112 protein-coding genes, 1 tRNA gene, 2 rRNA genes and 1 pseudogene (2 of these 116 cut by a window edge) are annotated in these 112,693 nt (G+C 63.3%); 67 read left to right on the plus strand and 49 right to left on the minus strand.

The genetic code is table 11. The features are described 5' to 3' along the window. The 3 genes from J2X44_RS03225 to J2X44_RS03235 all read left to right on the plus strand — a co-directional run. Window positions 1-878 (plus strand): 23S ribosomal RNA (locus J2X44_RS03225) (it extends 1,917 nt beyond the left edge of the window). 133 nt (window positions 879-1,011) lie between these two features. Next, window positions 1,012-1,126: ribosomal RNA gene (rrf, locus tag J2X44_RS03230) — 5S ribosomal RNA — on the plus strand. Between the two features lie 117 nt (window positions 1,127-1,243). Further along, window positions 1,244-1,320: transfer RNA gene (locus J2X44_RS03235), tRNA-Met, on the plus strand. A gap of 414 nt (window positions 1,321-1,734) precedes the next feature. Here the strand turns inward: J2X44_RS03235 and J2X44_RS03240 are convergent. The 3 genes from J2X44_RS03240 to J2X44_RS03250 form a co-directional block, all read right to left on the minus strand. Continuing rightward, window positions 1,735-4,209, minus strand: a complete 2,475-nt coding sequence (locus J2X44_RS03240; RefSeq protein WP_310087877.1) for an FtsX-like permease family protein — start codon at window positions 4,207-4,209, stop codon at window positions 1,735-1,737. Then, entirely contained in the window at window positions 4,206-4,865 is a 660-nt protein-coding gene (locus J2X44_RS03245; RefSeq protein ID WP_310087878.1) for an ATP-binding cassette domain-containing protein, read from the minus strand. Before J2X44_RS03245 ends, J2X44_RS03240 begins: the two co-directional genes overlap by 4 nt. A gap of 189 nt (window positions 4,866-5,054) precedes the next feature. Beyond that, a complete protein-coding gene (locus J2X44_RS03250) occupies window positions 5,055-5,477 on the minus strand; it encodes a VOC family protein (protein ID WP_310087879.1) in 423 nt (140 codons plus the stop codon). A gap of 80 nt (window positions 5,478-5,557) precedes the next feature. On the opposite strand from J2X44_RS03250, the gene J2X44_RS03255 reads away from it, so the two are divergent. The 3 genes from J2X44_RS03255 to J2X44_RS03265 all read left to right on the plus strand — a co-directional run bounded on the left by J2X44_RS03255 (window position 5,558) and on the right by J2X44_RS03265 (window position 9,233). Continuing rightward, window positions 5,558-7,429 (plus strand): ABC-F family ATP-binding cassette domain-containing protein, encoded by a 1,872-nt coding sequence (locus J2X44_RS03255; RefSeq protein ID WP_310087881.1) that lies wholly within the window; start codon window positions 5,558-5,560, stop codon window positions 7,427-7,429. A 173-nt stretch (window positions 7,430-7,602) separates the two neighbouring features. Continuing rightward, on the plus strand, window positions 7,603-8,691 hold the full coding sequence (gene hppD, locus J2X44_RS03260) for a 4-hydroxyphenylpyruvate dioxygenase (protein ID WP_310088321.1): 1,089 nt from the start codon (window positions 7,603-7,605) through the stop codon (window positions 8,689-8,691). Further along, window positions 8,688-9,233: a VOC family protein gene (locus J2X44_RS03265; protein WP_310087882.1), complete on the plus strand. Its 546-nt coding sequence runs from the start codon at window positions 8,688-8,690 to the stop codon at window positions 9,231-9,233. The genes hppD and J2X44_RS03265 overlap by 4 nt, the downstream gene beginning before the upstream one ends. A 146-nt stretch (window positions 9,234-9,379) precedes the next feature. Here J2X44_RS03265 and J2X44_RS03270 read toward each other — a convergent pair whose 3' ends face one another. From J2X44_RS03270 to J2X44_RS03285, 4 genes are all read right to left on the minus strand, one after another. Continuing rightward, a complete protein-coding gene (locus J2X44_RS03270) occupies window positions 9,380-10,633 on the minus strand; it encodes an FAD-binding oxidoreductase (protein ID WP_310087884.1) in 1,254 nt (417 codons plus the stop codon). A 73-nt stretch (window positions 10,634-10,706) separates the two neighbouring features. Further along, window positions 10,707-11,360: a YqaA family protein gene (locus J2X44_RS03275; protein WP_310088323.1), complete on the minus strand. Its 654-nt coding sequence runs from the start codon at window positions 11,358-11,360 to the stop codon at window positions 10,707-10,709. 164 nt (window positions 11,361-11,524) lie between these two features. Continuing rightward, complete coding sequence (gene purH, locus J2X44_RS03280) at window positions 11,525-13,117, minus strand: bifunctional phosphoribosylaminoimidazolecarboxamide formyltransferase/IMP cyclohydrolase (protein ID WP_310087886.1); 1,593 nt, start codon at window positions 13,115-13,117, stop codon at window positions 11,525-11,527. An 82-nt stretch (window positions 13,118-13,199) separates the two neighbouring features. After that, window positions 13,200-14,240 (minus strand): phytase, encoded by a 1,041-nt coding sequence (locus tag J2X44_RS03285; RefSeq protein ID WP_310087888.1) that lies wholly within the window; start codon window positions 14,238-14,240, stop codon window positions 13,200-13,202. A 185-nt stretch (window positions 14,241-14,425) separates the two neighbouring features. On the opposite strand from J2X44_RS03285, the gene J2X44_RS03290 reads away from it, so the two are divergent. Next, entirely contained in the window at window positions 14,426-16,798 is a 2,373-nt protein-coding gene (locus J2X44_RS03290) for a TonB-dependent receptor domain-containing protein (RefSeq protein WP_310087889.1), read from the plus strand. Window positions 16,799-16,941: 143 nt separating this feature from the next. On the opposite strand, the gene J2X44_RS03295 is transcribed toward J2X44_RS03290, so the two are convergent. From J2X44_RS03295 to J2X44_RS03325, 7 genes are all read right to left on the minus strand, one after another. Continuing rightward, window positions 16,942-18,720, minus strand: coding sequence for a heparinase II/III family protein (locus tag J2X44_RS03295; RefSeq protein WP_310087890.1), 1,779 nt, complete (start codon window positions 18,718-18,720; stop codon window positions 16,942-16,944). Window positions 18,721-18,723: 3 nt separating this feature from the next. Beyond that, complete coding sequence (gene rpe / locus J2X44_RS03300; protein WP_310087892.1) at window positions 18,724-19,395, minus strand: ribulose-phosphate 3-epimerase; 672 nt, start codon at window positions 19,393-19,395, stop codon at window positions 18,724-18,726. Between the two features lie 217 nt (window positions 19,396-19,612). Then, window positions 19,613-19,855 (minus strand): hypothetical protein, encoded by a 243-nt coding sequence (locus J2X44_RS03305; RefSeq protein WP_310087894.1) that lies wholly within the window; start codon window positions 19,853-19,855, stop codon window positions 19,613-19,615. Next, window positions 19,852-20,061 carry a toxin-antitoxin system HicB family antitoxin gene (locus J2X44_RS03310; protein WP_310087896.1) on the minus strand — a complete coding sequence of 70 codons (210 nt, stop codon included), beginning with the start codon at window positions 20,059-20,061 and terminating at the stop codon, window positions 19,852-19,854. The genes J2X44_RS03305 and J2X44_RS03310 overlap by 4 nt, the downstream gene beginning before the upstream one ends. Before the next feature lie 12 nt (window positions 20,062-20,073). Continuing rightward, the gene (locus tag J2X44_RS03315; RefSeq protein ID WP_310087898.1) at window positions 20,074-20,979 is read right to left on the minus strand and encodes an SPFH domain-containing protein; all 906 of its coding nucleotides are present in this window, start codon (window positions 20,977-20,979) and stop codon (window positions 20,074-20,076) included. Between the two features lie 326 nt (window positions 20,980-21,305). Next, complete coding sequence (locus tag J2X44_RS03320; protein WP_310087900.1) at window positions 21,306-23,507, minus strand: M3 family metallopeptidase; 2,202 nt, start codon at window positions 23,505-23,507, stop codon at window positions 21,306-21,308. Window positions 23,508-23,753: 246 nt separating this feature from the next. Next, complete coding sequence (locus tag J2X44_RS03325) at window positions 23,754-24,623, minus strand: SMP-30/gluconolactonase/LRE family protein (protein ID WP_310087903.1); 870 nt, start codon at window positions 24,621-24,623, stop codon at window positions 23,754-23,756. Window positions 24,624-24,946: 323 nt separating this feature from the next. On the opposite strand from J2X44_RS03325, the gene J2X44_RS03330 reads away from it, so the two are divergent. From J2X44_RS03330 to J2X44_RS03345, 4 genes are all read left to right on the plus strand, one after another. After that, window positions 24,947-26,101 carry an acyl-CoA dehydrogenase family protein gene (locus J2X44_RS03330; protein WP_310087904.1) on the plus strand — a complete coding sequence of 385 codons (1,155 nt, stop codon included), beginning with the start codon at window positions 24,947-24,949 and terminating at the stop codon, window positions 26,099-26,101. 193 nt (window positions 26,102-26,294) lie between these two features. Next, window positions 26,295-27,464, plus strand: coding sequence for an acetyl-CoA C-acetyltransferase (locus tag J2X44_RS03335; RefSeq protein ID WP_310087906.1), 1,170 nt, complete (start codon window positions 26,295-26,297; stop codon window positions 27,462-27,464). 145 nt (window positions 27,465-27,609) lie between these two features. Then, window positions 27,610-28,392, plus strand: coding sequence for an SDR family NAD(P)-dependent oxidoreductase (locus J2X44_RS03340; RefSeq protein WP_310087908.1), 783 nt, complete (start codon window positions 27,610-27,612; stop codon window positions 28,390-28,392). A 1-nt stretch (window position 28,393) separates the two neighbouring features. Continuing rightward, window positions 28,394-28,831, plus strand: a complete 438-nt coding sequence (locus tag J2X44_RS03345; protein ID WP_310087910.1) for an acyl-CoA thioesterase — start codon at window positions 28,394-28,396, stop codon at window positions 28,829-28,831. Between the two features lie 187 nt (window positions 28,832-29,018). On the opposite strand, the gene gmk is transcribed toward J2X44_RS03345, so the two are convergent. After that, window positions 29,019-29,681: a guanylate kinase gene (gmk, locus tag J2X44_RS03350; protein WP_310087912.1), complete on the minus strand. Its 663-nt coding sequence runs from the start codon at window positions 29,679-29,681 to the stop codon at window positions 29,019-29,021. 52 nt (window positions 29,682-29,733) lie between these two features. On the opposite strand from gmk, the gene J2X44_RS03355 reads away from it, so the two are divergent. Next, the gene (locus J2X44_RS03355; protein WP_310087913.1) at window positions 29,734-30,306 is read left to right on the plus strand and encodes a DUF2585 domain-containing protein; all 573 of its coding nucleotides are present in this window, start codon (window positions 29,734-29,736) and stop codon (window positions 30,304-30,306) included. Here J2X44_RS03355 and J2X44_RS03360 read toward each other — a convergent pair. Genes J2X44_RS03360 through J2X44_RS03375 form a run of 4 tightly spaced genes read right to left on the minus strand, consistent with a single transcriptional unit; the run spans window position 30,303 to window position 32,904 of the window. After that, window positions 30,303-30,671: a hypothetical protein gene (locus tag J2X44_RS03360; protein ID WP_310087915.1), complete on the minus strand. Its 369-nt coding sequence runs from the start codon at window positions 30,669-30,671 to the stop codon at window positions 30,303-30,305. The two genes, J2X44_RS03355 and J2X44_RS03360, sit on opposite strands and share 4 nt — an antisense overlap. 22 nt (window positions 30,672-30,693) lie before the next feature. Further along, entirely contained in the window at window positions 30,694-32,109 is a 1,416-nt protein-coding gene (fumC, locus tag J2X44_RS03365) for a class II fumarate hydratase (RefSeq protein WP_310087916.1), read from the minus strand. Continuing rightward, window positions 32,106-32,417 (minus strand): hypothetical protein, encoded by a 312-nt coding sequence (locus tag J2X44_RS03370; protein WP_310087918.1) that lies wholly within the window; start codon window positions 32,415-32,417, stop codon window positions 32,106-32,108. The genes fumC and J2X44_RS03370 overlap by 4 nt, the downstream gene beginning before the upstream one ends. A 4-nt stretch (window positions 32,418-32,421) precedes the next feature. After that, window positions 32,422-32,904, minus strand: a complete 483-nt coding sequence (locus J2X44_RS03375; RefSeq protein ID WP_310087920.1) for a ClpXP protease specificity-enhancing factor SspB — start codon at window positions 32,902-32,904, stop codon at window positions 32,422-32,424. 87 nt (window positions 32,905-32,991) lie between these two features. Here J2X44_RS03375 and hisB point away from each other — a divergent pair, with 87 nt between their 5' ends. The 5 genes from hisB (at window position 32,992) to J2X44_RS03400 (ending at window position 37,027) form a co-directional block, all read left to right on the plus strand. Further along, window positions 32,992-33,579: an imidazoleglycerol-phosphate dehydratase HisB gene (gene hisB, locus J2X44_RS03380; protein ID WP_310087922.1), complete on the plus strand. Its 588-nt coding sequence runs from the start codon at window positions 32,992-32,994 to the stop codon at window positions 33,577-33,579. A gap of 10 nt (window positions 33,580-33,589) precedes the next feature. Beyond that, window positions 33,590-34,198 carry an imidazole glycerol phosphate synthase subunit HisH gene (gene hisH / locus J2X44_RS03385; protein WP_310087924.1) on the plus strand — a complete coding sequence of 203 codons (609 nt, stop codon included), beginning with the start codon at window positions 33,590-33,592 and terminating at the stop codon, window positions 34,196-34,198. Beyond that, window positions 34,186-34,920: a 1-(5-phosphoribosyl)-5-[(5-phosphoribosylamino)methylideneamino]imidazole-4-carboxamide isomerase gene (gene hisA, locus J2X44_RS03390; protein ID WP_310087925.1), complete on the plus strand. Its 735-nt coding sequence runs from the start codon at window positions 34,186-34,188 to the stop codon at window positions 34,918-34,920. Before hisH ends, hisA begins: the two co-directional genes overlap by 13 nt. Window positions 34,921-35,035: 115 nt before the next feature. Continuing rightward, window positions 35,036-35,800, plus strand: coding sequence for an imidazole glycerol phosphate synthase subunit HisF (hisF, locus tag J2X44_RS03395; RefSeq protein ID WP_310087927.1), 765 nt, complete (start codon window positions 35,036-35,038; stop codon window positions 35,798-35,800). A 132-nt stretch (window positions 35,801-35,932) separates the two neighbouring features. Then, entirely contained in the window at window positions 35,933-37,027 is a 1,095-nt protein-coding gene (locus J2X44_RS03400) for an ionic transporter y4hA (RefSeq protein ID WP_310087930.1), read from the plus strand. A gap of 143 nt (window positions 37,028-37,170) precedes the next feature. Here the strand turns inward: J2X44_RS03400 and J2X44_RS03405 are convergent, their stop codons facing one another. Then, window positions 37,171-38,307, minus strand: a complete 1,137-nt coding sequence (locus tag J2X44_RS03405) for a beta-ketoacyl-ACP synthase III (protein WP_310087931.1) — start codon at window positions 38,305-38,307, stop codon at window positions 37,171-37,173. 194 nt (window positions 38,308-38,501) lie between these two features. Between J2X44_RS03405 and J2X44_RS03410 the strand changes: the two genes are divergently transcribed. Then, window positions 38,502-39,053, plus strand: a complete 552-nt coding sequence (locus J2X44_RS03410; protein ID WP_310087933.1) for a hypothetical protein — start codon at window positions 38,502-38,504, stop codon at window positions 39,051-39,053. Window positions 39,054-39,249: 196 nt separating this feature from the next. Here the strand turns inward: J2X44_RS03410 and J2X44_RS03415 are convergent, their stop codons facing one another. Both J2X44_RS03415 and J2X44_RS03420 read right to left on the minus strand, forming a co-directional pair. Next, window positions 39,250-40,017, minus strand: a complete 768-nt coding sequence (locus J2X44_RS03415; RefSeq protein ID WP_310087935.1) for a sulfite exporter TauE/SafE family protein — start codon at window positions 40,015-40,017, stop codon at window positions 39,250-39,252. 128 nt (window positions 40,018-40,145) lie between these two features. After that, on the minus strand, window positions 40,146-41,072 hold the full coding sequence (locus tag J2X44_RS03420) for a LysR family transcriptional regulator (protein WP_310087937.1): 927 nt from the start codon (window positions 41,070-41,072) through the stop codon (window positions 40,146-40,148). A gap of 83 nt (window positions 41,073-41,155) precedes the next feature. Between J2X44_RS03420 and J2X44_RS03425 the strand changes: the two genes are divergently transcribed. From J2X44_RS03425 to J2X44_RS03440, 4 genes are all read left to right on the plus strand, one after another. Further along, entirely contained in the window at window positions 41,156-41,491 is a 336-nt protein-coding gene (locus J2X44_RS03425) for a hypothetical protein (protein WP_137752014.1), read from the plus strand. A gap of 843 nt (window positions 41,492-42,334) precedes the next feature. Then, window positions 42,335-42,466: a hypothetical protein gene (locus J2X44_RS03430; protein WP_257545256.1), complete on the plus strand. Its 132-nt coding sequence runs from the start codon at window positions 42,335-42,337 to the stop codon at window positions 42,464-42,466. Between the two features lie 56 nt (window positions 42,467-42,522). Then, window positions 42,523-43,167, plus strand: coding sequence for a lasso peptide biosynthesis B2 protein (locus J2X44_RS03435; protein WP_082656048.1), 645 nt, complete (start codon window positions 42,523-42,525; stop codon window positions 43,165-43,167). Then, window positions 43,167-44,888, plus strand: a complete 1,722-nt coding sequence (locus J2X44_RS03440) for an asparagine synthetase B family protein (RefSeq protein WP_081933130.1) — start codon at window positions 43,167-43,169, stop codon at window positions 44,886-44,888. The genes J2X44_RS03435 and J2X44_RS03440 overlap by 1 nt, the downstream gene beginning before the upstream one ends. A 2-nt stretch (window positions 44,889-44,890) precedes the next feature. Here J2X44_RS03440 and J2X44_RS03445 read toward each other — a convergent pair whose 3' ends face one another. From J2X44_RS03445 to J2X44_RS03490, 10 genes are all read right to left on the minus strand, one after another. Beyond that, entirely contained in the window at window positions 44,891-47,074 is a 2,184-nt protein-coding gene (locus tag J2X44_RS03445) for a prolyl oligopeptidase family serine peptidase (protein ID WP_052182327.1), read from the minus strand. Further along, window positions 47,064-49,601: a TonB-dependent receptor gene (locus J2X44_RS03450; RefSeq protein WP_052182326.1), complete on the minus strand. Its 2,538-nt coding sequence runs from the start codon at window positions 49,599-49,601 to the stop codon at window positions 47,064-47,066. The genes J2X44_RS03445 and J2X44_RS03450 overlap by 11 nt, the downstream gene beginning before the upstream one ends. A 97-nt stretch (window positions 49,602-49,698) precedes the next feature. Beyond that, on the minus strand, window positions 49,699-50,688 hold the full coding sequence (locus tag J2X44_RS03455) for a FecR domain-containing protein (RefSeq protein ID WP_037556225.1): 990 nt from the start codon (window positions 50,686-50,688) through the stop codon (window positions 49,699-49,701). Next, window positions 50,685-51,242 (minus strand): RNA polymerase sigma factor, encoded by a 558-nt coding sequence (locus tag J2X44_RS03460; protein WP_197411487.1) that lies wholly within the window; start codon window positions 51,240-51,242, stop codon window positions 50,685-50,687. Before J2X44_RS03460 ends, J2X44_RS03455 begins: the two co-directional genes overlap by 4 nt. 305 nt (window positions 51,243-51,547) lie before the next feature. Further along, window positions 51,548-52,159, minus strand: a complete 612-nt coding sequence (locus tag J2X44_RS03465) for a GntR family transcriptional regulator (protein WP_037556223.1) — start codon at window positions 52,157-52,159, stop codon at window positions 51,548-51,550. Next, window positions 52,156-53,034, minus strand: coding sequence for a phytanoyl-CoA dioxygenase family protein (locus tag J2X44_RS03470; protein ID WP_037556221.1), 879 nt, complete (start codon window positions 53,032-53,034; stop codon window positions 52,156-52,158). Before J2X44_RS03470 ends, J2X44_RS03465 begins: the two co-directional genes overlap by 4 nt. Next, window positions 53,031-53,657, minus strand: coding sequence for an acyl-homoserine-lactone synthase (locus J2X44_RS03475; RefSeq protein WP_037556220.1), 627 nt, complete (start codon window positions 53,655-53,657; stop codon window positions 53,031-53,033). The genes J2X44_RS03470 and J2X44_RS03475 overlap by 4 nt, the downstream gene beginning before the upstream one ends. 99 nt (window positions 53,658-53,756) lie before the next feature. Next, window positions 53,757-54,512 (minus strand): LuxR family transcriptional regulator, encoded by a 756-nt coding sequence (locus tag J2X44_RS03480; protein ID WP_231729159.1) that lies wholly within the window; start codon window positions 54,510-54,512, stop codon window positions 53,757-53,759. Window positions 54,513-54,790: 278 nt separating this feature from the next. Beyond that, on the minus strand, window positions 54,791-55,642 hold the full coding sequence (locus J2X44_RS03485; RefSeq protein ID WP_212742318.1) for a nucleotidyl transferase AbiEii/AbiGii toxin family protein: 852 nt from the start codon (window positions 55,640-55,642) through the stop codon (window positions 54,791-54,793). Window positions 55,643-55,688: 46 nt separating this feature from the next. Continuing rightward, complete coding sequence (locus J2X44_RS03490; protein ID WP_037556215.1) at window positions 55,689-56,306, minus strand: AbiEi antitoxin N-terminal domain-containing protein; 618 nt, start codon at window positions 56,304-56,306, stop codon at window positions 55,689-55,691. A gap of 129 nt (window positions 56,307-56,435) precedes the next feature. Between J2X44_RS03490 and J2X44_RS03495 the strand changes: the two genes are divergently transcribed. Next, window positions 56,436-56,561, plus strand: a complete 126-nt coding sequence (locus J2X44_RS03495; RefSeq protein ID WP_257545241.1) for a hypothetical protein — start codon at window positions 56,436-56,438, stop codon at window positions 56,559-56,561. Between the two features lie 22 nt (window positions 56,562-56,583). On the opposite strand, the gene J2X44_RS03500 is transcribed toward J2X44_RS03495, so the two are convergent. The 4 genes from J2X44_RS03500 to J2X44_RS03515 are packed head-to-tail and all read right to left on the minus strand — an operon-like array spanning window position 56,584 to window position 58,306. Beyond that, window positions 56,584-57,231, minus strand: coding sequence for an SOS response-associated peptidase (locus tag J2X44_RS03500; protein WP_037556213.1), 648 nt, complete (start codon window positions 57,229-57,231; stop codon window positions 56,584-56,586). 28 nt (window positions 57,232-57,259) lie between these two features. Beyond that, window positions 57,260-57,772 carry a hypothetical protein gene (locus J2X44_RS03505; protein WP_037556211.1) on the minus strand — a complete coding sequence of 171 codons (513 nt, stop codon included), beginning with the start codon at window positions 57,770-57,772 and terminating at the stop codon, window positions 57,260-57,262. Between the two features lie 11 nt (window positions 57,773-57,783). Beyond that, the gene (locus J2X44_RS03510; protein WP_037556209.1) at window positions 57,784-58,113 is read right to left on the minus strand and encodes a hypothetical protein; all 330 of its coding nucleotides are present in this window, start codon (window positions 58,111-58,113) and stop codon (window positions 57,784-57,786) included. A 1-nt stretch (window position 58,114) separates the two neighbouring features. Continuing rightward, the gene (locus J2X44_RS03515) at window positions 58,115-58,306 is read right to left on the minus strand and encodes a DUF6771 family protein (RefSeq protein ID WP_037556207.1); all 192 of its coding nucleotides are present in this window, start codon (window positions 58,304-58,306) and stop codon (window positions 58,115-58,117) included. A gap of 234 nt (window positions 58,307-58,540) precedes the next feature. Between J2X44_RS03515 and J2X44_RS03520 the strand changes: the two are divergent. The 10 genes and pseudogenes from J2X44_RS03520 to J2X44_RS03565 all read left to right on the plus strand — a co-directional run. Beyond that, window positions 58,541-58,822, plus strand: a pseudogene (locus tag J2X44_RS03520) (DUF2958 domain-containing protein); the annotation flags it as partial. 117 nt (window positions 58,823-58,939) lie between these two features. Beyond that, window positions 58,940-59,584, plus strand: coding sequence for a hypothetical protein (locus tag J2X44_RS03525; RefSeq protein WP_037556198.1), 645 nt, complete (start codon window positions 58,940-58,942; stop codon window positions 59,582-59,584). 93 nt (window positions 59,585-59,677) lie between these two features. Beyond that, on the plus strand, window positions 59,678-64,030 hold the full coding sequence (locus tag J2X44_RS03530; RefSeq protein WP_058538907.1) for a strawberry notch-like NTP hydrolase domain-containing protein: 4,353 nt from the start codon (window positions 59,678-59,680) through the stop codon (window positions 64,028-64,030). 12 nt (window positions 64,031-64,042) lie between these two features. Beyond that, the gene (locus J2X44_RS03535; RefSeq protein ID WP_037557224.1) at window positions 64,043-65,089 is read left to right on the plus strand and encodes a toprim domain-containing protein; all 1,047 of its coding nucleotides are present in this window, start codon (window positions 64,043-64,045) and stop codon (window positions 65,087-65,089) included. A gap of 438 nt (window positions 65,090-65,527) precedes the next feature. Next, window positions 65,528-66,466: a DUF2493 domain-containing protein gene (locus tag J2X44_RS03540; protein WP_037557223.1), complete on the plus strand. Its 939-nt coding sequence runs from the start codon at window positions 65,528-65,530 to the stop codon at window positions 66,464-66,466. A 62-nt stretch (window positions 66,467-66,528) separates the two neighbouring features. Continuing rightward, window positions 66,529-67,458 carry a HEPN domain-containing protein gene (locus tag J2X44_RS03545; protein WP_037557222.1) on the plus strand — a complete coding sequence of 310 codons (930 nt, stop codon included), beginning with the start codon at window positions 66,529-66,531 and terminating at the stop codon, window positions 67,456-67,458. 9 nt (window positions 67,459-67,467) lie between these two features. Next, window positions 67,468-67,812: a DMT family transporter gene (locus J2X44_RS03550; protein WP_197411479.1), complete on the plus strand. Its 345-nt coding sequence runs from the start codon at window positions 67,468-67,470 to the stop codon at window positions 67,810-67,812. A 36-nt stretch (window positions 67,813-67,848) separates the two neighbouring features. Then, entirely contained in the window at window positions 67,849-68,355 is a 507-nt protein-coding gene (locus tag J2X44_RS03555; RefSeq protein WP_197411480.1) for a DMT family transporter, read from the plus strand. A gap of 395 nt (window positions 68,356-68,750) precedes the next feature. Continuing rightward, entirely contained in the window at window positions 68,751-69,407 is a 657-nt protein-coding gene (locus tag J2X44_RS03560; protein ID WP_037557221.1) for a DUF2971 domain-containing protein, read from the plus strand. Further along, window positions 69,407-71,056: a hypothetical protein gene (locus J2X44_RS03565; protein WP_310087959.1), complete on the plus strand. Its 1,650-nt coding sequence runs from the start codon at window positions 69,407-69,409 to the stop codon at window positions 71,054-71,056. The genes J2X44_RS03560 and J2X44_RS03565 overlap by 1 nt, the downstream gene beginning before the upstream one ends. A gap of 72 nt (window positions 71,057-71,128) precedes the next feature. On the opposite strand, the gene J2X44_RS03570 is transcribed toward J2X44_RS03565, so the two are convergent. After that, window positions 71,129-71,479 carry a helix-turn-helix domain-containing protein gene (locus J2X44_RS03570; protein WP_037557219.1) on the minus strand — a complete coding sequence of 117 codons (351 nt, stop codon included), beginning with the start codon at window positions 71,477-71,479 and terminating at the stop codon, window positions 71,129-71,131. A gap of 137 nt (window positions 71,480-71,616) precedes the next feature. On the opposite strand from J2X44_RS03570, the gene J2X44_RS03575 reads away from it, so the two are divergent. Genes J2X44_RS03575 through J2X44_RS03590 form a run of 4 tightly spaced genes read left to right on the plus strand, consistent with a single transcriptional unit; the run spans window position 71,617 to window position 74,013 of the window. Beyond that, window positions 71,617-72,276, plus strand: coding sequence for a multiubiquitin domain-containing protein (locus J2X44_RS03575; protein ID WP_052182452.1), 660 nt, complete (start codon window positions 71,617-71,619; stop codon window positions 72,274-72,276). Beyond that, the gene (locus J2X44_RS03580; protein WP_037557218.1) at window positions 72,273-72,602 is read left to right on the plus strand and encodes a hypothetical protein; all 330 of its coding nucleotides are present in this window, start codon (window positions 72,273-72,275) and stop codon (window positions 72,600-72,602) included. Before J2X44_RS03575 ends, J2X44_RS03580 begins: the two co-directional genes overlap by 4 nt. Continuing rightward, window positions 72,599-73,108 carry a hypothetical protein gene (locus J2X44_RS03585; RefSeq protein ID WP_037557217.1) on the plus strand — a complete coding sequence of 170 codons (510 nt, stop codon included), beginning with the start codon at window positions 72,599-72,601 and terminating at the stop codon, window positions 73,106-73,108. Before J2X44_RS03580 ends, J2X44_RS03585 begins: the two co-directional genes overlap by 4 nt. After that, a complete protein-coding gene (locus J2X44_RS03590) occupies window positions 73,105-74,013 on the plus strand; it encodes a ThiF family adenylyltransferase (protein ID WP_081933209.1) in 909 nt (302 codons plus the stop codon). Before J2X44_RS03585 ends, J2X44_RS03590 begins: the two co-directional genes overlap by 4 nt. Here the strand turns inward: J2X44_RS03590 and J2X44_RS03595 are convergent. From J2X44_RS03595 to J2X44_RS03610, 4 genes are read right to left on the minus strand one after another with little or no spacing between them, the layout of a single operon-like run. Then, a complete protein-coding gene (locus J2X44_RS03595) occupies window positions 73,987-75,666 on the minus strand; it encodes a hypothetical protein (protein WP_310087962.1) in 1,680 nt (559 codons plus the stop codon). The two genes, J2X44_RS03590 and J2X44_RS03595, sit on opposite strands and share 27 nt — an antisense overlap. Before the next feature lie 18 nt (window positions 75,667-75,684). After that, entirely contained in the window at window positions 75,685-76,077 is a 393-nt protein-coding gene (locus J2X44_RS03600; RefSeq protein ID WP_310087963.1) for a hypothetical protein, read from the minus strand. Further along, window positions 76,074-77,114 carry a nucleotidyl transferase AbiEii/AbiGii toxin family protein gene (locus tag J2X44_RS03605; protein ID WP_310087965.1) on the minus strand — a complete coding sequence of 347 codons (1,041 nt, stop codon included), beginning with the start codon at window positions 77,112-77,114 and terminating at the stop codon, window positions 76,074-76,076. Before J2X44_RS03605 ends, J2X44_RS03600 begins: the two co-directional genes overlap by 4 nt. Then, window positions 77,111-77,782: a DUF6088 family protein gene (locus J2X44_RS03610; RefSeq protein ID WP_310087966.1), complete on the minus strand. Its 672-nt coding sequence runs from the start codon at window positions 77,780-77,782 to the stop codon at window positions 77,111-77,113. The genes J2X44_RS03605 and J2X44_RS03610 overlap by 4 nt, the downstream gene beginning before the upstream one ends. Before the next feature lie 295 nt (window positions 77,783-78,077). Here J2X44_RS03610 and J2X44_RS03615 point away from each other — a divergent pair, with 295 nt between their 5' ends. From J2X44_RS03615 to J2X44_RS03690, 17 genes are all read left to right on the plus strand, one after another. Then, window positions 78,078-78,815: a phage Gp37/Gp68 family protein gene (locus tag J2X44_RS03615; protein WP_310087967.1), complete on the plus strand. Its 738-nt coding sequence runs from the start codon at window positions 78,078-78,080 to the stop codon at window positions 78,813-78,815. Further along, window positions 78,816-79,973: a three-Cys-motif partner protein TcmP gene (gene tcmP, locus J2X44_RS03620; RefSeq protein WP_310087968.1), complete on the plus strand. Its 1,158-nt coding sequence runs from the start codon at window positions 78,816-78,818 to the stop codon at window positions 79,971-79,973. Window positions 79,974-80,593: 620 nt separating this feature from the next. Further along, on the plus strand, window positions 80,594-81,025 hold the full coding sequence (locus J2X44_RS03625; protein WP_310087969.1) for a hypothetical protein: 432 nt from the start codon (window positions 80,594-80,596) through the stop codon (window positions 81,023-81,025). 256 nt (window positions 81,026-81,281) lie between these two features. Continuing rightward, a complete protein-coding gene (locus J2X44_RS03630; RefSeq protein WP_310087971.1) occupies window positions 81,282-81,602 on the plus strand; it encodes a DUF736 family protein in 321 nt (106 codons plus the stop codon). 471 nt (window positions 81,603-82,073) lie between these two features. Then, a complete protein-coding gene (locus tag J2X44_RS03635; protein WP_167919412.1) occupies window positions 82,074-82,238 on the plus strand; it encodes a hypothetical protein in 165 nt (54 codons plus the stop codon). 123 nt (window positions 82,239-82,361) lie between these two features. Continuing rightward, complete coding sequence (locus J2X44_RS03640) at window positions 82,362-82,793, plus strand: hypothetical protein (RefSeq protein ID WP_310087973.1); 432 nt, start codon at window positions 82,362-82,364, stop codon at window positions 82,791-82,793. Window positions 82,794-83,103: 310 nt separating this feature from the next. After that, window positions 83,104-83,418 (plus strand): DUF736 domain-containing protein, encoded by a 315-nt coding sequence (locus tag J2X44_RS03645; protein ID WP_310088324.1) that lies wholly within the window; start codon window positions 83,104-83,106, stop codon window positions 83,416-83,418. Between the two features lie 124 nt (window positions 83,419-83,542). Then, window positions 83,543-83,830, plus strand: coding sequence for a transcriptional regulator domain-containing protein (locus J2X44_RS17595; RefSeq protein WP_405053339.1), 288 nt, complete (start codon window positions 83,543-83,545; stop codon window positions 83,828-83,830). Continuing rightward, window positions 83,793-84,320: a DNA -binding domain-containing protein gene (locus J2X44_RS03650; protein WP_310087975.1), complete on the plus strand. Its 528-nt coding sequence runs from the start codon at window positions 83,793-83,795 to the stop codon at window positions 84,318-84,320. Before J2X44_RS17595 ends, J2X44_RS03650 begins: the two co-directional genes overlap by 38 nt. A gap of 102 nt (window positions 84,321-84,422) precedes the next feature. Next, a complete protein-coding gene (locus J2X44_RS03655) occupies window positions 84,423-84,665 on the plus strand; it encodes an AlpA family transcriptional regulator (RefSeq protein WP_037557574.1) in 243 nt (80 codons plus the stop codon). Window positions 84,666-84,769: 104 nt separating this feature from the next. Continuing rightward, window positions 84,770-85,210, plus strand: coding sequence for a DUF2840 domain-containing protein (locus J2X44_RS03660; RefSeq protein ID WP_231732774.1), 441 nt, complete (start codon window positions 84,770-84,772; stop codon window positions 85,208-85,210). Beyond that, a complete protein-coding gene (locus tag J2X44_RS03665) occupies window positions 85,207-85,794 on the plus strand; it encodes a S26 family signal peptidase (RefSeq protein WP_310087980.1) in 588 nt (195 codons plus the stop codon). The genes J2X44_RS03660 and J2X44_RS03665 overlap by 4 nt, the downstream gene beginning before the upstream one ends. Beyond that, entirely contained in the window at window positions 85,791-86,123 is a 333-nt protein-coding gene (locus J2X44_RS03670; RefSeq protein WP_037557576.1) for a DUF736 domain-containing protein, read from the plus strand. Before J2X44_RS03665 ends, J2X44_RS03670 begins: the two co-directional genes overlap by 4 nt. An 84-nt stretch (window positions 86,124-86,207) precedes the next feature. Then, on the plus strand, window positions 86,208-86,834 hold the full coding sequence (locus tag J2X44_RS03675; protein ID WP_081933254.1) for a lytic transglycosylase domain-containing protein: 627 nt from the start codon (window positions 86,208-86,210) through the stop codon (window positions 86,832-86,834). A 219-nt stretch (window positions 86,835-87,053) separates the two neighbouring features. Then, on the plus strand, window positions 87,054-88,799 hold the full coding sequence (locus tag J2X44_RS03680; protein ID WP_310088326.1) for a DUF3363 domain-containing protein: 1,746 nt from the start codon (window positions 87,054-87,056) through the stop codon (window positions 88,797-88,799). Window positions 88,800-88,813: 14 nt separating this feature from the next. Continuing rightward, window positions 88,814-90,826 (plus strand): conjugal transfer protein TraG, encoded by a 2,013-nt coding sequence (locus J2X44_RS03685; RefSeq protein ID WP_310087983.1) that lies wholly within the window; start codon window positions 88,814-88,816, stop codon window positions 90,824-90,826. Further along, on the plus strand, window positions 90,823-91,260 hold the full coding sequence (locus J2X44_RS03690; RefSeq protein WP_310087985.1) for a CopG family transcriptional regulator: 438 nt from the start codon (window positions 90,823-90,825) through the stop codon (window positions 91,258-91,260). The genes J2X44_RS03685 and J2X44_RS03690 overlap by 4 nt, the downstream gene beginning before the upstream one ends. Here the strand turns inward: J2X44_RS03690 and J2X44_RS03695 are convergent. The 4 genes from J2X44_RS03695 to J2X44_RS03710 form a co-directional block, all read right to left on the minus strand. After that, entirely contained in the window at window positions 91,236-92,225 is a 990-nt protein-coding gene (locus J2X44_RS03695) for a JAB domain-containing protein (RefSeq protein WP_310087987.1), read from the minus strand. The two genes, J2X44_RS03690 and J2X44_RS03695, sit on opposite strands and share 25 nt — an antisense overlap. Further along, the gene (locus J2X44_RS03700) at window positions 92,174-92,566 is read right to left on the minus strand and encodes a hypothetical protein (protein ID WP_310249193.1); all 393 of its coding nucleotides are present in this window, start codon (window positions 92,564-92,566) and stop codon (window positions 92,174-92,176) included. The genes J2X44_RS03695 and J2X44_RS03700 overlap by 52 nt, the downstream gene beginning before the upstream one ends. A gap of 122 nt (window positions 92,567-92,688) precedes the next feature. Beyond that, window positions 92,689-93,021: a hypothetical protein gene (locus J2X44_RS03705; protein WP_310087991.1), complete on the minus strand. Its 333-nt coding sequence runs from the start codon at window positions 93,019-93,021 to the stop codon at window positions 92,689-92,691. A 59-nt stretch (window positions 93,022-93,080) separates the two neighbouring features. Further along, window positions 93,081-93,596 (minus strand): helix-turn-helix transcriptional regulator, encoded by a 516-nt coding sequence (locus J2X44_RS03710; protein WP_310087993.1) that lies wholly within the window; start codon window positions 93,594-93,596, stop codon window positions 93,081-93,083. Between the two features lie 218 nt (window positions 93,597-93,814). On the opposite strand from J2X44_RS03710, the gene trbB reads away from it, so the two are divergent. The 11 genes from trbB to J2X44_RS03765 are packed head-to-tail and all read left to right on the plus strand — an operon-like array spanning window position 93,815 to window position 103,062. After that, the gene (gene trbB, locus J2X44_RS03715) at window positions 93,815-94,795 is read left to right on the plus strand and encodes a P-type conjugative transfer ATPase TrbB (RefSeq protein ID WP_310087995.1); all 981 of its coding nucleotides are present in this window, start codon (window positions 93,815-93,817) and stop codon (window positions 94,793-94,795) included. Then, complete coding sequence (locus J2X44_RS03720; RefSeq protein WP_310087997.1) at window positions 94,792-95,115, plus strand: TrbC/VirB2 family protein; 324 nt, start codon at window positions 94,792-94,794, stop codon at window positions 95,113-95,115. Before trbB ends, J2X44_RS03720 begins: the two co-directional genes overlap by 4 nt. After that, a complete protein-coding gene (locus tag J2X44_RS03725) occupies window positions 95,115-95,384 on the plus strand; it encodes a VirB3 family type IV secretion system protein (RefSeq protein ID WP_294029135.1) in 270 nt (89 codons plus the stop codon). The genes J2X44_RS03720 and J2X44_RS03725 overlap by 1 nt, the downstream gene beginning before the upstream one ends. Continuing rightward, entirely contained in the window at window positions 95,381-97,825 is a 2,445-nt protein-coding gene (gene trbE, locus J2X44_RS03730; protein WP_310087999.1) for a conjugal transfer protein TrbE, read from the plus strand. The genes J2X44_RS03725 and trbE overlap by 4 nt, the downstream gene beginning before the upstream one ends. Window positions 97,826-97,830: 5 nt before the next feature. Next, the gene (trbJ, locus tag J2X44_RS03735) at window positions 97,831-98,547 is read left to right on the plus strand and encodes a P-type conjugative transfer protein TrbJ (RefSeq protein ID WP_310088001.1); all 717 of its coding nucleotides are present in this window, start codon (window positions 97,831-97,833) and stop codon (window positions 98,545-98,547) included. Window position 98,548: 1 nt separating this feature from the next. After that, on the plus strand, window positions 98,549-98,791 hold the full coding sequence (trbK-alt, locus tag J2X44_RS03740; protein WP_310088003.1) for a putative entry exclusion protein TrbK-alt: 243 nt from the start codon (window positions 98,549-98,551) through the stop codon (window positions 98,789-98,791). A gap of 4 nt (window positions 98,792-98,795) precedes the next feature. Next, window positions 98,796-100,076, plus strand: coding sequence for a P-type conjugative transfer protein TrbL (gene trbL / locus J2X44_RS03745; RefSeq protein ID WP_310088005.1), 1,281 nt, complete (start codon window positions 98,796-98,798; stop codon window positions 100,074-100,076). Between the two features lie 4 nt (window positions 100,077-100,080). After that, the gene (trbF, locus tag J2X44_RS03750) at window positions 100,081-100,764 is read left to right on the plus strand and encodes a conjugal transfer protein TrbF (RefSeq protein ID WP_310088008.1); all 684 of its coding nucleotides are present in this window, start codon (window positions 100,081-100,083) and stop codon (window positions 100,762-100,764) included. Continuing rightward, window positions 100,761-101,615, plus strand: a complete 855-nt coding sequence (trbG, locus tag J2X44_RS03755) for a P-type conjugative transfer protein TrbG (RefSeq protein WP_310088010.1) — start codon at window positions 100,761-100,763, stop codon at window positions 101,613-101,615. Before trbF ends, trbG begins: the two co-directional genes overlap by 4 nt. Continuing rightward, window positions 101,612-102,844, plus strand: a complete 1,233-nt coding sequence (locus tag J2X44_RS03760; RefSeq protein ID WP_374046498.1) for a TrbI/VirB10 family protein — start codon at window positions 101,612-101,614, stop codon at window positions 102,842-102,844. The genes trbG and J2X44_RS03760 overlap by 4 nt, the downstream gene beginning before the upstream one ends. Further along, on the plus strand, window positions 102,841-103,062 hold the full coding sequence (locus tag J2X44_RS03765) for a DUF2274 domain-containing protein (protein ID WP_037557589.1): 222 nt from the start codon (window positions 102,841-102,843) through the stop codon (window positions 103,060-103,062). Before J2X44_RS03760 ends, J2X44_RS03765 begins: the two co-directional genes overlap by 4 nt. 356 nt (window positions 103,063-103,418) lie before the next feature. Here the strand turns inward: J2X44_RS03765 and J2X44_RS03770 are convergent, their stop codons facing one another. Beyond that, complete coding sequence (locus J2X44_RS03770; RefSeq protein ID WP_037557590.1) at window positions 103,419-104,231, minus strand: alpha/beta hydrolase; 813 nt, start codon at window positions 104,229-104,231, stop codon at window positions 103,419-103,421. A 930-nt stretch (window positions 104,232-105,161) separates the two neighbouring features. Here J2X44_RS03770 and J2X44_RS03775 point away from each other — a divergent pair. Then, window positions 105,162-106,196, plus strand: a complete 1,035-nt coding sequence (locus tag J2X44_RS03775) for a VacJ family lipoprotein (protein ID WP_161786577.1) — start codon at window positions 105,162-105,164, stop codon at window positions 106,194-106,196. 191 nt (window positions 106,197-106,387) lie between these two features. Then, entirely contained in the window at window positions 106,388-106,621 is a 234-nt protein-coding gene (locus J2X44_RS03780; protein ID WP_152567707.1) for a hypothetical protein, read from the plus strand. A 399-nt stretch (window positions 106,622-107,020) separates the two neighbouring features. Here the strand turns inward: J2X44_RS03780 and J2X44_RS03785 are convergent, their stop codons facing one another. The 3 genes from J2X44_RS03785 to J2X44_RS03795 all read right to left on the minus strand — a co-directional run. Then, a complete protein-coding gene (locus J2X44_RS03785) occupies window positions 107,021-109,957 on the minus strand; it encodes a TonB-dependent receptor (RefSeq protein ID WP_137752008.1) in 2,937 nt (978 codons plus the stop codon). Window positions 109,958-110,627: 670 nt separating this feature from the next. After that, window positions 110,628-111,605: an alpha/beta fold hydrolase gene (locus tag J2X44_RS03790; protein ID WP_037557592.1), complete on the minus strand. Its 978-nt coding sequence runs from the start codon at window positions 111,603-111,605 to the stop codon at window positions 110,628-110,630. Next, on the minus strand, window positions 111,602-112,693 hold the 3' portion of the coding sequence (locus J2X44_RS03795) for an NAD(P)/FAD-dependent oxidoreductase (protein ID WP_052182483.1). The gene runs 546 nt beyond the window's last position; 1,092 of the gene's 1,638 nt are visible here — the last part of the coding sequence; the start codon falls outside the window, past its right edge — the gene reads right to left on this strand; it ends in the stop codon at window positions 111,602-111,604. Before J2X44_RS03795 ends, J2X44_RS03790 begins: the two co-directional genes overlap by 4 nt.

A 112,693-nucleotide genomic window follows, 5' to 3' on the forward strand; every position in this document is an offset into this window, starting at 1 on the left:
CTCAGCGAAATTGAATTCTCCGTGAAGATGCGGAGTACCCGCGGTTAGACGGAAAGACCCCGTGCACCTTTACTGCAGCTTCAGAGTGGCATTAGGAAAGAACTGTGTAGCATAGGTGGGAGGCTTTGAAGCACTGGCGCCAGCCGGTGTGGAGCCATAGGTGAAATACCACCCTGTTGTTTTCTGATGTCTAACCTCGATCCATGAAACTGGATCAGGGACCCTCTGTGGCGGGTAGTTTGACTGGGGCGGTCGCCTCCTAAAGAGTAACGGAGGCGCGCGATGGTAGGCTCAGGACGGTTGGAAACCGTCTGCAAGAGTGCAATGGCATAAGCCTGCCTGACTGCGAGACTGACGAGTCGAGCAGAGACGAAAGTCGGTCATAGTGATCCGGTGGTCCCGAGTGGAAGGGCCATCGCTCAACGGATAAAAGGTACGCCGGGGATAACAGGCTGATGATTCCCAAGAGCTCATATCGACGGAATCGTTTGGCACCTCGATGTCGGCTCATCACATCCTGGGGCTGGAGCAGGTCCCAAGGGTTTGGCTGTTCGCCAATTAAAGTGGTACGTGAGCTGGGTTCAGAACGTCGTGAGACAGTTTGGTCCCTATCTGCCGTGGGCGTCGAAATTTGAGAGGAGTTGACCCTAGTACGAGAGGACCGGGTTGAACATACCTCTGGTGTACCTGTCGTCACGCCAGTGGCGCAGCAGGGTAGCTATGTATGGACGGGATAACCGCTGAAAGCATCTAAGCGGGAAGCCTCCCTCAAGATAAGATTTCATAGAGCCGTGGAAGACCACCACGTTGATAGATCGGATGTAGAAGCGCGGTAACGTGTGGAGCTAACCGATACTAATTGCTCTATTCGCACTTAAGAGTCCCACCATCAACGACAGTCCTGAATGGCCAACGGCCTGAAGGTTGTCCGCGAAGTGGATGATTGTAACATAGTCCAAATTGCACGGGCATTCGATTGAAACCCAAATTCGACCCACGCCGGCTTCATTGCTTGGTGACCATGGCGTCAGTGACCCACCCGATCCCATCTCGAACTCGGCCGTGAAACCTGACAGCGCCGATGGTACTATGGCTCAAGCCCTGGAAGAGTAGGACGTCGCCAGGCATTGTAGCCGACGTGTGGACGAATTTTGGAAAAACCCATTCACAAAGTTAGAGGCCGGCAGAAATGCCGGCCTTTTGCTGTTTTCGCGGATCGCTTTTGGCGCCGCGACATTGGTGGCGCGGGATGGAGCAGCCCGGTAGCTCGTCAGGCTCATAACCTGAAGGTCGTAGGTTCAAATCCTACTCCCGCAACCAAATAGGAAGCCCGCAGGTCTAACGACTTGACGGGCTTTTTTATTTGCCGTGGACGTTGCTCTTGAGCCATCTGACAGACCGCGGCTTTGGGGTGGGGGGCTGCCCTCATGGACTCGTCACCCCGGACTTGATCCGGGGTCCATGAGGCCATGCGCCGCCCGCTGCCAAGAGGGCGCATGGATCCCGGATCAAGTCCGGGATGACGAAAGTTTATGTCCGCTACCGGTCTAAACCAGCCATTCGCGCCGCAGAAGTTTGCATGGCAATTCGCTACTGAGCACAGCCGTCACCTTGCCGAAGGCGGGGACCGCGATCATTTATCCTGCCAGTCGGGGTGTCTCGCTAGCCTGCGCGCCACCCTGTTCCCGACACTCCCAAAGTCCGACCTCAACGTGGCCATTCGGGGAGGGCGGTCTATGTCGTGATCAGATAACGCACCGAAACCTTGAGATTCTGACGGCAGGCCAGATAGCCCACTAGGCATACCGCCGCCGCCATCGCAAACACCATTGCCGTGACCCACCGAATATCCGGGTTGTAGGTCAGGTTGAACTGGGCCTGATAGATCAGCAATCCCCCGCTCCAGGTGCCCGCGATCGCGCCGCTGGCGGCGATCAGGGCGGTGACACCCCAATCGTAGAAATTCAGTTTCAGGCAATCGCGATCGCGTAGCCCCATGCTCATCAGCAACCCGTTTTTCTGACGGTCATCGGCGCTGAAACCGCTTACCGACGCCGCGAGCACGAAGAGCGCGAGCAAGAGCACCATGGCTGCATAGCCGCTTGTCACCTTCTTGACGATCGCGAGCGTCCGGTCGAACCGTTCGGTCAGTTCCTGAAGCGGGACAAGCGACAGCGTCGGATATTGTTGCCACAGGCCAGCCAGCGCATCCCATGCCGGTTCCGACAATTCCATGCTGCCCATATAGCGGGTTGGGGCATCGATTTGCGCCCTCGCCGACAATGGAACCTGAAACCAGAAGGTGATCGACCCGGCGCCCGGCTGGTAGGCGTGGCTTGCCACCAGCGTGAAGTCATAGGATCTGCCGCCGATCTGATAGGTAAGCCTGTCGCCATAGTTGAACCCCATGTCTGTCATCACTTCGGGTTCGGCGGAAATCTGTTGCCAGTTTGCGGTCCCTTGCCGCCACCATTTGCCGCCAACAAGGCGGTTGTTTTGCGGCATGGCATCCGTCCAGCTCAGCCGGATCGGATCTTTGAGGGTGGCCAGCGTGTCGCTGGGTTTCTGGATATCCGACAGGGCTAGGCCGTTCACCGACACAAGCTGCGCGGACACAAAAGGGCGCAGCGCGCGAATGCTGCTGCCCGTTTTCTCCGCCCAGCGATGGATCTGGTCGATCTGGTCGGCCTGGGCTTCGGCGATCATCAGATTGCCGTCATGACTGCGGCCATAGCCTTCCATTGTGGTGCCCAAATCGCGCATCAGCATCAGCGAGAACAGCAGCAGCAGCCCGCACAACCCCAGCCCCATAACCTGCGCCGATTTGGCGAACAGGCGCTGCCGCATCATGAAAAAGGCAAAGGGCAGCAGGCCAGCGCGGCGGCGGCCCCACCGATCACCCAGCCGGACGACCGTCCAGGTCAGCGCCGCCATCAGGGCGAGCGCGGTGGCGATTGCGGCCAATGTCAGGCCGGTCAGCAGCATATTGTCGGAATAGGCGGCGGCCAGCAAAGTGACCGATGTGATGCTCCAGAACAGGCGATGCCACACATAGCTGCCTTCGGCCGGATTGCGGATAAGCGAAAGCAGCGACGCGCGGGACAGCTGGATAAAGCTGGGAACCTGAAGCGCGAGCAGCAGCAGGAAGAACAGGCCGATGGTCTTGAAAGCAGCTGCCGCATCCCATGTGGCGCGAAGCCCCGGGAAATATCCCTGCAGTTCGGCGACGATCAGTCCGTACGCGATCATCGCCAGTGTGCTGGCGAGGGCGATGGACAGGATAAAGCCGGCCAGCCATTCGCCCAGCGCCATCAGCATCGCGGTGCGGGTGCCGGTGCCAAAGCTGGCGTAGATCGCCAGCCGATAGCGCATTTTGGCGAGCCAGCGGCGGTTGGTCATATCGAGCGCCACGGCGCCCATGAACAACAGGATCACCGATGCCAGACCGAGGAAATTTTCGGTCCGTTGCCAGAAGCTGGCGAGCGGGTGCTGGCCACCGAATTTCTTGATGACGCGGGCGCCGGGCAGGGTCTTGCGCGACCAGCTTTCGATCGCCTGCTGCCGGCTTTCATCCGCCGTGACCAGATAGCGCGTGCGACCTTTGCTGCTGTTGATCGACGTGTCTTTAAGGCTGTCGGTGTGGACCATCGCGCGCATGGCCACGCTATGGCCTTCCATGATGCGGTCGGGTTCATGAAACAGAATAGCGCTTAGCCGCAAATCGGTGCCGCCGATGGTGAGAATGTCCCCGACGCGCATCTCCAGTTTAATGGCGAGCCGCGAATCTATCCAGATTTCGCCGACCGCGGGGCCGCGGCTGGCGGCGCGCTGTGTAGCTACCGGCGTGTCGCCGATCTGCAGATCGCCTTGCAGCGGATACGCGTCATCGACCAGCTTCAACTGCACGCGGGCCCATTCTTGCCGGTGCGTGAGGGTGATGTCGGCCAGCTGGGTTACCGAGAGATCCGCCGCCAGGGATCTGAATGTCGCTTCGTCCGCCTTGGTCAGCGGGGTATGGCTTTCAATCACCAGGTCCGACCCGAGCATCTGGTCGAGATTGTCGGCCAGATAGTTTTGAATCGACGCGCTGGTGAGCGTCAGCGTCATGAGGAAAAACAGCAGCGCCGTTTGCGTCGCCATGCTGATCCGCCCGTCGCCGCCGACGAGATCGCGCCAGCTGTTCTCGAGCATCAGTTTGACCCGGTTCATGCCGCGGCCTTCAGCTGTCCGGCCGCTAACAGCAGGCTTGTGTCGGCGCGCCTTGCCAACTGCTTGCTGTGGGTCACGATCACCAGGCCGCACCCCGTCTCGCGGGCGCAGTCGAACATCAGGCCGGCCACGCTGTCGGATGTGTGCATATCCAGATTGCCGGTGGGCTCATCGGCGAAGATGAAGCGCGGGGCACTGACAAACGCCCGCGCCACCGCAATGCGCTGTTGCTCGCCACCGCTCAACTGGTGGGGGCGATGCCGGGCGCGATCTTTGAGCCCCACCCTTTCAAGCCAGAGCGCCGCGATGTCGAATGCGCCCCGGTTGCCCTTCAGACGGAGCGGCAACGCCAGGTTGCCGATCGCATCAAGCTCGGGCAACAGGTGGAATTGCTGGAAAATGAAGCCCGAATTGGCGCGCATCGTCAGCGCGTCCACCGAGACATCATCGATGGTGAAGCAGACACGACCGCCCGCCGGGATCTCCAGCCCCGCCGCGATCGCCAGCAAGCTCGACTTTCCGGCGCCCGACGGGCCGATGATCGCCAGTGTTTCGTGCGCGCGGATCGTGTGAGAAAGGTCGCGGAAAAGCTCGATCCGTTCTCGGTCGGTATCGAAATGATGGCTGATCGCGTCGAGTTCGATGGTATCCGGCATAATCTGCTCCTGTCGCTTCGCAGACCTGCGCCCAAGGCACGTCATACGACGCTGAAAGGGCGCTCGTAGGGCGGCGAACGTCAAACGGACGTCAAACAGAAAGCAGACGAGCTTTCGCCCATGGGGCAGCGCCTGCGGCGCTTCCGATTTTCCGGGAGGCGAGCCTGCGAACGGCCCGATCGCTCGCGCTCAGGTGGCGAAGAGCTGGCGCATATCGGCAAACGCCTTGAACTCGAGCGCATTGCCTGCGGGATCGAGAAAGAACATCGTCGATTGCTCTCCGACCTGCCCGGCAAAGCGGGTCTGCGGTTCGATGACGAACGCGACGTCTTGCGCGATCAGCCGGTCGGCGAGCGCCTGCCAGTCGGCGGGGGACAGGACCACGCCGAAGTGGGGCACCGGCACTGAATGGCCATCGACGGGATTGTGCGCGGGGGTGCTGCGCGGACGATCGATGCGGTGCGCGACGATCTGATGGCCATAGAGGTCGAAATCGATCCAGTCGGCGTCGCTGCGCCCCTCGGGACAGCCGAGCACGCGGCCATAGAAATGGCGCGCGGCGTCAAGATCGTCGACGGGAAAGGCGATGTGAAAGGGGGCAAGATCGCTCATGGCGCCTGTCTGCCGCAGCCGCGTGCAGAAAGCCAGTGCGGGACTTGGGTTGTGCGCCGCAACATGCTAGGCGCGCGGCCATGCTGACGATCAACGGAATCACTGTACGCCTTGGCGGGCGCGCCATCCTCGAACGCGCCACCGCGAGCCTACCGGCGAAAAGCCGCGTCGGGCTGATCGGACGCAATGGCGCGGGCAAATCGACGCTGATGAAGGTTATGATCGGTCAGCTCGAAGCCGACGAGGGCAGCATCGATATGCCCCGCAAGACGCGCGTCGGCTATATCGCGCAGGAAGCGCCGCACGGGACCGCAACGCCGTTCGACACCGTGCTGGCCGCCGACACCGAACGCGCCGAATTGCTGACCGCGTCGGAGGTTGAGCAGGATCCCGACAAGCTCGGCGACATCCACGAACGGCTGATTGCGATCGATGCCTATACCGCGCCGGCGCGCGCCGCGCGCATCCTGATCGGGCTGGGGTTCGACGAGGATATGCAGGCGCAGCCGCTCGACAGCTTCTCGGGCGGGTGGAAGATGCGCGTCGCGCTCGCGGCGCTCTTGTTCTCCGAACCCGATCTGCTGCTGCTCGACGAACCGTCGAACCACCTCGACCTGGAAGCAACGCTGTGGCTGGAAAATTTCCTGCGCGCCTATCCGGGGCAGCTGGTGGTGATCAGTCACGAGCGCGACCTGCTCAACAATGTCGTCGACAATATCCTGCATCTCGAAGGCGGCAAGGTGACGCTCTACGCCGGCGGCTATGACGCGTTCGAACGCCAGCGTGCCGAGCGCGCGGCGCAGCTCGCCGCGGCGAAAGCGTCGCAGGATGCCCAGCGCGCCAAGCTGCAGGATTATGTCGCGCGCAACAGCGCCCGCGCCTCGACCGCGAAGCAGGCGCAGTCGCGCGCGAAGCTGCTCGCCAAGATGCAGCCCATCGCGGCGCTGGCAGAGGACCAGACTTTGGCGTTCGATTTTCCCAGTCCCGACGAGTTGAAGCCGCCGCTGATCACGCTTGACCTGGCCAGCGTCGGTTATGCGGATCGCCCGGTGCTTCAGCGGCTCAACCTGCGGATCGATCCCGATGACCGCATCGCGCTGCTCGGGCGGAACGGCAACGGCAAGACAACGCTGGCACGCCTGCTCGCCGCGCAGCTCAGCCCGATGGCGGGCGCGATGGCGGCGTCGGGCAAGATGCGCGTCGGCTATTTCACCCAATATCAGGTCGAGGAACTCGACGGCAGCGACACCCCGCTCGCGCATATGACGCGCGTGATGGAGGGCAAGACACAGGCCGCGATCCGCGCTCAGCTCGGCCGTTTCGGTTTTTCGGGCAACAAGGCGGTGACCGAGGTCAAAAAGCTGTCGGGCGGCGAACGCGCGCGGCTGGCGCTGGCGCTGATCACCCGCGACGCGCCGCATTTGTTGATCCTCGACGAACCGACCAATCACCTTGACGTCGATGCCCGCGAGGCGCTGGTGCAGGCGCTCAACAGTTTCGACGGCGCGGTGGTGCTGGTCAGCCACGACCGCCACATGCTCGAACTCACCGCCGATCGGCTGGTGCTGGTCGATGACGGCACGGCGCGCGAATATTCGGGCAGCATGGACGATTATGTCGACATGATCCTGGGCAAGGGGCCGTCGAAGGACAAGGTTTCGAAAGCCGACAAAAAGGGAGACCGCAAAGCCGCTGCGGTCGCGCGCGAGGCCGGGGCGAAGATCCGCAAGGATGTCTCGGATGCCGAGGCCGATCTGGCCAAATATCAGGTCATCCTCTCGGCGATCGACCGCGCGATGTTCGACCCCGCGGGCGCCGCGAACGAATATAAGGGGCTGACGATGAGCGAGCTGTCGCAGCGCCGCGGCAAGATTGTTGCAGCGCAGGAAGCCGCCGAAATTCGCTGGATCGCTGCCGGTGAGGCGCTGGAGGCGTTTGAGGGCGCGGCTTAGAAAGCGGCCCCCTCTATCGCCACCCCGGACTTGATCCGGGGTCCCCAACCGGGCCGCCGAATGGATGCCGGATCAAGTCCGGCATGACGAAGCTGTCGTCGGTCGGCCTGCATTGACTCTCCCACCCCAATCCATCATAATAGTTTCAATTGAAACTAGATGGGATAATGACGATGACCGACCTGTTCGACAATCCGTTGGGCCTCGACGGATTTGAATTCGTCGAATTTTCGGCGCCCGACAAGGGCATTCTCGAACCGGTTTTCCAGGCGATGGGCTTTGCTCAGATCGCCCATCACCGCTCAAAGGACGTCCAGCTGTGGCGCCAGGGCGGCATCAACCTGATCGCTAACTATGAACCCAAATCGCCCGCCGCCTATTTCGCTGCCGAGCACGGACCGTCGGCGTGCGGCATGGGCTGGCGCGTCCGCGATGCCGCCAAGGCTTACAGCGAAGCGATCGAACGCGGGGCCGAGCCGGTCGAGGTCAACCCCGGCCCGATGGAACTGCGCCTGCCCGCAATCCGCGGCATCGGCGGGTCGATCATCTATCTGATCGACCGGTACGGCGACGACCTCAGCATCTACGATATCGACTTCGTTTATGAGGAAGGCGTCGATCGCCACCCGGTGGGTGCGGGGATGCAGCTGATCGATCATCTGACGCACAATGTCTATGGCGGCCGCATGGCGCATTGGGCGGCGTTTTACGAGCGCATCGCGGGCTTCCGCGAGATTCGCTATTTTGACATCAAGGGCGAATATACCGGGCTGACGTCAAAGGCGATGACCGCGCCCGACGGCAAGATCCGCATCCCGCTCAACGAAGAGGGCGCGGGCGGAAAGGGGCAGATCGAGGAGTATCTGCGCGCCTATAATGGCGAGGGTATCCAGCATATCGCGTTCAGCTGCGACGATCTCTACGCCGCGTGGGACAAGCTCAAGGCGCTCGGCAACCCGTTTGCCCCGGCACCCCCGGCGACCTATTACGAGATGCTCGAAGAGCGGCTGCCGGGCCATGGCGAGTCCGTCGAGGGACTCCAGTCGCGCGGCATCCTGCTCGACGGTTCGACGACCGAAGGCGACCCGCGCCTGCTCCTCCAGATTTTCGGCCAGACCGTCATCGGCCCGGTGTTTTTCGAATTCATCCAGCGCAAGAAGGATGAAGGCTTCGGCGAGGGCAATTTCACCGCGCTGTTCAAATCGATGGAGATGGACCAGATTCGCCGCGGCGCGCTCAACGTGACGGAGCCTGCCGAATGACCAGCCCGATCAAACTCGGCGGCGTGCATCACGCCGCCTATCGCTGCAAGGACGCCAAGCAGACGGTCGACTGGTACGAGCGCATGCTCGGTATGACCTACACCACCGCCTTTGCCGAGGACCATGTGCCGTCGACCGGTGAATATGATCCGTACATGCATGTCTTTCTCGACGCGGGGAACGGCAATATCCTGGCGTTTTTTGAGCTGCCGAACCAGCCGGTGATGGGCCGCGACGAGAATACTCCGGCGTGGGTTCAGCATTTGGCGTTCAAGGTCGGCGGCTACGACGAACTGGTGGCGGCGAAGGCGCATCTGGAAAGCGAAGGCGTCGACGTGCTCGGCCCGACGCATCATGGCATCTTCAAATCGATCTATTTCTTCGATCCCAACGGCCACCGCGTGGAACTGGCGTGCGACATCGGCACCGCCGAACAATATGCCGAACTGAAGCGCGTCGCGCCGCTGATGCTCGAGGAATGGAGCCAGACCAAGAAGGCCCCGCGTCACGCCGACTGGCTGCACACCGCGGCGAACGAGTAGGCCGCCCTCCCAATCCCGTTTGTATCGAGCGAAGTCGAGATACGCGAAGGCGCGCACGAACTCAGCGTGTCTCGACTTCGCTCGACACGAACGGAATATTTGATCGGCGGGTTAGCAGTGCTAGCCGTGGCTCGTTCGCCCCGCGCTCAAAACTTCCGCGAAAAGCTGACCAGGTCGGCGTCGGGATCGCCGTCGCCGCAGATCAGCCCGCGCAGCATCTGCGCCGCCATCATCGAAAAGGTGATGCCGTTGCCGCCATAGCCCATCGCGGCATAACAATTCGGCATCCGCGGGATCCGCCCGATCGTCGGGGTGCCGGTCTTGCTGTCGCCGAAGCTGCCCGCCCACGCATGCACCGGGGTCGGGTCGATCATCGGCAGCAGCGCGCCGAGCTTGCGCGACAGGGTGGCCGTCTTGGCGGCGATTTTCGCATCACGCTCGTCCGCATCGCTGATCTCTTCATCCTCGCCGCCGCAGATCACTTCGCCCGCCGGGGTGGTGCGGATGTAGAGATAGGGATCGGCCGCCTCCCAGATCATCGCTGCGGTCGGCCAAATCGCGCGCGGCTGCGGCTTGGTCGCGATCGACCAGCTGGAGATGATTGTGTTCCCCTTGCGCGGCACCCCCTTCATCATCTCATAGCCTGTCGCGACGACCAGCGTGCGCGCGCGGATTTCGCGGCCATCGGCGCTCTGAAGCGTCACACCGCTCTCGCTGGGCGCCACGTCGCAAATGTCGACCGGGCTATAGACCCGCGCCCCGCGCCCGATCGCGACATTCAGATACCCGGCCGCCAGCTGGCGCGGATCGGCCGAATAATTGCCGAAGCCGATGATCGCATGGCGTCCCTTGATCCCATAGCGGTCGAGCACCGCGGCGGGTTTCAGCAGCTCGATCTCGAACCCCGCGCGCCGCCGCGCTTCGGCCTCGCGCGCCAGACCCTCGGCATCGAGCACATTGCCGTGCAGATAGATCGAGCCGCGCGTCGCGGCGTCAACCTTCAGCCCCAGCCGCTCGGTCCGCTCGCGCAGCGCGTCGACCGACTGTCGCGAGCGGCGCCACAGCCGTTCGGCGCGGTCGCGCCCGATCTGCTCGGCCAATAGCGACAGCGGGGTGTCGATTTCATATTGCAGCATCGCGGTCGATGCGGCGGTCGATCCCTCCAGCGGGCCGCGGCGGTCGACGACGACGACCTTTAAGCCCGCCTCTGACAGCGTTTCGGCGATCAGTGCGCCCGAAATGCCAGCGCCGATGATCACGACATCGCAACTGACGTCGCGGTTGAGCGGCTGGGTCGGGACGGTCGGGCGCCGCCGCGCCGACCAGATCGACTGGCCGGTCCGCAGATCGCGGTGATGCGTCGCGGATTCGGCGCTCGCGCGCGAGGGGGTCTTCGTCATGGGATGCTCCGTGCCGCGGTATGGGCGACACGCACCTAATTCACCGGGGCGCTCCCGGTTGCACGGCGTGACGCTATTTCCGGTCGAGCCCGATGCTCTCCAGCGTCGCGCCGCTGCATTTGTCGGCTTCCTTCGCCTCGCCATCGCCCGACAGCGCACCGATGACCAGGAATCCCGCGACGACAGCAACGACGAAGGCGCCGGTGACCCACACCAGATATTTGTCGATGAACGCCTTGATCGGTGCCCCGAACAATTTGAACAGGATGCCGACCAGCATGAACGAAAAGGCGCGGCTTGCCATGCTGGCCCACAAAAAGGTCCAGAAATTCATGTGGATGAACCCGGCGGTGATCGTCAGCAGCTTGAACGGGATCGGCGTTGCGCCCTTGATCAGGATGATCTCGGCGCCGAACTCGCGCAGGTAGCAGGCGGCGGGCGGGAAGGCCTCGGTCAGCCCGAGCACCCCGAGCAGCCACAGCCCGACGCTTTCATAGAGGAAAAAGCCGATCCCATAGCCGAACACGCCCCCCGCGACCGACGCGAGGGTGCAGATCAGCGCGTAACGCACCGCCTTTTGCGGATTGGCGAGGCACATCAGCCCCAGCATCGGGTGCGGCGGAATCGGGAAAAAACTTGCCTCGACGAACGACACGAGCGCCAGCCAATATTCGGCATGCGGATGCGCCGATTTTTCCATCGTCCAGTTATACATATTCTGGATCAGCGACTTGTTGCGGGTCGTGGCGGTCATGCTGGTCCTTGTCAAATGCCGCGCTCGCGACCGTCGCTGCTTCTATGCCGTTCGGGTCGAGCGAAGTCGAGACGCGTGACACGAGAAGCGTGCGCTCCCCAAGCGTGTCTAGACTTCGCTCGACACGAGCGGGATTATCAGTGCCGGAAATGCCGCATCCCGGTGAACACCATCGCGAGGCCCGCTGCGTTCGCCGCCGCAATCACTTCGTCGTCGCGGATCGAGCCGCCTGGCTGGATGACGCAGGTCGCGCCCGCCTCGACCGCCGCCAGCAGGCCGTCGGCGAAGGGGAAGAAGGCGTCGCTCGCCACCGCGCTGCCGACGGTGCGTGGGCTGGCCCAGCCGTGGCTCTCAGCAGCTTCGCGCGCCTTGACCGCGGCGATGCGCGCGCTGTCGCGGCGGTTCATCTGTCCCGCGCCGATGCCCGCGGTCGATCCGCCCTTGGCATAGACGATGGCGTTCGATTTCACATGCTTGGCGATGGTCCAAGCGAACAGCGCATCGGCCAGTTCCTCGTCGGACGGGGCGCGATCGGTCACGACCTTCAGGTCGGCGCGGGCGATGCGGCCATTGTCGCGGCTTTGCGCCAGCCAGCCGCCCGCGATCGTCTTCATCATCAGTCCGCCGCGTGCCGGATCGGGCAATTCGCCGGTCAGCAGCAGGCGGAGGTTCTTCTTTTTCGCAAACACCGCGCGCGCATCGGCGTCGGCATCGGGGGCGCAGACGACCTCGGTAAAGATGCCGCTGATCAGTTCAGCCGTCGCGCCGTCGAGGGGCCGGTTGACCGCAATGATGCCGCCGAACGCCGACACATCATCGCACTTCAGCGCCGCGTCATAGGCCTCGGCGATCGTCGCGGCGGTGGCGACGCCGCACGGATTGGCGTGTTTGACGATGACGCAGGTCGGATCGGCCGCGCGGAATTCGGCGACCAGTTCGAGCGCCGCATCGGCGTCGTTGATATTGTTGTAGCTAAGTTCCTTGCCCTGCACTTGTTCGGCCTGCGCGATCCCGCGCGACGACGGCCCGGCGGGCAGATACAACGCGGCCTTTTGGTGCGGATTCTCGCCATAGCGCAGTTCGGTCGCCAGCTTGGCGGTCAGCGGCAGCGTGTCGGGAAACAGTTTGCCCTGATCGGCAAAGGCGAACCAGCTGGCGATCATCCCGTCATAGGTTGCAGTGTGGGCGAAGGCGGTTGCAGCCAAGCGTTTGCGTAGCGCGAGAGTGGTCGCGCCGCCGTTCGCGTCCAGCTCGGCGATCACCGCAGCATAATCCTCAGGCTCGGTGACGATGTTCACAAAGGCGTGGTTTTTCGCCGACGATCGCACCATCGCGGGTCCGCCGATGTCGATATTCTCGATGATCTCGTCGCGCGCCGCGCCTTTCGCGACGGTCGCGGCGAACGGGTAGAGATTGACCACCACCAGGTCGATCGCGCCAATCCGGTGCTCGTCCATCGCCGCGACATGCGCCGCATCGTCGCGCACCGCCAGGATGCCGCCATGGACCGTCGGGTGCAGCGTCTTGACGCGGCCGTCCATCATCTCGGGAAAGCCGGTCAGGTCGGCGACATCGAGGACCATGTGTCCCGCCTCGCGCAGCGCCTTGGCCGTGCCGCCCGTCGACACCAGTTCGACGCCATGTTTGACGAGCGCAGCGGCAAGCTCGGTCAGCCCCGCCTTGTCGCTGACGGACAAGAGCGCGCGGCGGACGGGAATCAGATCGGTCATGGGAAAGGGCGGCCTTTGCAGGATGGGAAAGACGCCGCCCCCCTAGGCGGGTGGGGCTACTATCGCAACCCTTGCGCCCATTTTACAGCCCCAGCGCCGCCGCGATCTGATTCCAGCGCACCAGCTTGAAATTCTGCGCCTTGGGGGCGTTGTCGCCGTCCTGCGCCAGAAAGATGCCGTCAGGGTATGCCGGGCCGAAATTGCCCGCGATCGCATCGATCCCGTCGGTTTCGCTCGTCGCGCCGAACGTTCCGGCGGTCACCGCAAACCGCCCGACATACTCGACCGACGGCAGGCGGAACACCGCATAGGCATTGTCGCCCTGGCTCGACGCGATGAGGTAGCGTTGGCCCTTGTGATCGATCGTTGCCAGCCCTTCGAGGTCGGCGACCAGCCGCTGGTTGTCGATCGGCGCGACCAGCCGTGCCGTGGCGCCGTTGCCGTTCTGCCTCAGTTCCCACAAGCCGCCGACTTCTTCGCCAACATAGAGGGTGTCGCCATCGAAGACGCAGCCTTCGGACTGGGTCGCGATCTTATGCTCCCATTGCACCGCAAAGCTGGGGGTGGCGCCGACCGTCAGCGTGCCGACGCGGACGGTGCCGTCCTTGACGATCAGCGCCGCGGTGATCGGCGCCCCCGTCATCGGCATACTGGGTGCGGTCTTTTTCAGGCACAAGCCATAGGCCTCACCGCTGCCCGCCGCGGCGCGGCCCAGCGCGGTGAGCGCGGGCTTGGTCCCGTCGAGGCGATAGACCGCCAGATGGGCATTGAGGCCGTCATTGCGGTCGCTGGCGACGATGATGTCGCCGACAATATCGACATTATTGACCAGGCCGCTCTTCAGAAACGCCAGATCCTTGCCGGTCAGATCATAGACGTGCAGCCCGGCCTTCTTGTCGGTCGCAATGATCAGCGCCCGGGCCGGGTTGGCGGGGTCGATCCAGATCGCCGGATCGTCGGCGGCATCAGCGCGGCCGGTACCGACCGGCGCGGTCTCGCCGCTCGCGGTCACGGCGACCGGCGGTAGGCCGGTGATAACGGGCGCGGCCTGACCCGCGCAGCCCGCCACCAGCGAGGCAAAAGCGAGCGAAGTCAGCAGCTTCGATATGCGGACGGCGGTCATGACGATTTCCCCTGTTTCCATTGGCGCCAACGGTGATTGGCGCGCCCCGTCCCAGCAAAGTGCGCGCGCGTCAATCCCACAATATTTCCGTCACTTAACTGTCATGCAACCGTCATGATGCTCGTCGCAAACTGTCACATCGCGACCCTAGAGGCCCGGCAACCACAAAGGGGGGTCTGACCAACATGATTCGTTTCTTCAGCCTGAATTCCGCCGCGGCGCTTGCGCTGGCAACGGCGATGACGTCCGCTCCCGCCACCGCGCAGGACGCGCCGGACATGGCGCCGATCCAGAATGCCGACGGCACGATCACCACGTCGCAGGACATCGTCGTGCTGGGCAGCATCGGGTACCGCAACCGCAGCGAGGATCAGGCTGAACCCGTGCTGTCCTACGACAGCGAATTTTTCCAGCGCTTCGAACCGCTGACCGCGGGCGACGCGCTGAAGCGCGTGCCGTCGGTGACCTTTCTGTCCGACGTCATCGAAAGCGACGGGGCGCGTCTGCGCGGCCTGCCGCCCGGCTACACACAGATCCTGATCAACGGCGAAAAGGTGCCGGGGTCGAATGCCGATCGCAGCTTCTTTCTCGACCGCATCCCCGCCGAACTGATCGACCGGGTCGAAATCGTTCGCTCGTCATCGGCGCGGCGCACCGGCGACGCGGTCGCCGGCACGCTCAACATCAAGCTGCGCGACGGCTATGAACTCGACGGCGGTTATCTGCGCGCCGGCGGGCTCTATTATGACGACAAGGAACTGGAACCCAGCGTCGGCGGCGTGTTCGGCGGCGCGCTCGGGCCTGGGCGCTTCCTGATCGGCGGCAATTTTCAGGGGCGGCATAACCCGAAGAAGAAATTCTCGCTGCGGTACAATGAGTCGCCGGAAAATGATCCGAACTACGCGACGGATCCGGATGTTTTCGAAAATCGCGAAGACCAGACCGACACGCGCGACGGCAAGGATTATTCGTTTAACGCGACCTATGACATCAAGGGTGACACCACCGATTTCTCGGTGAATGGCTTTTATGTCCACACCGACCGCACCGAAACCGAGCGCAGCCTGGAATATAACCACCCGACCAACATCAACGAGCCGATCCGCGCGACGCCGTCGGGCAATCTGACCGTCGATAACGCCAACGTCGCGACGATCAATCAGGACAATTATAGCGTCAATGGCAAGCTCGCGCACCGCTGGTCGGGCGGCGAGACGAGCCTGAAGGTCGGCTACGCCTATTTCGACGAAGACCGCTTCGAAACTGAATATGAGGTCGAATTCGACCGCGCGTTGCCGCGCTTTACCGGCGACCAGACGCTGACCGGGATCACCGACAAGGAATTTTCGGTGCGGCTCGAACATGAAATCGCGCTTGGCGAAGACACCAAGCTGCTGTTCGGTGGGCTGTGGCAGGACAAGGACCGCGACACGTCGATCACCGCCGCAACACGCGACCGCTATAATCTGACCGCCGCCAATCGGCAGGGCTACGACCAGTTCACCCGCAACCCGACCGAGTTCGTGCGGACTTTCGGCGCGTTCACGCCGGGCCCGGGCGGGCTCAACACGATCGAGGAAAAGCGGCTCGACGGCTTTGTGCTGGTCGAGGGCGACATGCCCGGCGTCAAATGGGAGGCCGGGGTGCGCTATGAAACCACCGATCTCACCATCGACGATTTCACCGTCCCCGCGGCGGTGCAGCGCACGACCAACGATTACGCCAAGCTGCTGCCATCGGCGTCGGTCAAGATCGATGTCGGCCCCCGCGGCCGCGTCATCGCCTCGGCCGCCCGCACCAGTCGCCGCCCCGAATTCAATTTCCTTTCGCCCGCCGAACTCGAGGCCGAACTGGGCGACAACGACCTGATCGGCAATCCGCTGCTCGACCCCGAAACCGCATGGGGTTTTGACCTTGGCTACGAACAGCGCCTTGGCCGCGCGGGCATCGCTGGGGTCAATATCTTCTATCGCAAGGTGAACGACCTGATCGAGCTGACCAACATCGGCGGTCCCGGCTCCGAGGGTGCGGGAACCTTCAACTACCAGCCGCAGAATGTCGGTGACGGTAAGGTGTGGGGTGTCGAATTCGATCTGTCGACCGACCTCGGCTTCGTCGGCCTGCCGGATACCGGAATATTCGGCAACATCTCGTGGCTCGACAGCAAGATCAACGACGAATTCGGCCAGCGCCGTTTCAACGGCCAGAGCAAATATGTCTATAACTTCGGGGTCATTCAGGACATTCCGTCGGTCGGTGCGGCATTCGGCGCCACCTATCGCAAACAGGGGCGGGCGTTTGACCGCACCGTCGGCGAGGAAGTGTTCACCACCTATGGTGCCGATCTCGAAATTTTCGTCGAAAAGCGCTTCGGCAAGAGCTTCACGATCCGTGCGGTCGGCGCGAACCTGCTCAACGGCGCGAAGCGTGAGGCGTTCAACAAGTTCACGACGATCGGCGATCAGAACGACCGCGGCCCTGGCACCTTCGACGAATATGAACTCGAAAGCGAAAAGGCCGGTCCGGTATTCCAGCTGATCGCGCGCTACGCTTTCTGACGGATCGGCGGCCAGCGCTCAGTCCCTGGGGCGCCGGTTGTCTCCTCTGCTCGTCATTGCGAGCGAAGCGAAGCAATCCAGGGTGGCCTAAAGCCGCTCTGGATTGCTTCGTCGCTTCGCTCCTTGCAATGACAACGCAAAAGCTACCCGATATGCTTGAAAATCCACCCGATGCTGGCGCCGCCTGCGGGCGTGGTGCCGGTGACGACCAGTTGTTCGGTCGGGTGCGGGCGGCCCTCGCCGTCGACCCACAGGCTTTGCTCGATGTCGAGCGCGCCTTCCGAGGTGCGGAATTGCCACAGTGTCCCGCCATTGATGCGCAGTAGCGCGCCCAGCTTATCGGCGGTCAGGCTGGCCGAGATATTGCGGCCGAGGTGAAAGCGCAGCGCGAACCCCTTGTCGCCCTTGCGCCGGGTGCGCGGGGCGGGGAGCAGCATGTCCTCGCCGCGCAGCTCGCGGCCGTTCGGGGACAGGATCAGCAGGCGGCGGTGGATCAGCCCGTGGCGCCGCGCATAGCCGTCGTGGCTCATCTCGACGCGGCTGCCCTGCGGCGTTTCGCGCCGGTCGAGCTCGACCTCGGTCACCCCTTTGCCGAGCGTTCCATTGGGCAGTATCGCGGTCGAATTGGTGTCGGCCAGGATCAATGTGGAATGGGCGGCGGTGGTGCGAAGGCCGCGCGCGAGGTCGGCGGGGATCGTCGCGCCGGTCAGCGCGGCGCCGCCGCAATTGACGACGATGCGTTCGTCCCCGTCGGACAGTTCGAACGCCAGCGTCGACGCGCAGCCAGCCTCGGTCACCCGCGCGATCGGCGGCGGCGCGGCGTCGGTCAGCAGGACGACCTTGTTGGCGACCAGCCGCTGATAGCCCCAGTCGCGTGCCTGTTTCAGCGGCCGGGTGCGCACGCCGCTCGCGGCGACGATCGCCTGAACAGTGGCCGCCGATGTCGCGCCGCTGCCCTGCCAGCTGCCCATACCGCCGTCGCTGTGCAGCAGCCCAAGCAGCGCCGGGACGGCACGCGCCAGCACCTCCTGGACGAACGGCGGCACCTCCATCCGGCGCATGTCATAAACTTTGGCGAGCATCGACAGCGCCATCACCGCGTCGAGTTGCGCCTGCGGTGAGCGCGAGATATTACCGCCATCAGCGTAGAAGCTGGTTTCGAGCACTTTGCGGAGGCCCGCCTCACCGAACACCTGCCGCGGCTCGCCGCCCGGCATCAGCAGCGACGCGGCGACGATGCCGACCCATGCCACCATCTGGCCGGTGCCGGGGCGCGTCTTGTCGGCGACGCGGTCAAGGTGGCGCGCGGCGCGGGCCAGATGATTGAGCACCGCCGAACGATAGACGAGGTCACTCGACGACAGGATCAGCGGCGCATGGCTCGCCCAGAACAGAATGCGCCACGCGGTGTTGTCGGCCTTCCACGCCGGTTCGCTCACCGTCTCGCCATGCGTGCCCAGCCAGTGGCGAACGACCGCCTCGGCGATCGGCACTCCGTCGGCGCGGGTGCCGGTGGCGGCGAGATCGCGCAGCCAGGCAAAGCTGTGGAGGTAGTCGGCAAAGGTCGGCGCAACGGTCAGCGCCGCAAAGTCGAGCTCGCCGAGCGGCAGCTTCAAACCGCGATGGAGGAAATGGCCGGCGCGAATGGCAGTCCCGGCCCGGTTGTCGCCGGGTACCGGATCGGCCGGAACGCCTAGCAATTTGAGCGGAAAGCGGCCCTTCAGGCGGAAGGCGTGGAGCGGGGTGCGCCAGGTCAGCCGGGTGATCGCATTGGCAACGCGGTCACCGAGCGACAGTCCCTTGTCGGCGGGCAGGCGGATCAGCCGCTTGCCGGGTTCGATCGAATCGTCGATCGGCGGCGCGTCGTCAGCCAAATCGGGCGGCGGGTCGGCAGGGGCAGAATTGAGCGGTCTCCCCTCCATCGGTCAGGCGCCGCGCAGTTGCCGGATATTGCCCGCATAGGCGTCAGGGCCGCCCTTGAAGGTCGCGGTCCCCGCCACCAGCACATCGGCGCCTGCCGCGATCGCCAGCGGCGCGGTGTTCACATCGATGCCGCCATCGACCTCCAGCCTTATATCGCGGCCGCTTTTGTCGATCATCTTGCGCACTGCCTCGATCTTGCGCAGCTGGCTGGTGATAAAGCTCTGGCCACCGAAACCGGGGTTGACGCTCATGATCAGCACCAGGTCGATGTCGTCGATCAGATAGTCGAGCATCTTCGCCGGGGTCGCCGGGTTCAGCGACACCCCCGCCTGCTTGCCCAGCGACTTGATGTGCTGAATGCTGCGGTGGATATGCGGCCCCGCTTCGGGATGGACGGTGATGATGTCGGCGCCCGCCGCGGCAAAAGCGTCGAGGAAATGATCGACCGGGCTGATCATCAAATGGACGTCAAAGGGCAGCGTCGAATGCGGGCGCAGCGCCTTCACCACCGCCGGACCGATCGTCAGATTGGGGACGAAATGGCCGTCCATCACGTCGATATGGACCCAGTCGGCGCCCGCCGCCTCGATCGCGCGCACTTCCTGGCCCAGAGCGGCGAAATCGGCGCTGAGGATCGATGGAGCGATACGAACGGCGGTGGGGGTACTAGTCATGATGATCGGCCTTAACCATCAACCCCTTGGGGGGCAAGCGGGGTCACGGCGCTAGCGGTGGAAAAGGTCAGCGATCCTCCCTATGGCGAAGCCATGGGGAAGGGGACCGTCCGCGAAGCGGATGGTCAAGGGGCCGCGACGGTCGTGTAAAAGCCCCTCCGTCAGCCCTGCGGGCTGCCACCGCCCCGTGGCTGCGCCACAGGGAGGATTGCTCCATTCACCGCCAGCGCCAGCCGCCCTCGGTCTTGGCGCGATAGATCGGCATCGGCGCCAGCCCCGCCAGGATCACCGCGATCGTCATTGCCACCGGTTGACCCCGCAACGCCGCCGCCAGCCCCGTGATCATCGCCACGTGCAGCGCCATAAAAAGCCCGCCCTCCCAAACGATCGGCAGCCCGGTACCAAACCCATGGCTCTTCGCGCGAAACCACGGTCCTTTGCGCATGAACATATGCATCATGATCCACTCTCCTCTTTCGGCGGCCGCCCGCGCCGTGTGGGCGCCGTCGCCTTGGGCTTCACCCCGCGCCGCGCCAGCGCCTCGCGCAGCAAGATTTCGATCTCGGCATTGGTGCTGCGCAACTCGTTCGCCGCCAGCCGCTCGACCGCCGCGTACAGCGCGGGGTCGAGGCGGAGGGCAAAGGCTTTTTTGGCGGACGCGGGCATTTATCGACTCGCTCAGTAAAGCGACCCGGCGTTCACCACCGGCTGCGTATCGCGTTCGCCGCACAGCACGACCATCAGGTTCGACACCATCACCGCCTTGCGTTCGTCGTCGAGATCGACGACGCCCTTTTCGGACAATTGGGTCAGTGCCATTTCGACCATCGTCACCGCGCCCTCGACCAGCTTCTTGCGCGCCGCGATCACCGCTTCGGCCTGCTGGCGGCGCAGCATCGCACCGGCGATTTCCTGGGCATAAGCGAGGTGGGTCAGGCCGCATTCGTCGACGGTAATTCCGGCCACTTCCAGCCGCTCGATCAGCGCCTTGCGAAGCTCGATGCCGACCTCGTCATGATTGCCGCGCAGCGTGACTTCCTGATGTTCGATGTCGTCATAGGGGTAGCGCGAGCCAATCGAGCGCACCGCGGCCTCGATCTGTGCCATCACGAATTCCTTGTAATCATCGACGTCGAACAGCGCCTGCGCGGTGTCGGTGACGCGCCACACGACCTGCGCCGCCATCTCGATCGGGTTGCCGCGCAGATCGTTGACCTTGATCTTGTCCGAAATCACGTTGTTAGCGCGCACCGCGATCTTTTTGCGCGTCAGCCAGGGCAGCACCCAGCGCAGCCCCTCCTCTCGGTCGGTGCCCTTGTAAGCGCCAAACAGCTGGATCGCCGCGGCTTCGTTCGGGTTGATCAGGTAAAAGCCGCACAGAATGATTGTGCCGACCACGGCGCTGGCGATCACGACGCCCCAGGACCAGTTCCAATCGACCCCATCGCCCCCCACATTGCTGGTCGCCGCCCATATCGCCACACCGAGCAACAACACCCAGATCAGCAGCATCAAATAACCGCTTTGCGTCCGCGCGCGCGTCTCACGACTGCGATTCAGCGCGGGTGTCCCTCCATCAACCATTTTTCCCTCCGACTCGATATAAAGATGATATCATATTTATATCGTTTTTGGTGATCGTCAATCGGAATCGAATGGGGAGGGCGCGCTGAGGCTGCTTTGGGGTGGGGAGCGGATATTCCTTTTCCTCGTCACCCCGGACTTGATCCGGGGTCCACGACGTCTCGCGCTGCCTTTCGCTTAAAGGTCGCATGGATCCCGGATCAAGTCCGGGATGACGAAGTTGTTGACGTCCGCTTCCGGTCGCTTCCCGACATTCGTTACCCCGGCCAGCCGGACAAACAAAGGGGGCCATAAAGACCCCCTTTGCCTCCCCGGTTTTGTTCAGGCTATTCGGTCGGAAACCCGCGCTTTTTCAGCAGCGCCGACACGTCGGGATCGCGGCCGCGGAAGGCGCGATAGGCCTCGGCGCGGTCGGTTTCGTTGCCGGTCATCAGCAAGATGGTGCGGAAGCGGTCGGCGACGGTGCGGTCCCAGGGGCCGCCCGCTTCGGTGAACGCCGCCCAAGTGTCGGCGTCCATCGTTTCGGACCACAAATAGCTGTAATAGCCCGCCGAATAGGCGTCGCTCGAAAACAGATGGCCGAATTGCGGCAGGCGGTGGCGCATGACGATTTCGCGCGGCATGCCGATTTCGGCCAGCGTCTCGCGCTCAAACTTATCGATGTCGGTCGGCGGCAGTTTGCGATCGTGCAGCTTCATGTCGACGATCGCGCTCGACAGATATTCGACGGTTTCAAAGCCCTGATTGAACTTGCCCGACGCCTCGATCTTGTCGAGCAAAGCCTGCGGCATCGGCGCGCCCGTTTTGTAGTGCGTTGCGAATTTCGACAGCACTTCGGGGGTCATCAACCAATTTTCGTTCACCTGGCTGGGATATTCGACGAAGTCGCGCGGCACGCCTGCCAAGGCCGGGTAGTAGATATGCTGGAGCAGATAGTGGATGCCGTGCCCGAATTCGTGGAACAAGGTCGTGGCATCGTCGAGGCTGATCAGCGTCGGTTCGCCCTTCGCCGCCTCGGTGAAATTATTGTTGTTCGACGCCAGCACATTGCGTTCGCCGCCCAGCGTCTGCTGGCTGCGATAGGTGGTCATCCAGGCGCCCGACCGCTTGCCGTCGCGGGCGAAATTGTCGAGGTAAAAGACGCCGACATTCTCGTTCGTCTTGAGGTTATACACCTCGAACGTCCGCACCTTGGGGTCGAACACCGGGATCGTCCCGGTGTTTTCGCGGAACCCCAGATCATAGAGCTGGCCCGCCGACCAGAACATGCCGTCGACCAGCTTGTCGAGCTGGAGATACGGCTTCACCTCGCTTTCATCGAGGTCGTATTTGGCTTTGCGGACCTTTTCCGAATAGAAGCGGTAATCCCACGGCTCGATGGTGATTTTCGGTCCCTTGCCGGCTTTCGCTTCTTGGTCGGCAATCGCCTGCATGTCGGCGACCTCTTCCTTCACCCGCGCCACCGCGGCAGGCCACACCTTCATCATCAGCCCCATCGCATTGGCGGGGGTCTTCGCCATTGTGTCGGCCATGCGGTACGTCGCATGGTTGGGAAAGCCGAGCAGTTCGGCGCGCTGCTGGCGCAGCGCCAGGATTTCGGCGATCGTCGCGTTGGTGTCGTTGGCGTCGCCATTGTCGCCGCGGCTGACAAACGCCTTATAGACCTTCTCGCGCAGCGCGCGGTTGGTGGCGTTTTGCAGCACCGGCTGCGCCGACGAGCGAGTGTTCTTGATCGCCCACTGACCGGGCTTGCCATTGGCTTCGGCGGCGGCGGCGAGCGAGGCGACGAAGCCCGCGTCGAGTCCCGCCAGTTCGGCCTTGTCGGTGACAAAGGTATAGAGCTTTTCGTCGCCGAGCAGCTTTGACGAGAAGGCCGAAAACAGCCCCTCCAGCTTAGAATTCATTGCCACCAGCTTGGTCTTGTCGGCCGCCGACAGGTTGGCGCCGTCGCGGACCATCTCGTCATAACTGCGCTCGACGATACGGATCTGCTGCGCGTTGAGGCCGCTCGAATTGCGCTTGTCGTAAACCGCCTTGTAGCGGGCGAACAATTTGGGATCGAGGAACAGTTCGGTGTAGAAAGTGGTGAGCTTGGGGCTCCATTCGGCGTCGATGTCCTCGACCCGATCGTTCGACTTGTTCGACGTCTGGACGCCCCACAGCGCGAACAGCCGCTCCATCGTGTCGCCCGCCAGCATCATCGGGACATGGGTGTTTTCGAACGTCGGCGCCGCGGGATTGTCGATCACCGCCTGCACCTCGGCGCGCGTTGCCGCCATGCCCTTGGTAAAGGCGTCGGGAAACAGTTCGGGATCCATCTTGTCCCACGGCGGCACCCCTTCATAGGGGCCGGTCCATTCCGCCAGCATCGGGTTTTGTGCGACAGGCGATGCGGCGGGCGCGGGCGTGGCGGCAGGGGCGGTGGCAGCGGTCATCGGTCGGTCCATATTGGTGCAACCCGCGAGCAACGCGGTGGATGCGAGCAATATGGGCAGGTGACGGCGAAAAGGAAGCGCGTGGCGCAGCATGAACAAATCTCCCCGGGGAAACGGTTTCGGTCGAAACCAGTTGGGGCTGTCTTAACCTTATGTGGCGGCGATGTGCAAGTTTTGGGGGATCGCCTTCACATTCCAACCTCCGTTCGTCCTGAGGGGCCATTGAGCCTGTCGAAATGGCATCTCGAAGGACCCAGCGCGGCCCGGCGTCCTTCGAGACGGGCCTTCGCCAAAGCTCAGTCCTTCCTCAGGACAATCGGTTTGATCGAGCGGGCGTTCTCATCCTCCAAACATCGGCTGGACCAACCCCGGCACCGCGACCCGGAACGCAAACACCCCGCCCGCGTGTGGCTGTGCTTTACGCTCGTCGTCGGACAAATTCTTGCCCGCGCTGGTGACGAACGCCGTTTGCATATCCGCGCCGCCGAACGCGATCATTGTCGGGCGCTGCACCGGCAACTCGACCGTTTGCAATAATTCGCCCGCGGGCGACAGGCGGACGACGCGCCACCCGTCCCACAGCGCCGACCAGTAGCAGCCCTCGGCATCGACCGCCGCGCCGTCGGGGCGACCATTCCCCAACGCAAACTGGTGGAACACCCGGCCTTCGCCCAAGGCGCCGGTCGCCGGATCGACATCATAGGCGCGGACCGCATGGGTCGGGGTATCGGCGTGATAGAATGTCTGCCCGTCGGGACTGAACGCCGCGCCGTTGCTGGTGGTGAGGCCACCGAAAACTTCCGCGAGCGAACCGTCAGGATCGAGGCGATAGAGCGTCGCGGCGGGATTCGCCTTGTCGCTCGTCAGGCTGCCGACCCACAGTCGGCCCAAAGCATCGATGCAGCCGTCGTTGAACCGCTGCTCGGGTTTGTCCGCCAGCACCGCCGGACCGAAGGCCCGCGGTGCAGCGCCCCATGCGTCGATCAGCGCGCAGCCATCCTCCAGCGCCGCGACCAGCCCGCCGCCCGCACGGGGCGCGACGCAGCCGACCTGCTGATCGAGCTGCATCACCTCATCCGTGCCGGTCGCGGGGTCGGTGCGGTGGATCGTCCGTCCCTCGATATCGACCCAGTACAGCCGTTGTTCGGCCACGCTCCAGCGCGGCGATTCGCCGAGCAGCGCGTCGGCGTCGAGAAGAAGTTGCACCATGGTGGATATGGTAGCGCGGGGAGGGGGCGCTGCCCAGCGCCTGCAAACCTATTCGGCACTGGAACATGAGAGGGAGGCAGCTGCAACATTCGTCACCCCGGACTTGATCCGGAGTCCATGAGGTCGCGCGCTGCCCGCTCGTCAGCGTCGCATGGATCCCGGATCAAGTCCGGGATGACGAGGGCAGAGGGGCGACGATGAAAGAGTTTCCTGCCGTAACGTCTTTCCACTTGACGTGCACGTAAACGTAAGGTCTTTTGACGGCCGAAAAGTTGCGGCCGACTCCCCGCCTGCGTTCGGCTGCCGCAAGGGAAAGGAAAGCCATGTCGCTCGATAACCTGTCGCGCTCTGCCTATACCGACGATCATGAGGCGTTTCGCGCCACCGTCCGCCAGTTCCTGGAAAAGGAGGTCGCGCCGAACGCGGCGCAATGGGCCGAGGACAAGATCGTCCCCAAGTCGATCTGGCCCAAGGCGGGCGAACTTGGCATGTTGTGCCCCACGGTGCCCGAGGAATATGGCGGGCTGGGCCTCGATTTCGGCTATAACGCGATCGTCGACGAAGAGAGCGCCTATTATGGCCGCGCCACCACCGGCTTCTCGCTCCAGTCGGACATCGTCACCAACTATATCGTCAAATATGGCAGCGAGGAGCAGAAGAAGCACTGGCTGCCCAAGATGGTGTCTGGCGAAGTGATCACCGCGATCGCGATGACGGAACCCGGCACCGGCAGCGACCTGCAAGGGATGCGGACGACCGCGAAAAAGGATGGCAATCATTATGTCATCAACGGCTCGAAAACCTATATTACCAACGGTCAGAACGCCGACCTGATCCTCGTCTGCGTCAAGACCGACACCGAGGTGCAGCCGGCGTGGAAGGGCGTGTCGATCGTCCTCGTCGAGGCCGACCGCGAAGGCTATCAGCGCGGCCGCAACCTCGACAAGATCGGGCAGGACGAGGCCGACACGTCGGAAATGTTCTTCAACGACGTTCGCGTCCCGATCACCAATTGCCTGGGAGAAGAAGGCAAGGGTTTCATCTATCTGATGAGCGAACTGCCGCAGGAACGGCTTTCAATCGCGGTGTCCGCACAGGCGTCGGCGCAGCGCGCCTTCGACGACACGGTCGAATTCACGCGCGACCGCAAGGCGTTCGGCAAACCGATCCTCGATTTCCAGAACACGCGCTTCGTCCTCGCCGATTTGAAGACCAAGCTGCAGGTCGGTTGGGCGCATCTCGACTGGGCGCTGGCGCGGCATCTGAAAAAGGAGCTGACCCCGGAGGAGGGCGCCGCGGCGAAGCTGTGGCACACCGACCTGCAATGGGAAGTCATGGACAAATGTCTCCAGCTGCACGGCGGCGCGGGTTATATGAACGAATATCCGATCGCCCGCGCCTGGCGCGCGGCGCGCGTGACGCGGATTTTCGGCGGCACGAACGAGATCATGAAGGAACTGATCGGGCGCAAGCTCTGATAACTAAACTCTCTCCCCTTGCGGGAGAGAAAGACTTGGCTTGGCGACTTGTCGCCTTGCAAGTCTTGTGAGGGGTTCTGACGTTGGCGCTGAAGCGCGACCCCTCTCCCAGCTTCGACTAGGCAGCAAGCTGCCAAGTCTCCACATCCCTCTCCCGCAAGGGGAGAGGGAAGAAGGTGAAAGGACTATCCCCATGGCCCACGCATATATCGTTGACGCCGTCCGCACCGCCGGCGGCAAGCGCGGCGGCAAACTCGCCGGCGTCCACCCCGTCGACCTTGGCGCGGCGGTGTTCGACGCGATTGCCGCCCGCAATGACTTCGACACCTCGAAGATCGACGACGTCATCACCGGCTGCGTGTCGCAGGGCGGGCAGCAGACGATGGACCTTGGCCGCAACGCCGTCCTCGCCTCGAACCTGCCCGATTCGATCCCCGCGGTGACGATCGACCGCCAGTGCGGATCGTCGCAGCAGGCGATGATGTTCGCCGCGCAGGCGGTGATGTCGGGAACGCAGGACATCGTCCTCGCCAGCGGCATCGAAAGCATGACGCGCGTGCCCATGGGCAGCGTCGCGACCTTGTTCATCAAGGAAGGCCTAGGCCACTACAAGTCGGAGCGGCTGGAAGAGAAATATCCCGGCATCATGTTCAGTCAGTTCATGGGCGCCGAAATGATCGTCAAGAAGCATGGCTTCACCAAGGACGACCTCGACGCCTATGCCTTCGAAAGCCACCGCCGCGCCAAGGCGGCGACCGAAGCCGGTCATTTCCAGCGCGAGATCGTTGGCCTCGACATCGACACCCCCGAGGGCCGCCAGACGCACCTCGTCGACGAAGGCATCCGCTTCGACGCGACCCTGGAGGGGATCGCAGGCGTGAAATTGCTACAGGAAGGCGGCACCATCACCGCCGCCTCTGCGAGCCAGATCTGCGACGGCGCCTCGGCGGCGCTGATCGTGTCGGAGCAGGCGCTGAAAGACCATGGCCTGACCCCGCGCGCGCGTATCCACCATGTCTCGGTGACCGCGGGCGACCCGGTGATCATGCTCGAAGAACCGCTGTTCGCGACCGAAAAGGCGCTGAAGCGCGCGGGCATGAAGATCGGTGACATCGACGCTTATGAGGTCAACGAAGCCTTCGCCCCGGTGCCGCTGGCGTGGCTCAAATATCTCGGCGCCGATCATGCGCGTTTGAACCAACATGGCGGCGCGATCGCGCTCGGCCACCCGCTCGGTGCCAGCGGCACCAAGCTGATGGCGACATTGCTTGGCGTGCTCGACGCGACCGGCGGCAAATATGGCCTGCAGACGATGTGCGAAGGCGGCGGTCAGGCCAACGTCACGATCATCGAACGGCTTTGAAATCGAACAACCGTTCGTCCTGAGGAGCCATTGAGCTTGTCGAAATGGTGTCTCGAAGGACTGCGACGTGGCGGCCCTTCGAGACGGGTCTTCGACAAGCTCAGCCCCTCCTCAGGGCGAACGGAACTAAGGAAGGAACATTAGAATGAAACTCGACTCAACCGTATCCGCCGTCGTCACCGGCGGCGCCTCGGGCCTCGGTGCCGCCACTGCGCGCGCGCTCGCGGCCAAGGGCGTCAAGGTCGCGATCTTCGACCTGCAGGAAGAAAAAGGCACCGCCCTCGCCGCTGAGCTTGGCGGGGTATTCTGCGAATGCAATGTCACCGACGATGCATCGGTCGACGCCGCTTTCGCCAAATCGCGCGAAGCGATCGGGCAGGAACGCATCCTCGTCAATTGCGCGGGCACCGGCAACGCGATCAAGACCGCCAGCCGCAGCAAGGAAGACGGCAGCATCAAGCATTTCCCGCTCGATGCGTTCAACTGGATCATCCAGATCAACCTCGTCGGCACCTTCCGCTGCATCGCCAAATCGGCGGCCGGCATGATGACGCTCGATCCGATGGAAGACGGCGAGCGCGGTGCGATCGTCAACACTGCATCGGTCGCCGCCGAAGACGGCCAGATCGGCCAGGCGGCTTACTCGGCATCGAAGGGCGGCGTTGTCGGCATGACCCTGCCGATCGCGCGCGACCTCGCTTCGGAAAACATCCGCGTCAACACGATCCTACCCGGCATCTTCGACACCCCGCTGCTCGCGGGTGCGCCGCAGAATGTCCGCGATGCGCTGGGCGCTTCGGTGCTCAACCCGAAACGCCTTGGCAATCCGGCCGAATATGCAGGGCTTGCGCTGACGATGATCGAGAATGGCTATTTCAACGGCGAGGACGTGCGCCTCGACGGCGGGATCCGCATGGGTCCGCGCTGATATGCCGAAACCGGAAAGCTGGCGGCTCGATGCCGCCAGCTACCCCGTCTGTACCGAGTTTCAGACGCGCTTTCAGGACATGGACATCAACGGCCACCTCAACAATGTGGCCTTTGCCGCGCTGTTCGAAAGTGGGCGCGTCCTGCTCAACCGCCAGGTCCGCCCGCTGGGCGAGCGTCCGGCGAACGAACGCACGATGGTCGCCGCGGTCGAGATCAACTATCTGGCCGAGGGCAATTTCCCCGACCCCGTCGAGATTGCGACCGGCATCGGGCGGCTCGGCACCTCCAGCTGGACGATCGTCCAGGCGATGTTCCAGAATGGCCGAGCCATCGCGACCTGCGACACGGTGGTCGTGTGCCGCACCGACAATCAGGCCAAGCCGCTGCGTGCCGAGATGGTTGCGGAGCTGACTGCGAGTTTGGTGACGCCAGTGTAAACTCCTTCTCCCTTGATGGGAGAAGGATACGCAGCCTTATCGCGAAGCGATTAGGCGGAGTTGGATGAGGGTGATGCAGCGTCATCGTGCCGTTGTTTCAGGCCGAGACCGCACCCCCACCGCTGCGACTAAGCCAGCAAGCTGGCAAGTCTCGCCGCCTCCCCCATGAAGGGGGAGGGTATCAAACCTAAATCGCCGTATCGCCCTCAGGCACCGACCGGATCAAATCGCGCGCAAAGCCGATCAGCCCGATCTGGCGGCGGCGCTTCAACCGCTCGGCGCGCAGGATCGCCATCACTTCGCCATAACATTCGTCGACTTGATCGTTGATCAGCACATAGTCATAGCCGTCCCAGTGGCTGATCTCGTTCGCGGCGCGCGCCATACGGGCGGCGATCACCTCGTCGCTGTCTGTCTTGCGCGCGCGCAGGCGGCGTTCGAGTTCGTCCATCGTCGGCGGCAGGACAAAGACGCGAACCACGTCCGGCCCCGCCTCTTGATACAGCTGCTGCGCGCCCTGCCAGTCGATGTCGAACAGCACGTCCTTGCCCGCGTCGAGCAGTTCGTCGACCCGCGCGCGCGGGGTGCCGTAACGATGCCCGAACACGTGCGCCCATTCGAGGAATTCGCCGTCGGCGGCCATTTGTTTGAAGGTTTCGACATCGACGAAATGATAATCGACGCCGTCCTGCTCGCCGGGCCGCATCGGCCGCGTCGTCGCCGAAATCGACAGCGCGATGTCGGGATCGCTCGCCAGCATCTTTTTCGAGATCGTGGTTTTGCCGGCGCCCGACGGCGAGGACAGGGCGAACAACACGCCGCGGCGGTTGAGGTGGACGCTTTCAGCCATGGCCGCTATTCGCGAAAGCAGCGCCACGGGTCAAGCGCGAAGGGGGCAAGGCATGGCAGGAATTTCGCGCAAGGGTTGGCTGGTCGCCGCGGCATTGTTGGCGGTGTTTACCGCGATATTGTTCGCGATGGGCCGCCCGCCGATCTGTCCGTGCGGCACGATCAGCTTGTGGCATGGCACCGTCCAGTCGGACCAGAACAGCCAGCAGATTTCGGACTGGTATAGCTTCAGCCACATCATCCACGGCTTCATCTTCTACGGTCTCGGTCGCTGGCTGCTGCCGCGCCAGCCGCTCTGGGTGCTGCTCGCGCTGGCGATCGGGATCGAGGCGGCGTGGGAAATCCTCGAAAATTCTCCGATCATTATCGACCGTTATCGCGAGGTGACGATGGCATTCGGCTACAGCGGCGATTCGATCCTGAATTCGGTCAGCGACGCGCTGTTCATGATCGCGGGTTTCCTCGCCGCCAGCCGGATGCGCTGGTGGGTCACGCTTATCATCGCGATCGTATTCGAACTTTTCACCCTGTGGACAATCCGCGACAATCTGACGCTTAACGTGCTGATGCTGGTCTCGCCCGTCGAGGCGATCAAGGCGTGGCAGGCGGGGGGTAGCCCGACCTAGTGGATCGCGCCCCGCGGCGCATTGTCATCCACCGGAATCGCTGGCGGTAGCGCGTCGCCCATCTTCTGCCCGTCCGGCTCGACATCGGCGGTCCCGGCGTAGGTGTCGACAACACCCGCCTGCGCCAGCTGCGGATCGAGCGCATGCGCCTCTTCGGCGGCCTTGCGGGCTTCGGCGCGCTCGGCCCATTTCTTGGTCAGATAGCCCGCGGCGGCCCAAGCGGCGATCGCCGCATAACGCTGCGGGAACAGGCGCCGCGCCGCGAATAGCGCGCCAGCGCCGATGACCGCACCGGCGACCGGGTGATTGCCTTTTTGTTTCCCGATGGCGCTGCCCAGAGCGCCGCCAACGATCCTGCCAATCATGCCCATCTCTCCTTCTCCCCTATCAATTCGCGGACGGGGCGTTCGGTTCCGGCCCGAGCATTGTCCGCGGATCGACCAGCCGGTCGAACGTCGCGGCGTCGACATAGCCGAGGTCCAACGCCGCTTCCTTCAACGTGCTGCCGCTGTCATGGGCGTGCTTGGCGATCTTCGCCGCCTTGTCATAACCGATTTCTGGCGCCAGTGCGGTGACGAGCATCAGCGAGCGGTTCATCAATTCGTCGATGCGGGCGCGGTTGGGGGCGAGGCCGACGACGCAATGTTCGGTGAAGCCTGCCATGCCGATGCTCAGCAGATCGATCGAGCGCAGCACATTGGCGCCGATCAGCGGCTTGAAGACGTTGAGTTCAAGATGTCCCTGCATCCCGCCGACGGTGACGGCCTGATGGTTGCCGATTACTTGGCCTGCGACCATCGACAGCATCTCGCACTGGGTCGGATTGACCTTGCCCGGCATGATCGAACTGCCCGGCTCGTTGGCCGGCAGGTCGAGCTCGCCGAGGCCCGCGCGCGGGCCGGAGCCGAGCAGGCGGATGTCGCCCGCGATCTTGGTCAGCGCCACGGCGAGCGTGTTCAGTGCGCCCGAGAAAAAGACGAGCCCATCGTTAGAGCCCAGCGCCTCGAACTTGTTGCGTGCGGGTTCGAACGCGATGCCCGTGCTGTGGCTGAGGTCGGCCGCCATCGCGGCGTCGAAGCCGACGGGCGCGTTGAGCCCGGTGCCGACCGCGGTGCCGCCCTGCGCCAGCTTGCAGATATTGTGCGCCATCGCGCCCTCGATGCGGGCGCGGCAGGCGATCAGCTGCGCGACATAGCCCGAAAATTCCTGCCCCAGCGTCAGCGGGGTGGCGTCCTGCAAATGGGTGCGGCCGATCTTGACAATGTCGCTCCATGCCGCGACTTTTGCCGCCAGCGCATCGGTCAGCGCGATCAGCGCGGGGAGCAGCCGCGCGGTCGTCTCGACCGCCACCGCGACATGGATCGCGGTCGGAAAGCTGTCGTTCGACGACTGCCCCATGTTGACATGATCATTGGGATGTACCGGCGCCTTGCCGCCGCGCGTTCCTGTCAGCGCTTCGTTGGCGATTCCGGCAATCACCTCGTTGGCGTTCATGTTCGACTGGGTGCCGCTGCCGGTCTGCCAGATCGCGAGCGGGAATTGATCGTCATATCGCCCGGCCGCGACGGCATCGGCGGCGGCGGCAATCGCGTCGGCCAATCCGGCGTCGAGCCCGTGCGCGCGGTTGACCCGCGCCGCCGCGGCCTTGATCCGCGCCAGGCCATGGACGATCGGCAATGGCATGCGTTCATGCGCGGGAAACGCGAAATTGTGACGGCTGCGTTCGGTCTGCGCGCCCCAATAAGCGTCGGCCGGAACCTCGATCGCGCCGATGCTGTCGCTTTCGGTCCGGGTGGCGTTCATCCCACCAGCGTCCGCGTCACCAGCACCGACCCTGTCCAGATCATCGCGACCAGCCCGAGCAATTGCCAATAGCCGGTTTCGCCGACGCGGCGGCGCAGCCAGGCGGCGATCAGCCAGACAAGGACCAGCGCGGGGGTGAGGATCATCAGGCTGAAGCGGAGCAGCCCGTCGGCGATCTGGCCGCGCGATGTCGCTTCCTCGAACAGGCTATAACCCGCGACGCTCCACCAGAAGGCGGCGGTCAGCACCAACATCCCGGCGAGCGCCCAATATTGCCAGAACCGGCTGGGGGGCCATGGCGGCGCCATGGCGCTATTTCCGCTTGCCGAAATCCACCGTCACGACGTTCGACCCATCGTCGCTGACGACGTCGGGGCGATCATTGTCGGCCTCGTCATGCGGTTCGGGCTGGACGGAATCGTCGTCGCTGACCTGAAACTGCAATCCGAAATCGACCGACGGATCGACGAAAGCGGTGATCGCGGCATAGGGAATAGTCAGGATCGACGGCGTCTGATTGAAGGACAGGCCGACGCTGAAATGGTCGGTCGCGACCTTCAGATCCCAGAAACGGTTCTGCAGCACGATCGTCATTTCGTCGGGGAATTTGGCGATCAGATGCGCCGGAATCGACACCCCGGTCGCCTGCGTCTTGAACGTGATATAGAAATGATGCTCGCCGGGCAGGCTGTCATAGCCTTCGACCTGGCGCAGCACGCGGCCGACCACGGCGCGCAGGGCGTCCTGCACGATTTCGTCATAGGGAATCAGGCTGTCGCGGACGTCTTCACTCATGGGGCAGGGGGATGAACGGACCAAGCGGGTGGGTCAAGGGGGGAGAGTCGCCTTGCATGGCGAAAAGTGGCTGCTATGGGGCAGGACATGCGAACCGCCACCGTCCAGCGCACGACCAAGGAAACCGACATCGCGATCGCCGTCAATCTCGACGGCACCGGCGATTACGCGGTTTCGACCGGCATCGGTTTCCTCGACCATATGGTCGAACAATTGTCGCGCCACTCGCTGATCGACATTTCGATGCAGGTGAAGGGCGATCTCCACATCGACCAGCACCACACGGTCGAAGATTCGGCGCTCGCGCTGGGTGAGGCGGTGTTGAAGGCGCTCGGCGACAAACGCGGTATCGCGCGATACGGCGAGGCGCATGCCCCGATGGACGAAACGCTGACCCGCTGCGTGCTCGACATTTCGGGGCGCCCGCACTGTGTTTACAAATCCACCTTCTCGCAGCCGCGCCTCGGCGAAATGGACACCGAGATGTTCCCGCACTGGTTCCACAGCTTTGCCCAGACCGCCGGAATCACGCTGCACATCGAGACGCTCTACGGCGAGAACAACCACCATATCGCCGAAAGCATGTACAAGGCGCTGGCGCGCGCGCTGCGCCAGGCGGTCGAAATCGACCCGCGCAAGGGCGATGCGATTCCCTCGACCAAGGGGGTCCTTTAAGGACCAGCCGATGACCGCGATTGCCCTGATCGACTATGGCGCGGGCAATCTTCGCTCGGTGCATAATGCGCTCATCGCGGCGGGCGCCGATGGCGTGGCGGTTACGGCCGATCCCGACGTTGTCGCCACAGCCGATCGCATCGTGCTGCCGGGCGTCGGGGCGTTTGCGGCCTGCATGAACGGGCTGTCGGCAATCTCTGGCCTCATCGACGCAATGGAGCGCCGCGTCCGTACCGAAGGCGCACCCTTTCTGGGCATCTGCGTCGGCATGCAATTGCTCGCCGACGCGGGCGAGGAGCATGGCAGGCACCAAGGGCTCGGCTGGATCGGCGGCACCGTGCGCGCATTTGACCCTCAACCCGGCCTGCGAATCCCGCACATGGGCTGGAACGATGTTGTGCCAACCGGCGTCCATCCGGTCATCGCGGCGGGCGAGGCTTATTATCTCCACGGCTATCATTTCGCCGACGCGGTCGATGTCGCCGCCACCAGCAGCCACGGCGCGACCTTCACCGCCGCGGTGGCGAAGGACAATATCGTCGGCGTCCAGTACCACCCCGAAAAAAGCCAGGCCTACGGCCTCGCAACGCTCGAAAGATTCCTCGCATGGCGGCCTTGACCATCTTCCCCGCGATCGACCTCAAGGGCGGACAGGTGGTGCGGCTGGCCGAGGGCGATATGGATCGCGCGACCATCTATGGCGATGATCCGGCGGCGCAGGCGCGGCTGTTCGCCGACGCTGGGGCGTCGCACCTGCATGTCGTCGATCTCGACGGTGCCTTTGCGGGCGCCAGCGTCAACGGCGCCGCGGTCGAGAGCATCATCGCGGCCTTTCCGGGCAAGGTCCAGGTCGGCGGCGGTATCCGCGACCGCGCCGGGGTGGATCGCTGGCTGGCGCTGGGCGTCGAGCGGGTAATCATCGGCACCGCGGCGCTGAAGGACCCCGAGTTCGTCAAATCGGCGGCGCGCGACTTGCCCGGGCGGATCATCGTCGGCGTCGATGCCCGCGACGGGATGGTCGCGACCGAGGGCTGGGCCGACGTGTCCGATGTGCGGGTCGAGGATCTGGCGCGGCGCTTTGAGGATGCCGGGGTCGCGGCGCTGCTGTTCACCGATGTCGGGCGCGACGGGTTGCTGAAGGGCTGCAATGTTGAAGCGACGGTGGCGCTGGCGCAGGCGGTTGCCATTCCGGTGATCGCGAGCGGCGGGGTTGCGGACATCGCCGACATCCACGCGCTCCGCCCGCATGTCGCCGACGGCATCGAAGGCGTGATCACGGGGCGGGCGCTGTATGACGGGCGGCTGGACCTGGCCGAAGCGATTGCGGTGGGCGCGGCGTGAGGACCATCCCCACCTCCATTCATGTCGAGCGAAGTCGAGACACGTCTTGGCTGGGCGCTACCGTTCGGCGTGTCTCGACTTCGCTCGACACAAACGGGGTGGAGAGGCCGCTCCGATGACCGTCCGCGTTCGCGTCATCCCCTGCCTGGACGTGGCCGACGGGCGCGTCGTCAAGGGCATCAATTTCATTGATCTGCGCGATGCGGGCGACCCGGTCGAGGCGGCGCGCGCCTATGACGCCGCGGGTGCCGACGAGCTGTGCTTCCTCGACATCAGCGCCACTCATCAGGGCCGCGGCACCTTGCTCGACATGGTCAGCCGCACCGCCGAAGTCTGTTTCATGCCGCTGACCGTCGGCGGCGGGGTGCGTAGCGCCGACGATGCGCGCGCGCTCCTGCTCGCGGGTGCCGACAAGGTCGCGGTGAACAGCGCCGCTGTGGCGCGGCCCGAACTCGTCGCCGACATCGCCGACCGCTTCGGCAGCCAGTGTGCGGTGGGCAGCATCGACGCGCGGCGCGTTGCCGATGGTCGCTGGGAGATTTTCACCCATGGCGGCCGCCAGCCGACGGGCATCGACGCGGTGGGTCATGCGGTACGGCTCGCCGCCCTCGGCGCGGGCGAATTGCTCGTCACCAGCATGGACCGCGACGGCACCAAGGATGGCTATGACCTGACGCTGACCCGCGCGATCGCCGATGCGGTGAGCGTGCCGGTGATCGCCAGCGGCGGGGTGGGGAACCTTGACCATCTGGTCGCGGGCGTCGTCGAGGGCGGCGCGAGCGCGGTGCTCGCCGCCAGCATCTTCCACTTCGGCGAAGCGACGATCGCCGAAGCCCATGCGCGGCTCGCCGCGGCGGGATTGCCCGTCCGCTCGCACTAATCACGCTACCGTCGTCCCGGCGGAGGCCGGGATCTCATCCTCTCGTCATGCTGCACCGGCGAGATCCCGGCCTCCGCCGGGATGACGAAGTTGGGGGTGGTCATGGGCAGGGGCGCCTGCGATAGCAGCCCCATGACCACAAAACTCCGCCTCGCCGACCGCACCAACGACCTGTTCCCGATCCTGGGCTTTGTCGCCGCGATGGCCAGCCTCGCGATGCCGCTCAATGCCTGGCTCGTTGCGATCATTTTGATGGGCGCCGTCGTCGCCGCGGTCCACCATGCCGAAGTCATCGCGCACCGCGTCGGCGAGCCGTTCGGTACCCTCATCCTCGCGCTCGCGGTGACGGTGATCGAGGTCGGACTGATCCTCACGCTGATGCAGGCCGAACCCGAAAAGGCGCAGACGCTGGCGCGCGACACCGTTTTTGCCGCGGTGATGGTGATCCTGAATCTGTTGATGGGGCTGTGCCTGCTCAGCGGGGCGATCCGCCACCATGAACAGCGTTTCCAGCGCACCGGCATCGGCGCCGCGCTGGCGACGCTGACGGTGCTTACCGTCGTGACACTGGTGCTGCCCAATTTCACGTCGAGTGTCCCCGGACCCTTTTATTCGGCGACCCAGCTCGGCTTTGTCGCGGCGGTGTCGTTGATTCTTTATGGCACCTTTGCGCTGGTCCAGACGGTGCGGCACCGCGACTATTTCCTGCCGGAACCCGACGCCGATGCCGATGGCGACGGTGTCCCCGACGCCCATGCCGAACCGCCAACCATCCAGCGCACCGCCATTTCCGGCGCCTTGTTGCTCGCCAGCCTGGTCGCGGTCGTGCTCCTCGCCAAAAATCTGTCGCCCGTGATGGGCGTGTTGCTCGCCGAATGGGGGGCGCCGCCCGCGGTGCTCGGGGTGCTGATCGCGGCGCTGATCCTGGCGCCGGAGGGGCTGGCGGCGGTGCGCGCGGCAAAGGCCGACCGGCTCCAGACCAGCCTCAACCTCGCGCTCGGCTCGGCGCTCGCGACCATCGGCCTGACCATTCCCGCAGTCGCGGTGCTGTCGATCGTCACCGACCTGCCGATCAGCCTGGGCCTTGACGCCAAATCGACGGTGCTGCTGTTCCTGTCGCTGATCGTTGCGTCGCAGACGCTGGCGAACGGGCGCACCACCGTGCTGCAGGGAGTGATCCACCTGATGCTGTTCGCGATTTATCTGTTCACGACCTTTGTGCCGTGACGTCGCCGCCAAAAAGACCGTTCGTCCTGAGGAGGGACTGAGCTTTGCGAAGGCCCGTCTTGAAGGATCGGCGCGGCGCCAGATCCTTCGAGACGCCATTTCGACAAGCTGAATGGCTCCTCAGGACGAACGATGGTTGGAATTCAGGTCTTTCGCACAAACACCGTCCCAGCCGAATAGCCCGCACCGAACGAACAGATCAGCCCGGTGTCGCCCGCGACCATATCTTCGTGATTCAGGTGAAAGGCGATGATCGACCCGGCGCTCGACGTATTGCCATAGGTGTTCAGCACCGTCGGGCTTTCGTCCTCGCTCGCTTCATGGCCCAGCACACGCTGCGCAATCAGCCGGTTCATGTTGGTGTTCGCCTGGTGCAGCCACAGCCGCCGCATGTCGGCGCCCTCGAGCCCCAGCACTTCCATCTGCTCGACGATCATGTTGGCAACCATCGGCACAACCTCCTTGAACACCTTGCGGCCTTCCTGGACGAACAATTTGTCGCTCTTCGGCCCATCCTGATCGATCCCGCCATGGGCGCGGTTGAGGAAGCCGAAATTGTTGCGGATATTGTTCGAAAAGACCGTCTTCAATTTGGTACCAAGAATGTCCCAATGCCCCGCGGGCGCAATATCCTTGTCCTCGACCAAGATCGCGGTCGCGACGTCGCCAAAGATGAAATGGCTGTCGCGGTCGCGCCAGTTGAGGTGGCCCGAACAGATTTCGGGGTTCACGACCAGCACGCTTTTGGCGTGTCCGGCGCGGATATAATCGGCGGCAGTCTGGATGCCGAAGGTCGCCGACGAGCAGGCGACATTCATGTCGAATCCAAAGCCGTCGATGCCGAGCGCGTCCTGGATTTCGACCGCCATCGCGGGATAGGCGCGCTGCATGTTTGACGCGGCGCATAGCACCGCATCGACGTCGTCCGCATCGCGGCCAGCGCGCGACAGGGCATCCTTCGCCGCCGCGACGCCGATTTCGGCGAGGATCGACAATTCTTCATTGCTGCGTTCGGGCAGGCGCGGCGCCATATGATCGGGGTCCAATATGCCCGCCTTGTCGACCACAAACCGCGACCCGATACCACTCGCCTTCTCGATGAATTCGACACTTGATTCAGTCAGTTCGGCCATCTCGCCCGCCGCGATCGCCGCCGCATTTTCCCTATTGTGCAGCGCAACATAGGCGTTAAAACTGGCGACAAGTTCTTCGTTGGCGATATGTTCGGCGGGGGTGAAAAGGCCGGTTGCGGAAATGACCGGCTGCGGTGTGTGCGACATGATGGACCTGCGTGTGTCTTATGGTTTCAAGGGCACGCTGATTAGGCCCGCTGGCGCCGCCGTGCAACGCCCCTCAATCGGCTGAATGATCGCCAACATCATGGTTAACCCGCCGCTAACCATTTTAGTGGCAGATTGCAGAGTTGCAGGCCTCCGGGGGGATGGCTCCCCGGGCGCCGTGCAGGAGCACGACCATGGCGACGCGTTCGGGACCGGCAGCCGGTGATCTGTCGATTGCGGAAATCAAGGAATTTGCGGCCTTTCCGGCGGCGACGCAGCGGTACATCCGCCGCTCGCTCGACATCGGGCTGGAACGCGACGATGCGATCGCCCGCTGGTCGCGCGACATGGTCGAGGAAACCGCGATCCGCGTTCAGGCCCGCGTCTATCAGCGGATCGGCGACATTCGGGCCCATATTCCCGACGATAGCGGCCTTGATGCGCTCGAACAGTTTATGGCGCCGCTAGTGGCGGTGTCGGCATTCGACCTAGGTCAGGACCGCCTGCCCAGCTTTGCATCCTACCGCTTCCTGTATGAACGTCTGCTCGGCGGGCACGCACGGCCGTGGTTGCCGGGTGCCTTTTGCGCCGCCGCGTCGCTGCCACATCTGCATCCCGACAAGCGGCGCTTGCTGCTTCAGTCGATCAGCGAAGCCGCCGCGACCGCGCCCGGCTGGTCGGCGCGCGAGCCGAGCTTTTATCCCGAATGGGTCGAAAAGATCGACGAAACCAAGCCGGCGAATTGAATGGAGTGGTGGTTTTGGGGTGGTGGCGGAGGTTTCCTCCTTTCGTCACCCCGGACCCTTCGACAGGCTCAGGACAGGCTTGATCCGGGGTCCATGACGCCTCGCGCCGCCGTATCCTGAGGGGACGGATGGATCCCGGATCAAGCCCGGGATGACGAGGCTTTTTTGGCCGCTTTCGGTCGCTAGCGGCAGGTCATCACATAACCGCCTTATACAACCCGAACGCGCTGGTCGCGGTCAGGACGACGCCGACCATCACCAGCATGACCTTTGGCGAGAAGCGTTTTGCCATATAGGCGCCGAGCGGCGCGGCGGCGACACCGCCGATGATCAGCCCCAACGTGGGTCCCAGAATCTCCTCGAACCCCAAGTGCCAGATAAAGGCTGCCGACACGGCAACCGCCAGGAAAAACTCGACGCTGTTGACCGTGCCGACGATCTTGCGCGGTTCGCCGCCCTGGACGAGCAGGTTCGAGGTTACAACCGGTCCCCAGCCGCCGCCGCCCGCGGCGTCGAGGAAACCGCCGACGACCGCCAGCGGCGCCACGACCTTGGGTTTCGAGATCTTCGGCGGATAAAGCAGCCCGCGCACGAGTAGCCAGATGCCGATCAGCACCAGATAACCGAGCACAAAGGGCTTCACCACGTCTGCATGGAGCGACGTCAGCACATAGGCGCCCAACACGCCGCCAATGACCCCTGGCACCAGGAGCCGAAAGAATAAGGGCCAGTCGATGTTGCGGTGAAACAAATGGCTGAGCCCGGACGCGCCGGTGGTGAAAATCTCGACGACATGGATACGCGCCGAGGCGGTGGCGGGCGGCACCCCGAGCACCGCGACGAGCAGGGTGTTGCAGATCACGCCGAACGCCATGCCCAGCGCGCCATCGACCAGCTGCGCGGCGAAACCGATCAGGATGAACGGCAGCAGCGCGGTAAAGTCGATAGCCGCAAAATCGATCATGGTAACATCCCAACCCTTTTAGTTGACAACCTGCTGCCGGTATTTGGCGCCCGATGCGAGTCCAATTTTTCTGCTGCCGGTGAAGGGATTTGTTTTTGCGCCCACCTGATCCCGTTCAGCGCGTCAGATCAGCGGGTCAGGTCTTCGGGCAGATAGTCGCGCGCATAATCGATAAAGGCGCGCAATTTGGGCATCACCTGTTTGCGGCTGGGATAATAGAGGAACAGCCCCGCGGTCGAGACGGCACGTTCGCCGAGCACGATCTCCAGCTCGCCGCGCTCGATATGCTCCTTCAACACCGGCTCGGCGGTCATGCCCAGCGCGACGCCGCTGCGGACCGCCATGATCATCGCCGACTGCTCGTTGACGATCACCGGGCCGCTGACTGCGACCTCCGCCTCGCGATTGCCTTCCATGAAAGACCAAGGCATCAGCCCGCCGCTCGCCAGCCGCAGCCGCACACAGCGATGTCGGCTGAGATCGGCCGGATCGCGGGGGCGGCCATGGCGTTCGAAATAAGCAGGGGCACCAAAGACGGTGAAGCGGAAGGGCGAGGTCAATCGCACCGCGATGACATCGGCGTCGAGCGATTCGCCCATTCGCACCCCGGCGTCGAAACCGCCCGCGCTCAGGTCGCTGAGGCTGTCATCGCCAAAGATTTCGAGTTCGATGTCGGGATAGGCGTCGCAGAATCCGGACAGGATCGGCTCGAACATCGGCTGGATCGCACCGCGCATCAGGTTGATCCGCAAGCGGCCTGCGGGCCTGTTACCCAGATTGCGCGCTGCCTCATACGCCTCGGCGAGGCCGGCATAGGCGGGGGCGGCGCGTTCGAGAAACTGTTCGCCCGCCTGCGTCAGTCCGACGCTGCGCGTCGTGCGCATGAACAGCGGCGCGCCGACGCGCGCCTCCAGCCCCCTGATCGTCTGACTGATCGCCGATGGCGACACGCCGAGATCGGCGGCGGCGGCCGAAAAGCTGCGCCTTTCCGCGACACGCAGGAAGGCTTCGATCCCGTCGAGCGCCCCGTGGGGGATTGTTAAATCCTGCTTCAAAGCACTTGCAGATTATAGAGGATTATCTATGTGCGCAACCGCGCCTAAAAGGGTTGCACAACGAAACGAAAGGAACCTCTCCCATGGCCTATCAGATCTCCTCATTCCGTCGCTTTCCTGCCGCTTTCGCTATCGTCGCCGCGTCGGCGCTGGCCTTCACCGGCCTGATGGCAACCGCTACCCCCGCTTACGCGCAGTCGGGCAGCGACTATCGCTGCGCTGGTCTGGCCGAACAGGCCCATGTCGCCGCTACCGGCGTTGACGGCGGCAAGCAGGCGAGCGCCAAGCGCTTTGTTTCGACCGGCAAGAAGCTGTGCGAAGCCGGCAATGAACGCGCCGCTGCCAAGCAGTTCCGCGCCGCACTGAAGATTGCCGGCGTCGCCGAAGTCGAAACCGACAGCCAGATGGCGTCGCGCTAAGCTAGACAAGACACCATCTCCGGACCGTCCTCTCCCTCTCCCCGACGGTTCCACTAAACTGGGGCGGCACTCATAACGAGGCCGCCCCATTTGTTTGCGCGCCGAAGACTTGCGGGTCAGTGGCGCCGATAGCGGAAATACCAGACTTCATGTGACAAGTCAATCATGCTATTGAAATAGAATGACTTTTAACAGAATTTTGACCTCCAAAAATTGGCCAGCAATCACCCAGCAATCACCGTTTTCAGGAGCGAAAAAACCTCGTGGCCACGCGCAAATCTGCTCTTCGATCGGACCTTTCCAAGACCAATCTTGACGACTCTCTGATGGCGAAGGTCACCGGTTCAAATCCTGTAGGTTGCCTCTCATATCCTCCCTCAGTTAACCTCTCCAAGGTCGCGACAAGTACCGTGCCGTGGGTAAGAATCTGGTGCCTCTCATCAGAAAATTGGATCAGTTCAGGCTAGCACCGCCGGACAGGATCAGACGATCTAGCGATCGCCGGTATCGCAGCGCGCAACCCCGCTGGCGCAGCTTTGGACGGCATACTCCAATTAGATCCATTTTCGGTCGCAGTTTTGGTTGCTGATTGCGGTCGATCTGTTGGAAATAGGCGCGCGCCCGTACAGTCAACTGGGCGAGTGACCGGGTTCCGCCACGTATGTCCAGGCAATTGCTAAAGGTGGTGGTACGTGCTCCAGACGCGCGTTTCCTTTGCTCGGTCACTTTTTCGCGATGCAACGCCTAGAATAATAATTGGATTATTAAATAGTAGCGCTCTGACGCGAGGCATACTTTTCAACTGCGACTCATCTTGGTCGCAACCTTGAAAAGGAACGTGACATGAAAACGCATGACGACATCATCGATCTCGGCGCCGCCCAGGACGAAACCCTCGGCGCGCTGCCGTCGGGCCAGCAGGACGTACAGCCCGGGGACAAGTTTATCCTCGGCGGCATCAGCGCCGACGATTGACTGACGCGTGGCGTGCAGTCCTCGCACTGCACGCCACCGCTCCGTCGCGCGCTTCCATGATGAATGTCATCACTTCAGCTGCCACGCATTGGTGCAGAGTCGGCGGCACCTTCGTCTTTCTGGACTTGTCCCGCGATCGCTATTTCATGCTTGAGCAAAGTGCGGCTGATCGCTTTTCCCGGATTGTCGCCGGAGCGCAAGAGGAGGGTGACAATGATTGGCTTGCCGCACGCGGCTTGCACCATCTGGCGCCGCCGGTCGATCAATCTAGTTCCGAAAGGATCGCTCCGACCAGCAGTGTTCTCGAGGAGCCAAATCTCGAAAGGGCTTCGGCGGTTGAGACAGCCCGTTCGGTATGGGTCCTGGCCCTAGCTCAGCGGCATGTTCGGAAACTCGCTCTAATGGAAATTCTGCCTAATCTTTTGCACGGCGTGCCAGTAGCTCCGCACGTTCAACGGTCGGATGCACGCCAGGTAGCCGCGGCGTTTAAGCGAGCGCGTCACTATTTTTCCGGCATGGATGAATGCCTCAGCCGCGGCGTTGCAATGCGCCGTGTGCTGGCCGGAAAGGGGTGCGAGGCCCGGCTGGTGATCGGCGTAACTTTGCCATTCGCCGCGCATTGCTGGGTGCAGCTGGGCTCGGCGGTATTGACCGATCCGCTCGATGTGGTGACCCCCTACACACCGATATTGGTCGCCTGATGCCGGGGTACTTTCGCATCGAGATTTCCGAGGCGTCGGGACAGGCTGATCGTGACAATGGCGAAGCGGACCCACCCGCCTTATCGCTTCCAGGCGCTCGGCTCTGGTGCGATCGACAGCCGCTTGCCCTGGGTGGGCATGGATATCTGATCGGCCACCTGTTCGAGCGAGGCGAAATGAGCCGCCGCGTGTTGGATCTGCATGAAACGGCGGTAACCAGAATGGCGGCGTCTAGCGGCCGGTCGCTCGTGTCCGACTATTGGGGCGGCTATGTGTCCATCTTGGCGCGGCCCGGTGGAGGTCTCGCGATATTTCGCGACCCGTCCGGGTTGTTGCCCGTCTATTACCGCGCCGATGGGGCGGGCGTCACAGCGTCGAGCGACGCTGCCGATCTCGGCAGACGTGGCGGCGTCGATTATCCGGCAGTTGCGCGGTTTCTGGCTAATGGAGGCGCGCCTAGCCGAGAAACCTGCCTCGAAGGTGTCCAGGTACTGCTTCCAGGGGAATGTCTGATCATTACTTCGGGATCGCGTCGTCTGGAAAGCTGGTGGTCACCGTGGGATTGGACGCAGGTCCCCCACAAGCGGTTCGAGGTGGCCGCCCGTAAGCTTCGCGCCGTGGCGCTCGACTGTATCGAAAGCTGGGCGTCCTGCTTTGATTCCATATTGACCGGCGTATCTGGCGGCCTCGATTCCTCGATTGTCGCCGGCGCCGCATCTCGCCGCGCCGCCGCGCTTCATTGCCTGACGATGATCGAAGACGATGCGATTGGCGATGAGCGCCGCTATGCTTCCATTCTCGCCAAGGCGATTGGCGTTCCCTTGCTTGAAGCCCACTATGACCTCGGCAAGGTTGAGATTGATCGCGCCGTGGCGCCGCACCACCCTTGGCCGCACGCGCCATTCTACATGCAGGCAATCGCGTCGGCTCATGAAGAGCTCCGCCGCGAGCATCAAATCGATGCCTTCTTCTCGGGCAATGGCGGGGACAATATCTTCTGTGCGATCCGCAGCGCCTCGCCGTTCGTCGATCGTTTCATGGCGCAGGGACCGCGTCACGGGCTTTTCGACACCCTGCGCGATTTGAGCGATCTGACGGGAGCCAGCGGTGCGACCATCTTGCGGCACGCCTGGGATCGCTATCGTGACTGCAGCCGGCCCGTAAAACTTCATCGCGACACTTCCGGGCTTTCTTCCGCCGCGATCGCCGAGCTGGATGTGCCGAGGCCGCCCCATCCATGGATGGAAGCGCCCGAAGGCACGCCGCCCGGCAAGGCGGCGCATGTCAGGCTGCTGGCGCGCGCGCATCGCAGCATCGAGCTGTATCCCCGCCGCTCCCATCCGCAGCATGTCGCGCCGCTCCTGTCGCAACCAATCGTCGAAACATGCCTGTCAATCCCGACATGGCAGTGGATCGAGGGCGGCAGGGATCGCGCCGTCGCTCGGGCGGCATTCAAATCCATCGTCCCTGTGCAATTATTGCGCCGCACGTCCAAGGGCGGGCCGGGCGGCTTCATGCAGCGCATATTCCAGGCGAACGCGGAACATGCCGGCGACCTGCTGCGCACTGGCCTGCTGGCGCGGGCCGGTCTGCTCGACCTCAGGACCTTGGAAGGAGCCTCGCAGCCGACGGTGGCGGGCTTCGAAAAGGCGCAGCGCATCCTCGCACTTTGCGCGGCGGAAAGCTGGGTTCGTTGGTGGACGGATGTTCGCGCGTCATAAGGCTATCGCCGCTCGGCGCCTCGCGTCTGCACACACCTTGTTTTCCATTGCGCCGCCATTTTCGCCCAGCGGTCGAATGCGCCTCTGTCATCCAGATCCCGGTCGCGCCGATCGCGAAGCCAGAAGTCGAACCACGCCAGATTCTCTTGCATCGCGCGCAGCCGATTGGAGGGGATGTGAAACAGATGGGTCTCATCGGTGGCGGTGGTCTCGCCAGGATAGAGACTGATCTGCGCAGGAACCTTTGCTTCGCGCAGCGCGGCGTAGAAATCGATCGCTCCCGCAAAGGGAGAAGCCATTTGCTGAAGGACCGGAGCACACGCCCTATCGGCACGGAGCGAGGGCGACAGCTGGCGATAGGCGTCGAGGTAACGACCTGAAGGTGGGCCGCCGAAGACGGCGTGATACCCGTCTTTCGGATCTGAATAGGATGCGGGTTCAAGATAATTCCCGTCCCCGCTGGAAGCAGCGCGAAACATCTCCGATTGGGTCATCGCGACATTCACCATCTGCGATCCCCGACTGTACCCGGCAATGCCAATGCGGTCGGGATCGACAATGCCTTCGCTTGCCAACTCGGCGATCGCGTCTTCAAAACTATAGACGCCGTTGATCCAGATCAGCTCGCGCAGCTTTTCGGGACCGAGTGTGCCTGGGCCGCCCGACCATATCATATAGGCGTGCCAAAGCTCAGCCTGCTGCCGAGCCGAGGGGTCGTTCATGAGAATGACGACATATCCGCGCTCGGCGAACAGCTGAGCGGGGTAGTTCCATTGCAGATCGACGTTCGCGAAGCGCTCGTCCGCATCGCTGCCATGAGTGATGATGATCGCCGGGTAGCGACTGCTTGTCTGGTAATTGCGAGGCCAGACGATGAATCCGGTCGATCGGTAGCCGAGCCGGTTTGTCCATTGATGCGGCGTGACGCGCAACGGTGCGATCGAATCATGAGCAGCGGAGAGCGGAGCGATGGCCTGCACGCGCCCGTCTTTCGGTTCGACACGGACGAACCGTGGCGCCTGGTTCAGCCCTTCCTCGACGCAAATGCCCCACGCGAGATCCTCGCGAAAGTCGCAGGCCGTCAAGCTGCCGGGGCGGATCAGCGACGTTGCGTGCCGACCGGTAAGCAAAACCAACCCGTACCGTGGATGCGAGGTCGTTCGCACCCCCAGCAGCGCGCTTAGCCCATCCCCCGAGAGCCAATTTCCTGCCGAACGCGGGTCGCCGATGTAATAGGGCTGGCGACCATAGTGAGTTTTTCGGCCATCGGTGTGCGTCTCCGTGAGGGCAAGCGTCCTGCCGAAACCCTCGCTTGCAAGAGTTCCGCCATTCGGGCCGCGCACCAGACCGATCGCCGGAAAACCCGAACTTTCCTGAATGGGCCGGCTGGCGTTGGTGACAAAGCTCCAGGAAAAGGTCCCGATGCCGTCGGCCCGCTCCGCATCGGATTGCTCTAACTGGTAGCGCGGCCCTTCGTCGGTCCATTCGACATGGCCGCCATAATAGAAAGCAAGCCGGTCGCCCGATGGCCGCGATGCGACCAGCCAGTCTTCGCCCGTCGCCGACCGTATGCGCAGTTCTACGATCGCCCGGACCGGCGCGCGACGCCGATTGCGCTGGCTAACCACCGCGTCGTCGATGGCAACATTGGCCGGTTCCGAACTTGGCTTTAGCGTGGCGTACCAAAGCCATTGTCCGTCGGGAGACCAGTCGTGATATAAAATCCCGATCCGGCGCGGCGCACCGCTTCGCACGGCGAACAGCGCGCCTTCGGTCTGGCCGACGGTAACCTTCGCATCGCGCACCAGCAGCGGTTTGATCGTCCCTTCGGCGTCGAGCGCATAGAGCTGAAGCTCGTCGCCCCGATCTAGCAGTAGGCTCCAGCCCGTGCCGTTCGGCAACGGTCGGAGCTGCTCTGCGCTCGCCGCGCGCAGAATCTCGCGCGAGGCGCGCGAGCGCAGGTCAAACAGATGAAGAATTGAGACGGTCTCATTCTTTTGGAGATCCGCTCGCCGTTCGAGATAGGCGAGCGACTTGCCGTCGCTCGCCAAGCTCAATTCGAACTCCGCCGGGACGGTCACCACATCTTCGAGCGTCCAGCGCCGACCTTCCTCCGCGACGGCCGTCCCGCTGTTAGCGAGACCGACCAACAGAAGAAGCGGCCATAGGCGGATGCTACCAGTCATGCCGAACCGTGACGCTCAGGAAGCGGCCAATTGCTGACCCGTTCGTCGTGTCAAACGGAGCATCGAAAGGCGAGGTGGTGAAGATCGGCTCCGGCTTGCTGTTGAAGACATTCTGTGCGCTCAGCGCAACTTCCGTGCCTGCGCCGAGCCGCAATCGGCCGGTCAGGTCAAGCGTTGTCGATCCGCTAAGTTTGATGGCTGCCGGACGACGATTGTCCGTGACGCTCGCGCTGTGATTGAGAAAGGCCGCGAGCGAGAAGGCCTTGTCGCTCAGCGTGAGCCCGCCGCGCGCCCGAAAATGCGGCGGGCGGAAGATTGTTCCCGCGAGGTCGGTCACCGGCAGGCCGGGAAGCAATTGCTGACTGCTGTCGAGCCAGGTGGCTCCGGCGTTCAGGCTCAGCTGCCGGTCGCTGCCAAGCTGGGCATCATATCGTACCGCGATGTCGACGCCGCGATATTTCTGCCGCGCGATATTGCGGTCGCGAGCATCGAGGAAGGCGACGACGCGCGCCGGGTCGTAGGGAGACCCCGTAATGTTCTGGAGCCCGCCATCGGCACCGGCGAAGATGGTGTCGAGCAGGGCCGGCGCAGGATTTAAGGTAACGAGATCAGCAAAGATCGGATTGTTCAGAACCCCGGCGCCCGAGGCGAGCGGCGGCGCAACGCGATCCTTATAGTCGATCCGAAAATAGCTTGCCGAAACCTCAAGACCATGGAGCGGTTTCACGGTCGCGCTGAAGGTCCAGTTTTCGGAGCGTTCAGGCTCGAGCTGGTCGTTCGGCCCGAGAGCATAAGCGACGGTCGAACCAGCGGGAAATCCCTGGCCGAAGCCGCCGACCGGCACGAGCAGCGCAACATAGCCGGAATATTGTTGATAGAGCGTCGGAAGTTTGAAGGATTTGCCCCATGACACCCCCAGCCGGACCTGCTCGACCGGATCATAGACGAAGCTCAGCTTCGGGGTGACGATGTCGCCGGAGTCCGAATAATCCTCATAGCGCAGCGCCCCGGTCAGCGAAGCGCGGTGCGCAAAGGCCAGATCCTGATCGGGGTCCGCGATCGGCAGTAAAAGCTCGCCATAGGCGAAATGATTGCGGCGCGAGCGTGAAAAGCTGCGGGTTCCGATTTCGGATTTGAAACGGTTGGTGCGATAGCCGCCGCCAAAGGCCAGTCGCGCGGGGCCCGCGGGGAGCTCGAACAGCGACCCCTCCAGTCCCGCCTCCACCGCGATATTCCGGTTGAAGAAGTGCCGCGCGGTGGCAGTGCTCGGCGCGCCGCCGCTGAAGTTCTGGCTGATGCCATCGGTCGTGTCGGTGCCGAAAAACGCGCCCGCTTTCAGCTTCCAATTGGCCGACAGTGCGGCCGACAGCGTCGGTGCGACGCCAAATGTTTCGAACTTGGTGCGCGCCTCAAGCCCTGAGTTTCGGAGCGGCTGAGCGACCGTGAAACCGGTCGCCGACTCCATCCTTCCGCGCTTGTAAATAAGATCGGCAGCCAGGGTGACGCCGCCGCCAAGCGACTGGTGACCGCTCAGCAGAACCGCGTGTCGGCGAAGGGCAGGGAAGAGCGTCGAATCGGGGTTGTTGGCGAAGGCATAGCTGCGATCTTTCGCCCGGATCGCGGTACCGTGCGAATAATCATAGGCCGCGATGATGCCGCCGTCCGACCAGCGCGATCCGCCGAGAAGATTATATTGGTGCTGGAAATTGCCGCCGTCGGTCGAAAGGCCGAGCCGGGCGCTGGTCGATACGCCCTTATAGTCGCGCTTGAGAAGAATATTGACGACCCCGGCGACCGCGTCGGCGCCGTAGATGGCCGATGCCCCATCGGCCACGACCTCAACGCGGTCGACCGCCGCGATGGGAATGGCGCTGACGTCGATCACCGAATTGACGCTGCTGTAGGCAAAGCGATTGCCGTTGATCAGCGTCAGTGTCGCATTGGGACCGATACCGCGCAGGTTGAAAGTCGATGCGCCATTGGCGTTCACGTTTTCATTCGCGGCGCCTTGCGAATTTCCGATCCCGGGATTCTGGCCGCCGCCGAAATTCTGCGGCAAGCTGCGCGCCACCTCGCCAAGATCGGCATGGCCGGAGTTGCGGATGTCTTCCGAGGTCACCCGGATCACAGGGGTTGCCGTGGGCGCGCCCGTGATCCGTGACCCCGTCACGACAATCGGCTCGGCCTCGGTCGCGGCGGCATTTTCGGCGGAGGCGAGTCTGGAAATGACCACCGAGCCGACCTCGAACCTTGCGGTGAGCCCGCTACCTTTGAGGAGCGCCTCGATTGCTTCGCGGCTCGTCAGCTCGCCTTTCAACGGCGGCGCAGTCTTTCCATCAAGATCGCGCGACGATGCGTAGAGCTCGATGTCGGCAATCGTGGCAGCGCTGCGCAGCGCGTCGTCGAGATCCTGCGCGGGCATATCGTAGGGCTGGCGCTGTTGCTGCATGGCCAGCGCAACCGTAGGTGAAAAACAGGTGGCACTGCCGACCAGCAGCGCGACCAGCGAACGGGACTTCTTCAACATTATCACTCCCCCATTTCCTCGGCCGTGCTTCAGGCAGGCGGCCAGTGGGGGTGCGTTGACGGGGCGAAGGGGAGCCCCTTAGTCTTGGGTGAAAAAATTATCGGCGGCGAAGATGGATGGCTCTCGCCGTGCGTTCGACCCTGAGACCGAACAGGGTTGCGATCCGTTCAGCGAAAGCATCGGTCTCGCTAAGATGGAAGCGGCCGGAAACCTCAAGCGCGGCGCTCGCCGCATCGTCGATCACGATCGGGATGACGGCATAGCGATTGGCCTCCGCAACCAGTCGGTCGAGCCTTATCGAACGATATTCGGCCCAGCCTTCGGGCCAGTTTGCGGGAATGTCAGACGCTTGGGCCATACCGAACTGCAACTTGCCATCACGCCGATAGGTCAGCGTCTTTCCCTGTGACAACGCGGTCGCAGGACCGGTTTTGGCGTCTGCGCGCAGGCCGGCCTCGCCGCGCCGGAGGGCCGCACTGACCGTTCCGGCCTCGTCGAGGCTAAGGTCGATCTCGGCATCGTTCGCGATTGCTGCGCCTGTCCCGGCGTCGATATGGAGCGGTTTAGCTTGCTTGGCGATGGAAAGACGGACCCTGCCCTTTACCAAGCGGACGCTGCGGTCGCCGTCTCCGAACGCGACGTCCAGCCGGCTGTCGGTATCAAGCGTCGCGCGCGAGCCGTCGGCAAGCCGGAACGTGCGGATCTCGCCGCGCTGCGTAATCAGGGGTTCGGCGGCGCGCGCGGTGGACGCACTGCCGGGCTGGCCGGGAAGGGAGGCGCCTCCAGCCCCGAATGCTACAATCAGCAGCGCGATTGCGGTCGCGGCGGCGCCCCATGGCAGCCAGCCGCGAACCCGGCCCCGCCGCGCTTCGGCATGGCTTGTTCCGTGGCGCTGCGAGGTCTTGAGAACCGCCATGGCCGCCATGCGGCGTTCGGCGCGGCGGTAGGCTTCGCCATGATCGGCCGATGCGAGGAGCCACGCTTCAAACTCTCCGCGCAGCGCGCCGGCGTCCTCGCCGCGCATCTTGATCAGCCACGCCTGCGCGACCTCATCGACGGGATAGTTGCCGCCGCTTGTGCTCGTCATCGGCCGCCGTCCACCAACTTTGAAATCTGACCGAGCGCTTTCATCATATGATATTCCACCGTTGCGATGCTGATGCCCAGCAGTTCGTGTATCTCGCGATAACTGAGTTCGTCCACCCGGTGCATCAGGAAAACGCGGCGCGTTTTTGGCGGCATGGCGTCAACCGCCGTTTCATACAATCGCAGCAGGTCCGCGGCTTCGAGGTTCCACTCCTGCGCCGCAGGCGTCGCGCCGTCGCGCTCCTCGCGAAGCGGAAAGAAGATCGCCCGCGCGGACTTCTGGCGCCGCGCGCGATCGATAAGGAGATTTTGGGCGATGCGGCGAAGAAACCCGCCCGGATTGATGAGCTGGTGGCGCTGTGCGCTCCCCGCGGCGCGAGCAAACACTTCCTGCACTAGGTCCGGTGCTTCCTCGGCTCCTGCTTTGCGGCGAAGGAAATGGAAGAGCGATATGCGATGGGTCCGATATATCGCGTCCAGATCGTGCCCGGCTTCTGGACGCTCATCGGCCGAAGGGGGACGATCGGCCGGATGGGCATGGCAGGCCGAGGACACCGAAAAGGGGTGACGCGGCGGCGCACGGTCGCCGCAGGTACAGGAAGACACGACAGAAAATCCCGGAGGCACGAACGGGACCAGCCGGCATTCGCCAGAGACCCGTCTTCCAGTGCAGTGCCGCCGTTTGGTCGCTCGCGCGAACCATGGACCGGTTGGGCCGCCGGTCCGGTCAGGGACTGGCGCATATGATGCCTGGCGAAATATTCCGCGCAGGAACTGCCAGCGATGCTCCTGCGCCGTCGAATCATGTCAATTGTAGGCGGCGCTGACAAGCAAAACGTCACTCCCATTTCGGCCAGCGATCATGGCTGTCGACCCGGATGGCCGGCGAGCGTTCGGGCGTAGCTGGCCGCTTCACGCGCGCGCCGCTCGTGATAACCGAGCAGGAGATTGCGAACCTGCGCTTGCGGCTCTGCATCGGCGAAGGCGATCGCGATCGCGTTATACTCTGCGTCGATGTCGGCAAGGATCATCGCGTCGAAATGACGCGATAGCTGAAGCCTGTCGCCGATCGCTGCGATGCTCGCGACGATCTCGCTGTTCGCCGAGCGCTCCGCGATCGCCAGGAACAGGTCCGCGATGCGGTCGGGATAGGGCTGGTCAGCGGGGACCGAAGTTGCCGAGCCTTTTGGCGCCGTCGCAAGCGCCGCGAGCAGCAAGATCAGGTGCAACTCGAGCAGGTCGCGAAACTCGGTTTCGGTCAGCCGATGAACGTGAAAGCCCTCGCCCGGTGCGAAATCGACCATCCGCTCGCCATTGAGCCGGTAGAGACTGTCGCGAACCGGGGTAACGCTGACCCCGAGATCTTCGGCGAGACGGGCCGCTTCGATCCGGGTGCCGCTAGCCCATTCTCCGCTCATCAGCTGACGCTTGATCGCCTCATAGGTCGGCTCGAACACGTGTGCCGGGCTCATTTTTCGTTCCTTTCCGCAGCAGCGAATTCGGACACGGCGTCGGCCTGGTCGGTACGGAGCGCGTCGATCGCGCCGATATGCGCCGGCCGTTCGTCTTGCAGCAGGATCGATGGGCATTGCCCTTCGTAATTGCCGAGATTCGGGCGGTGCTGCGCATAGCCGGCGAGCGCGGCCAGTTCGGGAGGAAACGTCCGGGCGACCTCGGGCGGATAGGCGAGCCACAAATTCTCATAGGGCTTCAGCCATCCCAAGCTGTAGCTGACGAGCACGCCGCGCCGGACCTCTTGGCTGAGGTTCGAGCCCGCCCCATGCGCAGTCGATCCCAGAAAGCATATCGCCGCGCCCGGCTTGCCTTCGGCGAAAATGGGTTGCCCAAGATCAGATTTCGCCATCCCCTTCACGCCGTGGCTCTTCGGAAAGATGCGCGTTGCGCCGTTTTCTTTTGTGAAGGGTGTCAGCGGCCAGAGGACGTTGACGAGATATTCCTGGGTGCCGTCGGCGCCGCGCCACATATCCTGGTCGCGGTGCGGGAACTGCCGCACTTCGCCCGGATGGATTTCGATCGCCTGTGTGAGGTTGAGCTGGATCCGGTCGCAGCCGGTGCCGAGAATGGTCTCCACGGCAGAAAGGATGAGCGGGTTGAGTACCAGTGCGGCCATGTGCTCCGATCGCTTGAGCAGGCCGCCGAAGCGCTTTGTGCGGCGGCCGTAGAAATTGCCTTCACAAAAGGGCGTCGCGGCGAAGATGGGGTCGAGATCCCTTGCGAGCGCATGGACACGCGCGACCGCCTCGTTGCGAATTATGCAATAGCCTTTGCGGCGCAGCTCCTCGAAGAGCAGGCCAGGCAGATCGGCTTCGGTCAGATCCTTTTTCATCGCCCCGCCTCCCCGCCTTCTTCGAACTTGAGGACAAGCGGCGCATAGGTGCCGGTGCGCTGCAATCCGGGGAGCGTATCCTCGTCGATCGCTATGCTGAGGGCGACTATCCGGCACGCGCTATCCCGGTGAACGGGACCCAGCGTGCGGCATGTCCAGCCAAATTTGCTGATCGTGTGATACCAACCGGCTTCTGCGACACCGACATATTCGCCTATGCCGTGGCGGAGAGCATAGTCCGCCAGCGCGGTGACCAACTGGTTGCGCGCGTCGCGGCGCTCGGTGGGCGTTTGTCCGGGGTCGAGGCAGAAGCGACTGATCTCCCACACGCCTTCACCGGACGGCGCCCCGTCGGCGCAAAGATGCGAATAGATGTCGCCGAGCAGGTGCGGCGCCGTGGTTGGCAGCAGCCGCGCCGACGCCCGGTGGCGCAGATCATCGGGATCGAGCAGGATCAGGTACCGCGCGTCCGGGGTGTCGAATTGGTCGAGCTCGAAGCGGCCGTCGAGGGCAGGCAAATCCCATTGCAGCTTGTCGATGAAGACCTGCTTGCGGGCGGCGAACATGGCGCGAAGCGCCGCATTCCCGGGCGCATCCTGCGCCCGCGTGGATTGAGTGATCATGATGGTTCCTTGGCTTGTCGGTGCCAGGATCAGACCATCATTCCCACCGCGCGGCTATGCCCAGAAATGGGCAATCCCGGGACGATTTATGTGCGAGCGTCAGAGCGGGCGCCACCAGTCATAGACATCCGAAAAGCCGATGACGCCGTCGAACAGGGCGCAGAGGATCAGCATTTGCCGACAAGGCACTGAATAGCGCTCGCGCGCGATCTTGAGATGACGGACCACGGTCTCTTCGCTGATGCCGAGGATGCTGGCGGTCTCGCCAGCAGTCTTGCCGCGGGCGGACCAGAGCACGCATTCGCGCTGCCGCTCGGTCAGCGCCGCCCGCGGAGTATAGGAGCCTGTCCCGATGAGCTGCCGCGCCGCGGCGAGCGCCACGGCGCCGACGATCTCGGCGGCGTGGAGCATCTCGAGCGGGATCCTGGCATTGGGAGCGACGGCAAAGGAGCAGCTTCCGGTCGCTTCGCCAGGCAAGTGCCGCGGCACCGTGAAGCCGTCGCCGATTCCGCTCTCGCGGGCGACCTTCAGCAACTGCCGGTCACCGCGAGAAAGCGGGATGTAGTGATCGACATTGCGCCATTGAAAACCCGTCATGGATTTTTCGCCGGCGCGCCGGATCGGGTCGGTGCCGCTGAGATCGAAGCCGACATAGACATTCGCCCAGGCGTCGGGATAATTATGCACGAGCATCGATGCACCCTCGCCGCCGCCGCCGCGGCGATCGAAGGCGAGCGCGAAAAGATCAAATCCCATGCGGTCGGCGGCGTTCGACAGGGCGGCAAAGAGCCGTTCTTCCTTGTCGGCGCCTGATATGTCGTGTGCGAGTTCCTCCGTCAGATTAAAATGCTTCACGTCGATTCATCGGCCGCCGACGCGTTCCCGACCCGTCCGCCCGCGATCCGCTCCATGGCTCATCGCTCCCGTTTCCTCTCCGGGAGACAATGAAGTTGGACAAGCTGCGCGATGGTCCTCGCACTGCGGCGGGCGGGTGATACCTCAGCCTCTATACGCAATGCCGATCGCCTCTTCGGTGTAACGACAGGAAATCACCTGATAAAGCGGCTTGGTGCACCAATCGGACCCAGATTGACACCTAATGCCTTAATACGCCGACCGCGGCGGAGCCGGCGTCACGCACCGGCGGCATCTGGAGTCGAAGTGGCGATCGAAACGTCATGGGCAAGCAGTCGTTCGCAGCTCGGCGCGACAAGGCCCCAGACCGCGTCGATCACGGCGGAGAATGTCACGCCTTCAAGCTCAAGGCTCGCGGCATAGGCATCCCATTGCCGCCGCTTGTCGCCGTCTTCGAACATGGCAGCCGAGAGCCCCGGCGGACGGTCAGCCGGGATCGGCGTGCCGCGTCGATCGAATGTCGCCGCAAGTGCTGCGTCGAGCGCTTGAGCATTGATGTCGCAGGCCTGCGGAATCGCCCAGAGGTCGTAGAAATCCTTCATGCGACCATTGGCGATCCCGAGCGCTACCATCGCCTGAAATTTCTCTGCGATGACGCTTGTCGGCGAATAGGTGCGGATCTCCGGATCGGGAAAGTCCAGCAGCGTCGCGAAGGAAGTCGGCGGCGCCGGATCCGAGAGGGCGTCGCCAAAGCCGAGGTCGATCGTGATCGGGATGCGCGTTCGTTCGAGAAAGGCGGTCGTTGTTAGCCGCATGCCGCCATATTCGGCTCCCTCGCGGATCGGCCGCGCGGTGAGTGCGTCGATATCGAAAGTCAGCCCGTCAGCCGCCTCGATTTTCATGATCGCGCCGAAATCCGCTATCAGCCGTTCGGCGCTTGCATCGCCGAAGGCGAGAAAGTCGGCGTCGCGGGTGACTCGATTATCGTCTTCGAGCCAGAGCGTGACGAGAAGACCGCCTTTGAGAATGAACTGGTCCCGTAGCGGCGAGAGCGACAGTCGGTAAAGCAGGCGCTCGAGCGCGAAGCGAACGAGCAGAACGTCGAAGGGCTGACGCTCCTTGCGCGCCAATTGGAGCAGCCGGTCCTTGACCGAGGCTGCCAGATTGACGGGTGCCTTAGCCATTGAAGCTGAGCGCCTCGAGATAGGGCTGCATTCGCTTCCAGACCCCGCCCGCTGCCGCGGCCTCGGCGATGTCACCGGGACTCGTCTTGCGCTGGTCGAGCGCTGCGCGCAGACTCTCGACCGCAACCGAGCGATCGACGAGGCGCGGATTACGGAACAGGTCGGCCAGCGTTTTGGGAACCGAATAGATGGGAACATCGACCCCGGCGACCTTGTGATGCTCGATCCCCTGGCGTCGATATTTGTCGGCGAGGCGGACGATCCGGACAGGCGGATAATCGATGACCGGTGCCCAGTCGCTGGGTCCTATTGCTACCCAGACCCGCCGCGGCATCTGGTCGGTGAGCCCGTGGAAAGCGAGCGCCGATACCATGGCGATAACCCCGTTCGGGATGCGCTTGGTGATTTCGGCGAGGCCTTGGTCGGTGTCGATCGGCGCGCCGTGAAGCTGATAGAGTCCTCGCGCGATACGGTCGATGTCGCCACTGTCGACCGCGCGAGCGATGGTTTCGGGTGCCACGCCTGCGGCGCGTAGCTCGCGCGCGCGCAGGATCGGATGCGCGCCAAAGAGCGCTCGAAGCGTCTCGCCTTGCGTTATCGATGTGTGCATGTGACAAAACCTCTAACTTAAATGCGATGTATCATAGGTTTTGTCACATGTCATGCAATGATTATGGCGTTCGGAGATGGCCCCGATTCCACTATTTCCTACATTCACCGGTCATGGCATGCCGGTCAGATGGATCAGGAACCGAAATGGAAATCGCGCGCGCTGGCGATCGAATTCTGGTTCGCCGCTGTTCTCGTCGGCGGCTCCTTCATTGCCGGCCTCATCGGCGCGATCCGGTCGCTATTCGGCGGGTGACGTCGCCCCGCTATCCAGCTTCTCAAAGGAGCGTCGGGGCATACGCGCTCGGGGGCTTGCGGCTGAACCACGGGACGTCGGTCCGCTCAACCTCCAACCGGCTTGCCGGATATTGGGTAACGAGCTTCATTGCCTCCTCAGCCGAAGCTTGCAGCCAGGCGTCATGATCGGCGGCGTGAAGAATGACCGGCATCCGGTCGTGAATGTCGAACAGCTCCTCGGTCGCATCGACCATCACCATCGTATAGCAATCGCCCCACTCGTTGGTCGGACGCCAGAGCCCGGCGCAGGCGGCGAGCGGCTGGTCGACGACGCTTAGCCAGGTTCGCGTCATCTTGCCCTTCTCGCCTTCGGCTTCGGCGAAGGCCGTGATCGGGATCAGACAGCGCTGGGCGGGATTGGTAAACCATGTTCGCCAGAAGGTCATCAGCTTGTCGTCGCGGGCATTGTTGACGGGCTTGGGCTTGCTCGTCGGTTTCATATGCTTGAGCCGCACCGGGAAGCCCCAGGTCATCGACTGGAGCGCGCGCGTGCCCGCGTCGTCACGGACCACAAATCCTTGTCCGCCGGGATAGACTTCGCCGGGTTGCGCATTGGTGAGCGGACGCCGCGCACCGAACGCCGAGGCCACTTCGGCGACCGAAGCCTTGAGGGTCACGAGATTGCACATGGCGGCGAGTCCCCTTGGGTGGTTTCGGTCAGGCCGCGCCGAGCATTTCGTCGAAATTCTGCTGGATCGGCGGCATGATGCTGAAGCTATTCTTGGGGAAAGGTCGCAACATGTCCAGCGGCGGCCGCGCCCCCATCAACCAGTCGAACCAGTCCTCGGGGCGGACCACGCCGACGTGGCGATCCTTGTGCGGCGCCAGATCGTCATAGGCCGGGACGGTGAGCACCGCGAAGCTCTCAGGCCACAGGCGGTGCGCCGGACGCCAGACCGCTGCGATGCAGAAGAAAGGCTCGTCGCTGATGAGGCTTGCGGCGTAGATCGTCTTGCCGCGCTTCACGAGGCCGAACTCATTGGCGAGCAGCAGACAGGGGCGATCAATGATCGCGGTCTCGGACTTCAGGAGCGGGATCTGGAATATATCGGCATCGCGCGAGGGCAGCCCCCACAGCATCTCCTTCTCGCATTCGCGCTGGCCGTTCCACACCATCACGCGGTGGAGCTTGCCGATGCCGACCAGCGCGTCGTCCGTCTCGATATCCATGAACTCAGTCCTCAGGCGCGGAAACGGCTGAGCGCGCGCTTCCATTCGCGTTCTTCGGGCATCGGCAGGGCGATGTCATCGGGGCTCGGGTCGACGAGCTCGATCCGCACCGGGCGGACGCGCTTGCCCGTCCGCGCGCCGCAGCGAACACACCAGAATTTCTGGCACGCCTTGACGAGATTGCCGTCCCACATCCTGCACTCGAAGCGCCACCAGATCCCATAGGGATTGAACGTCGCACTATGCCCGCAGCGGCAAACGGGCTTGATCGCCCGAAACCAGGCCGCGGCCTCGAAGACATGCGTGGCGCGATGCTGTCCGTCCTTTGTCCATCCGCCCACGTCACAGGGAGAGTCCAAGCTGGTCGGGGCTTGCGGGCTCCGCGCCGGCACGGACGCTCTCGACGATCGCACGGGCGAGTTCGAACGCGGCCTCGACACGGATGTGATTCGTCGGCGCGGTGATACCCACGCGCGCCCAGCCAGGGGCGGAAAGGATGGTCTCTGCGACTCGGGCAGTATCGATATTGTCCATGCCCTAATGAGAACATAGAGAGAACAATTTGGCAAGTGGGTGACCGGGACAGCGCGGGCGGCCTGCGTGGTCAGCGGGCGCTTGCTGCCGCTGCCGCCCGTCGCCGCCCGGTCCGGGGCGCGCGGCCGCCACCGGCAACGCCAGAAACCGGCGAGGAAGAGATGGCCCGCCCCTGGGCGGCGGACCGCGCGCGGCGAGAGAGGCTCGCCGCCGGTCGCCCCAGGAGAAAGTACCATGAAACTCTTGACCCCCGCGCTCGAGGCGCAGCTTCGCGCCAATCTGGCCACCCGGATCGACACGCTTTCGCGCGGCGAACGCGAGCCGGACCCCAAACCGGTCGTCCGCCTGTTCAGCCCCGTCGGCGCGGCGACCTGGCTCGCGACCGAGATCGATGCGGACGGTATTTTCTTCGGCCTCGCCGATCTCGGCTTCGGCTGCCCCGAACTCGGCAGCTTCGCGCTGTCCGAACTCGAGTCCGTCCGCCTTCCGTTCGGCCTCACGATCGAACGCGACCTCCACACGGGCGATGCCCCTGACTGACGCCTGTCCAGACCATCGTTCACCGACTGCGAAAGCCCGGCCCGCGCGCCGGGCTTTCGCCTTTTCTGGCTCTTGACGCGAGAGGAAGATGTCATGCCCTCGATTATCCAAACGACCGTGTGTTGCCTTGATGAACTGCCCGAGGCCGCAAAGGAGAAGGCACGCGCCTGGTATCGCGAAGGCGGTTTCGACTATGACTGGTTCGAATTTGTTTATGAGGACTTCGAGCGCGTCTGCGACATATTGGGGGTCCGTCTCGACATGACCTCGGTGCGCCTCTTCGGCGGCGGGACGCGCCGGAAGCCCTGCATTTGGTTTTCCGGCTGCTGGAGCCAGGGTGACGGCGCCTGTTTCGAAGGCGATTACAGTTACGCCAAGGGCGCGTTGGCGACGATCCGCCGCTACGCGCCCAAGGATGTCGAACTTCATCGCATCGCCGATGCCCTTGGCTCGATTCAGCGCCGCAACTTCTATCAGCTTAGCGCGCGCATTGGCCATCGCGGTCGCTATTATCACGAATATAGCATGGACATTGTCGTCGAGCGCGACAGCCCCGTCGTCCAGGATATGACGGCTGACGCCGAAGAGGATGTAAGCGAGGCGCTGCGCGACCTGGCCCGCTGGCTCTACGGGCGGCTCGATGACGAATATGAGCATCTGACGTCCGACGCGGCGATCGACGAGATGATCCGCCTCAACGAATATGGCTTCACCGAGGATGGGGTTCGCTTCGGTTGAGAGGGAGAGGCGGGGCCGGGAGGGGGAACCCCCGGATCCTGGAGAGAGCAGCGGGCGGTTCATTCCTGCCCCGCTCTCCTGAGGATTTCAGCCATGCATATGACCTTCCCCGATGCGGCGCGCGGCGCCGCGGCGGCCGCTCGTCCCAGCTCGGTCGCGCCAGCTTCCCGGCGCCTGCTCGATGCCGCTCAGGCGCTTCAGCCTCTGCTCGAGGCGGGCCACCCCTTTTCCACGGCCCAGCTGCGCGAGGCGATGGCACGCGCCTTTGGCGCGAGCGATGCTGCCGGTGCGTGGGACTGGAAGGCGGCTTATGATGCGTGCGAGGCGGCGCAGATCCTGCTGCTTCGCCGCTACGGCGGCGCGCTTGCGACGCAAAACCGCTCGCCGCAACGCGTGCTTGCGATGTGGGAGCGACTTGCCGCGCGCATTCCCACCCAGACGCGCCGCTCAGAGGAAGGCCAGTCACTCCAGCAATTCTCGACGCCTTTGCCGCTCGCCTTTGTGGCGGCGCACGCGGCCTCGATCCATGCCGGAGACCGCGTGCTCGAACCCTCGGCCGGGACAGGCATGCTCGCGATCCACGCCGAACTTGCGGGGGCGAGCCTCGCGCTCAACGAGTTGGCCGACGGTCGCGCCGAGCTTCTCGAGCTACTGTTTCCCGCCGTGCCAATCACGCGTCATGATGGCGCGTCGATCGACGACCGCCTCGACGCTTCTTTCGTCCCCGACGTCGTCCTCATGAACCCGCCCTTCTCCGCCACGGCGCACGTCGACCGCCCGATGCGAGGCACTGCACTTCGCCATATCGCCTCCGCGCTCGCGCGGCTCCGCGACGGCGGTCGGCTGGTCGCGATCATGGGGGCGAATTGCGCACCCGATGCCGCGGCCTTCCGCGCGGGGTTCGTCGGGTTACAGGAGCGGGCGACGATCCTGTTCTCCGCCGCGATCGCTGGAAAAGTCTACGCCAAGCACGGCACCACGACCGCGACGCGACTGCTTGTTATCGACAAGGTACCCGTGGCCGATCCATCGATGCTGCCGGCGAGCCATGGCGAAGCGCCCGACCTGGCGACGCTTCTTGCCTGGGTGACCAGCCATGTTCCGCCGCGGCCTGCCCCGCCGCCCCCTGCGCCAACAGCGGCAATGCCATTCATGCGCGACGCAGCGGCTTCTCGGGGGCCTCTTGCCAGGGGAGCCACGCGTCCGGAGAAGACCGCGCGCGTCGCTTCGGGCGAGCTTGTCTATGAGACGATCGAGTGGTCACCGCCCGTCGGACAACTTGGCGAGGCGATCTACGAGCCCTATGCGCTCCAGTCCTTGCGCATTGCGGGGGCGTCTCCCCATCCGACCGCGCTCGTCCAGTCGGCGGCGATGGCGTCGGTCGCGCCGCCGCGCCCTTCCTATCGGCCGCATCTTCCCGAAAATCTCGTTAGCGACGGCCTCCTGTCCGACGCGCAGCTGGAATCGGTCATCTACGCCGGCGAGGCCCATGCCGGTCATTTGTCGGGCGCCTGGACGGTCGACGAGACCGCGGATGTCGTGAGTGCGGCGAGCGACGATAATGAGGCAGCGGTCCAGTTCCGGCGCGGCTGGTTCCTTGGCGACGGCACCGGCGCCGGCAAGGGCCGACAGGTCGCGGGGATCATTCTCGACAACTGGTTGAAGGGCCGGCGCCGCGCGCTCTGGATCTCGAAGTCGGACAAGCTGCTCGAGGACGCGCAGCGCGACTGGTCGGCGCTCGGGCAGGAGCGCCTGCTCGTCACGTCGCTGTCGCGCTTCCGCCAGGGTACGCCGGTCCGGCTTGCCGAAGGCATCCTCTTCACCACCTATGCGACGCTTCGCTCGCAGGGCCGCGAGGGCAAGGCGAGCCGCATCGAGCAGATCGCCGAATGGCTCGGGCCTGACTTCGACGGCGCGATCATTTTCGATGAAGCCCATGCGATGGCCAATGCGGCGGGTGGAAAGGGCGAGCGCGGCGACCAGAAACCGTCGCAGCAGGGGCGAGCGGGATTGCGACTTCAGCACGCGCTTCCCGACGCGCGCATCGTCTATGTCTCCGCGACAGGGGCGACGACGGTGCAGAACCTCGCCTATGCGCAGCGGCTCGGCCTGTGGGGCGGGAACGACTTTCCGTTCGCTTCGCGCAGCGAGTTCGTCGCCGCGATCGAGCAGGGCGGCGTGGCGGCAATGGAGGTGCTCGCGCGCGACCTCAAGGCGCTCGGCCTCTACGCGTCACGGTCGCTGTCGTTCGATGGGGTCGAATATGAGCTGCTCGAACATAAGCTCACCGACGAGCAGCGACGCATCTACGACAGCTATGCCGGTGCCTTCCAGGTCATCCACAACAATCTCGCCGCGGCGATGGAGGCGGCGGGGGTGACGAGCGCCGAGCATGGCACGCTCAATGCGCAGGCGAAATCGGCGGCGCGATCGGCATTCGAGAGCACCAAGCAGCGCTTCTTCAACCATCTCATCACCGCGATGCAGACCCCGAGCGCCATCGCAAGCATCGCTCGCGACATTGAGGCGGGCCATGCGGCCGTCGTCCAGATCGTCTCGACTGGGGAAGCGTTGCAGGAGCGCCGGCTCGCCGAGATCCCGGTGGAGGATTGGGGCGACGTGTCGGTCGACATCACCCCGCGCGAATATGTGCTCGATTATCTCGCGCACGGCTTTCCGGTCCAATTGTTCGAACCCTGCACCGACGGCGAGGGCAATCTTGCGTCGCGGCCCGCTTATGACGAGGCCGGCAATCAGATCGTCAGCCGCGAGGCGTGCCGGCGGCGCGACGCGATGATCGAGAAGCTCGCCGCGTTGCCGCCGGTGCCGGGCGCGCTCGATCAGATCGTCCAGCATTTCGGGACCGAGACGGTCGCCGAGGTGACGGGGCGCTCGCGTCGCATTGTCCCGCGGACGGGCGACGACGGAGATGTGCGTTTTGCGGTCGAGACCCGCCCCGGCAGTGCGAACATTGGCGAGACCCACGCCTTCATGGACGACGAGAAGCGCATCCTTGTCTTCTCGGAGGCCGGGGGAACGGGCCGCTCCTATCATGCCGATCTCGGCGCCAAGAACCAGCGGCGGCGCATTCACTATCTGCTCGAGGCAGGATGGAAAGCGGATGCCGCGATCCAGGGCTTCGGGCGGACAAATCGAACGAACCAGAAGCAGCCACCGATGTTTCGTCCGGTGTCGACCGACGTCAAGGCGCAGAAGCGCTTCATATCGACGATCGCGCGGCGGCTCGATTCGATGGGGGCGATCACGCGCGGCCAGCGCCAGACGGGCGGGCAGAATATGTTCCGGCCCGAGGACAATCTGGAATCCTTCTATGCCCGCGATGCGCTGCGCCAACTCTATCTTCTGATCGTGAATGCCAAGGTCGAGGGCTGTTCGCTGCTGACGTTCGAAAGTGCGACGGGGCTGTCGTTGCTCGATATCGATGGCTGCCTGCGCGAGGAACTGCCGCCGATCACCACCTTCCTCAATCGCATGCTTGCCCTCACGATCGACCTCCAGAACATCCTGTTCGAGGCCTTCGAGGGTCTGCTCGTGCATCGCATCGAGGCGGCGGTTGCTGCGGGAACCTATGAGATCGGCCTCGAAACCCTGCGCGCCGAGAGCTTCGCGGTGAACGCACGGCAGACGATCTACACCCATCCCGGCACCGGGGCGGCGACGCAGCTTCTGACGATCGAGCGCAAGGAGCGGGTGCTGCCGCTCGATCTTGACGATGCACTGGCGCTCGTCCGCGAACGCGGCGGCGAACTGCTTGTGAACCAGCGCTCGCAGCGTGCTGCGGTGAAGCTCGGGGCGCGCAGCGTGATCGATGACGATGGCGCAATCCACCGCCGCGTGCGGCTCCATCGGCCCCTCGACGCCAGCCACATGCTGCTCGCCGATTTCGTCATGAGCCATTGGCAGCCTGCCGACCGCGATCAGTTCGCCGATGTCTGGAAGGCCGAACTGGCGGACATTCCGGATTACGAGACGTCGACCCTGCACATGGCGTCGGGCTTGCTGCTGCCGATCTGGCGGCTGCTGCCAAAGGAATCGTCGCGCGTCTACCGGCTCCAGACCGACGAGGGCGAACGCATCATCGGGCGCAAGGTCTCGCCGGGCTGGGTGGCATCGGTGATCCGCGACACGCCGTGCGACCTCCCAAAAGACGAAGCGTGGCAACTTCTGCAAAAGGGCGAGGCTGTCTTGCACCTTGCGGAAGGCCAGATGCTGCGCCGCGTTCGCGCCATGAACGACTGGCGGATCGAGCTGTCCGGCTTCAACGATCTTGGTGTTGACCGGCTGAAGGCATTTGGCTTGATTTCCGAAATCGTCTCGTGGCAACTGAAGCTCTACGTGCCGGCAGGGGCTGCTGGCGCCGACGTGTTCGCGCGGCTGGTTGATCGATTTCCGATCCAGCGGATCGCGGATCGCAAGGCCGCCTGAAGGAGCCCCGCTATGGAAAGTCCGGTCCGTGAACTTGCGCGTCGTCTCGGTGAAAATGCCGAGGCGGCGTGCCGCCAATACCTCTCGAACGGTCGCCGCGAAGGCCATTATTGGATGGTCGGCGATAAGGGCAATGCGCTTGGGCGCAGTCTTTATGTGCGTCTCGCCGATGGCGATGGTCGCCGCACGGCGGGCAAATGGACTGACGCCGCGACTGGCGATCATGGTGACCTGCTCGACATCATCGCCGCCAGCTGCGCGCATACGAACCTCGCTGAAACGCTCGCCGAGGCGCGGCGATTTCTGAGCTTGCCTCCATCCGACGCGGGCACGCAGGGGCCGCGTCCGCGTCCGCGCCGGGCGCCCGCTGGCAGCCCGGAGGCGGCAGCGCGGCTTTGGGCGGCGTCGAAGCCCATCGCTGGGACACCTGTGCGCACCTATCTGGCGGGCCGTGCGCTTCGGCACGTCGGCGATGTGCCCGCGCTGCGATGCCACCCGCACTGCTATTATCGCCGGTCGGAGGAGGATGGCCCGTCGGTCAAGTCGGCCTATCCGGCGATGATCGCTGCGGTGACCGACCTCGGCGGCTCGCTCATGGGCGTTCATCGCACATGGCTTGATCCGCACCAATCGACCAAGGCGCCCGTGGCTTATCCGCGGCGCGCGATGGGGCATTTGTTGGGTCATGGCGTCCGCTTCGGGCTCTCGGGCGAGGTCATGGCATTCGGTGAGGGCATCGAAACCATGCTCTCGCTGCGCGAAATCGCCCCGGCACTACCGCTCATCGCCGGGCTGTCGGCCGCCCATCTCGCGGCGCTGGAATTTCCTGCGCCGCTTCGCCGCCTCTATGTTGCCCGCGAACGGGATGCAGCGGGACGCGCTGCATTCGCCGCTCTTGCCGAGCGAGCCGTCCAGCTAGGGATCGATATCCTGCCGCTCGATCCGGCGCTGGACGATCTGAACAGCGATCTTATGCAGATGGGCCATTCGCAGCTCGTCGCTTCGATCGCCCCGCAGATGCACGTCGTCGATGCCGAGCGGATGCTCGATGCAGCCTGATCGCGCCTGGCGCCAGCGGCGCAACGCCTCCAGCAGCGCGGCGGCGAATTGGGACGTCGCAATCGCGCGCGCCATCCTCATGATGCCCGAAATCCCATAGTTGTTTCGGAAAGCGGTGTGTCACCTCGCCGCGGGGATCGGATCAAGCCGGTCCGGGAAGGGGAAGCCCGATCAGCCTGTTCTCGGGAGGCCGCGCCTCGGCCTTCGCTGGAGGGCGACTGCGGCAGCGTGCGCGGGCCGTGCAATGGCTCTGCTCGCGGCTATTTTCCGCCGGGGCTGGCGCCCCTTTGCATCGCGAAACAAAATAGCCGCGAGCCCGCCATCCTTCGCTGGCGCTTCGGCCGCGCGGGGTGCCGCGCGGTGCGAACCCGCACCCGCCGCCGCCGAGGCGTCGCCGCGAAGGCCGCGAGAGGCGCGGCCCCAGACAAGAGAAATGACATGATCGACCTGTCAGACCTTCCCGAACGCGGCGAACCGCAGCAACCCGGCGCCAGCGCCTACCTCCTCCAGGAAATGCAGCTTTACGGTCATAGGCCCTATGAGGACGAACCCGACGCACGGCCGCTTCCAGACGACCGGCTCGCTGGCGGCGCCGTCGCCGATATCTTCGACGCATTGGCGGGCTGCCTGGTCGATACCCGCATCGAGCCCGATCTTGAAGATCTGCTCTGGGGCATCGTCAATATCTTTCACCGCGCCGGCGAACGGATCGAGCGCGAGCTCGACCGCAACGAACAGGCGCAGCGCGAACTCCAGCGCGAGCAGGATGGAAGCGAAATTCGCTCGGTCGAACTCGAGCGCGCGATCGCCGAGGGCATCACGATGATCGAGCGGCGCGACACGATGGAATTTTTCCGCGAATGCGCCGCCGAGCAGTTCCGCATCCATGCCCGCAAGGCCTGGACCCCGCGCACTGGGTCGCGCGTCCGTCACAAGACGATGACCGCGGCGATGATCGACAGCCGCGACTTCATGGACAAACGCCTCCGCGAAAAGGCCCAGGCCCTGATCCCCGAGGGAACGCGCATCGCCTTCAGCGGCGGACCGGCGTGCAACGATCACCGCCACATCTGGTCGGCGCTCGACAAGGTTCATGCGCGTCATGCCGACATGGTGCTGATGCATGGTGCGACGCCAACCGGCGCCGAGCGCGCTGCGGCCTGCTGGGCCGATGCGCGCGGCGTGCCGCAGGTAGCGTTCCGGCCCGACTGGAACCGGCACAAGAAAGCGGCGCCGTTCAAGCGCAACGAGCGGCTGATCGATGCGATGCCCGCCGGGCTGGTCGTCTTTTCGGGCACCGGCATCCAGGACAATCTTGTCGACAAGGCGCGGGCGTTCGGCATTCCGGTCTGGGATTTTCGGCTCAAGGAAGCCTGAGTTGTCGATTTGGATCTGACGGCGCTTGCCATCCGGCGAGCAGGATTACAGGATGAAAATCAATGAAAACCGATCTCGATCATCTTCCGGCGAACAAGCAGCGCGAGCTCGAACGTGTGAAGGCGATCATCTTCGAAGAATTCGAGGATGCGATCGCGCTCGGCACCATGGGCTGGAAAAAGAAGGGTCGGATCGACAAGGTCATCCTCTACGGCAGCTATGCGCGCGGTGGCTGGGTCGACGAGCCGCACACCGCAAAGGGCTATCGTTCGGACTTCGATCTCCTGATCATCGTCAACGACAAGCGGTTGACCGACAAGATCGACTTCTGGTCGAAGCTCGACGACCGGCTGACCCGCGAGCTTGCGATCGACAAGACGCTGCACACGCCGGTCAACTTCATCGTCCACACGCTGCAGGAAGTGAACGATGGGCTGGCTCACGGCCGCTATTTCTTCATGGACGTCGCGGGCGACGGGATCGCGCTCTACGAATATGACGACAAGGAATTGCACAAGCCGAAGCCCAAGACGCCCGAGCAGGCGCTGGCGATGGCGCAGGAATATTTCGACGAGTGGTTTCCGCTCGCCATGCAGCGGTTCGAGCTGTCCAAGATGGGCCGCGAAAAAGGGTTTCTGAAGCCCGCCGCGTTTGACCTCCATCAGAGCAGTGAGTTTCTCTATCATTGCGTGCTCTTGGTCTGCAATTTTTACACGCCCCACGTCCACAACCTGGGATTTTTGCGCACGCAAGCCGAGCGATTAAACATGCGGCTTGTCGATGTTTGGCCGCGCGAGGTGAAGGCAGACCGCGCGCGCTTCGAGAAGCTCAAGGAAGCCTATGTGAAGGCTCGCTACTCCAAACATTATCGAATCAGCGAAGAAGAATTGCTCTGGCTGGCTGGACGCGTGGAGGAGCTGGGCCGCGCCGTGCATGCCATCTGCTCTGAACGGATAGCGAACCTTGAAGAAGCTGTGCAGGCTCCGGAGTAGACCCGGCACATGCGCGTTCGTGACTTCTTCCTTCTCGTCGCCGTGTGCCTGATCTGGGCATTCAACAATGTCCTGAGCAAGATTATAGTAACGGACTGGGCGGTCCCGCCGCTTTTCTATGCGGCGCTACGCTTTGCGGTCGTCGCGATGGTCATGTGGCCATGGTTGCTGCCGATGCCGCGGCCGGCATGGCGGATTGTTGCCATCGCCCTGTGCCTGGGCGGCGGAAGCTTTTCACTACTTTTCGTCGGTTTGCAGACTGTCTCACCTTCTGAGGCCGCGATTATTCTGCAGCTCGGTGTCCCCTTTACCATGCTGCTCTCGGTGCTGGTGCTCGGCGAGCGTATCTACTAGCGCCGCGGACTGGGCATCGCGCTGACATTGGTCGGCGTGCTGATCGTGACCTGGCGGCCCGGTGGACTTTCGCTTTCGACGGGGCTCTGGTTCGTCGCCGCCAGCGCCTTCGCCGGCGCCGCTGGCGCGGTGCTGATGAAGCAGGTTGATGGCGTCAAACCGTTCCGCTTTCAGGCCTGGGTGGGACTGGTGTCGGCGACCGTTCTGACACTCGCTTCGATCTTGCTTGAAGACGGTCAATGGACGGCGGCGACGACCACTGGACGGCCGCTTGTCGCCGCTGTCGTATTCACGGCGCTGATCGTGTCGGTCGGTGCGCACTCCGTCTATTACCACCTCATCGACCGCTATGAAGCGAACTTGCTCGCACCGCTGACATTGATGACGCCGCTCGCGACGATCGGGCTCGGTGTGCTGATCACCCACGATCATTTCGATATGCGGATGGCTATCGGCGGCGGGCTGGCAATGCTCGGTGCGTTGATCGTGGCGCTGCGGCGCAAACCAGCGACGAAATTGCTTGTCGAACGGGAGCTGCGATAGTCGGGGAAATTCGATCCGCATCGCGCGTATGGTGAAGAGTTGCTGCGACGGTCGTTAACCGATGGCGGGGGGGGGGGGGCGATGCAAGATACGTGTCAGAACTCTGGCTAAAGTGATTTTGTGTTGCGCCAATGCATCAGTCACGCGTAATTCCGTTACGGAATACTGATTTCGATGGCGTGCATTTTTTGCTGCTGTATGCGCCCCGATGCGACCCAAAAGGAGGGCTCCTCCATTCAACTTTGGCGGCCTTTTAGGCCGCCTTTTTTGTATGTCGGCTTTGCGCCTGTTTGTCGCTGTCCAAGTGAAAGAAGCGCGGATCCGAAAGCGGTCATTCATGGACTCGGCCCAATTGGCTATTGGCTGGCACTCCGTTTCTCGGCAATTCTAGCGCGATGCGCGTTTACCACTTCGTCAACTGCGAATACGGTCTCCAGGACATCGCCCGAAGGCGGTTGAAAGTCGCGACTCTCGCTGACGTGAATGACCCGTTCGAGATGCTTTCGTTGAACCTGAAAGATAGTGGTCTCCGCGCCACCTTGGGCAAGGCCCGAAAGGAATTCGGTGAGCGGCGGGGCATGCTGTGCTTCAGCCGAGGCTGGCGCAACCCGGTTCAGTGGAGCCACTATGCAGACCATCACCGCGGGTTGTGCCTGGGCTTCGACGTGCCTGACCGGCTGCTGCGGGATGTGCAGTACCGGAAGTCCCGCGCCGCCGTCGATGCCACCGTCATCGATGCGCCCGGGTTCGACATGGGATCATTCGTGCTGAAAGCGCTGGACGTGAAGTTTGTCCATTGGACCTACGAGGATGAAGTGCGCATGATCGTCGACCTCGAAACCTATGATGATGCGTGCCGGATCTGGTATCGCGGCTTCGATGGCGACCTAGTCCTGCGGGAGGTCATCGTAGGCGCCGACTGCCCCGCGACGCGCGCTCAGGTCGCAGAGGCGCTTGGCGATGGGGCGCGGGGGGTTGTAGCGCACAAGGCGCGCCTGGCATTCGGGACGTATCGCGTAGTTACGCAGCGGAGGGAGGATCTGTGGCAGTAATGGGTGGTTCGGAAGGCGAGGCGAGGGCCGAGGGCGATGGCGTTCCCGTCGTCTTGGATCTTCCTAACGATGAACTCGGCGCTGCGGCTGAAGGGCTTTTCATCTATCTTTGCCCGCGCGCGCTTATCGTCTGTAACAAGAGTGACCGCGACCGTTCGGGATGGGATTTCGTCGTGGACCTGCCTATGCAGGACGGCATCCTGGACCAGCGCAGCAAGACGACCTGTCATGTCCAGCTAAAGGCCACGAAGTCGGTCGGGACTGGCAATGTCCAACTGCGATTGTCCGCCGCGGACTTGCTTGCGAAAAGCCCGCTTCCCGCGGTCATCATCGTCTTCAGGATGAGGCCCGATGGCACGCCGATCAGGGGCTATGTCGTCCATCTTCTCGGCAAGCCGCTTGAGAAACTGCTCCGCAGGTTGAGGCACGAGCAATTCATCGGAAACCGCGATATCAACCGACAGTCGATCTCCTTCGACTACCGCAAGCTCGGCCACCCCTTTGAGGTAACGCCGCAGGGCCTTCGCGCAGCGATCGAACGGGCATGCGGCCCAGATCCTGCCGCCTATTCAGCCGAGAAGCTCGGCCAGCTCGCGGAACTGGGTTACGGTGATGACCGCATCGTCGGCGACGTCTTCTTCAGACCGGACAGCGACGAGCAGCTGACCCGCGTCGTGCTCGGCATGGTTCCGCTGAAGCCGTTGGCTATTCAGGCCTTCGACAATCGCTTCGATATGCCGGTGCCCTATGATCACGACATGCTGAACGCGGTTGAGGAGATCATGCTTTCGCCTCCCTCAGCCGGTGGTTGCGAGATCGTGGTGACCGGCGCGCCACTGACCCCGCCTGCTACCTTCCACGCCGAGATATTCTTCGCGCCTCCCTTCGACGCGCGCCTGCGGATGCTCATCCGTCACGCCGACTTCAGCTTCCTGTTCCATGAGCGCGAGGCGGGCTTCGAGACCAAGGGCATCTTCGAGCAGGGCGGCCGGACGCTCGACGACCTCGTGATGCTGCTCCGCGCAATGGCCAACCTCGCCTCGGGCGAAGGTGCAATCGTAATGAGCGGTGACGACGGTCGCTTTGGCCCGATCAAACTGCCTATGAGCAATGTGCTAACCGGCCCCGACGTCGAGGACCTGCCGGCGCTTTACAAGATCGCCTCCGATTGGCGGCGGTTGCTTGAACTGGCCGGCGTGCGATCCAAGGCCTCCCTCGCGATTGGTGACCTGTGGGACAGCCGCTGGATCCAGCTGGCTGCGGATCTGCTTCTTCGGGCAAAGCCAGAGGCTCGGTTCGCATTCGACACGGATACAATCGCGGGGGATGGGGGCGCCTTAAAGGCGATCTACTTCAACAGTGCCGAGCTCGCGGGCGACGGCATTAGCTACGGCGTTGAGATTGAACTTCAGCCCACCACGCGTGATCAGCGCGTCTACAGTTCGGTATCCTTTCGACCAATTGACGTGCGGCCGATGGTCCCCGATCTCTATGAGTACATGGAGGAGCTTGCATCACGATATGAGCATCCAATCATGATTCACCCCGATCACCTGCGGGAGGTCGGTCCGGAGCGGCTTGAGGTCGCCGAAGCCGTAGGTAACGGATCGGATTCTGGTCGGGAAACGCCGCTCCCTAGCCGTCAATGACCTCAACGGTTCCGGTTTATCGGCTTGATGGACCGCGGACGCCCTGAGCTCGCAACTTACACTTCGCACCTTCTACCCGGGTGGCTTCGTCGATTTGCTGGCGAGAACTTCGATGAACTTCTCTGCAATATCGAGATCATAGGAATTCAACCCGTCCAGATGCTTTTGGAGCTTCTGCGCAGCCACGGACGTGCCCACATCCTCGCTGCGCCCGAGCAGATAGTCGGTCGTAACATCGAGCGCGTCGGCGAGCCTCAGCAGATTGTCGAAAGAGGGTTTGCGACCGCCACCTTCGAAATGCGAGATCGAACTTGCCGGGAGGCCAGTTTTTTTTGCTAGGTCGCCTTGGCTGATTTTCCTTGCATCACGGGCACTTGCAAGCCGGGCCCGGAAAATCTCACCTGATCCGCTGTTATCGGTCATGGCGATTTCGCGATGAATATATTGACATAAACGACATGTTTCCTATTTTAGCGTTATCGACACGATCATCATGTCGAAAACGTCAACAAGGCGCAAGTGCCTTCGTATGGAGAAATGTTGTGACGAACGAGAATTCCATGTCTGGGCGCTTTGCGATCACGATCGACGGCGTCGAACATCTGCTGAGCGACCCACTGGTCAAGGGCCGCGACCTGCTCGAAATCGCGGGCCGTATCCCGGTCGACGAGCATCTGCTCTTCTATCGCCAGGGCGACGGGTTGCTCGAAGACATCAACCTCGCTGAAGAAATCGACCTTCGCGCGAGCGGCAAGGAAGAGTTCAGCTCGGTGAAGGCCGACCGCCTCTTCTTCCTTGTCGTCGACGGGCGCCGTTTCCCTTGGGGTAAGGATGAGATCAGCGGCGCGGAACTCCGCGTTCTCGCGCTAGTGCCGGCGGCTAAGGATATCTTTTTCGACCCGAAGGGCGGCAGGGACGACCTCGTCGAGGATACCGAGAGCGTCACCCTCAAGGGCAAGGAGGTCGAGCACTTCTACACTGCCGACCGCTCGGACGAACCGCGTTACGTCAATGTTGACCTCAACGGGGACAAGGTCCGGATCCTCGCCGGCGACTATACGACCGAAACGTTGAAGGACGCGCTCGGCGTATCGGCTGATCTCGACCTCGACGTCGTCGACAAGCAGGGCAGCTTCCGCACCCTGCAGCCCGGCGAGGCGATCCGCGTGATCGCCCGCATGAAGTTCGTCAGCCACGTTCGCCAGGGCGGCTCCTCGTGAATGCCGAAGATCAGTTCGACCGCATCAAGGCCATCTACCCGGATGCGGTCGCGCTGGTCGAAGGTGGCCGTACCTTCGTCCATCTGCCCGGGCTGGTGATCGCGACGCGGGCGGGACCGGTGACGCGCGATGCGCTGCTCTGCCCTCACGAGCATAGCGGCTATAAGACGCGGCTCTTCCTTAACGCCGCCGTTCCCGGTCATCTCGCAAACTGGACCCAGCACAATCTCTTCACCCGGAACTGGTTTTGCTGGTCCTGGAACTACATCGAGGCAGAACAGCCATGGACTTCCATCCTTGCAAATCATCTGGCGGCCTTCCGGTGAACGTCCATTTCAAGATCCGCGCCCCGCTTCTCGACGCCATTCGAGGCGACTTGAGGCGGCGTCACGCCTTCGCATATGAGCGCGTTGGCTGGATTTCGGCGGGCGTGTCGCGCATCGGCGATGGCAGCCTATTTCTCCTCGCGCAGGATTATCACCCGGTCGAGGACGCCGACTATATCGACGACCCGAGCGTCGGCGCGATGATGGGGTCAAAGGCAATCCGCAAGGCGCTGCAGCGCAGCTACCAGTCGCGGACTGCGGCGCTGCACGTCCATATGCACGAACATCGCGGCCGTCCCGGGTTCAGCGGCACTGACATTCGCGAGAATGCGAAGTTCGTGCCCGACTTCTTCAACGTCGCCGCACATGTACCGCATGGCGCGATCGTGCTGAGCGCCGACAATATAGCGGGAGACCTCTGGCTTGCGCGTGGTCAGGGACCGCTCCCCATTGCCCGGTTCACCGCGGTCGGCGCCACCCTCTGGATGGAAGGAGCGATGTCATGAGCCGCTATGACCGGCAGGATTTTCTGGGGCCGGACAGCGACGCCCGGCTCCGCGCCGTGACGATCGGCATCGTCGGCCTCGGCGGCGGCGGTTCGCATGTGGTGCAGCAGCTCGCCCATCTGGGAATCGGGGGCTTCGTCTGCGTCGATCCCGATATCGTCGAGGACAGCAATCTCAACCGCCTCGTCGGTGCAACCGCCGCCGACGCCGAGAACGCGACGCCGAAAGCGGATGTCGCCGAACGAATGGTGCGCGGGCTCGTCGCGGCGCCGCGTTTCCTTGCTCTTGCATGCAGGTGGCAGGATGCAACCGAGGCGCTCGCCGAATGCGACATCATCGTCGGCGGCGTCGATTCCTACCGCGAACGGAGCGAACTCGAAGCCTTCTGCCGCCGGATGATGATCCCCTGTATCGATATGGGCATGGACGTTCACGACCTCGGCGATCAATTCGCGATCGGCGGCCAGGTCATCCTGTCTTCCCCGGGCGGGCCATGCCTCTGGTGCCTTGGCGTTCTCACCGACGCGCGGCTTGAGCAAGAGGCGCAGAAATATGGCGCCGCCGGCGGCAAACCGCAGGTGGTCTGGCCGAACGGCGTGCTGGCGTCGTTGGCCGTGGGCCTCGTCATGCAACTGCTGCTGCCGTGGATGCGCGAACCCGTCGCCAGCGTCTACCTCGAATATGATGGCAATCGTCATCAGGTCGCGACAAGCAATCGCTTAAAGGCGGTCGCCGGGCAAACATGTCGGCACCATGGCGCATGCGAGACCGGTGACCCGCTGTTCGATGTTCGACGTCCGGCGCCGGCAAGGCAGTCAGAAACGGAACGGGAGGAGACGCGCGTGGCGCCGACCAGCGGATCGTGGTGGCGCCGCCTGTTAAGCCAGCTTGGCGTCCGAATCTGACCCGGCGTCCGGCACTTCGCACTGGTCGAAGTCGGGCCAATTGCGGACCTTGGGCAGGAAGGGTTCGGCTTCGTCGGTCGTCCGGAAAATGAGGTTATAAGTCTGGGTCGGGCTGTCGGCGTCAAACGTCCAGAACATCGAAAGCCCGGGCACCTGGACGATCAGCATGCTCTCGCCGAACTTGCTGCCTGTCGCGTCGACGACGACATGGGCACGCACCTTCCGCTGGCACTGGTCGAAACCGCGAAGATCGTCGGGAAGCGAGAATTCGGTCACCCACACGTAGCGTGGATATTGGTGTCGGAAGATTTCGAACTTGAAGATATCGGGAAGCCGATTGCGGAGCGTCCTGCCCTTATAACGCCAGCCATAGGTAAGATAGGTCCGCGCCACGAGTCTTGAAGGCGAAACCGCAAAAAAGGAGGGATCGACGGCGATCGCCTTGCCGAGTGCAGCACTGCCTTCGCCGGCGCGCATGCGGGCGAGTTCGCGATACTCTTCGATGCGCTCGACGCAGCTCGCAAGAAAGTCGCGGCTCAGTGTTTCGGCAACTTCGCCGGTCATGAACACCTTCCCGGGCAGCGGCGTCACTGAATAAACCGCATCCTCTTCGAGCGTCCACGGATAGGCACCGGGCGCGCCCGCCTCCAGCGCGTCGTCCTTGTAGACCGGCAGGCGGCAGACCGGCCCCCTCTGGTCGTCGGCGACGATGAGATGCGAAATCAGTTCGGCCGAGGTCGGGTCATCGGGCAGGTCGTCATCGCCGCGTTCGCGCATCACCCGGCCGATGGCAACGACAGCATGGCCGACCGTCGCGCCGTCCCGGCCCTTTAGCCCGATCAGCACTGGGATGCCGGAATCGAGATAACGACCAATCACCTCATGCAGAGGCTTGATGCCGACCCCTTGTTCGACCGCGGCCTTGCCGAGATCGAAGACCGGATGACGGTCCATCGCCCGTAGCGCCCGGATTATGTTGTCGGGCCTCAGGAACTCCGATCCGGCGGGAAGTGAGCGGGTCACGAAATTGTCGGTGGGCTTCAGCGCGGCATCATTGATGTCAGGCATCGAGAACCAGGGTCCGCCATGCGCGCGGTGGAAATGGCGTCCTGCCATCCAGATCGCCGCCTGCGCGCAAGCGCCGACGCGCGTGTCTTGCTGGGTGAGCGGGAATCCCGTGACAGTAAGATCTGCCCCGACGAGGTGAACGGGATAATCCGCCGTTACGTCGATGATCGTCGAGGGGTCGGAAGCAATCGCAGCTGCCGAGATCACCGCCGCTGCAACCGGCGCGTGGGAAACGGGACGCAGCACCACATAGCCGAGATAGTCGTCGTCATGGGATGCGACCTCGCGCGACAGGCCTTCGGGACTATCGACCTTGCCGAGATACGAAAGGTCACACCCGAAGAAGTGGAGACGCTGGCAATATTTGAGATAGGGATGGAATAGGGTCGAATAGAAGGCCGAATAGGCGGCTGAGAAGTCGCGGTCGATATAGGCCCGCTCGAGGAGATAGGCCTTCGCGCCCGCCTCCCTGTAGTCCCGTAGCAATTGTTGCAGCAGCGCGGACTCGTCGGCCCCCACCAATTCGACCAATTCAGTCCAGTCGTCTTCGCCGAGCAGGGGTCCTACCTGGATTTGAGCCTGCATTCAGCGATTGCCTCCCGATCAGCCGCGGTTCGCGCCGACGACGAAATTTCCGAGTCGCTGTTCTGCCGCGAGCGTCAGCTCTTCGAGCCGCTCAATTTCTTCGACGGCCTTCTTCGATGGTCGAAGATTGAAGTGCTTGAATTCCTTACGATTGGAAATCTCTACACGTCCGTAGGTATTGTCCGCGAGTAACTTTATACCATTTTTCATGGGTCCTCCTCGCGAATCGAACGCGCCCTGCCGGGCCGGCAGGGCGCAATGATTCGCTTTCGCTACGAAACACAGGGCGAGTCGGCAATGAATATCGCCGCCGTTTAGCCCCAAAACTGCAGTATTCCTTAAAGACCGCAAGACTTTCTGCGATCCGGATAGGAATTTCTGTTCCGAATCCAGTTGGATGCCGGCGATCATCGGCCGTTCACCTTGGCTTCGATTTTCTCGGTGGTTGCGATGATTTCGTCGAAGTCTGGCGCCTTGCCGAAGATCATTGCCTCGGTCGCGGCATAGTCGCGCCGCAGCGCCTCGCGCATCTCCTTGGCGGGCACGAGGCTGAAACTTCCCTTCGCCGCTGAGGCGAGGTCGAAGTCAGGTCGATTGAAGAACATGCGGGCATGACGCACGCAGTCGGCGCCAAGTTCATCCTTCTCCATCGCTTCGCGGCCAAGCGTGGTATCCGCAAGGCAGTGAAGGTCATAATAGTGGCGCGATATACGCTGGCCCTCATTCTTGAGGACGCCGCGGCGATCGAACCAGCTGCGCAGCCCGTGCGCGATGACGATCTTGTCCCAGAAGGTCCGCTCGGCGTCGATCGTCGTCACATCGGCAACCGCAAGATCTAGGTCCGGCAGCTCTTCGGCGACATAGGGCGTGACCGTGGCCTTGCCGTTCGGATCGAGCGCCGACTTGGCGCCCGATTCGATGCGGACAGCTGGCTTGATATAGCTCGCTTCGTCATGTTCGAGCGACGGATACCAGACTAGCAGCGTCTGGGAGTCGCGGTCGCCCTTGTCGATCTCGACGCGTCCCGCACCGTTCGTGGCCTCGGCGAGCCGCGCCGCGATATCAGTCTGGAGAGGACCCGATATATAGGTGCTGCAGGCGTCCCGGATCGCGTCGAGTCTCGCTTCACGCTTTTTGCGCGACAAAGCTTCGAGTTCGTCGACGCTCGCGGCTTCGCCGAGATCGTCCCTGTATATGGTGACGTCGATATCTTCGGAGAAGCGCTTGATGAGGCCGTGCGCCTTCGAGAGCGAGGTCCCGCCCTTGAAGAGCAGCCGCGGCTGGTCGGCGCTGCGCTCATGATAAAGCTGGTCTAACGTCCAGCAGACCCAGAAATCCTTCTCGACGTTGCCGAGCGGCGTGCCAAGCCGGTTCGCGGCCGACAGGAACAGGTCCCGGCGATCGGCTTCCCTCGACCTGATGATCTGCTGGTAGCCGGCGCGGGTCACGCGCGCCGCACCTTGGCCGGCGTGACGAGTTCGCGGAGGAAGTCCTGCATCCAGATCGGAAGTGCGGCGAGGCCGTCCTTCAAGTCCTTGCGAAGGGTCCGGCCGTGCCTCGGGTCCAACAATATCGCCGAGAGCGCGTCATAGACGCGGATGCGCTCCTCTTCACTGCGGTCGATCACATCCTTGAGCCAGTGGAGTGCCTGCACGATGCGCATCGCGGGGCGGCCCGCCCAATAGAGCCGGCTCGGAGCGGCGTGCTTGAAAGTGATTTCTTGGTTGCCGAGCGTGATCGGTTTCAGCCGCGCATCCACCAAGACCTCGATCCGCGCCGGTACAGCCGTCGTCAGGCCGAGGTCGTTGGCGGCGGTCATGCCGTCGACAACCATGCGGGCCTGGTCCCGGCGAATGACCGCTTCGATGACCGCGCGATAATCGGGGACCGAGGGCTTGCCCGTGAGTTCGTTGTGGACGGGGCGATCGTAAAGCCCGCGATCGATGCGGCGGAGTTCGCCAGCCTTGGTTAGACGCTGTAAATTCTTGTCGATGACCTGCCGGTTGCCGAGGTCGCTGAAGTCGGCCGGGGTCCATGCTTGGCCCAGCTTTCGCTTTACTCGGCGCATGATGTTCCTGGCCACATCATCGTCGGCTCCGGACGATTTCCCCAACATGTCCGAAGCATGATACATCTTTCGGACAATGTCCATTTAAATTTGTCCGAAACATGTAGCTTGTTTCGGACGATTGTGTCCGAACCATGATGCAAACTTCAGACAGTCGTGTCCGAAGCATGTTGCACTCTTCGGACAGATGGAATGACATTGGGCCCGGACTCCTAGCCTTCAACAAGAGAGCCCAAATCCCCGAGTGCAAAAACTGGATTCCATTTGCACAGATTCTGTGAGATTCATCTGCACGAAAATTCGGTTTTCTAATCATTTCGAGACGGGGCAAAGCAGAACGACAATGGCTGATCACAGCGCGATAGAGTGGACCGACGCTACGTGGAACCCCGTCACAGGTTGCACGAAGATCACCGCTGGATGCGATAACTGCTATGCCGCGCGCTTCTCCGAACGGTTCCGTGGAGTGCCGGGCCATCCCTTCGAAAATGGGTTTGATCTAACCCTCCGGCCCGAGCGCTTGGATCAGCCACTGCGCTGGCGTCGTGGACGGATGATTTTCGTAAACTCGATGAGCGATCTCTTCCATAAGGCTATTCCGACATCCTTCATTGATCGGGTATTCAACACAATGGAGGCGGCTGATTGGCACACGTACCAGATACTGACCAAGCGGAGCCCGAGGCTTCGGGACTATATGAATGACCGCTATGCCGACAGGAGGCCGCCCGCCCACATATGGACAGGCGTATCCGTCGAAGACCAGAAAGGCGCTGCGCGGGTTGCCCACCTTCGTGCGGCCAAATCCGCAGTCCGCTTTCTATCGGTAGAACCTCTCATAGGCTCTGTGGGGCCCATCGACCTGAAGGACATACATTGGGTCATCGCGGGCGGCGAAAGCGGTCCAAATGCCCGCGTGATGCGGATCGAGTGGGCACGGGAGATACGCGATGCGTGCCGAGAACAGCGTGTGCCATTCTTCTTCAAACAATGGGGCGGATTTCGACCAAAGTCTGGCGGGCGGGAACTTGATGGCCGCGAGTGGAGTGAGTGGCCGCGCCTGACGCGGGCGGCCGGCTAAATGCTCGATCCGCGTTGGTACGACGGTCGGGAACAGGCGCTGGTGAAGCACACGTTCCTCGATACCTATATGCCTGCGCAAATTCCCAAGATCGTAAGTTGGGCAAACGAATTCACATATGTCGATCTCTTTGCCGGGCCGTGGCAGTCAAAGAGCGGCGACTATTCGGACACATCGTTTGGAATTGCCCTTCGCAGGATGACGGAAGCCAAGGCGAAGCAAGCGGAACTCGACCGAAAAGTGACCATGGTGGCTCACCTCGTTGAGAAAGATCCCGGGAATTTTGCAGAGCTAATCGACGCCGTGAAGCGCTTTCCTGACGTTGAAACACATTGTCACCTGGGTCAGGCCGAGGATCACGCATCCGCAATCGCGACCGCCATTCCCGCAAGAGCCTTCCGGTTTGTCGTCATAGACCCCAAAGGCGTTCCTGACGTTCGGAAGTTTCAATGCTTGATCTCGCCGGATCGAACGGAAGTTCTCTTGAATTTCATGTTCCAATTCGCAAACCGCTTTGCGGGATCACAGGATCGGATGCCGACACTCGAAGGATGGCTCGGCGATCTGCAAGAAAATGGCGGTTGGAGAGCCGAGTTCGCTGAACTGCGCGGATCCGAAAGAGAAGCGGCCATTTCTGAGCGCGCCCGCCAAGCGTTGCGGCGCATGGGGGACTATAAATTCGCGCCGGCGTTAACCGTCGACGAGACGGCGGTCGATCGGCCCTTGTACAAGCTCATTTACCTGACTCGGCACCCAGCCGGCATCAAGGTGTTCCGTGACGCACACCGAAAGTCTCTCGAGACACAAGCGACCTACAAATCGGCGAAAAAGGCGGAGACGCGGAGGGCTGCAAGCGGAATGAACGACATGTTTGCTGGCCAGTCTGCCATGGAACCGGGCGAGCGAAGCGCTCGCGAAATATCCCAAGGCGAGGCGGCCGCGCGGTCAACGATGCTTCAAATCCTGTCGGAAAGCTCGGACGATTTGAAATGGAAAGATGTCTGGCCGCGCGTGTTGGATCTTTGCGCGGTTACTTACGGCGCCCTCGGTGACATCGCTAACGACTTAAGGAAGCGCGGGCTAATAATTGTCCCTGCGTGGAGCGGCGACGCGTTGAGGCGCCCGAAGGATGATTTCTCTATCAAACTCGCGCCTTAAGGAGGGGCGTCTCCTTTTCATCCCAAGAAACTAGAACTTGTCGGCCTGCAAGCCGCCAGAGCCTGCGGTAGCGCGTAAGTAGTTTCCCGAATCCCAATCCCCGTTTACGGCGATCCAATGGTCAGAAGTTCAACAATTGCCGAACGGGTCGAGTCTCTTGTCCGCCGAATGGACGGGACGCCTCTCTGCGACGAATGCATCACTGATCGCCTCGACCTTTCTTCGATTACGCAGGCTAGCGTCGCGACGAGTACCGTCGGCGGCGTCGGTGGATTCGAACGGCTAAGGGAACCCTGCGGCCTGTGCGGCGAGCCGCGGCACGTCATCCGTTACAAGAGCTGAACTTCGCAAATTTGCTGCGGCGAATTCGATCGCGGCTGAATGGGCGTGCTCTGGCGCCGGCAGGCGGCGCCAGGGGCCGCGCGTTGTTTTGGGCCGCGCAGCGCACTCGGCTCGGTTTCCTTGCCGGACGGCGGCTGGCCCACAGGCCCGCGCGCACGCCGTCCGGCTGCGGCCTCGCCAAGAGCGCGTTTGTCTTTGGGCGCTTCGCGCGGTTCTTTGATGCTTTGCGATAGCGACGGGGTTTGAATCGATCGGTCCTCCGCGTTACGGACCCGGCAATGATGATCGGCCTGTTCCTGCTCGCCTCGGTCGTTCCGAGCGGCCAATCCTTCGCCTGCACACCCGTCGCGGTCTGGGATGGCGATGGGCCGATCTGGTGCGCGGAAGGCCCACACATTCGCCTTTCGGGCGTCGCTGCGCGCGAAATGGACGGTAGCTGTATTCCGGAACATCCCTGTCCGGACGCCGATGCGGTCGCGGCGCGCGATCATCTCGTCGGCTTGCTTGGTGAGCCGCAAGGGCGGAACCGAACCGGCCATATTCTCGTCCGCGGCCCGGCCATGAACTGCCTATCGCGCGGCGGGGCGGGTGGCACCCGCACCGCCGCCTTCTGCACCTCGCCCCGCTCGGGCGATATCTCCTGCTCCATGGTACGCAGCGGCCTCACCGCGCGCTGGGACAAATATTGGGGTACGCATCGCTGCGACTGATCGGACCGGATTCGGCGCGGGGGTCGGGTGGGCCGGCCTTTGCGTGCGGTGCTGGACGTTGGATGGCCCTGGCGGCGGCCCTTGTCTCCGTTGCTCAAGGCCACCCCTTCCTGTCGCCTTTCTGCGGGCCCGGCTCGCCTCTGGCCGTCAACCCCATGCGGGGTTCGCCCTCGCGTGCCGCTCGGTGACGGCAGCTCGCGGTCCCTTCTTCTGGCGCCATCGGGGATGTCCCCCGAACAACCGAAGGAGAAAGTCCATGCCCACCATCGCCAACCTCAACGTCAAGCCCGACGGCAGCTTCGAAGGCACGCTTGCCACCCTCAACGTCACCGCGCCGATAGCTATCGTGCCGAACGGTCGCAAGACCAAGGAAAACGAACCCGACTATCGTATCATCAGCCGCAAAAATGGCTTCGAGCTCGGTGCCGGCTGGACCCGCACCTCGCAGAACAACGGCGCCGAATATGTGTCGGTGACGATGTCGGCCCCCGAATTCGGGACCATCTACGGCAATGTCGCCAACGCCCCCGGCGACGACCCGATGAAGAAGGTCATCATCTGGAACCCGCCGTCCTGACGGGCACCCCGGCTCCGCCTTAGGGCGGAGCCGGTTGATTGCATCACGTGAAGGCGGTCCTCTGGGCCGCCTTTTCGTTTCTTGTGCTGACGAGTGTGGGTTTCCGGGGCCCGGCGCTCGGTTATCCTCCTTTTCGGCGACTGGGCTGTCGCAGACGACGAGGGCCGCACATGTTGCGAACGGCAGAATGTCGACAGATCTGCGAAATAAAAGGTCAGCGAGGGGGCCGGGACGCGGCGGCGAATCGGGGGCGGGTGGGGCGTGGGGGCTCTGCCGCATGGGACCGGGCCATACCCGCTCTCGATTGCCGCTATTCCCTTGGCCGAGGCCAGGCCTCCTTCAATCAACCCGTAAAGGGTCCCTACGCTTCGCTTGGGCCGCGGCTTCGCCGCGATGATTGCGGCCTGTCCCCGTCCGGCGGGGCGCCTGTCGAGCGGGAATGGCCCGCTCCAAAGGACAGGAGTTGATCCCATGCCGCTTTCTACCGCCCAATCGCTTGGATGGAGCCTCGCCCGGACCATGATGACCGTGATCATCCTGATCGAGACCAGCGCCGGATATTCGGTCATGCCGCTCGATGAGTTCGACGGCGACCCCGAAACGATCGTCAGCGAATATGACCCTTTCAATCGCTAAGCCTCTGGAATTGGTTCCAGATTGGAGCCGGTTCGGGTTCTCCCCCGAGCCGGCTTCTGCTATGTTTTTCATACAGATTGCGCTGTGGTGGTGGTGGTGGGCGCGTCCGACAGGAGGACGTTCATGACCCTGATGCTGATCCTTGGCGCGGTTGCCGCATTCTATTGCCTGCTGCTGCTCTTTCGCTGCGCGACCTACGCGCTACCAATCTTCGCCGGGCTTGGCTTGGCCTTCACACTTCGGGACCAGGGTTTCGACTGGATGGTCATTTTGGCGGCGGGATTGCTGGCGGGTGTCTCCGTCCATACCCTCGGCCGGCACCTGGCGCGGGGCTCGGCTCCGCTTGCCGTCAGGCTTGGCGTCATCCTGATTTTCGTGGGCGCCGCCGCTGCTGCTGGCTACCAGGCTGGGGCCGCACTCGCGATGCTGGTCGACCTCGATCCCTGGACGCAGCGTGGCATTTCCATTCTGACCGCCTTAGCCACCGGCTACTCCGGTTGGCGCAATCTCCTGTCGCCGGGGGGCGCGCTCGACCGACCCGCGCTGCACAGTTAGGCGTTCACCCGCCTCTCATTCTTCTTCGCTTCCCGGTCGATCGCCACCGCATCCGTCCGCCGATCCGCAACATTACGGCCTCTCGACATGCGCCATCTGTCAGCGCGCCGCTTCGCTGGTCCGGCTTGGTGCAACCGCGCCGCTCGACTTTCTTCCCCCGGCGTGCCGCCATTCCTCGCGAAACAAGAAAGACGAACGGCGCGGTCCTCCGCTGCGCTGCGGGCCTGCGGCTGCACCGCCGGTCCCCCGCTGACGACCGATGCGCATCGAGGCCGCGATGGTGCGGCCCGAGCCAAGGAAGGAATGCGACATGGCCAAGATCGGCACGTTCAAGAAAGTCTCCGGAGAATTTCGGGGTCACATCACCACTCTCTCGGTGCAGGCGAAATCGGTTCGCATCGCGCCCGAAAAAGACCCCAGCGGCAATGCTCCCAGCCACCGTGTTTTCGTTGGAGACGTCGAAGTCGGCGCAGCCTGGGAAAAGCAGACGCAGGACAAGCGCCCCTATCTTTCGGTCAAGCTCGACGATCCGAGCTTCACCGCCCCGATCTTCGCGCAGCTGTTCGCGGGCGAAGGCGATGAGCACGACCTGGTCTGGAGCCGCCAGACCCGCCGCGGCGACTGAGCCGCAGGGACCCGCCCGGCAGGCGCCGGGCGGGATACCCATTACTGGGGATGGATATCCCCGCGCCTTGGAATTGGCGCGATCCCGAATTTCGCCAACTCTTCGGCCTCTACCGGAGGCTGTTATGGCGGTTGAGAAGACGGCAAAGAATGTGGGGCCGCTGCTCCTCGACTTTCCCGGCTACGCTCAGGAGTTTCTGCGCCGCAGTCCGGACTATCGCCGTGACTATCGAAGCGTGATGTCGGATCGCAAGGCCGATCCGGCGTCGCAGGAGGGCATGGCCCGGCGATGGGGCCTCTGCTTTCCCGGTCGATCCGCATGCTCCGGCGCTCGATGCACCGGCTTTCTGGGACGCGGAGGTCTGTCCCTATGTCGTGATCCTCGACGCTGCACCGGCGACCTTTGCCGCTGAACTGCGTTTCGATCCGGCTCGCTGGACGCATCGCCTTGGCTTCCGGACCGCGCCTGACGGTGGTCACTATATATTGGGCGACGGCCGCATCATGCACCGGATCTGGCTGCGCTGCGATCCGGCGTGTGTTCCCCTTTCCGCGCTGATCGCGTTCGATGCGATGACCGAGACGCGCCTTCAGACCGTCTCCGATCTCGAACGATGGCTCCGCGGAAGAGCTTCCGCATCAACGGTGTCTCGGCCCACATCCTACCAGTCGCAGCGCCTCGATTTGTTGCTGTCGATTCTCGATCTTCGCGGCGAACGGGACGTGACCAACCATGAGGTCGCTTGCCGGCACATCTATCCGCGCCTGGATTTGGGCCGCGGCGCGGCCTGGAAAGCTTCTCCAGAGCGCCGCCGCACCCAGCGTCTGATCCGCGAAGCCGAGGCGCTCGCGGCAGGCGGGTACCGCGCGCTGCTGGCAGGCCGGGCGGGGCGACAAAAATAGCAGCGCAATTCAGCCGCTCCCCCGCGCGCGCGCTTTCGCGCCACCACGCGACATCGCCCGCCGGCCCGCGATTTCCGGTCCGGCCGCTGGAAGGAGCCACCCATGACCACCGGTCACCCGCCGCGTTTTCTGACGACCCCCGATGCCGCAAAGCGGGTCGGCCTCTCGCACCGGACGCTGGAGAAGCATCGCTGCTATGGAACCGGACCCGCCTATCGCAAGCTCGGCGGCCGCGTCGTTTATGCGATCGACGAACTCGATGCCTGGGTCGAACTTGGCCGGCGTTCGTCGACGTCCGATCCCGGCACCGGAACCGTGCACCCGGCGCGGCAGGTGCAGCGCTGATGCGATGCGTCGATTTTGAGCAGGCGCTGAGTGCGCCGTTGATCGCAAGGCAGGGCGCCGGCGCACAATCGTCGCCGCAGGACGCCGCGTTCACCGAGGTCGAAATGACCTGGATCGAGGGACGACACGAGCAGTGGATCCGCTTCGGCCGCATCGCAGCCGAGCGCATCTTGAGCCGCGCCAAGCGCGTCGCGGCGTTCCGGCCCGGCGCCGTCTTTGCTTACGTGCGCTGGACGTCGAACGACTTCGGGACGATCCATTCGACCATCGCGATTGCCGCGGCGGTTGTGCCTGGCGAAGCTTATGCAACGCTGCCGTTCGTCCATCCCGGCGCGGATATCCTCGCGCGGATCGACGGCTGGCCGAAAGTGCAACAGGCGCTTGAGGCGATCGACGCGGTCGAAGCGACCGGCATCGATGCCTGCGATGCGGCGCCCGATCATTGGCGCCATGTCGGCAGCCGGATTTCGGCGGGGCTGCCATTCCGGCCATATTCCCGTGACCGCCATACGGCATGGCTGCGCCGCCGGGCGGTCGAGTTATGAGCCGCCGGGCACTTCGCGCCACGGCGGCGGCCGCGGCGATCTTCAGCACATCGTTCGTCGCGGTTGCGTGGCTCAAGCCCGCGCCGCGCTTCCTCTGGAATGTGAGCGCCAGCGCTCCGACCGGCCTCTATTGGGTCGATGTGGGCGCGCCGCCGCGGCTCGGCGACCTTGTCGCCATCGCCCCGCCGTCCGCACTCGGGACATTCCTTGCGCAGCGCGGATATTTGCCGCGCGACGTGCCGCTGCTGAAGCGGGTCGCGGGCCTTCCCGGTGCGCTCGTCTGCCGTTCCGGCGTCTTCGTCACAGTGAACGGCGTGGCGGTCGCCCGCGCGCTGGCGCGCGATCGGGCGAACCGCCAGCTCCCCGTCTGGACGGGTTGCCGGATCGTCGGCCGCGGCGAACTCTTTCTCGTCAATGCGGCGCGCGACAGTCTCGACGGCCGCTATTTCGGGGCGATGCCGGCAGCTGGTCTGCTCGGCACCGCGCACCCGATCCTCACCCGCTCGCATCCGACGGCGGCGCTTCGCTGGGGCTCCGCCGAACCCGACCACCCGCCATCACGCAGCAAGGAGACGTCATCATGATCATCGGGACAATGCGCCGGAATACGACGGGAGGATATTCCGGCTCGATCAAGACGCTCGCGTTCGACGCGCAAATCGAGCTCGCACCGGCAGCCTATTCTGAAAAAGAGAATGCGCCAGGTTGGCGCTTACTGATCGGAGATCCCGCACTCGGTGCGGAGATCGGGGCCGGTTGGGATCGCACGGGTCCGCGCGGTTTATATATTGCGCTGCAGATCGACGACCCGAGCCTTGCTGCGCCGTTGCGCGCAAATCTGGTTCGCCTGGGCCCAGACGACGGCGATTTGTCTATTCTCTGTTCGCGCCCCGAACCGCAGGCCGGGAACTGAGCCATGGGGCTGCTGCTGCGCTTCGTGGGTGGGTTCGCGCTTCGCGTCAGCGTGCCTTGCGGCGCGTTTCTTGCGTCATTCGCGATGCCTCTGGCTTGCCCGCCCGCTGCCGCGGCGGTGCAACCGGCGCGCCATCCTCATGCCGCACCGGTCGCCGAAGCCGCACAGCGCTTCGGCATTCCGGAGCTTTGGATCTGGCGCGTGATGCACGCCGAAAGCCGCGGCAAGGTTGGTGCGGTTTCGCACGCCGGGGCGATGGGGCTGATGCAGATCATGCCCGGAACCTGGGCGTCGCTGACCGCGCGCCATCGGCTCGGGGCGGATCCGTTCGACCCGCGCGCCAATATCCTCGCCGGTGCAGCCTATCTGCGCGCGATGTGGGACCGCTATGGCGACGTTCAGTTGATGCTCGCGGCGTACAACGCGGGGCCGGGCCGCGCCGATGCCTTCGCATCGGGGCGCCGCGGTCTGCCCGCTGAGACGATCGCCTATGTCGCCAAGATCGCACCCGAATTGCATGTATCAGGCAGCGCCGCAACTGCTCCGTCGATGCTGTCGCCCGCGCCGGGATGGCGCGATGCGGCGCTCTTCGCTGAGCGAAATTTGCCGTCTGACGACGCACAACCTGCAAGCCCGTCGGGAACGGCTGCGCCTGCCCGGGCTGCAGGTGCTTCCATTTTCATTCCCTTGTCCGATGGCCGTGACCGGTGACGGACGGCGGGGCCGCTGGGTTTTTTGACAGGCTCTGCTCAGGGCCGGTGGTCGCTTGCTGGAAGGGACATGGGGGAGGGCAAGATAAAAGCCGTGCCAGCTTCGGGCACTCCATGGTCGGTTTTCTGCGGGTTTGCGCGTATGGCTCTGCCGAAATCTGCCATATCATCGCGTTGAACGCGCCGTTTTCTCCCAACTTTTCGTATGGCACCGCCCCCGATGCGCGGTGACGACCATGATTTCCGCATCAGGCCGGGACGGAGCCGCGATCGCGGGGCCGGGTCGGCAGGCAAGGGCAAGCGGCTCGCTACGCAGGTGCGCAAAGCAGCCTCGCGGTCGGGCTACACCCGCTCGCGGCCTGGCCGCGGCGCCGGCGGCGGAACCGGCACGCATGGACGGGGCCGGCGGGCCATGGCGGCGATGCGCCGCCAGCCCAGCGCCCGGCGCGTCACGGTCATGGCGCGCGTCGTCCGCCACCAAGGCGCGCGCTTTCGCGCCGCGCCGCTGGCGCGCCATATCTCCTATCTCGAGCGTGAAGGCGTGACCCGTGACGGCCGCGACGCGAGTATGTTCGATACAGGAGGCGACTCCGCCGATCGCGATGCGTTCGCCGCGCGCTGCGAGGACGACCGGCATCACTTCCGGCTGATCGTGAGCCCGGAGGACGCCGCCGATCTCGGTGACCTTCGTTCCTTCACGCGCGACCTCATGACGGACATGGAACGCGATCTCCAGACCCGCCTCGACTGGGTAGCGGTCGACCACTGGAACACCGACAATCCGCATATCCATATCCTCGTGCGCGGCGTTGCCGACGACGGCGCCGATCTCGTCATCGACCGCGGCTATATCGCCGCGGGCATTCGCGGGCGGGCCGAAGCTCTTGCGACGCTCGAGCTCGGTCCGCGCAGCGAGATCGACATGCAGAGCGCGCTCGCGCGCGAAGTCGATGCCGAACGCTGGACGAGTCTCGACGTCCGGCTGCAAAGGCTCGCTGACGAAGCGGGAAGCCTTATCGATCTGCGGCCCGCGGCGGGCGAAAACCGGCACATGCACGGCCTGCTGGTCGGCCGCGCCGCTCGGCTCGAGCAGATGGGTCTCGCCGAGCGGCAGGGCGCCGGCTTGTGGTCGCTGGGGGCGGGCGCCGAGCAGGCGCTTCGCGAAGTCGCGGTGCGCGGCGATATCATCAAGACGATGCACCGTGCGCTGTCGCGCGGCGGGGGCCGCTTCGATCCCGCCTCGCTCGCGCTTCACGACGGTGCGCCCGAGACCTTGGTGGTGGGCCGGCTTGTCGAGCGCGGTCTTCATGACGAACTCACTGGCAGCGCCTATGCGATCGTCGACGGCGCCGACGGGCGAACCCATCATATCCGCTTCGACGACATGGAGATGACCGGCGATGCCAGGCCGGGCGCGATCGTCGAGGTGCGCAATTGGGAGAATGGCAAGGGACGCGCGCAATTGTCGCTCGCGACGCGCTCGGACATCCCGCTGGCGTCGCAGGTCACCGCGCCCGGTGCGACCTGGCTCGACCGCCAACTCGTCGCCCGCGAACCCGTCGCGTGCGGCAACGGCTTCGGTCTCGAAATCTGCCAGGCGATGGAGGCGCGGACGCGCTATCTCGTCGAGCAGGGACTGGCATCGCGCGCAGGCGACCGGCTCACTCTCTCGTCGGGGCTCATCGATAAGCTCGCGTCGCGCGAACTCGAGGCCGCGACCACATCGATTGCCGAGCGGACCGGCCTTTTTCCCAAACCCTCGGCTGCCGGCGACTATGTGAGCGGAATCTACCGCGAGCGTGTGACGCTTGCGTCGGGGCGTTTCGCCATGATCGACGATGGGCTGGGGTTCCAGCTCGTGCCCTGGCGCCCCGCGCTCGACCGCCACCTCGGCCAGCATATCACCGGCACCATGTCCCCTGGCGGCTCGGTCGACTGGGCGCTGGGTCGGGGCATCGGCATCTAGAAAGGCACGCTGCAATGAACGACAAAATCCTCTGGGGCCAGATTGCCGCGGTCGGTTCGATTGCGATTTTCGCGGTCTGGGCAGCGACGCAGTGGACCGCCGCCGCGCTCGGATTTCAGCCGGCGCTGGGCGCGCCCTGGTTCCGCCTCGGTGATTATCCGGTCTATCCGCCGCCCGCCTTCTTCTGGTGGTGGTTCGTCTATGACGCTTACGCGCCGCCGATCTTCTACCGCGGCGCCATGATCGCGGCGTCGGGCGGCTTCGCCTCGATCATCGTCGCGATCGCCATGTCGGTGTGGCGCGCCCGCGAGCGGCAGCGCGCTGAGACCTATGGTTCGGCGCGTTGGGCCGAGGCGGGCGATATCCGGCGCGCCGGCATGCTCGGCGAGGCCGGGGTCATCTTGGGGCGGTTTGGCCGAAGCTATCTTCGCCATGACGGCGCCGAACATATCCTCTGCTTCGCGCCGACACGATCGGGCAAGGGCGTCGGCCTCGTCGTGCCGACGCTTCTCACCTGGCCGGGCAGCTGCATTGTGCACGATATCAAGGGCGAAAATTGGCAGCTGACATCGGGGTTCCGGGCCCAGCATGGGCGCGTCCTGCTCTTCGATCCCACCAACATCGCATCGGCGGCCTACAATCCGCTCCTCGAAGTGCGGCGCGGAGCATGGGAAGTGCGCGACGTGCAGAATGTCGCCGACGTGCTTGTCGACCCGGAAGGGAGCCTCGAGAAGCGCAATCATTGGGAGAAAACGAGCCACTCGCTGCTCGTCGGCGCGATCCTGCATGTCCTTTATGCCGAGGAGGACAAGTCGCTTGCCGGTGTCGCGGCCTTTTTGTCCGATCCGCGGCGCGGCATCGCCTCGACTCTGCGCATCATGCAGACCACCGCGCATCTCGGGGAAGCGGGGGTCCATCCCGTCGTCGCCGCGGCCGCGCAGGATCTGCTCAACAAGTCCGCCAATGAGCGGTCGGGGGTGCTTTCGACCGCCATGTCCTTTCTCGGACTTTACCGCGATCCGGTCATCGCGGCGGTCACGCGCCGCTCGGACTGGCGCATCGCCGACCTTGTCGCGGGGGAGACGCCGACCTCGCTCTATCTCGTCGTGCCGCCCGGCGACATCAGCCGCACCAAGCCGCTTATTCGCCTGATCCTCAACCAGATCGGGCGGCGCCTCACCGAGGAGCTCAATCCGCGTGCGCGTTCGCAGCGCCTTCTCCTCATGCTCGACGAATTTCCGGCGTTGGGGCGCCTCGATTTCTTCGAGAGCGCGCTGGCGTTCATGGCGGGCTACGGGATCAAGGCGTTCCTGATCGCCCAGTCCTTGAACCAGATCGAAAAGGCCTATGGCCAGAACAACGCCATCCTCGACAATTGTCATGTCCGCGTGAGTTTCGCGACAAACGACGAGCGGACGGCCAAGCGCATCTCGGACGCGCTCGGCACGGCCACCGAAATGCGCGCGATGAAAAATTATGCCGGACACCGGCTCTCGCCCTGGCTTGGCCATCTGATGGTCTCGCGGACCGAGACCGCCCGCGCGCTGCTGACGCCTGGCGAGGTCATGCAGCTTCCGCCTGATCAGGAAATCGTCATGGTGGCGGGCGTCGCCCCGATCAGGGCGAGCAAGGCGCGATACTATACCGATCCACGGTTCATGGCACGGATCCTGCCGCCGCCCGTGCCGCCAGACGTCGCCGAATGTCGTTCAAACGACTGGAGCGCCTTAGCCCGACCTGCAGTTCTGCCAACAGAGACGATTGAAAACGCGATGCACGATGAAACCGTCCAGAAGGCCGAGGATGAAGAGGAAGGCACAGAGGCTAATAGCGGCATCCGGCAGGTGCCGGCGATTCCCGACCACGAGAATATCGCCCCCGCGCCGCGTCCGGTTGCCAGCGAATTCGATTTTGCAACAAACGAGCAGGAGGAAGACCCTGCCCGCGATAGGCAGGCCGTCGACCGGGCGATGCGCCGCGGTGCGCGCCTGGCTTCGCAGGATCCGGACGACGGAATCGAACTATGAGGAAGTCGTCGGTCAAGCGGACCTTCCGGATCGATAGCGTGTTGGCGCGCCAGCTCGACGAACGCGCTAGCAGCCGCCGCATCACGCGCACCGACATCGTCGAAGCAGCGCTCGCATCTTTGCTGACCCCCGATCATGAGGAGCGGCTCGAAGCGGTGCTGACACGGCGGCTCGACAGGCTCTCGCGGCAGCTCGACCGGCTCGAATGGCATGTGGAATTGTCGAACGAAACCCTCGCGCTGTTCGTTCGCTCCTGGCTGATCAACAATTCGCCGCTTCCCGATACCGCGCTTCGCGCCGCGCAGGTGACCGGCAAGAAACGATGGGAGGCCTTTGTCGATTCGCTGAGCCGCCGCATGGAGCTCGGCCCGAAGCTTGGTGACGAATTGTCCCGCGACGTGGACGGCGATCATTCGTCGCCCGCCGCGAAATAGGCCAGGAGGCGATGTGCGAGATCGGGCGTCAGCCGGATGAAATTGCGTCGTCCGTCGTAGCGGTCCGCTTCGCGTGTCACTAGGTCCGCGTCGCAAAGGCGCTGCAGCAATCTCAGGGCACTGCTCATCGGGAGTCCCGACGCAATGCAAAGCGAGCTGGTCGACACCGATTTGGCCGCGGCCTCGTGGATGAAAAGATCGATGAGCATGTCCCAGGCCGGTTCGCCGAACAGATCGTCGGCGCCGACAAGCTGGCGGCGCAGCAAGCGCCGCCGCGATACGCGCTGCGCGTTGGCGAGCGCCAAGCCGACATCGGGGGCGCTCCGCCAATCGGCATTCCTGTCGCGAAGTACCGTGGTGGGTGAGGACGTGAAGCTGGAAGGTGCGCGGCCTCGGATAATCGTGTGATGCCCCCGGAGCGCGACAACGATATGTTCCAGCACCTCGACATCGAGCGTCTGCCCGATCGTGGCTAGGCGCTCGGTAGCCTCGATATCGCGCCGACTCGGCGTTGGATCGCCGCTCGGATGGTTGTGGACGAGAATGATCGCGGCGGCGTCGAGCTCGATCGCCCGCCGAAATATGGTGCGGGGATAGATTGCGAGATGCCCCAATGTTCCGCGCTGCAATTGCTCATCGGCGATCAGGCGGTGCGACGGGTCGAGGAACAGCACGCGCAGCGCCTCGTCGGGAAGCGCGCCCATCGACGCGGTGAGATAGCGGAGCAGTTTTGGATTTTCGGGATCGATGCCGCGACCGCTTACCTCTTCGCGCATGGCCTCCAGTGATACGCGGCGCGCGGCAACGATCATTGCGCCGACCGGACTGTCCTTGCCGAGCGTTCGTGCCAGCGCTTCGGGTGACTGCGCGAAGAGGCGCGCGAGTGTCCGATGCTCGGCAAGCAAGCGCTCGGCTAGGGGCTCGCAATGTTCGGGATCGATGGCGGCGACGAGATTTGCCAGCATGGCTCGCTGTCGCCGCGCGCCAGCCGACGCTGGTGACGCCAGGTTGCGAGGATGAGGATTGCCGGCACCGGCCACGACGTCGCCACTTGCATTGCGAGATACGCCGCCGGATGAAGCGCCACGTCGAGGATGCGGCTCGTGTGGGCGAGCAGCGGGACCAAGTGCAAAACGGCGATGCACATGGGCCAGAAGCGATGCGCAAACAGCGCGAGCGTGACGGTGGATGCGGCTCCAAACAAGTCGATCGCGAGATGGCCGGTGTCGAGCGATGCAAAAGTCGGCGGAACGAACAAGTGGAGCAATTGGTCCAAGCCCACCATCGTCACCGCGATCGCCGCCATCGACCGTTCCGGCCCGCCGCCCTTCCAGGCGGCATAGCCGACAGCAACAGCCAAGAAAGCGAGAAACAAGGCAATGCGCACGCCCCGAAACTTTCACGGCTGTCGCTCCCGGTCAACCGGAGTCAGGCCGCCGCAGCCTGCGCGCCCGTACCTGCCTCTGCAATCGACGGGCATTCATGAAGGTCATAGCCCGCGGTTTCGCGCCCGATGTCGGCAAGCTCGCCATGGACCCGCAGAATATCGCCGCTGACATCGACTAGCGCCATTTGCGCCTTCATCAATCGGCGGATCGTCGCCTGGCCCTTCGTCGCCGGCACCCCGTTCGTATCGCGCCGCGCGGTAACGACGCTCGTCATCAGCGAAGACACCGCGATGAGCGCATCGTCGATCCTGACTTCGGCGGCCGGGACGTCGCGGATCAGACGGGCTGCCGTGATGGTGATTTCCTTGGACATGACTTCTCCTCTGCCGAAAGCATCGCTCCGACTTATTGGTGGTGGACAGGATGAAAGGATCAGCCGGAGATCAGCCGTGTCAGCGTTTCACCGATCGTCACCCCCGCCAGCATCAGCAGGATCAATCCGGCAAACATCGCCGCCATGATCCAGACTTTGCTCGAACGCGAGTGATCGCGCCTCCAGAGACCCTTGAACGGCGGGTCGATCGCAATGGGATGCTTGGTGAACGATGCATGATCGTTCAGCGCCAATGCGACCGGCTCTCCGTCCGGGAAATCGGATGGCACCAGTTCGGGGCGCGGCGGTAGTATGACCGGATCACATGGTATCCGATCATAGGTCGACCGGAGCCGTGCGTAGAGGATCGCCGTCTCATCGCGATTGGCCGCGCCGAGGACATCGCGCGCGGTCGTGAGCCGCAAATCAACGGCCTGCTTGGATATATTGAGCTGCCGCGCAATCTGCTTCGACGTTTGCCGCTCAACCAGCAAATCGAGACAAGCACGCTGCTTGTCGGTCAGACGCGCCCAGCGCGCCGCCTCGTCGGATGGGTGCGACCCCGAATCACTCATCCTGACACTGTTGTCAAAAATGCGCCGAGCACAAGCTACGCGGTCCGATTCGCGGTTGCTTGCCCGATGTAACCTGCTCGCCGCCTACGCCACGCCCTGTCTTTCTATCCCATTGTACGACGACACGAAAAGCTTGTTGAACTGCCGGCTTTTCTGCGTCTCTTACTCGTCCCCGTCGAGCCGGGCACGTCCGCCCGGCCCTGAAAACGGGGTTCCCGATGGGCACAGAACCGAACCGGCTGGAGGCACGCCATCGCAGCGCGCGCATGCTGCGCACGGCGCTCGGCGACGCGATCGCCGAATGGCTCGCCGATCCCCAGATCATCGAAATCATGCTCAATCCCGACGGGCGGCTGTGGGTCGATCGGCTGGGCGAGGGCATTGCGGACAGCGGCCAGACGCTGATGCCTGCCGACGGCGAGCGCATCATCCGGCTCGTCGCCCATCATGTCGGCGCCGAAGTCCATGCCGCCGCCCCGCGCGTCTCGGCCGAACTGCCCGAGGGCGGAGAGCGCTTCGAGGGGCTGCTGCCGCCGGTCGTGACGGCGCCGACCTTCGCCATCCGAAAACCCGCGATCGCGGTCTTCTCGCTCGACGACTATGTGGCGGCGAGCATCATGCTTGCCGGCGAGGCGGAGGTGCTGCGCGCCGCTGTGCGCGATCGCCTCAATGTCCTCGTCGCGGGCGGCACCGGAACCGGCAAGACGACGCTCACCAATGCGCTGCTTGCTGAAATTGCGGGAAGCAGTGATCGCATCGTCCTGATCGAAGACACGCGCGAGCTGCAATGCGCCGCCCCCAATCTCGTCGCGATGCGCACCAAGGACGGGGTCGCTTCGCTCTCCGATCTTGTCCGGTCTTCCTTGCGGCTGCGCCCCGACCGCATCCCGATCGGCGAAGTGCGCGGCGCCGAGGCGCTCGATCTGCTCAAGGCCTGGGGCACCGGCCATCCGGGCGGAGTCGGCACGATCCACGCGGGCAGCGCGCTCGGCGCGCTCCGCCGCATGGAGCAGTTGATCCAGGAAGCGGTGGTCACCGTCCCGCGCGCCTTGCTCGCCGAGACGATCGATCTCGTCGCCGTGCTCGTCCGCGACGGCACCGGCCGCCGCCTGTCCGAATTGACGCGCGTCGACGGGCTCGACCCGGCGACCGGCGAATATCGCCTCATTCCCTCTGTTCCCGCAGGAGACCTGTCATGAAATTTGCCCGTTCCGATCGCGCGATGTGGAGCGCTGCTGCGTTTGGCATTGCCTTGGTTTTGTCGGCGCCGGCTCATGCGGGCGGCTCGTCGATGCCCTGGGAGGCGCCGCTCCAGTCGATCCTTGAGAGCATCGAAGGGCCGGTCGCCAAGATCGTCGCAGTGATCATCATCATCGTGACCGGCCTCAGCCTTGCTTTCGGCGACACATCGGGCGGCTTTCGCCGGCTCGTGCAGATCGTGTTCGGCCTGTCGATCGCCTTTGCAGCGTCGAGCTTCTTCCTGTCCTTCTTCTCCTTCGGCGGCGGGGCGCTGGTCTGATGGGCCGGGACGGCGAGGTGCCGGGTTTCTTCGCGCCGGTGCATCGCGCGCTCGCCGAGCCGATCCTGCTCGGCGGCGCGCCGCGCAGCCTCGCGATCGTCAACGGCACGCTCGCCGGCGCGATCGGCCTTGGCCTCCGGCTCTGGCTCGCCGGTCTCGCCATCTGGGCGATCGGGCATGCCCTCTCGGTCTGGGCTGCGCGCCACGACCCGCAATTCGTCGACGTCGCCCGGCGTCACCTCAAATATCCCGTCTGGATGCAGCCATGATGAACCTCTCCGAATATCGCACCAAAGCCGCTTCGCTCGCCGATTTCCTGCCCTGGGTGGCGCTCATCGCCGAGGGGATCGTCCTCAACAAGGATGGCTCATTCCAGCGCACCGCGCGGTTCCGCGGCCCCGATCTCGACAGCGCCACGCCCGCCGAGCTCGTCGCGGTGACCGCGCGGCTCAACAGCACGCTGCGGCGGCTGGGTTCGGGATGGGCGGTGTTCGTCGAGGCGCAGCGCGTCCCCGCGCTCTCCTATCCCGTGTCGGACTTTCCCGATGTTGTGTCCGAGCTGGTGGATGTCGAACGCCGCGAGCAATTCCGTGAGGAAGGCGCCCATTTCGAGAGCTTCTATTATCTGACGCTCTTGTGGATGCCGCCCGCGGAGGAAGCCGCGCGCGCCGAGGCCTGGCTCTATGAGGGGCGCTCGAAGACCGGTGTCGACCCCAAGGAATTGCTGAAAAGCTTCATCGACCGCACCGGGCGCATGCTTCATCTCGTCGAAGGCTTCATGCCCGAGGCCGAATGGCTGGATGATAGCGACACGCTGACCTATCTCCACAGCTGCATCTCGACCAAGGTCCAGCGCGTCCGCGTTCCCGAAACCCCCGCCTATCTCGACGCGCTGCTCGCCGACGAAGCGCTGGTCGGCGGTCTCGAGCCGCGCCTCGGCGATCATCATCTGCGCACGCTCACCATCACTGGCTTTCCTAGCGTCACCTTTCCCGGCCTCCTCGACGAACTCAATCGCCAGGCCTTCGCCTATCGCTGGTCGTCGCGCGCGATCATGATCGACAAGACCGATGCGACCAAGCTGCTCACCAAGATCAGGCGGCAATGGTTCGCCAAGCGCAAGTCGATCGCGGCGATCCTCAAGGAAGTGATGACCAACGAGGCGTCGGTCCTGATGGACAGCGACGCCTCGAACAAGGCGGCCGATGCCGACATGGCGCTCCAGGAGCTTGGCGCCGACGAGGCGGGTATCGCCTATGTCACCGCGACTATCACCGTCTGGGATCGCGATCCGGCGCTCGCGGCCGAGAAGCTCAGGCTCGTCGAGAAGATCGTCCAGAGCCGCGACTTCACCTGCACGGTCGAAGGCGTCAACGCGCTTGAGGCCTGGTTCGGGAGCCTCCCCGGCCATGTCTATGCGAATGTCCGCCAGCCCCCGGTTTCGACGCTCAATCTCGCCCACCTCATTCCCCTGTCGGCGGTGTGGGCAGGGGCGGAACGGGACGAGCATTTCGGTGCAGCCCCCTTGCTTTACGGCAAGACCGAAGGCTCGACCCCGTTCCGCCTCACTCTTCATGTCGGCGATGTCGGCCATATGCTGGTGGTCGGACCGACCGGCGCCGGCAAGTCGGTGCTGCTCGCGCTGATGGCGCTCCAGTTCCGCCGCTACGAAGGCAGCCAGATTTTCGCCTTCGATTATGGCGGCTCGATCCGCGCCGCGGCGATCGCGATGGGCGGCGACTGGCAGGATCTCGGCGGTGCGCTCCACGATGCCGGCAGCGCCGGATCGGTCGCCCTGCAGCCGCTTGCGCGCATCGACGAAGCGGCCGAGCGCGCCTGGGCAGCCGAATGGCTCGCCGCTTTGCTTGCGGGCGAAGGGGTGGATGTCGATCCCGCCGCCAAGGAGCATATCTGGTCGGCGCTGAATTCGCTGGCGAGCGCGCCTGTGTCGGAACGGACGCTGACCGGTCTCGCCGTGCTGCTCCAGTCGCAGGAGTTGAAGCTTGCGCTCGCGCCCTATCTGGTCGGCGGTCCCTGGGGCCGGTTGCTCGATGCCGAAGCCGAGCATCTTGGGACGGCGCGCGTCCAGGCGCTCGAAACCGAAGGGCTGGTCGGCGCATCCTCCGCGCCGTCGGTTCTCGCCTATCTGTTTCACCGCATCGAAGGCCGGCTCGACGGGTCGCCGACCCTGATCATCATCGACGAGGGCTGGCTCGTCCTCGACAGTCCCGCCTTCGCGGCGCAGCTGCGCGAATGGCTGAAGACCCTCCGCAAGAAGAATGCGAGCGTGATCTTCGCCACGCAGAGCCTTGCCGACATAGAAGGCTCGCGCATCGCGCCGGCGATCGTCGAAAGCTGCCCGACACGCATTTTCCTGCCCAATGAACGCGCTGCCGAGCCGCAGATCGCGCGCATCTACGAACGCTTCGGGCTCAACGATCGCCAGATCGAGATATTGAGCCGGGCGACCCCGAAGCGCGACTATTATTGCCAGTCGCGGCGCGGCAACCGGCTGTTCGAACTCGGCCTTGGCGATGTGGCGCTCGCCTTTACCGCCGCCTCCTCGAAAACCGACCAGATCAAGATCGGCGAGCTGATCGAGACCCGCGGCCATGCCGATTTCGCCGAATTCTGGCTGCGCCACCGCGGGCTCTACTGGGCCGCCGATCTCCTCGCCAATCTCGAAATCCCCGACCACCTGAAGGAGTGAATGCCATGAAAAATGTGATCAACCGCGCGCTGTTCGCCGCTCTGCTCGCCGGATCGACCGTGACCGCGATCGGTACATCCGCCCCCGCCGCGGCGCAGGTCGGCGGCATCGTCCACGATCCGCGCAACTATGCGCAGAATATCCTGACCGCCGCGCGCACCCTCGAGCAGATCAACAATCAGATCAGCATGCTCCAGAATCAGGCCACTTCGCTGGCGAACGAGGCGCGCAATCTGTCGAGCCTGCCCGTCTCGACGCTGCAGCAATTGCAGGGTCAGGTCGATCGCACCCGCCAATTGCTCGGGCAAGCGCAGCGTGTTGCCTATGACGTCGGCGATATCCAGACCGCCTTCGATGCGCGCTACAGGGGCGCTGCCCTGTCGGGCTCGCAGGCCGCAATGGTCGCCAATGCCGAGGCGCGCTGGAACGACAGCGTCGGTGCCTTTCAGGACGCGATGAAGGTGCAGGCCGGCGTCGTGACCAATATGGGGGTCACGCGCCAGTCGATCGGCACCCTCGTCTCGGCAAGCCAGTCGGCGACCGGCGCCTTGCAGGCGGCACAGGCCGGCAACCAGATCCTCGCGGTCCAGTCGCAGCAGCTCTCCGATCTGGCCGCCGCGATCGCCGCGCAGGGCCGTGCCCAAATGCTCGACGCCGCGCGCAGCGCCGCCGCCGAGGCCGAAGGCCGCGAACGCTTCCGCCGCTTTCGCAAGGCCGACTGAAATGGGCCGGGCGGCGAAGATCGCGGCGGTCGCGGTGCTCGGCGGCGTGCTTATGGCGCTGGCGATCCTGCACCTCTCTTCGCCGCCCGCGTCCGATACATCGCCCCCGAACAGGATTGGGGGAGACGCAAGCCCCGTCGCTTCGACCGTTTCGGAGCGCTGCCGCACGGTGACCGTGGCCGACACCGAATGCGCCGCCGCCTGGGAGGCGAAGCGTCGCCATTTCCTTGGACAGAAGGACTAGGGCCATGGAAGACACCGGCGTTATCGACCAGTTTCTGGCGGTCTTCTCGACCTATATCGACAGCGGTTTCGGCCTGCTCGGCGGCGAGGTCGGCTTTCTCTCCTCGACCCTCATCGTCATCGACGTGACGATCGCGGCGCTGTTCTGGGCGTGGGGCGCCGACGAGGACATCATCCAGCGTCTCGTCAAGAAGACGCTCTACATCGGTGTCTTCGCCTTCATCATCGGCAATTTCCAGGGTCTCGCGGTCATTCTGCTCGAAAGTTTCGCCGGCCTCGGATTGAAAGCGAGTGGCGGCGCGATGGCGATCGGCGACTTCATGCGCCCCGGCGTCGTCGCCGCGACGGGGATCGATGCGGCGCAGCCTCTGCTCGATGCCTCCGCCGACTTGGTCGGTCCGGTCGGCCTGTTCACCAATTTCGTGCAGATCATGATCCTGCTCATCGCCTGGGTGATCGTCGTCCTCGCCTTCTTCATCCTCGCGGTGCAGGTCTTCGTCACCATCCTGGAATTCAAGTTGGTGACCCTCGCCGGCTTCGTGTTGCTGCCCTTTGCCTTCTTCGGCCGCACCGCTTTCATGGCCGAGCGTGTGCTGGGGCATATCGTCTCATCCGGCATCAAGGTGCTGGTGCTCGCGGTCATCACTGGTATCGGCGTGACCCTCTTCGATCGCTTCACGCAGGCGGGGCTTGGGCCGGAGCCCGACATCGAACAGGTCATGGCGATCGCGCTCGGCGCATTGACCCTGCTCGGCCTCGGCATCTTCGGTCCTTCAATCGCCAATGGCATCGTCGCTGGCGGCCCGCAGCTCGGGGCGGGTGCGGCGGCAGGCACCGCGGTTGCGGCCGGCGCGACGCTCGCTGCCGGGGCGGCGGGAGCAACGCTCGCAACGGGAGCCGCCGCAGCGGCGGCGCGCGGCACGGCCGCCGCCGGCGCGCGCGGAGCGGGCAGTGCTTCGGCTGCCTATGCCGCGGGATCGGCCGGGAAGAGCGGGGCAAAGGCCTTTGGGGCGGGGCTCGCCAATGTGGCGCGGACCGCGGCCAGCGGCGCTGCTGCTCCGGTTCGCAGCATGGCCGAGCGCGTCCGGTCGAACTTCGCGGCTGGCCGCGATGGCGCAGCCGCTAGCGCGGCGCCAGCGCGCGGCGCGGACGGACCCCCGGCCTGGGCCGCCGCGATGCGGCGGCGCCAGACGATGACGCAGGGCGCGACGATCGGCGCCCAGACCCTGAAGGGCGGCGACAGCCATGGCGCCGGATCGGCGCCCGACATCAGCGAAAAGGACTGATCCCATGTTCAAAAGACCCTCCAACCATTATGGCCGCGCGCACGAGCCGGTCACACCCTATCAGCGCGCCGCGCAGGTCTGGGACGACCGGATCGGATCGGCGCGCGTCCAGGCCCGCAGCTGGCGCTTCGCTTTCTTCGGATCGCTCCTCATCTCGGGCGGACTCGCCGCCGGGCTGGTCTGGCAGGCCGCGCGCGGCACAATAACGCCCTGGGTGGTCGAGGTGGACAAGCTTGGCGCCGCGCGCGCCGTCGCGCCCGCCGACGCAGACTATCGGCCGACCGATCCGCAGATCGCCTTCCACCTCGCCCGCTTCATCGAGCATGTCCGCTCGATCCCCGCCGATCCGGTGGTGCTTCGCGCCGACTGGCTCAGTGCCTATGATTTCGCGAGCGCCACCGGAGCCCAGGCGCTCAATGACTATGCGCGGACCAACGATCCCTTCGCCGAGGTCGGCAAATTCCAGGTCGCGGTTGATGTTTCCAGCGTCATCCGCGCCTCGAAGGACAGCTTCCGCATCGCCTGGACCGAGCGCCGCTATCAGGACGGAGGCCTGATCGAGCGCTCGCGTTGGTCTGCGATCGTCACCGTCACGCTCCAGCCGCCACGCACCCCTGACGCGATCACGAAAAATCCGCTCGGGCTTTTTGTCACCGCCATCAACTGGTCGAAGGAACTCAGCCAATGACGACGCCACATTCCCTCCCGATCGCGCTCGGGGCCGCCCTTGCTCTGCTCGCTGCGCCCGCCGCGGCAAGCGATCCGGCCGATCCCCGCCACCGCGTCGGCCGCGCCAACGCCGAGGCGCGGGTCCAGCCCGATCGCCAAGGCTATCGGAATGCCATCCAGCAATATGCCTGGTCCGAAGGCGCGCTCTTTCAGGTCTATGCCGCGCCCGGACAGGTCACCGACATCGTGCTGCAGGAAGGCGAGCAGCTCGTCGGCCCGGGTCCGGTCGCCTCGGGTGACACGGTGCGCTGGATCATCGGCGATACGGTAAGCGGTACGGGCGCGCGGCGCCGCGTCCATATCCTCGTGAAGCCAACCCGCTCGGACATCATGACCAATATGATCATCAACACCGACCGGCGTACCTATCATGTCGAACTGCGCGCGACCGCCACATCCTATATGGCGTCGGTCTCATGGACCTATCCCGCCGACGAACTCATCGCCTTGCAAGTCGCCGAGGCCGAGGCGGCGCGCGCCGCGCCCGTCGCCGGGGCGATCGATCTCGCGGCGCTCAATTTTCGCTACCGGATCGCGGGCGACAAGGTCGATTGGCGCCCGGTGCGCGCCTTCGACGACACGCGCCAGCTCTTCATCGAATTCGGTGAGGATATCGCCACCGGCGATATGCCGCCACTCTTCGTCATCGGCGGCAGCGGCGAGGCAGAGCTTGTCAACTACCGGGTGCAGGGCCGCTACATGATCGTCGACCGCCTTTTCGAGCGCGGCGAACTCCGCTTGGGCGCCGGAAAGCAGGCCCGCGTCGTTCGGATCAAGCGTGAAATGCCGCGCCGCCGGGGGCGGTCGTGACCGGGCCGGCAAGCGAGGCGGTGGCGCCCGCCGACGTGCCGGAAGCGGGCGAGCGCACGGCGCCCGGCCCGGAGGTCGATCCTTTTCGGCTACGCGGCGACACGCCGCGGGTCATGCGGCTTTCGCGCAAGGCGCTCGCGATGATCGGCGCTGCCGGCGGCACCGCGATCGGCGGCGCTCTGCTCTGGGCGCTGCAACCCGTAGCCCCGAAGACCGCCGAGAATCTCTACACGGCCGATGGAGCGAATCGCGCCGAAGTCGTCACCGGTGCGCCCGCCGACTATGGCAAGGTGCCGAAGCTCGGACCGCCGCTACCCGGCGATCTCGGGCGACCGATCGTCTCGGCGCAGCAGAACGGCGAGACGATCCCGGTGCCGCCGATGGGAAATCCGCCCGCCGGCGGGCGCTCACCCGCCGACAAGGCGCGCGATCGGGCGCGGCTGGAGCGCGAGGCCGCCACGGCGAGCCGGATATTCCTTGGAGGAGGGACCTCGGGCGCGCCGGTGGCAGACGCGCAGCGTGGATCGATCGAACCGTCCGCCGCGACCATGTCGGCACCCGAAGGCGGCGCGCGGACTCCGGCGGCGGCGCGGCGCGCCTTTCTCGCGGGCGGCTCCGCCGAACCGTTCGAGAGTGCCGAGCGCCTTCATGCGCCTGCTTCGCCATACATCCTTCAGGCGGGAAGTCTCATTCCGGCCGCGCTGATCACTGGGATCAGGTCCGACCTTCCCGGACAGGTCACGGCGCAGGTGACCCAGAATGTCTACGATAGCCCGACGGGTCGCATTCTCCTCATTCCGCAGGGTGCCCGGCTGATCGGCGACTATGACAGCGAAATATCCGTGGGGCAGGAGCGCGTCTTGCTGGCCTGGAACCGGTTGATCCTGCCCGGTGGCCGATCGATCCGGCTCGATCGTCAGCCCGGCGCCGATGCGCGGGGCATGGCGGGGATTGCCGATCGCACCGACCATCATTGGGGGTCGATGCTGCGCGCGGCGCTCGTCTCTTCGTTGCTCGGCGTCGGAGCCGAACTTGGCTCGGACGGGGATGATGCGCTCGTGCGGGCGCTTCGCGACGGGCCGCAGGATACGGTCAACCAGTCGGGACGGCGGCTCGTCGAGCGTCAGATGAACATCCCGCCAACCCTCACGATCCGCCCCGGCTTCGCTTTGCGGGTCCTTGTCACACGCGATCTGATACTCGAACCGCCGGCGGGTGCGGCCCCATGAGCAAGCTGCGCCTAGGCCCCATCGCCGACGACAAGCCCGTGAAGCTGTCGATCGAATTGACGGGATCCCTCCATCGCGAATTGCTCGTCTATGCCGAGGTGCATGCGAAGGCTAATGGCCTCGCGGCGCCTATGGCGCCGGAAAAGATCGCGGTGCCGATGATCGAGCGCTTTATCGCGACCGATCGTGGATTTGCGACGGAACGGCGGCGGCGCTGAGTGTCTGCGGCGTCATCCTCACGTCGGTCAGGCGTGATCACCCATATGTGTTCGTTCAAACCGCTGGCGGCGGTGCGCCAAAAAAAAGACGCCCGCGCGATCGAAACCGTGCGGGCGTCAGATGAAGATCTCTGTTTCCTGAAAGGAAGAGCTCTTCTGGGTCGCACCGCGCGGATAGCGTCGCGAGCCGACCGATAATTGTACGGCAGCGCCAAAAGATACCCTGGAGCTCAAACCGTTGTCGGCTTTCGGTTAGTTTCAGTCAGAAACCCGGCGATCTCCGATCGGCCAAGACCAGCGATTCCCCTGAGTAGCGAACATTCCGGGGAGAGGGGGTCATTTCTTGCCCTATTTGCTCAAAGAATTCCTGTGTCCTTTAGCCAATCTTCCACGAGCGTCGGCCATCGCTCAACGGGATGACGCAGCGGGCGCATGGCGAAGGCGTGCCCTCCCTTGGCAAAGAGATGGACTTCCGCTGGAACACCTGCCTCGTCCAGCGCTCGCGCATAGACTATGCTATTGCAAATCGGATCGACGGGATCGTCCCAAGCCTGAAGAAGAAATGTTGGCGGGGTCATCTTGGTAACTTTGATACCAGGATCAAGCGAGCCCCCCGATCTGCACAGGTGGCCTGGGAACATTGCGATGGCAAAATCGGGCCGGCTGCTCACTTTGTCTATTTCGTCGACCGGCTCATAAGCAGGTTCGAATATATTGCTGGTCTGCGCGACCAGATACCCTCCGGCTGAGAAGCCTATGACACCGATCTTGCGGGGGTTGATCTTGAGCTCGCTGGCGCGCGAGCGCACCAGGCGTATCGCACGCTGGGCGACCTGCAACGCAAGGAGGTGCTTGGGCGTCACTGCACAATGGCAGTCTTCATCATAATGGTGGCCGCTTTTGGGAACATGGTATTTGACGAGCACGCAAGTGGTGCCTCTTGAAGTCAGCCAGTCGCGAACTTCACTACCTTCCAGATCGATCGCGAGCTTGGAGAATCCTCCGCCGGGAAAAACCAGCATCGCTGTGCCATTGCCTGGTTGTTGGGCGGGAAACACCGTGAGAGTGGGCACAGTGACGTTGAAGGCGCCGGTAACCGGACGTCCGGCGAAGCGTTTCGGATTCGTTGCCGTTTCGCTATACTCTGGAGGAAGTTTGACATCCTCCATGTTCGGCGCCGCTCCAGGCCACGGTGGCGTCTGCTGATGGCCCGCTGGGGTTGCCACACGCCCTCCTCCCTGCCCTCAACGCTTGCCGTCTCGGGCATCTTTGTCGGGCCCTTAGCGTCAGGATCACGCGTCTCGGCCTCGCTGCAGCCAACAACGAAGCCTTGAAAGCACAAAAGGCCTGCTGGAATCACGCTTCGCTGCAATGAAATTCCGAACCGCCCCACATTCCGCATTTTCCTGCTTCCTCACCTCGGATCGCCACCGGAAAAATTTCTCCTGACGACATCCAACCCTTAATTGACCGGGTGACCAAAGGATGATTTCTCGGGCTAGCGTCCAATTTTTTTAGGGACATGCCGTGGGTCGGCGATCAATCTCGCTAAACACGCGCCGCGCCTTTGAAGCCGCAGCGCGGTTGTCTGAACAACCTGAATAGTTCGATCGGGCAAGCACTGCTCGCGTCTCAGGCAGGGTGCGATACTTTCGTCATCGGGTTGCGCAATGTGGTTGGGGGCAAAGCATTGATCCGGAGCATGTTCGGCTCGCTCTTGACGGCGGTACTGTTGCTCGCGCTGAGACCGGGCGCGTCCGCAGAGTTAGTTTTCGAGCCGCTTCCGCCCAGCCCGGAACTAAGCGACCGTCGGCAAAGTGCCTATGCCGGGTCCTCCAGCGAAAATCGTACCTGATAGAACAGGTTGGTCCCATTGCCCGTCCGTACGGACGTTGCTGGGCTAAACGGCAGGCCGAGCTTCTTTATGTTTCCCTACTCATGGGGGAGTATTAAAGCTGGATTGGCCGCATCGTGGGTCAGCTGACATGGGTCGATGGAGGGAGCGTCGTCGGTCGTCGTTTCGGGCCCTTGGCCGAAGCAGGAGTTTGGCAAATGGAATTAATGTTCGCCCCTCTCATGGTGGCGGGATCGCGCGCGCGATGAGCCCTGCAACCGTCGCCGCGCTTCTGTTTCTGTCCGGGGTAGCGCCGCCTCCGACCGACCTCGCATCCGAAAGCCAGACTGAGACCGAGTTGCAGCGGGTAGATGATCCCTCGGCCCCACCCGAGCCGCCGATCGTTGTGCCAGCACTCGGCAACACCCCGCATCCCTCTTTAGCCGCGCCAGCAACCTCCGACGACGAGACTATGGCCGAAATGCCCTCGGCGCCCCATGATATTGTGGTGACGGCCCGTGGCGATGCGCCGCCGGGAGATCCGCTTCAAGCGGTCAATATTGCCTCTTATCGGGCGGTCCAGTCGATCGATGCGGCGCTCGTGGCCCCAGTCGCGATGGGCTATCAAGGTATCGTACCCGAACCTGTTCGCGACGGGCTGGGCAATGCACTGCGTAACCTCAGCGAACCCGTCAATTTTCTGAACTTCCTGTTACAGTTCAAGATCGGCAAGGCTGCCGAGACGCTCGGCCGTTTCGCCGTAAACACGACATTTGGTGTCGGCGGCCTTTTCGATGTCGCGAAGACAATGCCTTTCAATCTGCCTTACCGACGCAACGGCTTTGCCAATACATTGGGTTTCTACGGCGTCGAGCCCGGTCCCTATTTCTATCTTCCGCTTATCGGGTCGACGACATTGCGCGATCTGGCGGGCAACAGCATTGACTTGCTCGTCGTGCCGACCGCGGTCGGCGCGCCTTTCGACCGCACGGCATATGCCGTTCCGACAACTGTGGTCAGGCAACTCAATGACCGCATCGAGGGCGACGCTCAAATCCAGCGCTTGCAACAGGAAAGCCTTGATCCCTATGTCGAGACACGGACCCTCTATCTGGAACTGCGCAAACGCGAAATCGACGCATTGAAAGTTAGGCGCAGCGACCGCAATGGCGAGGCTGGACCTCAAACAGAAATCACGGTCAGCCAGACCGGGCCCTTGTCCGATCCAGAAGGTCTCATCTCCGTCGGCCCCCTTGAACTCGAGACGCCGACCTCGGACGGTTTGCCACCGCGACCTTAACGCCAATGATGCACATTTGGCGGGCGCGCAGAGAAGCCAAAGCGCTTCGAAATTTTGCTCGCACGGAACTCAAGCCGTCAACTGCAATCGCCGCGGTGAATCTCAATAAGCTTCCTCGCTGAAGTTTGGTCTTCCGGTTTCGGACGTGTCGAGACAAATGCCCACAACCGCTATCGGTTCGGCCATCGCGGATGAGTTTTTCGATCATGAACGCGTGCCTCGCGCTGTCTCCGACTGGCGTTCCCGAACTCGCCGATGGTCCCATGTCAAATGCTCGTCGCTTTGCGTGGGAACCGCTGGGCCTTCGCGTGGCAAGATGCGCCGCGCGTCAGATGGGTGTTTTGCTCGCCGAATGGCTCAATTACCGCGCAAACCAGGCTGCCAGATTGGGATCTGGATATCTCTTTTCTGTTCAAAAATTATAGGTTCGCAAGCAAGCTTGGGAATATCGTGATCGATGCGGCGGCCAAGAGTGTCATGCTGCACTCGGCAATCAGGGGCCACAAACCGCCGCGATGATCGTGCCGCCTCCGAACGCTGCCGGATTGATCGCGAGCTCGCGGTGCCGGAGACCAGCGTGCTTCCTACAAGTGCCCGTGGGCAACGGTCAGCGCGCCGTTCGCGTCGGTCGCATGCGACATCGCAAGCACAGGCCGCGAAATTCGGAGATCCTTGAGATGGCTCCAGATGACTTGCCTCTTTCCGTCGCAGATGCCCCCGTTTGGTGCCTTGGGCCTGGCGCATGGAAACCGGCGTCGGAGAAGGTTCCCCCGTCTCTCCGACGCCGCGATTTCTATGCGAGTTAGATTGGAACCGCTAAATCGTCAGAATTTTGCTCCGATGGCGACACCATAACGCCGCGGATCAAGAGTATAGATGTTTGTAAAATTACCGGAAGATGCATCGGTGACATAAAGTCCGGTAACCGAGTTGCTATCGAAAATATTCTGAACGAACCCCCGGACAAACCAGCGCTCGTCGGCGCCATTCAACTGTAAAACCGCATTTGCCTGGACGAAAGGTTCGATACGATTAATCCTGCCGTTGAAGATATTGCCATATTGCTTTCCGGTAAGGGAAATGTCGACGCGGGGGACGAGTGTCATACCATTCCCAACCTCTGCCGTGTACTGCACGCCCATCGAGACCTTGACATTCGGCGCTTGGGGCAATGTGTTGCCCTTGATGTTAACCTCGACGCCAGGACTCAATACCTGGATCCCGCTGTTCGCAGGGATAGCGCTCGCGAGGACACCGCAAATGCCGAACGCGCCGCTGGAGGCGATATTGCCGTCCGAAGGAAATTCCTGCGGTGCGCGAAGGCCGAGAGCCGCATTTACTCCCGCAACGAACGCATCAGCAACGCCAGGCGCAGGTCCCGTGACAGCGCAGTGCGCACCATTGCTGATGTCCTTGATAATCACGGCATCAGGATCTCCGCCGCCCGGATCACGCGGATTGGAGAAGAATTGATCGCCGGCGACCTTGGCATTGAGATAGCTGAAGGACAGATTGATAAGCCAGTTCGGGTCCGGCCTGATGACAGACTCCAGTTCGACACCCCAGATATTGGCGTCAACCGTGTCATTCACAGACGTTCTTGCCACGATGCGGCTGAGCTGCAGTCCACTATATTTGTAGTAAAATGCGGTGGCATTCAGTTGCAACGCGCCGTTTGCGAAGACGTTCTTGGAGCCAATCTCGAAGGCATCGATCGATTCAGAGCCGAAACTCTCGCTGACGGCGAAAATCGGAGAAAGCGGAGGATTGATACCGCCGGATTTGTAACCCCTCGAGTAAGATGCATAGAGTGAATTGTCCGGCGTAACCTCGAAGGCCAGAACTGCTCGTCCGGTAATTTCGTCGAAGCTTACTTCGCGAAACTGGGCGAGCTGTTGGCCCGGTGTCCCCGGGTCGGCATCGAAAAGTCCAGACGGCCCGGTGAGAGGCGTTATCGGGGTATCGAACGGATCTCCATCGTTGGCATAAGGGTTCAGGAAACTGATCAGTGTCGTACGCGCCGTTACATCCTTCTTGTCATTGTTGTAACGCAGCCCCCCGGTCAACGTCAGCCGGTCGCTTAGATCGAAATAGACCTCGCCGAAAATCCCATAGCTCTCCAGATTCGATTCCAGCGAGTTGTTCCGATACATCGACGTCGCGAAATAGGATGGCGGAAGGCCGCCCGACAAGGAGCCGAATGAACCCAATATGGCACTGGCGTAATCGAGCGCAAACGAGTTCACATAATAGCTATTGTCGGTGGTTTTCGATTTCGCGTAAATTCCCCCCAACAGGAAATTGAACGGCCCGTCGAAGTCACTCGTAAGGATGAGCTCTCCGCTCCACGATTCGCGTTGTTCCGAAGATCGATCGAAAGAAAGCGGCGTTTCGGAACACAGCGAGTTCCCTTCGAAAGCGCCTCTGCTTCCATCATCATTATCCGAGGTGCACAGCACGCCCTGCGGACCGTCCGGGATGAGAGCGCCGGCAATCGGCGAAAAATAGGCCGAGGAGCCGGGAATGAAGGCCGGCGCCGGCGGAGCAAGACCCGTCGGCAATCCGTTAGCCGCAAAAAAGGCCAGCGTATTGAGCGCCGGGGCGAAACCGGCACGGCTTTGAATTCCAAGAAAATAGTCCTGCCTAGAATCGACTTCAGTATCCTGATAAATGCCGGTGGCCGTCAGGGTCATCGCGCCGAATTTTTGCTCAAGGCGCGCCTGCACCTGTAGCTCTTCCGCAAAATAGAAGGGCGTATAGGCCGTGTTGACGACACGCACATCGCCAGGCTCCTGAAACCCGGAAAACCCGTCAGGGCCATAAAGGCTGCCAAGGCCGAGTACGGCGGGAATGCCCTGAATGGCGAAGAACTCGGAAGAACTGAGCGTCGCACCGACCGTGGAATTTGCGTTCGTGGTATCGAAATCACGTCGATTGTTCAGGCATCCGAGCACGCCCAATGGATCGCGTTGGCACGTTTGTTTCTGGTTTCTGAGGCGCGTGTCCTTTTCCCGGAAATAATAGCCCATGAGATCGATCGTCGTATCAGGACCGGGCTCGAAACGAAGTGAGCCTCGCAACGCGTAAAGGTCCCGAGTGTCGATGTCCGATCCATCATAAAGATTCGTCGTATAACCGTCGCGGTTCACATATATGCCCGCCAGTCTCACGCCGATCATATCCCCGATCGGGACATTGACCATGCCACGCGCTTCGATGCTGTTGAAATTGCCATACTCGAATTGCGCTTCAGCCTCGAAACGGGAGAGTTTGGGTTTCGCGGTCACGACATTCACGACCCCGGAGGTCGCATTCCGACCGAACAGGGTGCCTTGAGGTCCGCGAAGGACTTCAATCCGTTCCAGATCGAAATATTCGGTCTCGAACAGGCGTGTTCCGAACAAGGGTGATCCATTGACATGAATTGCGGTCGCAGCATCGCAGGTGACGCCGACGCACAGGTCGCCAACGCCGCGAATAGTGAATGAAGCTGAGGTGAAATTGCCTTTCGAGAAAGATACATTGGGCAGCGTCAGCTGTAGATCCGAGGCATTTTCGATCTGCTGGCTTTCAAGCGCCTCAGCGCTGAATGCGCTGACAGCTATCGGCACGTCTTGCAAGCTTTGCGCCTGACGTTGCGCCGTCACGACGATGACATCGTTACCGCCATCTGGCTCTTCAGCTATGGCTTCCTGAGCATTTGAGACCTGTGGCAACGCCATCAGGACGGCGCTTGCCAACAAATAAGCTTTGTTATTCATCACCCTTCTCTCCCTGTCTCGATTTTTTAGTTTCTTACGCGAACCCGTCCTTTTCCCCGGTAGTCGATGTTCAAAAATGGGGCAGCTCGCCGAGCTGCCCCGAGTTTGAGAGGTGGCCAGAAGGAGATTTCCGGAGAGGAAAAGATTCTCGCCGCCCGGCTTGAAGCTGAGCAGTTTTTCGGTATTTGGTAAAGAACTTTATTATGGCACTTTATTATATTGCTCGGGGCGCTGGGAGGTGTTCCATCTCAGATCCGAAGAAATCAGTTTATACATCCGATGCTTGCTGTCAGCGCTTCAGCCTTGGCACGGTCGAGCGCGCGCCGACGACTTTTGGATGCGGCTGCGGTACGGCACGCCCGATCCCGAGCGCATGTCCCGCCGAAGCTGGACAGCCTTTTGTGGCTCCATGACCTTGCCTTGCTGTTTGCCTCGGAAGGCATATCGACCAACTGTGCCACGATAGATTTCTTTGTGGCGCCAAGCAACACAGGCAAGAGAAGAAGATCTAAACAGAACATATGAACTCTGCTTGGTTATTTCTGCCTCGGCCTTAGTATTTATGTCTTGCTGTGCAAAAGAGGCCTCATCGTTTAACTAAATGTTGGATCGGCAATTCTCGCATCGCCATTACGGTCGCATGCAACCATAAAATCGCGCTAGACGTTGCTCAAGTCGGCGCTTCCCAAAGCCGGAGAAGGCTCCTCAACGCGGTGACAAAGGCCAGCGGCTGGTCGAGCATCAGATGGTGGCGGGCTTGAGGCACGGCAATGATCGGAATGGCTCCTCCCCCCAGTTCACGAACATATGCCACGGAATCCCGGTTGAAGAGCTGGCTCTCCTCGCCGTGAACGATAGCCTTGCGGCCCGGCGCGTTCACTAGGCGCTCGCCGATGGTGAGCCACTCGTCGGGCCGGTTGCTCCTCCGGAACACTTCGGGAGAGAATTTCCACGTCCAACCCTCCCCGTCACGCCGCAGAGAATGAAAGGCCATATAGTCCAAAAGAAATGGCTCACCGACAGGCTGGGGTGGGGAAAGGACGTATCGACTGCGCGCCGCGTCGTAGCTGGGATAGCGACTTTTGGCTTTGTCCGGGTCGCCGGATCCGGGGCTGGCGCGGCGGAGATTCCAATACGCTTGCAAGAGCGCAGGTCGCATGACCATCAGGTCGCAAACCACAATGCCGGAGAAGGTATCGGGCGATTGGGTGACGGCCGTCAACGCTGCGCCAGAACCGAAACTGTGGGCAATGATCGTGGGCTTGTGGCCATCCGCAAACAGTCCAAGCGCTTCGGCAATTTCGCCGAACTCGCGCCCCCTGGCCAAGGGGTCGGCGTGCCCTCGCATTTCGCTGTCGCCCATGCCGGCAAGATCGAAGGCCACCACATCATAATCTTCGGCCAGAAACGGCGCGATGAAGGAAAAGCAGCGGGCATGCGAGAGAAAACCGTGCGTCATCAGTACCTTGGGTTTCGCCCGGTCGCCCCAGCGAAAGTAATGCGCTTTGGCACCCTCGATCTCTACATAGCCTTCCTCGCGCGGCACCCTGAGAGCGGAAACGAACCATTCGGGCAGATGCGAACCATCGCCCGCCCAGAGAGCGTCGATGTCCTCGGGGCAATCTTCAATCTTTACCGCCTCGTTCATATTGTTGGGCCGTCCTTGCGTGTGAGTTTTTCGAAAGCGAAGCCAGCATAGCTGCCGGCCGCCTCTTCGTCGCAGAGCGCGGCATAGCCAGACACGCTCGGAAAATTGATGAGCTGGCGCTTCTTTCCCGGAATATTCGCGCCCATGTACCATGAGGCCGCCTCGGGAAAGAGCGTCATCGCGCCAGCCGCGGCAACCATTTCAGTCCAGCCAGTTTCGGCAGCCGGTTTGCCCTCGAAAAGATCGATGTCCCTCCTACGCAACCAGACCATGAAATCGCAAATCCAGTCGCCCTGTATTTCCGCGCTTGTCGGGCCATTGGCGAAACCCGACGGGCTGAGAGGACCATAAGCGAACAACATGTTGGGAAAACCCGACACCGCCATGCCGAGATAGGCGCGCACACCGTCTTCCCACGCCTGCCAAAGGGGAAGCCCCTCCCTCCCGGTGATGTTCATGTCGATCAACCCGCCACGCCCGGCATCGAAGCCGGTCGCAAAAATGATCAGATCGCATTCGACCTCACCGTCTTCCATCTTGATGGCCTGGGGCTCGATACGGATGATCGCGTTTGCCTTCAGATCGACCAGCGCGACATTATCCTGCTCGAAAATTTCATAATATCCCTGTTCGAGCGAGGGTCTTTTCGTGCCGAAAGGATGCGGCGGCTCCGCAGGCGCAAGTTTCTCGGCCAGAACGGGGTCGATAATCCGCGCGAGAACCTTTTTGCGCCAGAACTCATAGGCGTAGCGGTTCGCTTCGCGATTGGTCAGTATGTCGGCAAAGTTGTTGTACCAGAATTTGAGGCCGCCCTGCCGCCACAGGGTCTCGAAATGGTTGTTGCGCGTCGTGGCGTCTACATCGAGCGCGGAGATGTCAAGCGACTGGCATTCGAATCCCCCGTTCGTTCGCTTGCGCCGAACAAAAATGGCGGGATAGCCCTGCTTATCACGCTGCTGAATGTCTTCGGTAAGCCGTTCCTGGCGCATGGGCAGGCCCAGAATAGGAGTCCTCTGAAACAAGGTCAGCTTTTCTGCGCATTTGGCGGCCTCCTGCGCGATCTGCACTCCGCTCGCACCAGTGCCGAT

Origin of the sequence: Sphingopyxis sp. BE259 (assembly GCF_031457495.1) — a bacterium.
Lineage (GTDB): Bacteria > Pseudomonadota > Alphaproteobacteria > Sphingomonadales > Sphingomonadaceae > Sphingopyxis.

Coding starts and splice junctions, on each gene's coding strand:
- trbF (WP_310088008.1), top strand. CDS start 100,081: ATGTTCAAAAGACCCTCCAACCATTATGGCCGCGCGCACGAGCCGGTC.
- J2X44_RS03255 (WP_310087881.1), top strand. CDS start 5,558: ATGCTGACGATCAACGGAATCACTGTACGCCTTGGCGGGCGCGCCATC.
- J2X44_RS03590 (WP_081933209.1), top strand. CDS start 73,105: ATGAGCCGCTATGACCGGCAGGATTTTCTGGGGCCGGACAGCGACGCC.
- J2X44_RS03695 (WP_310087987.1), bottom strand. CDS start 92,225: ATGCTGGCAAATCTCGTCGCCGCCATCGATCCCGAACATTGCGAGCCC.
- J2X44_RS03525 (WP_037556198.1), top strand. CDS start 58,940: ATGCCCTCGATTATCCAAACGACCGTGTGTTGCCTTGATGAACTGCCC.
- J2X44_RS03290 (WP_310087889.1), top strand. CDS start 14,426: ATGATTCGTTTCTTCAGCCTGAATTCCGCCGCGGCGCTTGCGCTGGCA.
- J2X44_RS03540 (WP_037557223.1), top strand. CDS start 65,528: ATGATCGACCTGTCAGACCTTCCCGAACGCGGCGAACCGCAGCAACCC.
- J2X44_RS03675 (WP_081933254.1), top strand. CDS start 86,208: ATGCCTCTGGCTTGCCCGCCCGCTGCCGCGGCGGTGCAACCGGCGCGC.
- J2X44_RS03505 (WP_037556211.1), bottom strand. CDS start 57,772: ATGGATATCGAGACGGACGACGCGCTGGTCGGCATCGGCAAGCTCCAC.
- J2X44_RS03595 (WP_310087962.1), bottom strand. CDS start 75,666: ATGCAGGCTCAAATCCAGGTAGGACCCCTGCTCGGCGAAGACGACTGG.
- J2X44_RS03430 (WP_257545256.1), top strand. CDS start 42,335: ATGAAAACGCATGACGACATCATCGATCTCGGCGCCGCCCAGGACGAA.
- J2X44_RS03655 (WP_037557574.1), top strand. CDS start 84,423: ATGACCACCGGTCACCCGCCGCGTTTTCTGACGACCCCCGATGCCGCA.
- J2X44_RS03435 (WP_082656048.1), top strand. CDS start 42,523: ATGATGAATGTCATCACTTCAGCTGCCACGCATTGGTGCAGAGTCGGC.
- J2X44_RS03630 (WP_310087971.1), top strand. CDS start 81,282: ATGCCCACCATCGCCAACCTCAACGTCAAGCCCGACGGCAGCTTCGAA.
- J2X44_RS03575 (WP_052182452.1), top strand. CDS start 71,617: ATGTCTGGGCGCTTTGCGATCACGATCGACGGCGTCGAACATCTGCTG.
- tcmP (WP_310087968.1), top strand. CDS start 78,816: ATGCTCGATCCGCGTTGGTACGACGGTCGGGAACAGGCGCTGGTGAAG.
- J2X44_RS03475 (WP_037556220.1), bottom strand. CDS start 53,657: ATGATCACTCAATCCACGCGGGCGCAGGATGCGCCCGGGAATGCGGCG.
- J2X44_RS03615 (WP_310087967.1), top strand. CDS start 78,078: ATGGCTGATCACAGCGCGATAGAGTGGACCGACGCTACGTGGAACCCC.
- J2X44_RS03600 (WP_310087963.1), bottom strand. CDS start 76,077: ATGATCGCCGGCATCCAACTGGATTCGGAACAGAAATTCCTATCCGGA.
- trbK-alt (WP_310088003.1), top strand. CDS start 98,549: ATGGGCCGGGCGGCGAAGATCGCGGCGGTCGCGGTGCTCGGCGGCGTG.
- J2X44_RS03700 (WP_310249193.1), bottom strand. CDS start 92,566: ATGGCGGCGATCGCGGTGACGATGGTGGGCTTGGACCAATTGCTCCAC.
- J2X44_RS03425 (WP_137752014.1), top strand. CDS start 41,156: ATGGCCTATCAGATCTCCTCATTCCGTCGCTTTCCTGCCGCTTTCGCT.
- trbB (WP_310087995.1), top strand. CDS start 93,815: ATGGGCACAGAACCGAACCGGCTGGAGGCACGCCATCGCAGCGCGCGC.
- J2X44_RS03515 (WP_037556207.1), bottom strand. CDS start 58,306: ATGGACAATATCGATACTGCCCGAGTCGCAGAGACCATCCTTTCCGCC.
- J2X44_RS03570 (WP_037557219.1), bottom strand. CDS start 71,479: ATGACCGATAACAGCGGATCAGGTGAGATTTTCCGGGCCCGGCTTGCA.
- J2X44_RS03250 (WP_310087879.1), bottom strand. CDS start 5,477: ATGAGCGATCTTGCCCCCTTTCACATCGCCTTTCCCGTCGACGATCTT.
- J2X44_RS03320 (WP_310087900.1), bottom strand. CDS start 23,507: ATGCTGCGCCACGCGCTTCCTTTTCGCCGTCACCTGCCCATATTGCTC.
- J2X44_RS03330 (WP_310087904.1), top strand. CDS start 24,947: ATGTCGCTCGATAACCTGTCGCGCTCTGCCTATACCGACGATCATGAG.
- J2X44_RS03410 (WP_310087933.1), top strand. CDS start 38,502: ATGGCGACGCGTTCGGGACCGGCAGCCGGTGATCTGTCGATTGCGGAA.
- J2X44_RS03635 (WP_167919412.1), top strand. CDS start 82,074: ATGCCGCTTTCTACCGCCCAATCGCTTGGATGGAGCCTCGCCCGGACC.
- J2X44_RS03400 (WP_310087930.1), top strand. CDS start 35,933: ATGACCACAAAACTCCGCCTCGCCGACCGCACCAACGACCTGTTCCCG.
- J2X44_RS03500 (WP_037556213.1), bottom strand. CDS start 57,231: ATGTGCAATCTCGTGACCCTCAAGGCTTCGGTCGCCGAAGTGGCCTCG.
- J2X44_RS03645 (WP_310088324.1), top strand. CDS start 83,104: ATGGCCAAGATCGGCACGTTCAAGAAAGTCTCCGGAGAATTTCGGGGT.
- J2X44_RS03470 (WP_037556221.1), bottom strand. CDS start 53,034: ATGAAAAAGGATCTGACCGAAGCCGATCTGCCTGGCCTGCTCTTCGAG.
- J2X44_RS03785 (WP_137752008.1), bottom strand. CDS start 109,957: ATGAATAACAAAGCTTATTTGTTGGCAAGCGCCGTCCTGATGGCGTTG.
- J2X44_RS03680 (WP_310088326.1), top strand. CDS start 87,054: ATGCGCGGTGACGACCATGATTTCCGCATCAGGCCGGGACGGAGCCGC.
- J2X44_RS03305 (WP_310087894.1), bottom strand. CDS start 19,855: ATGATGCATATGTTCATGCGCAAAGGACCGTGGTTTCGCGCGAAGAGC.
- J2X44_RS03345 (WP_310087910.1), top strand. CDS start 28,394: ATGCCGAAACCGGAAAGCTGGCGGCTCGATGCCGCCAGCTACCCCGTC.
- J2X44_RS03440 (WP_081933130.1), top strand. CDS start 43,167: ATGCCGGGGTACTTTCGCATCGAGATTTCCGAGGCGTCGGGACAGGCT.
- J2X44_RS03765 (WP_037557589.1), top strand. CDS start 102,841: ATGAGCAAGCTGCGCCTAGGCCCCATCGCCGACGACAAGCCCGTGAAG.
- J2X44_RS03565 (WP_310087959.1), top strand. CDS start 69,407: ATGGGTGGTTCGGAAGGCGAGGCGAGGGCCGAGGGCGATGGCGTTCCC.
- trbE (WP_310087999.1), top strand. CDS start 95,381: ATGATGAACCTCTCCGAATATCGCACCAAAGCCGCTTCGCTCGCCGAT.
- J2X44_RS03490 (WP_037556215.1), bottom strand. CDS start 56,306: ATGCACACATCGATAACGCAAGGCGAGACGCTTCGAGCGCTCTTTGGC.
- J2X44_RS03725 (WP_294029135.1), top strand. CDS start 95,115: ATGGGCCGGGACGGCGAGGTGCCGGGTTTCTTCGCGCCGGTGCATCGC.
- J2X44_RS03705 (WP_310087991.1), bottom strand. CDS start 93,021: ATGTCCAAGGAAATCACCATCACGGCAGCCCGTCTGATCCGCGACGTC.
- trbJ (WP_310088001.1), top strand. CDS start 97,831: ATGAAAAATGTGATCAACCGCGCGCTGTTCGCCGCTCTGCTCGCCGGA.
- J2X44_RS03265 (WP_310087882.1), top strand. CDS start 8,688: ATGACCAGCCCGATCAAACTCGGCGGCGTGCATCACGCCGCCTATCGC.
- gmk (WP_310087912.1), bottom strand. CDS start 29,681: ATGGCTGAAAGCGTCCACCTCAACCGCCGCGGCGTGTTGTTCGCCCTG.
- J2X44_RS03690 (WP_310087985.1), top strand. CDS start 90,823: ATGAGGAAGTCGTCGGTCAAGCGGACCTTCCGGATCGATAGCGTGTTG.
- J2X44_RS03295 (WP_310087890.1), bottom strand. CDS start 18,720: ATGGAGGGGAGACCGCTCAATTCTGCCCCTGCCGACCCGCCGCCCGAT.
- J2X44_RS03545 (WP_037557222.1), top strand. CDS start 66,529: ATGAAAACCGATCTCGATCATCTTCCGGCGAACAAGCAGCGCGAGCTC.
- J2X44_RS03335 (WP_310087906.1), top strand. CDS start 26,295: ATGGCCCACGCATATATCGTTGACGCCGTCCGCACCGCCGGCGGCAAG.
- J2X44_RS03340 (WP_310087908.1), top strand. CDS start 27,610: ATGAAACTCGACTCAACCGTATCCGCCGTCGTCACCGGCGGCGCCTCG.
- purH (WP_310087886.1), bottom strand. CDS start 13,117: ATGACCGATCTGATTCCCGTCCGCCGCGCGCTCTTGTCCGTCAGCGAC.
- hppD (WP_310088321.1), top strand. CDS start 7,603: ATGACCGACCTGTTCGACAATCCGTTGGGCCTCGACGGATTTGAATTC.
- J2X44_RS03790 (WP_037557592.1), bottom strand. CDS start 111,605: ATGAACGAGGCGGTAAAGATTGAAGATTGCCCCGAGGACATCGACGCT.
- trbG (WP_310088010.1), top strand. CDS start 100,761: ATGACGACGCCACATTCCCTCCCGATCGCGCTCGGGGCCGCCCTTGCT.
- J2X44_RS03640 (WP_310087973.1), top strand. CDS start 82,362: ATGACCCTGATGCTGATCCTTGGCGCGGTTGCCGCATTCTATTGCCTG.
- J2X44_RS03360 (WP_310087915.1), bottom strand. CDS start 30,671: ATGATTGGCAGGATCGTTGGCGGCGCTCTGGGCAGCGCCATCGGGAAA.
- J2X44_RS03455 (WP_037556225.1), bottom strand. CDS start 50,688: ATGACGAGCACAAGCGGCGGCAACTATCCCGTCGATGAGGTCGCGCAG.
- J2X44_RS17595 (WP_405053339.1), top strand. CDS start 83,543: ATGGCGGTTGAGAAGACGGCAAAGAATGTGGGGCCGCTGCTCCTCGAC.
- J2X44_RS03370 (WP_310087918.1), bottom strand. CDS start 32,417: ATGGCGCCGCCATGGCCCCCCAGCCGGTTCTGGCAATATTGGGCGCTC.
- J2X44_RS03610 (WP_310087966.1), bottom strand. CDS start 77,782: ATGTTGGGGAAATCGTCCGGAGCCGACGATGATGTGGCCAGGAACATC.
- J2X44_RS03660 (WP_231732774.1), top strand. CDS start 84,770: ATGACCTGGATCGAGGGACGACACGAGCAGTGGATCCGCTTCGGCCGC.
- J2X44_RS03550 (WP_197411479.1), top strand. CDS start 67,468: ATGCGCGTTCGTGACTTCTTCCTTCTCGTCGCCGTGTGCCTGATCTGG.
- J2X44_RS03450 (WP_052182326.1), bottom strand. CDS start 49,601: ATGTTGAAGAAGTCCCGTTCGCTGGTCGCGCTGCTGGTCGGCAGTGCC.
- J2X44_RS03560 (WP_037557221.1), top strand. CDS start 68,751: ATGCGCGTTTACCACTTCGTCAACTGCGAATACGGTCTCCAGGACATC.
- J2X44_RS03710 (WP_310087993.1), bottom strand. CDS start 93,596: ATGAGTGATTCGGGGTCGCACCCATCCGACGAGGCGGCGCGCTGGGCG.
- J2X44_RS03625 (WP_310087969.1), top strand. CDS start 80,594: ATGATGATCGGCCTGTTCCTGCTCGCCTCGGTCGTTCCGAGCGGCCAA.
- J2X44_RS03720 (WP_310087997.1), top strand. CDS start 94,792: ATGAAATTTGCCCGTTCCGATCGCGCGATGTGGAGCGCTGCTGCGTTT.
- J2X44_RS03270 (WP_310087884.1), bottom strand. CDS start 10,633: ATGACGAAGACCCCCTCGCGCGCGAGCGCCGAATCCGCGACGCATCAC.
- J2X44_RS03240 (WP_310087877.1), bottom strand. CDS start 4,209: ATGAACCGGGTCAAACTGATGCTCGAGAACAGCTGGCGCGATCTCGTC.
- rpe (WP_310087892.1), bottom strand. CDS start 19,395: ATGACTAGTACCCCCACCGCCGTTCGTATCGCTCCATCGATCCTCAGC.
- J2X44_RS03245 (WP_310087878.1), bottom strand. CDS start 4,865: ATGCCGGATACCATCGAACTCGACGCGATCAGCCATCATTTCGATACC.
- hisA (WP_310087925.1), top strand. CDS start 34,186: ATGGCGGCCTTGACCATCTTCCCCGCGATCGACCTCAAGGGCGGACAG.
- J2X44_RS03315 (WP_310087898.1), bottom strand. CDS start 20,979: ATGGTTGATGGAGGGACACCCGCGCTGAATCGCAGTCGTGAGACGCGC.
- trbL (WP_310088005.1), top strand. CDS start 98,796: ATGGAAGACACCGGCGTTATCGACCAGTTTCTGGCGGTCTTCTCGACC.
- J2X44_RS03775 (WP_161786577.1), top strand. CDS start 105,162: ATGAGCCCTGCAACCGTCGCCGCGCTTCTGTTTCTGTCCGGGGTAGCG.
- hisB (WP_310087922.1), top strand. CDS start 32,992: ATGCGAACCGCCACCGTCCAGCGCACGACCAAGGAAACCGACATCGCG.
- J2X44_RS03325 (WP_310087903.1), bottom strand. CDS start 24,623: ATGGTGCAACTTCTTCTCGACGCCGACGCGCTGCTCGGCGAATCGCCG.
- J2X44_RS03495 (WP_257545241.1), top strand. CDS start 56,436: ATGGATCAGGAACCGAAATGGAAATCGCGCGCGCTGGCGATCGAATTC.
- J2X44_RS03445 (WP_052182327.1), bottom strand. CDS start 47,074: ATGACTGGTAGCATCCGCCTATGGCCGCTTCTTCTGTTGGTCGGTCTC.
- J2X44_RS03465 (WP_037556223.1), bottom strand. CDS start 52,159: ATGAGCCCGGCACACGTGTTCGAGCCGACCTATGAGGCGATCAAGCGT.
- J2X44_RS03310 (WP_310087896.1), bottom strand. CDS start 20,061: ATGCCCGCGTCCGCCAAAAAAGCCTTTGCCCTCCGCCTCGACCCCGCG.
- J2X44_RS03375 (WP_310087920.1), bottom strand. CDS start 32,904: ATGAGTGAAGACGTCCGCGACAGCCTGATTCCCTATGACGAAATCGTG.
- fumC (WP_310087916.1), bottom strand. CDS start 32,109: ATGAACGCCACCCGGACCGAAAGCGACAGCATCGGCGCGATCGAGGTT.
- J2X44_RS03685 (WP_310087983.1), top strand. CDS start 88,814: ATGAACGACAAAATCCTCTGGGGCCAGATTGCCGCGGTCGGTTCGATT.
- J2X44_RS03355 (WP_310087913.1), top strand. CDS start 29,734: ATGGCAGGAATTTCGCGCAAGGGTTGGCTGGTCGCCGCGGCATTGTTG.
- J2X44_RS03285 (WP_310087888.1), bottom strand. CDS start 14,240: ATGACCGCCGTCCGCATATCGAAGCTGCTGACTTCGCTCGCTTTTGCC.
- J2X44_RS03780 (WP_152567707.1), top strand. CDS start 106,388: ATGAGTTTTTCGATCATGAACGCGTGCCTCGCGCTGTCTCCGACTGGC.
- J2X44_RS03535 (WP_037557224.1), top strand. CDS start 64,043: ATGGAAAGTCCGGTCCGTGAACTTGCGCGTCGTCTCGGTGAAAATGCC.
- J2X44_RS03665 (WP_310087980.1), top strand. CDS start 85,207: ATGAGCCGCCGGGCACTTCGCGCCACGGCGGCGGCCGCGGCGATCTTC.
- J2X44_RS03405 (WP_310087931.1), bottom strand. CDS start 38,307: ATGTCGCACACACCGCAGCCGGTCATTTCCGCAACCGGCCTTTTCACC.
- J2X44_RS03770 (WP_037557590.1), bottom strand. CDS start 104,231: ATGGAGGATGTCAAACTTCCTCCAGAGTATAGCGAAACGGCAACGAAT.
- J2X44_RS03415 (WP_310087935.1), bottom strand. CDS start 40,017: ATGATCGATTTTGCGGCTATCGACTTTACCGCGCTGCTGCCGTTCATC.
- hisH (WP_310087924.1), top strand. CDS start 33,590: ATGACCGCGATTGCCCTGATCGACTATGGCGCGGGCAATCTTCGCTCG.
- hisF (WP_310087927.1), top strand. CDS start 35,036: ATGACCGTCCGCGTTCGCGTCATCCCCTGCCTGGACGTGGCCGACGGG.
- J2X44_RS03530 (WP_058538907.1), top strand. CDS start 59,678: ATGCATATGACCTTCCCCGATGCGGCGCGCGGCGCCGCGGCGGCCGCT.
- J2X44_RS03670 (WP_037557576.1), top strand. CDS start 85,791: ATGATCATCGGGACAATGCGCCGGAATACGACGGGAGGATATTCCGGC.